This is a genomic window from Streptomyces sp. NBC_01283, from assembly GCF_041435335.1.
Taxonomy (GTDB): domain Bacteria; phylum Actinomycetota; class Actinomycetes; order Streptomycetales; family Streptomycetaceae; genus Streptomyces.
Genome location: NZ_CP108430.1, coordinates 3,628,252 through 3,740,311, shown reverse-complemented (window position 1 = coordinate 3,740,311; position 112,060 = coordinate 3,628,252). Strand labels below are relative to the sequence as shown.

103 protein-coding genes and 2 pseudogenes (2 of these 105 running past the window's edge) are annotated in these 112,060 nt (G+C 69.5%); 55 read left to right on the top strand and 50 right to left on the bottom strand.

The annotated features are described in order from the left end of the window. Together OG302_RS16875 and OG302_RS16870 are read left to right on the top strand one after the other, a co-directional pair. Nucleotides 1-3,133, top strand: the 3' portion of a protein-coding gene (locus OG302_RS16875; protein WP_371527559.1) for a S8 family serine peptidase. The gene continues 212 nt to the left of window position 1, outside the view; only the last 3,133 of its 3,345 coding nucleotides appear in the window; its start codon lies beyond the left edge, outside the window; it ends in the stop codon at nt 3,131-3,133. A gap of 230 nt (nt 3,134-3,363) precedes the next feature. Next, nucleotides 3,364-4,134 carry a group II truncated hemoglobin gene (locus OG302_RS16870; protein WP_371527558.1) on the top strand — a complete coding sequence of 257 codons (771 nt, stop codon included), beginning with the start codon at nt 3,364-3,366 and terminating at the stop codon, nt 4,132-4,134. A 47-nt stretch (nt 4,135-4,181) separates the two neighbouring features. Here the strand turns inward: OG302_RS16870 and OG302_RS16865 are convergent, their stop codons facing one another. Beyond that, on the bottom strand, nt 4,182-5,090 hold the full coding sequence (locus tag OG302_RS16865) for a helix-turn-helix domain-containing protein (protein WP_371527557.1): 909 nt from the start codon (nt 5,088-5,090) through the stop codon (nt 4,182-4,184). A gap of 118 nt (nt 5,091-5,208) precedes the next feature. Between OG302_RS16865 and OG302_RS16860 the strand changes: the two genes are divergently transcribed. After that, complete coding sequence (locus OG302_RS16860) at nt 5,209-6,267, top strand: NAD(P)-dependent alcohol dehydrogenase (protein ID WP_371527556.1); 1,059 nt, start codon at nt 5,209-5,211, stop codon at nt 6,265-6,267. A 249-nt stretch (nt 6,268-6,516) separates the two neighbouring features. After that, on the top strand, nt 6,517-6,903 hold the full coding sequence (locus OG302_RS16855; protein WP_371527555.1) for a VOC family protein: 387 nt from the start codon (nt 6,517-6,519) through the stop codon (nt 6,901-6,903). Here OG302_RS16855 and OG302_RS16850 read toward each other — a convergent pair. Further along, entirely contained in the window at nt 6,900-7,718 is an 819-nt protein-coding gene (locus tag OG302_RS16850; RefSeq protein WP_371527554.1) for an alpha/beta fold hydrolase, read from the bottom strand. The two genes, OG302_RS16855 and OG302_RS16850, sit on opposite strands and share 4 nt — an antisense overlap. Nucleotides 7,719-7,774: 56 nt before the next feature. On the opposite strand from OG302_RS16850, the gene OG302_RS16845 reads away from it, so the two are divergent. Then, a complete protein-coding gene (locus tag OG302_RS16845) occupies nt 7,775-8,725 on the top strand; it encodes an aminoglycoside phosphotransferase family protein (RefSeq protein ID WP_371527553.1) in 951 nt (316 codons plus the stop codon). A gap of 220 nt (nt 8,726-8,945) precedes the next feature. Beyond that, nucleotides 8,946-9,284: a helix-turn-helix domain-containing protein gene (locus OG302_RS16840; RefSeq protein ID WP_371750140.1), complete on the top strand. Its 339-nt coding sequence runs from the start codon at nt 8,946-8,948 to the stop codon at nt 9,282-9,284. Nucleotides 9,285-9,300: 16 nt separating this feature from the next. Here OG302_RS16840 and OG302_RS16835 read toward each other — a convergent pair whose 3' ends face one another. Together OG302_RS16835 and OG302_RS16830 are read right to left on the bottom strand one after the other, a co-directional pair. Further along, nucleotides 9,301-9,906, bottom strand: coding sequence for an ATP-dependent Clp protease proteolytic subunit (locus tag OG302_RS16835; protein ID WP_361832871.1), 606 nt, complete (start codon nt 9,904-9,906; stop codon nt 9,301-9,303). Nucleotides 9,907-9,911: 5 nt separating this feature from the next. Then, nucleotides 9,912-10,553, bottom strand: coding sequence for an ATP-dependent Clp protease proteolytic subunit (locus OG302_RS16830; RefSeq protein ID WP_371527552.1), 642 nt, complete (start codon nt 10,551-10,553; stop codon nt 9,912-9,914). 616 nt (nt 10,554-11,169) lie between these two features. On the opposite strand from OG302_RS16830, the gene OG302_RS16825 reads away from it, so the two are divergent. Further along, nucleotides 11,170-11,502 carry an ANTAR domain-containing protein gene (locus OG302_RS16825; protein ID WP_371527551.1) on the top strand — a complete coding sequence of 111 codons (333 nt, stop codon included), beginning with the start codon at nt 11,170-11,172 and terminating at the stop codon, nt 11,500-11,502. Between the two features lie 105 nt (nt 11,503-11,607). Here the strand turns inward: OG302_RS16825 and OG302_RS16820 are convergent. Then, a pseudogene (locus OG302_RS16820) lies at nt 11,608-11,754 on the bottom strand (peptide-methionine (S)-S-oxide reductase); the annotation flags it as partial. 53 nt (nt 11,755-11,807) lie between these two features. Between OG302_RS16820 and OG302_RS16815 the strand changes: the two are divergent. Beyond that, entirely contained in the window at nt 11,808-13,295 is a 1,488-nt protein-coding gene (locus OG302_RS16815) for a recombinase family protein (protein ID WP_371527550.1), read from the top strand. Nucleotides 13,296-13,517: 222 nt separating this feature from the next. Here the strand turns inward: OG302_RS16815 and OG302_RS16810 are convergent, their stop codons facing one another. The 3 genes from OG302_RS16810 to OG302_RS16800 form a co-directional block, all read right to left on the bottom strand. Continuing rightward, on the bottom strand, nt 13,518-15,011 hold the full coding sequence (locus tag OG302_RS16810) for a replication initiator (RefSeq protein WP_371527549.1): 1,494 nt from the start codon (nt 15,009-15,011) through the stop codon (nt 13,518-13,520). A gap of 1,013 nt (nt 15,012-16,024) precedes the next feature. After that, nucleotides 16,025-16,291 (bottom strand): hypothetical protein, encoded by a 267-nt coding sequence (locus OG302_RS16805; protein ID WP_371527548.1) that lies wholly within the window; start codon nt 16,289-16,291, stop codon nt 16,025-16,027. After that, nucleotides 16,288-16,635, bottom strand: a complete 348-nt coding sequence (locus OG302_RS16800; protein WP_371527547.1) for a hypothetical protein — start codon at nt 16,633-16,635, stop codon at nt 16,288-16,290. The genes OG302_RS16805 and OG302_RS16800 overlap by 4 nt, the downstream gene beginning before the upstream one ends. 377 nt (nt 16,636-17,012) lie before the next feature. Between OG302_RS16800 and OG302_RS16795 the strand changes: the two genes are divergently transcribed. Then, entirely contained in the window at nt 17,013-18,137 is a 1,125-nt protein-coding gene (locus tag OG302_RS16795; RefSeq protein WP_371527546.1) for a helix-turn-helix domain-containing protein, read from the top strand. Nucleotides 18,138-18,197: 60 nt separating this feature from the next. Here the strand turns inward: OG302_RS16795 and OG302_RS16790 are convergent, their stop codons facing one another. From OG302_RS16790 to OG302_RS16780, 3 genes are all read right to left on the bottom strand, one after another. Next, nucleotides 18,198-18,611 (bottom strand): hypothetical protein, encoded by a 414-nt coding sequence (locus tag OG302_RS16790; RefSeq protein WP_371527545.1) that lies wholly within the window; start codon nt 18,609-18,611, stop codon nt 18,198-18,200. 189 nt (nt 18,612-18,800) lie between these two features. After that, the gene (msrA, locus tag OG302_RS16785; RefSeq protein ID WP_371527544.1) at nt 18,801-19,517 is read right to left on the bottom strand and encodes a peptide-methionine (S)-S-oxide reductase MsrA; all 717 of its coding nucleotides are present in this window, start codon (nt 19,515-19,517) and stop codon (nt 18,801-18,803) included. Nucleotides 19,518-19,644: 127 nt separating this feature from the next. Further along, nucleotides 19,645-20,763, bottom strand: coding sequence for a hypothetical protein (locus OG302_RS16780; RefSeq protein WP_371527543.1), 1,119 nt, complete (start codon nt 20,761-20,763; stop codon nt 19,645-19,647). Between the two features lie 90 nt (nt 20,764-20,853). Here OG302_RS16780 and OG302_RS16775 point away from each other — a divergent pair, with 90 nt between their 5' ends. Continuing rightward, nucleotides 20,854-22,008 carry a cystathionine gamma-synthase gene (locus OG302_RS16775; protein WP_371527542.1) on the top strand — a complete coding sequence of 385 codons (1,155 nt, stop codon included), beginning with the start codon at nt 20,854-20,856 and terminating at the stop codon, nt 22,006-22,008. A 33-nt stretch (nt 22,009-22,041) separates the two neighbouring features. On the opposite strand, the gene OG302_RS16770 is transcribed toward OG302_RS16775, so the two are convergent. The 3 genes from OG302_RS16770 to OG302_RS16760 form a co-directional block, all read right to left on the bottom strand. After that, the gene (locus OG302_RS16770) at nt 22,042-22,296 is read right to left on the bottom strand and encodes a hypothetical protein (RefSeq protein WP_371527541.1); all 255 of its coding nucleotides are present in this window, start codon (nt 22,294-22,296) and stop codon (nt 22,042-22,044) included. Then, nucleotides 22,293-22,775, bottom strand: a complete 483-nt coding sequence (locus OG302_RS16765; protein WP_371527540.1) for a sigma factor-like helix-turn-helix DNA-binding protein — start codon at nt 22,773-22,775, stop codon at nt 22,293-22,295. Before OG302_RS16765 ends, OG302_RS16770 begins: the two co-directional genes overlap by 4 nt. A 97-nt stretch (nt 22,776-22,872) precedes the next feature. Then, a complete protein-coding gene (locus tag OG302_RS16760; protein WP_249588096.1) occupies nt 22,873-23,376 on the bottom strand; it encodes a MarR family winged helix-turn-helix transcriptional regulator in 504 nt (167 codons plus the stop codon). Nucleotides 23,377-23,521: 145 nt separating this feature from the next. Between OG302_RS16760 and ilvA the strand changes: the two genes are divergently transcribed. The 3 genes from ilvA to OG302_RS16745 all read left to right on the top strand — a co-directional run bounded on the left by ilvA (nt 23,522) and on the right by OG302_RS16745 (nt 26,860). Continuing rightward, on the top strand, nt 23,522-24,751 hold the full coding sequence (ilvA, locus tag OG302_RS16755; RefSeq protein ID WP_371527539.1) for a threonine ammonia-lyase: 1,230 nt from the start codon (nt 23,522-23,524) through the stop codon (nt 24,749-24,751). Between the two features lie 235 nt (nt 24,752-24,986). After that, nucleotides 24,987-26,006 (top strand): ATP-binding cassette domain-containing protein, encoded by a 1,020-nt coding sequence (locus OG302_RS16750; RefSeq protein WP_371527538.1) that lies wholly within the window; start codon nt 24,987-24,989, stop codon nt 26,004-26,006. Further along, nucleotides 26,003-26,860: an ABC transporter permease gene (locus tag OG302_RS16745; RefSeq protein ID WP_371527537.1), complete on the top strand. Its 858-nt coding sequence runs from the start codon at nt 26,003-26,005 to the stop codon at nt 26,858-26,860. The genes OG302_RS16750 and OG302_RS16745 overlap by 4 nt, the downstream gene beginning before the upstream one ends. Before the next feature lie 66 nt (nt 26,861-26,926). On the opposite strand, the gene greA is transcribed toward OG302_RS16745, so the two are convergent. Together greA and OG302_RS16735 are read right to left on the bottom strand one after the other, a co-directional pair. After that, complete coding sequence (gene greA / locus OG302_RS16740; RefSeq protein ID WP_361832894.1) at nt 26,927-27,424, bottom strand: transcription elongation factor GreA; 498 nt, start codon at nt 27,422-27,424, stop codon at nt 26,927-26,929. 211 nt (nt 27,425-27,635) lie between these two features. After that, the gene (locus OG302_RS16735) at nt 27,636-28,043 is read right to left on the bottom strand and encodes a DUF4307 domain-containing protein (RefSeq protein WP_371527536.1); all 408 of its coding nucleotides are present in this window, start codon (nt 28,041-28,043) and stop codon (nt 27,636-27,638) included. Nucleotides 28,044-28,157: 114 nt separating this feature from the next. Between OG302_RS16735 and mca the strand changes: the two genes are divergently transcribed. Continuing rightward, nucleotides 28,158-29,039, top strand: a complete 882-nt coding sequence (gene mca / locus OG302_RS16730) for a mycothiol conjugate amidase Mca (protein ID WP_371527535.1) — start codon at nt 28,158-28,160, stop codon at nt 29,037-29,039. Next, entirely contained in the window at nt 29,032-29,271 is a 240-nt protein-coding gene (locus OG302_RS16725) for a hypothetical protein (protein WP_371527534.1), read from the top strand. The genes mca and OG302_RS16725 overlap by 8 nt, the downstream gene beginning before the upstream one ends. Here OG302_RS16725 and OG302_RS16720 read toward each other — a convergent pair. Beyond that, on the bottom strand, nt 29,268-32,462 hold the full coding sequence (locus OG302_RS16720) for a tetratricopeptide repeat protein (protein WP_371527533.1): 3,195 nt from the start codon (nt 32,460-32,462) through the stop codon (nt 29,268-29,270). The genes OG302_RS16725 and OG302_RS16720 overlap by 4 nt on opposite strands. Before the next feature lie 134 nt (nt 32,463-32,596). On the opposite strand from OG302_RS16720, the gene OG302_RS16715 reads away from it, so the two are divergent. Continuing rightward, nucleotides 32,597-34,609, top strand: a complete 2,013-nt coding sequence (locus OG302_RS16715) for a thioredoxin domain-containing protein (RefSeq protein WP_371527532.1) — start codon at nt 32,597-32,599, stop codon at nt 34,607-34,609. 171 nt (nt 34,610-34,780) lie between these two features. Here OG302_RS16715 and OG302_RS16710 read toward each other — a convergent pair whose 3' ends face one another. From OG302_RS16710 to OG302_RS16695, 4 genes are all read right to left on the bottom strand, one after another. Then, complete coding sequence (locus OG302_RS16710) at nt 34,781-35,545, bottom strand: Mut7-C RNAse domain-containing protein (RefSeq protein WP_371527531.1); 765 nt, start codon at nt 35,543-35,545, stop codon at nt 34,781-34,783. Between the two features lie 68 nt (nt 35,546-35,613). Beyond that, the gene (locus OG302_RS16705) at nt 35,614-36,249 is read right to left on the bottom strand and encodes a TetR/AcrR family transcriptional regulator (protein ID WP_371527530.1); all 636 of its coding nucleotides are present in this window, start codon (nt 36,247-36,249) and stop codon (nt 35,614-35,616) included. Continuing rightward, nucleotides 36,246-37,814: an MFS transporter gene (locus OG302_RS16700; protein ID WP_371527529.1), complete on the bottom strand. Its 1,569-nt coding sequence runs from the start codon at nt 37,812-37,814 to the stop codon at nt 36,246-36,248. Before OG302_RS16700 ends, OG302_RS16705 begins: the two co-directional genes overlap by 4 nt. A 134-nt stretch (nt 37,815-37,948) precedes the next feature. Beyond that, nucleotides 37,949-38,677, bottom strand: coding sequence for a hemolysin III family protein (locus OG302_RS16695; RefSeq protein ID WP_371527528.1), 729 nt, complete (start codon nt 38,675-38,677; stop codon nt 37,949-37,951). 309 nt (nt 38,678-38,986) lie between these two features. Here OG302_RS16695 and OG302_RS16690 point away from each other — a divergent pair, with 309 nt between their 5' ends. Together OG302_RS16690 and OG302_RS16685 are read left to right on the top strand one after the other, a co-directional pair. Next, nucleotides 38,987-40,831 carry a phosphoenolpyruvate carboxykinase (GTP) gene (locus OG302_RS16690; protein WP_371527527.1) on the top strand — a complete coding sequence of 615 codons (1,845 nt, stop codon included), beginning with the start codon at nt 38,987-38,989 and terminating at the stop codon, nt 40,829-40,831. Nucleotides 40,832-41,007: 176 nt separating this feature from the next. After that, a complete protein-coding gene (locus tag OG302_RS16685; protein ID WP_371527526.1) occupies nt 41,008-42,753 on the top strand; it encodes an Ig-like domain repeat protein in 1,746 nt (581 codons plus the stop codon). Nucleotides 42,754-42,828: 75 nt separating this feature from the next. On the opposite strand, the gene OG302_RS16680 is transcribed toward OG302_RS16685, so the two are convergent. Beyond that, complete coding sequence (locus OG302_RS16680; protein ID WP_371527525.1) at nt 42,829-43,242, bottom strand: hypothetical protein; 414 nt, start codon at nt 43,240-43,242, stop codon at nt 42,829-42,831. An 86-nt stretch (nt 43,243-43,328) separates the two neighbouring features. Next, nucleotides 43,329-44,540, bottom strand: a complete 1,212-nt coding sequence (locus tag OG302_RS16675; RefSeq protein WP_371527524.1) for a pyridoxal phosphate-dependent aminotransferase — start codon at nt 44,538-44,540, stop codon at nt 43,329-43,331. A gap of 230 nt (nt 44,541-44,770) precedes the next feature. Here OG302_RS16675 and OG302_RS16670 point away from each other — a divergent pair, with 230 nt between their 5' ends. Continuing rightward, nucleotides 44,771-45,604: a serine protease gene (locus OG302_RS16670; protein WP_371527523.1), complete on the top strand. Its 834-nt coding sequence runs from the start codon at nt 44,771-44,773 to the stop codon at nt 45,602-45,604. A 139-nt stretch (nt 45,605-45,743) separates the two neighbouring features. Here OG302_RS16670 and OG302_RS16665 read toward each other — a convergent pair whose 3' ends face one another. Further along, complete coding sequence (locus OG302_RS16665) at nt 45,744-47,084, bottom strand: low temperature requirement protein A (protein ID WP_371527522.1); 1,341 nt, start codon at nt 47,082-47,084, stop codon at nt 45,744-45,746. Nucleotides 47,085-47,244: 160 nt separating this feature from the next. On the opposite strand from OG302_RS16665, the gene OG302_RS16660 reads away from it, so the two are divergent. The 4 genes from OG302_RS16660 to OG302_RS16645 all read left to right on the top strand — a co-directional run bounded on the left by OG302_RS16660 (nt 47,245) and on the right by OG302_RS16645 (nt 49,172). Then, complete coding sequence (locus tag OG302_RS16660; RefSeq protein WP_371527521.1) at nt 47,245-48,111, top strand: serine protease; 867 nt, start codon at nt 47,245-47,247, stop codon at nt 48,109-48,111. Nucleotides 48,112-48,206: 95 nt separating this feature from the next. Beyond that, nucleotides 48,207-48,506: an ATP-binding protein gene (locus tag OG302_RS16655; protein ID WP_371527520.1), complete on the top strand. Its 300-nt coding sequence runs from the start codon at nt 48,207-48,209 to the stop codon at nt 48,504-48,506. Further along, nucleotides 48,499-48,864 carry a type II toxin-antitoxin system RelE/ParE family toxin gene (locus OG302_RS16650; RefSeq protein ID WP_371527519.1) on the top strand — a complete coding sequence of 122 codons (366 nt, stop codon included), beginning with the start codon at nt 48,499-48,501 and terminating at the stop codon, nt 48,862-48,864. Before OG302_RS16655 ends, OG302_RS16650 begins: the two co-directional genes overlap by 8 nt. Continuing rightward, nucleotides 48,864-49,172, top strand: a complete 309-nt coding sequence (locus tag OG302_RS16645; RefSeq protein WP_371527518.1) for a helix-turn-helix domain-containing protein — start codon at nt 48,864-48,866, stop codon at nt 49,170-49,172. Before OG302_RS16650 ends, OG302_RS16645 begins: the two co-directional genes overlap by 1 nt. A 119-nt stretch (nt 49,173-49,291) precedes the next feature. On the opposite strand, the gene OG302_RS16640 is transcribed toward OG302_RS16645, so the two are convergent. Then, nucleotides 49,292-50,893, bottom strand: coding sequence for an amidohydrolase family protein (locus tag OG302_RS16640; protein ID WP_371527517.1), 1,602 nt, complete (start codon nt 50,891-50,893; stop codon nt 49,292-49,294). 304 nt (nt 50,894-51,197) lie between these two features. Then, nucleotides 51,198-52,505 (bottom strand): amino acid deaminase, encoded by a 1,308-nt coding sequence (locus OG302_RS16635; protein ID WP_371527516.1) that lies wholly within the window; start codon nt 52,503-52,505, stop codon nt 51,198-51,200. Nucleotides 52,506-52,654: 149 nt separating this feature from the next. Here OG302_RS16635 and OG302_RS16630 point away from each other — a divergent pair, with 149 nt between their 5' ends. From OG302_RS16630 to OG302_RS16615, 4 genes are all read left to right on the top strand, one after another. Next, a complete protein-coding gene (locus OG302_RS16630; protein ID WP_371527515.1) occupies nt 52,655-53,746 on the top strand; it encodes a sugar kinase in 1,092 nt (363 codons plus the stop codon). Beyond that, a complete protein-coding gene (locus OG302_RS16625; RefSeq protein WP_361832935.1) occupies nt 53,743-54,501 on the top strand; it encodes an IclR family transcriptional regulator in 759 nt (252 codons plus the stop codon). The genes OG302_RS16630 and OG302_RS16625 overlap by 4 nt, the downstream gene beginning before the upstream one ends. A gap of 6 nt (nt 54,502-54,507) precedes the next feature. After that, on the top strand, nt 54,508-54,918 hold the full coding sequence (locus OG302_RS16620) for a RidA family protein (protein WP_361055398.1): 411 nt from the start codon (nt 54,508-54,510) through the stop codon (nt 54,916-54,918). A 129-nt stretch (nt 54,919-55,047) separates the two neighbouring features. Beyond that, complete coding sequence (locus tag OG302_RS16615; protein WP_371527514.1) at nt 55,048-56,541, top strand: GntP family permease; 1,494 nt, start codon at nt 55,048-55,050, stop codon at nt 56,539-56,541. Nucleotides 56,542-56,617: 76 nt separating this feature from the next. Here the strand turns inward: OG302_RS16615 and OG302_RS16610 are convergent, their stop codons facing one another. Beyond that, on the bottom strand, nt 56,618-57,958 hold the full coding sequence (locus tag OG302_RS16610; RefSeq protein WP_371527513.1) for a M14 family metallopeptidase: 1,341 nt from the start codon (nt 57,956-57,958) through the stop codon (nt 56,618-56,620). Between the two features lie 175 nt (nt 57,959-58,133). Here OG302_RS16610 and OG302_RS16605 point away from each other — a divergent pair, with 175 nt between their 5' ends. Beyond that, on the top strand, nt 58,134-59,474 hold the full coding sequence (locus OG302_RS16605) for an Nramp family divalent metal transporter (RefSeq protein ID WP_371527512.1): 1,341 nt from the start codon (nt 58,134-58,136) through the stop codon (nt 59,472-59,474). 102 nt (nt 59,475-59,576) lie between these two features. Here OG302_RS16605 and OG302_RS16600 read toward each other — a convergent pair whose 3' ends face one another. Further along, entirely contained in the window at nt 59,577-60,545 is a 969-nt protein-coding gene (locus tag OG302_RS16600; RefSeq protein ID WP_371750139.1) for a chitinase, read from the bottom strand. A gap of 299 nt (nt 60,546-60,844) precedes the next feature. Here OG302_RS16600 and OG302_RS16595 point away from each other — a divergent pair, with 299 nt between their 5' ends. From OG302_RS16595 to OG302_RS16540, 12 genes are all read left to right on the top strand, one after another. Next, nucleotides 60,845-61,750, top strand: coding sequence for a hypothetical protein (locus OG302_RS16595; protein ID WP_371527511.1), 906 nt, complete (start codon nt 60,845-60,847; stop codon nt 61,748-61,750). Between the two features lie 150 nt (nt 61,751-61,900). Continuing rightward, a complete protein-coding gene (gene cpaB / locus OG302_RS16590; RefSeq protein WP_371527510.1) occupies nt 61,901-62,620 on the top strand; it encodes a Flp pilus assembly protein CpaB in 720 nt (239 codons plus the stop codon). Between the two features lie 178 nt (nt 62,621-62,798). Continuing rightward, nucleotides 62,799-64,418, top strand: coding sequence for a CpaE family protein (locus OG302_RS16585; protein WP_371527509.1), 1,620 nt, complete (start codon nt 62,799-62,801; stop codon nt 64,416-64,418). Nucleotides 64,419-64,566: 148 nt separating this feature from the next. After that, nucleotides 64,567-64,896 (top strand): TadE/TadG family type IV pilus assembly protein, encoded by a 330-nt coding sequence (locus tag OG302_RS16580; protein ID WP_361832951.1) that lies wholly within the window; start codon nt 64,567-64,569, stop codon nt 64,894-64,896. A gap of 9 nt (nt 64,897-64,905) precedes the next feature. Further along, nucleotides 64,906-66,264, top strand: a complete 1,359-nt coding sequence (locus OG302_RS16575; RefSeq protein WP_371527508.1) for a CpaF family protein — start codon at nt 64,906-64,908, stop codon at nt 66,262-66,264. Then, nucleotides 66,264-67,208 carry a type II secretion system F family protein gene (locus tag OG302_RS16570; protein ID WP_371527507.1) on the top strand — a complete coding sequence of 315 codons (945 nt, stop codon included), beginning with the start codon at nt 66,264-66,266 and terminating at the stop codon, nt 67,206-67,208. Before OG302_RS16575 ends, OG302_RS16570 begins: the two co-directional genes overlap by 1 nt. 25 nt (nt 67,209-67,233) lie before the next feature. Then, nucleotides 67,234-68,109 (top strand): DUF5936 domain-containing protein, encoded by an 876-nt coding sequence (locus tag OG302_RS16565; RefSeq protein WP_371750138.1) that lies wholly within the window; start codon nt 67,234-67,236, stop codon nt 68,107-68,109. 445 nt (nt 68,110-68,554) lie between these two features. After that, nucleotides 68,555-68,773 (top strand): hypothetical protein, encoded by a 219-nt coding sequence (locus OG302_RS16560; protein WP_371750397.1) that lies wholly within the window; start codon nt 68,555-68,557, stop codon nt 68,771-68,773. A 53-nt stretch (nt 68,774-68,826) separates the two neighbouring features. After that, on the top strand, nt 68,827-69,378 hold the full coding sequence (locus OG302_RS16555) for a pilus assembly protein TadG-related protein (protein ID WP_371527506.1): 552 nt from the start codon (nt 68,827-68,829) through the stop codon (nt 69,376-69,378). A 32-nt stretch (nt 69,379-69,410) separates the two neighbouring features. After that, nucleotides 69,411-70,019 (top strand): hypothetical protein, encoded by a 609-nt coding sequence (locus tag OG302_RS16550; RefSeq protein WP_371527505.1) that lies wholly within the window; start codon nt 69,411-69,413, stop codon nt 70,017-70,019. A 3-nt stretch (nt 70,020-70,022) separates the two neighbouring features. Beyond that, nucleotides 70,023-70,682, top strand: coding sequence for an OmpA family protein (locus OG302_RS16545; protein ID WP_371527504.1), 660 nt, complete (start codon nt 70,023-70,025; stop codon nt 70,680-70,682). A gap of 1,244 nt (nt 70,683-71,926) precedes the next feature. Further along, nucleotides 71,927-72,682 (top strand): class I SAM-dependent methyltransferase, encoded by a 756-nt coding sequence (locus tag OG302_RS16540; protein WP_371527503.1) that lies wholly within the window; start codon nt 71,927-71,929, stop codon nt 72,680-72,682. Nucleotides 72,683-72,723: 41 nt separating this feature from the next. Here the strand turns inward: OG302_RS16540 and OG302_RS16535 are convergent, their stop codons facing one another. After that, nucleotides 72,724-73,893 (bottom strand): winged helix DNA-binding domain-containing protein, encoded by a 1,170-nt coding sequence (locus tag OG302_RS16535; RefSeq protein WP_371527502.1) that lies wholly within the window; start codon nt 73,891-73,893, stop codon nt 72,724-72,726. A gap of 61 nt (nt 73,894-73,954) precedes the next feature. Here OG302_RS16535 and OG302_RS16530 point away from each other — a divergent pair, with 61 nt between their 5' ends. Next, nucleotides 73,955-74,389 carry a winged helix-turn-helix transcriptional regulator gene (locus OG302_RS16530; RefSeq protein WP_371527501.1) on the top strand — a complete coding sequence of 145 codons (435 nt, stop codon included), beginning with the start codon at nt 73,955-73,957 and terminating at the stop codon, nt 74,387-74,389. Between the two features lie 226 nt (nt 74,390-74,615). Here the strand turns inward: OG302_RS16530 and OG302_RS16525 are convergent, their stop codons facing one another. Further along, nucleotides 74,616-75,050 (bottom strand): DUF192 domain-containing protein, encoded by a 435-nt coding sequence (locus tag OG302_RS16525; RefSeq protein ID WP_371527500.1) that lies wholly within the window; start codon nt 75,048-75,050, stop codon nt 74,616-74,618. 362 nt (nt 75,051-75,412) lie between these two features. Here OG302_RS16525 and OG302_RS16520 point away from each other — a divergent pair, with 362 nt between their 5' ends. Then, nucleotides 75,413-75,979, top strand: coding sequence for a DUF3824 domain-containing protein (locus tag OG302_RS16520; protein WP_371527499.1), 567 nt, complete (start codon nt 75,413-75,415; stop codon nt 75,977-75,979). Between the two features lie 33 nt (nt 75,980-76,012). On the opposite strand, the gene mgrA is transcribed toward OG302_RS16520, so the two are convergent. Continuing rightward, entirely contained in the window at nt 76,013-77,050 is a 1,038-nt protein-coding gene (gene mgrA, locus OG302_RS16515; RefSeq protein WP_371527498.1) for an L-glyceraldehyde 3-phosphate reductase, read from the bottom strand. A gap of 128 nt (nt 77,051-77,178) precedes the next feature. On the opposite strand from mgrA, the gene OG302_RS16510 reads away from it, so the two are divergent. The 4 genes from OG302_RS16510 to OG302_RS16495 all read left to right on the top strand — a co-directional run bounded on the left by OG302_RS16510 (nt 77,179) and on the right by OG302_RS16495 (nt 82,176). Further along, nucleotides 77,179-77,940 carry an isoprenyl transferase gene (locus OG302_RS16510; RefSeq protein ID WP_361832974.1) on the top strand — a complete coding sequence of 254 codons (762 nt, stop codon included), beginning with the start codon at nt 77,179-77,181 and terminating at the stop codon, nt 77,938-77,940. 320 nt (nt 77,941-78,260) lie between these two features. Beyond that, a complete protein-coding gene (locus OG302_RS16505) occupies nt 78,261-79,583 on the top strand; it encodes a PhoH family protein (RefSeq protein WP_361832976.1) in 1,323 nt (440 codons plus the stop codon). Nucleotides 79,584-79,974: 391 nt separating this feature from the next. Beyond that, nucleotides 79,975-80,715, top strand: coding sequence for a lytic transglycosylase domain-containing protein (locus tag OG302_RS16500; RefSeq protein WP_361832978.1), 741 nt, complete (start codon nt 79,975-79,977; stop codon nt 80,713-80,715). A 126-nt stretch (nt 80,716-80,841) separates the two neighbouring features. Next, nucleotides 80,842-82,176: an AI-2E family transporter gene (locus OG302_RS16495; RefSeq protein ID WP_371527497.1), complete on the top strand. Its 1,335-nt coding sequence runs from the start codon at nt 80,842-80,844 to the stop codon at nt 82,174-82,176. A 69-nt stretch (nt 82,177-82,245) separates the two neighbouring features. Here the strand turns inward: OG302_RS16495 and OG302_RS16490 are convergent, their stop codons facing one another. Both OG302_RS16490 and OG302_RS16485 read right to left on the bottom strand, forming a co-directional pair. Beyond that, a complete protein-coding gene (locus OG302_RS16490; RefSeq protein ID WP_371527496.1) occupies nt 82,246-82,779 on the bottom strand; it encodes an alkyl hydroperoxide reductase in 534 nt (177 codons plus the stop codon). A 15-nt stretch (nt 82,780-82,794) separates the two neighbouring features. Then, entirely contained in the window at nt 82,795-83,349 is a 555-nt protein-coding gene (locus OG302_RS16485; protein WP_361832984.1) for a peroxiredoxin, read from the bottom strand. 157 nt (nt 83,350-83,506) lie between these two features. On the opposite strand from OG302_RS16485, the gene OG302_RS16480 reads away from it, so the two are divergent. Continuing rightward, the gene (locus OG302_RS16480; protein ID WP_371527495.1) at nt 83,507-84,463 is read left to right on the top strand and encodes a LysR substrate-binding domain-containing protein; all 957 of its coding nucleotides are present in this window, start codon (nt 83,507-83,509) and stop codon (nt 84,461-84,463) included. A gap of 36 nt (nt 84,464-84,499) precedes the next feature. On the opposite strand, the gene OG302_RS16475 is transcribed toward OG302_RS16480, so the two are convergent. The 3 genes from OG302_RS16475 to OG302_RS16465 are packed head-to-tail and all read right to left on the bottom strand — an operon-like array spanning nt 84,500 to nt 88,121. Beyond that, on the bottom strand, nt 84,500-86,914 hold the full coding sequence (locus tag OG302_RS16475; protein ID WP_371527494.1) for an FtsX-like permease family protein: 2,415 nt from the start codon (nt 86,912-86,914) through the stop codon (nt 84,500-84,502). After that, on the bottom strand, nt 86,911-87,597 hold the full coding sequence (locus tag OG302_RS16470) for an ABC transporter ATP-binding protein (protein ID WP_371527493.1): 687 nt from the start codon (nt 87,595-87,597) through the stop codon (nt 86,911-86,913). Before OG302_RS16470 ends, OG302_RS16475 begins: the two co-directional genes overlap by 4 nt. Beyond that, nucleotides 87,594-88,121 (bottom strand): PadR family transcriptional regulator, encoded by a 528-nt coding sequence (locus tag OG302_RS16465; RefSeq protein ID WP_361832990.1) that lies wholly within the window; start codon nt 88,119-88,121, stop codon nt 87,594-87,596. Before OG302_RS16465 ends, OG302_RS16470 begins: the two co-directional genes overlap by 4 nt. Before the next feature lie 262 nt (nt 88,122-88,383). On the opposite strand from OG302_RS16465, the gene OG302_RS16460 reads away from it, so the two are divergent. Next, entirely contained in the window at nt 88,384-90,648 is a 2,265-nt protein-coding gene (locus tag OG302_RS16460) for a transglycosylase domain-containing protein (RefSeq protein WP_371527492.1), read from the top strand. A 75-nt stretch (nt 90,649-90,723) separates the two neighbouring features. On the opposite strand, the gene OG302_RS16455 is transcribed toward OG302_RS16460, so the two are convergent. From OG302_RS16455 to OG302_RS16440, 4 genes are all read right to left on the bottom strand, one after another. Then, nucleotides 90,724-92,793, bottom strand: coding sequence for a SpoIIE family protein phosphatase (locus OG302_RS16455; RefSeq protein ID WP_371527491.1), 2,070 nt, complete (start codon nt 92,791-92,793; stop codon nt 90,724-90,726). A 55-nt stretch (nt 92,794-92,848) separates the two neighbouring features. Continuing rightward, a complete protein-coding gene (locus tag OG302_RS16450; protein WP_371527490.1) occupies nt 92,849-93,580 on the bottom strand; it encodes a class I SAM-dependent methyltransferase in 732 nt (243 codons plus the stop codon). 127 nt (nt 93,581-93,707) lie between these two features. Further along, complete coding sequence (locus tag OG302_RS16445) at nt 93,708-94,394, bottom strand: DUF402 domain-containing protein (RefSeq protein ID WP_371527489.1); 687 nt, start codon at nt 94,392-94,394, stop codon at nt 93,708-93,710. 90 nt (nt 94,395-94,484) lie between these two features. Beyond that, nucleotides 94,485-95,897, bottom strand: coding sequence for a class II fumarate hydratase (locus OG302_RS16440; protein WP_371527488.1), 1,413 nt, complete (start codon nt 95,895-95,897; stop codon nt 94,485-94,487). Between the two features lie 122 nt (nt 95,898-96,019). Between OG302_RS16440 and OG302_RS16435 the strand changes: the two genes are divergently transcribed. After that, nucleotides 96,020-97,579, top strand: coding sequence for a ricin-type beta-trefoil lectin domain protein (locus OG302_RS16435; RefSeq protein WP_371527487.1), 1,560 nt, complete (start codon nt 96,020-96,022; stop codon nt 97,577-97,579). A 45-nt stretch (nt 97,580-97,624) separates the two neighbouring features. Here OG302_RS16435 and OG302_RS16430 read toward each other — a convergent pair whose 3' ends face one another. Continuing rightward, complete coding sequence (locus OG302_RS16430; protein ID WP_371527486.1) at nt 97,625-99,292, bottom strand: fumarate hydratase; 1,668 nt, start codon at nt 99,290-99,292, stop codon at nt 97,625-97,627. A gap of 196 nt (nt 99,293-99,488) precedes the next feature. Between OG302_RS16430 and OG302_RS16425 the strand changes: the two genes are divergently transcribed. Together OG302_RS16425 and OG302_RS16420 are read left to right on the top strand one after the other, a co-directional pair. Next, nucleotides 99,489-100,169, top strand: coding sequence for a DUF1707 domain-containing protein (locus OG302_RS16425; protein WP_371527485.1), 681 nt, complete (start codon nt 99,489-99,491; stop codon nt 100,167-100,169). Nucleotides 100,170-100,295: 126 nt separating this feature from the next. Beyond that, nucleotides 100,296-100,676: a WhiB family transcriptional regulator gene (locus OG302_RS16420; RefSeq protein ID WP_371527484.1), complete on the top strand. Its 381-nt coding sequence runs from the start codon at nt 100,296-100,298 to the stop codon at nt 100,674-100,676. Between the two features lie 109 nt (nt 100,677-100,785). On the opposite strand, the gene glpX is transcribed toward OG302_RS16420, so the two are convergent. Beyond that, on the bottom strand, nt 100,786-101,817 hold the full coding sequence (gene glpX, locus OG302_RS16415) for a class II fructose-bisphosphatase (protein WP_371527483.1): 1,032 nt from the start codon (nt 101,815-101,817) through the stop codon (nt 100,786-100,788). Between the two features lie 163 nt (nt 101,818-101,980). Here glpX and OG302_RS16410 point away from each other — a divergent pair, with 163 nt between their 5' ends. Further along, a complete protein-coding gene (locus tag OG302_RS16410) occupies nt 101,981-102,499 on the top strand; it encodes a DUF4245 domain-containing protein (RefSeq protein ID WP_371527482.1) in 519 nt (172 codons plus the stop codon). A 103-nt stretch (nt 102,500-102,602) separates the two neighbouring features. Here OG302_RS16410 and OG302_RS16405 read toward each other — a convergent pair whose 3' ends face one another. The 4 genes from OG302_RS16405 to OG302_RS16390 all read right to left on the bottom strand — a co-directional run bounded on the left by OG302_RS16405 (nt 102,603) and on the right by OG302_RS16390 (nt 106,376). Next, entirely contained in the window at nt 102,603-103,193 is a 591-nt protein-coding gene (locus OG302_RS16405) for a malonic semialdehyde reductase (RefSeq protein WP_361833013.1), read from the bottom strand. A gap of 129 nt (nt 103,194-103,322) precedes the next feature. Beyond that, nucleotides 103,323-103,577, bottom strand: coding sequence for an exodeoxyribonuclease VII small subunit (locus tag OG302_RS16400; protein ID WP_371527481.1), 255 nt, complete (start codon nt 103,575-103,577; stop codon nt 103,323-103,325). Between the two features lie 10 nt (nt 103,578-103,587). Beyond that, complete coding sequence (gene xseA / locus OG302_RS16395; protein ID WP_371527480.1) at nt 103,588-104,844, bottom strand: exodeoxyribonuclease VII large subunit; 1,257 nt, start codon at nt 104,842-104,844, stop codon at nt 103,588-103,590. Between the two features lie 140 nt (nt 104,845-104,984). Then, nucleotides 104,985-106,376 (bottom strand): APC family permease, encoded by a 1,392-nt coding sequence (locus OG302_RS16390; RefSeq protein WP_371527479.1) that lies wholly within the window; start codon nt 106,374-106,376, stop codon nt 104,985-104,987. 76 nt (nt 106,377-106,452) lie between these two features. Here OG302_RS16390 and OG302_RS16385 point away from each other — a divergent pair, with 76 nt between their 5' ends. Continuing rightward, nucleotides 106,453-107,445 (top strand): 4-hydroxy-3-methylbut-2-enyl diphosphate reductase, encoded by a 993-nt coding sequence (locus tag OG302_RS16385; RefSeq protein ID WP_371527478.1) that lies wholly within the window; start codon nt 106,453-106,455, stop codon nt 107,443-107,445. A 35-nt stretch (nt 107,446-107,480) separates the two neighbouring features. After that, nucleotides 107,481-108,224 carry a polyphosphate--glucose phosphotransferase gene (ppgK, locus tag OG302_RS16380; protein ID WP_371527477.1) on the top strand — a complete coding sequence of 248 codons (744 nt, stop codon included), beginning with the start codon at nt 107,481-107,483 and terminating at the stop codon, nt 108,222-108,224. A 47-nt stretch (nt 108,225-108,271) separates the two neighbouring features. Here the strand turns inward: ppgK and OG302_RS16375 are convergent, their stop codons facing one another. Next, a complete protein-coding gene (locus tag OG302_RS16375) occupies nt 108,272-108,916 on the bottom strand; it encodes a DUF6542 domain-containing protein (protein WP_371527476.1) in 645 nt (214 codons plus the stop codon). A gap of 197 nt (nt 108,917-109,113) precedes the next feature. Here OG302_RS16375 and ychF point away from each other — a divergent pair, with 197 nt between their 5' ends. After that, nucleotides 109,114-110,202, top strand: coding sequence for a redox-regulated ATPase YchF (gene ychF, locus OG302_RS16370; protein ID WP_361833027.1), 1,089 nt, complete (start codon nt 109,114-109,116; stop codon nt 110,200-110,202). A 112-nt stretch (nt 110,203-110,314) separates the two neighbouring features. Here ychF and OG302_RS16365 read toward each other — a convergent pair. The 3 genes and pseudogenes from OG302_RS16365 to OG302_RS16355 form a co-directional block, all read right to left on the bottom strand. After that, nucleotides 110,315-110,896, bottom strand: a pseudogene (locus tag OG302_RS16365) (Uma2 family endonuclease). Nucleotides 110,897-111,002: 106 nt separating this feature from the next. Next, a complete protein-coding gene (locus OG302_RS16360; protein ID WP_371527475.1) occupies nt 111,003-112,046 on the bottom strand; it encodes an ABC transporter permease in 1,044 nt (347 codons plus the stop codon). After that, on the bottom strand, nt 112,043-112,060 hold the final stretch of the coding sequence (locus OG302_RS16355) for an ABC transporter ATP-binding protein (RefSeq protein ID WP_371750137.1). It continues 942 nt past the right edge of the window; the window shows 18 of its 960 coding nt (coding positions 943-960); its start codon lies off the right edge, out of view; its stop codon occupies nt 112,043-112,045. The genes OG302_RS16360 and OG302_RS16355 overlap by 4 nt, the downstream gene beginning before the upstream one ends.

The following is a 112,060-nucleotide window of genomic DNA, read 5'->3' as shown; positions in this document are numbered from 1 at the left end:
CGGATTCGAGCGGGCCAAGGGGCGCGAGCGGATACCCGTGCTGACGAAACGCGTCGGCGGTCACCAGCTCGCGATACCGGCCGACGCACAGCGCCTGATAGCCACCGGCAAGCTCGACCAGCGGCTGTTCGACATCACCGAACTGAGCAAGAAGGACAACCGCAGGGCCCAGAAGAAGGGCCTCAAGCTGATCGTCGGCTACAAGGGAGCGGCTGCCTCGGCCAGGTCCGACGTGCGCGCCGCGGGTGACACCACGGTCCGCAGGACCCTGAAGTCCCTCAACGCCGACGCCATCACGACCCCGAAGCAGGACGCCACCGACCTGTGGTCCGCGCTGACCGCGGACAAGGGCGGTTCCACGGCGTCCGGCGTCAGCCGCGTATGGCTGGACGGAGTCCGCAAGGCGCGCCTCGACAAGAGCGTGCCGCAGATCGGCGCCCCGAAGGCGTGGGCGGCCGGGTTCGACGGCAAGGGCGTCAAGGTCGCCGTCCTGGACACCGGCGTCGACGCCACGCACGTCGATCTGAAGGACCAGGTCGTCGGGGAGAAGAACTTCACGCCCGCGGAGGATGCCAAGGACCACTACGGCCACGGCACGCACGTCGCCTCCATCGCGGCGGGCACCGGCGCGATGTCGGGCGGCAAGCTCAAGGGCGTGGCGCCCGGCGCCAAGCTCCTGAACGGCAAGGTCCTGGACGACGGCGGCTCCGGCGAGGACTCCGGGATCATCGCGGGCATGGAGTGGGCGGCCGAACAGGGCGCCGACATCGTGAACCTCAGCCTCGGCGGCGGTGACACCCCCGGTGTCGACCCGCTCGAAGCCGAGGTCGACAAGCTCTCCGCGGACAAGGGCATCCTCTTCGCGATCGCGGCGGGCAACGACGGGGAGCCCGGCTCCGTGGGCTCCCCGGGCAGCGCGGACGCGGCCCTCACCGTCGGAGCGGTCGACGGCGACGACAAGCTCGCCGACTTCTCCAGCCAGGGCCCGCGCGTCGGCGACGGCGCCATCAAGCCCGACGTCACCGCCCCCGGCGTGGACATCACGGCCGCGGCCGCTCCCGGCAGCGTCATCGACAAGGAGGTCGGCCAGGAGCCCGACGGCTATCTGACGATCTCCGGTACGTCGATGGCCACCCCGCACGTGGCGGGCGCCGCCGCGCTGCTCAAGCAGCAGCATCCGGACTGGAAGTACGCCGAGCTCAAGGGCGCGCTGACCGCGTCCACGAAGGGCGGCAAGTACACGCCGTTCGAGCAGGGTTCGGGACGCATCGCCGTCGACAAGGCCATCAAGCAGACGGTGATCGCCGAGCCGGTGTCGCTCTCCTTCGCCATGCAGCAGTGGCCGCACACCGACGACAAGCCGGTCACCGAGAAGGTGACCTACAAGAACCTCGGCAAGGACGACGTCACCCTCGACCTCGCGGTCGCGGGCACGAACCCCAAGGGCGCCCCGGCTCCCGCGGGCTTCTTCAAGCTCGGCGCGAAGACGGTGAAGGTCCCCGCGGGCGGCACCGCGTCGGTCGACCTGACCACCGACACCAAGCTCGGCGGCACGGTCGACGGCGCCTACACCGCGTACGTCGTGGCGACCGGCGGCGGGCAGTCCGTGCGCACGGCCGCCTCCGTCGAGCGCGAGGTCGAGTCGTACGAGCTGACGCTCAAGCACATCGGGCGCGACGGTCAGGCCCCGAAGTACTACGACACGGACCTGGAGGGCATCTCGGGGCTCGCCACCGAGAAGTCCTACGACCCGTTCGACGCCTCCGGCACGGTCAAGCTCCGGGTTCCCAAGGGTGGTTACCTGCTGAACAGCAGCATGTACGCCGACCCGAGGGACTTCACCAAGGGTGCTGACTGGATCGCCCAGCCGAAGCTGAGCATCACCAAGGACACCACGGTGACGCTGGACGCCCGCACCACGAAACCGGTGGACATCACCGTGCCGTCGGCGGACGCCAAGCCGTACTTCGGGTCCCCGGACTACACGGTCGACACGCCCGGCACCACCTACTCCTTCGGCTGGTGGCTCGACGCCGGATACGTCAACTTCCGGAGCGCGCACCTGGGCCCGCAGGTCACCGACGGCTCGCTGCACCAGCAGTGGGACGGCCACTGGATCAAGGGTGACGACGCCGAGTACGACACCGTGGCCGGCGGCAAGGTCAAACAGGTCGCGACCGGCTACACCAAGCACTACAAGGCGTCCGAACTCGCCACGGTGAAGGTGAACCTGGGCGCGGCGGCCAAGGACAAGAAGGGCACGATCGGCGCCCTCGGCTACCTCCCCGGCAGTTCGGGCGGCTCCTCGATCAACATCCCGCAGAAGCTGCCCGGCACCCGGACGCTGTACCTGTCCACGGCCGACGCCGTGAAGTGGGGCATGGAGTTCGAGCAGCAGGGCGGGGTCGAACCGGACGGCTGGCCGATCGTCGACGCGGCCTACTCGCTGGGCGCGGCGCAGACGTTCGCGGCGGGCAAGAGCTACGAGAAGACGTTCAACACGGCCGTCTTCGGGCCGCGCATCGGCGGCGAGTACGGCGTCCGGCGTCAGGACAACGAGATCAGCGGCTATCTGCCGCTGTTCGCCGACGGCAAGACGCACTCGGGCTCCTCGCGCTACTCGTCGGTGAAGACGACCCTCTACAAGGGCTCCACCAAGATCGGCGAGAACGAGGACCCGCTGGCCGGCGGTGTCCCGTTCAAGGTCCCCGCGGCCGACGCCGAGTACAAGCTGTCGACGTCCGTGAAGCGCAGCGTCACGGTGGCTGCCGCCTCCACGCGCATCGACGCGAGCTGGACGTTCCGCTCCAAGAAGGCCGACAACGCGAAGCTGCCGGTCTCCACGGCGCGGTTCGCCGCGGCGGTCGACCTGAGCAGCAAGGCCAAGGCCGGCGAGACCCAGTCCGTGCCGGTGACGGTGCAGGGCGCGGCGGCGGGCGCGAACCTCAAGTCCCTTGCCGCGTACGTCTCGTACGACTACGGCCAGACCTGGAAGAAGGTCACCGTCTCCGGCGGCAAGATCAAGGTCAAGAACCCGGCCGCGGGCAAGGGCATCTCCTTCCACGCCAAGATCACGGACAAGAAGGGGAACAAGTCGACGCTGTCGATCTACAACGCGTACTACGGCAAGTAGGCAGGCGGATGAGTTAGCCGCCGAGTAAGCCGTTGCCGCCGGGCGCGGCGCCGAAAGGGCTGGGGATCACGTATCGCCGGTGTCTGTCGGAGCCGCGCCTCGCCACATCCGTGGCCCGATGCCTACGCGCACAGCGAACTGGCCTCCACGCTCCGCCAGTTGTCGGACAAGGTGCTCACAGAGCGGCTGGTTCTCCCGGCAGCACCCACCGCAGAGGAAGCCGACGTCACATGACCGCGCACACCGTCGAGTACATCCGCTACCGCATCCCCTCCGAACGCTCCGCGGAGTTCCTCTCCGCGTACACCCGCGCCGCCGTCCCGCTGGCGGCCGCCCCGCAGTGCGTCGACTACGAACTCACCCGCTGCGAGGAGGACTTCGAGCACTTCGTCCTCCGCATCACCTGGACGTCGACCAAGGACCACCTGGAGGGCTTCCGCGGCTCGGGGCTCTTCCGTGAGTTCTTCGCGGAGATCCGTCCGTACGTCGAGAACATCGAGGAGATGCGCCACTACACACCCACCGCCGTACGCGGCACGGGCGCGTCTACGCCGACCCTGTACACCTGGGCGGGCGGCGAGGAGAGCTTCGATCGCCTGACGGAGATCTTCTACGAGAAGGTCCTCAAGGACGACCTCCTCGCCCCGCTCTTCGAGGGCCTGCCCGCCGAGCACGCCCTGCACGTCGCCCAGTGGCTCGGCGAGGTCTTCGGCGGCCCGGCCACCTACTCCCAGGAGCACGGCGGGCACACCGCGATGGTCGGCAAGCACCTCGGCAAGGGCATCACCGAGCCGCAGCGCCGCCGCTGGGTCAACCTGATGCAGGACGCGGCGGACGACGCGGGGCTGCCGACGGACGCCGAGTTCCGCTCCGCCTTCCTCGCCTACGTGGAGTGGGGAACCCGCCTCGCGGTCTACTTCTCGGGCCCCGACGCGAGCCGCCCCACCGACCAGCCGGTCCCGCTGTGGAACTGGGGCGCCGCGCCCCCGTACCAGCCCTGAGGCCCTTAGGGTCTGAGGGGCTGAAGGTGTGGCGGGCGTCCGGGGGCCTACTGCGTCCCCGACCCCGCCGCACCGGTCCGTGTCGCGTCCGCTCCCCAGCTGGCCAGGAGCCGCAGTGCGTCGGCCGACGCCGAATCCGGCTCCGCGTGGTACGTCACCAGTGACTGGTCGTGATCGTCCGGCAGCCGGAGCGTCTCGAACGACAGGGTCAGATCGCCCACCAGGGAGTGGTGCAGGCGCTTGACGCCGTGCCCCTTCTCCCGCACGTCATGCGTGGCCCACAGGCTCCGGAACTCCTCGCTCTTCACGGAGAGCTCGCCGACCAGGGCCGAGAGCAGCGGGTCGTTGGGGAAGCAGCCCGCGTCCATCCGCAGGAAGCTCACGATGTCCGACGCCTTCTGCTCCCAGTCCCGGAACAGCACGCGTGAATCGGGCCGCAGGAAACAGATCCGCGCCCAGTTCCGCTCCTCCGGCGGCACCTCGCCCCAGTCACCGAAGAGCGCGGCGGCCATGCGGTTCCAGCCGAGGATGTCCGAGCGGCGGCCGACCACGTAGGCGGGCACGCCCTCCATCGCGTCCATGAGCTGGAGCAGCGCGGGCCGCACGCGCTGGGGGCGCGCCGGACGCTTCTTCTTGTGCTGCTTCGGCTTCGCCAGGTGCGTCAGGTGGGCGTGCTCGGCGTCCGTGAGGCGCAGGGCACGGGCGATCGCGTCAAGCACCTCGCCCGAGACGTTGCGGCCGTTGCCCTGCTCAAGACGGGTGTAGTACGCGACGGACACCCCGGCGAGCTGCGCCAGCTCCTCGCGGCGCAGCCCCGGCACCCGCCGGTGACGCCCGAAGTTCGGCAGCCCGACGTCCTCCGGCTGCAGCCGGGCCCTGCGGGTGCGCAGGAACTCACTGAGCTCGGCGCGGCCGTCGAGGGGCTCGGGGGCGGGGGTGGGGGTCGGCTGGTCCATGCTTTCCAGTATCCAGGCTCGTACGCGTACGAGCCTGTCCCCGCCAGTAGTAGGACCACTGGACGTAGGCAGAGCTGTGACCTGGGTAGATGTCCGCGTGGCTGGCACGGTTGATGGCATGACCGCACAGACCAGCATCACCACCGTTTCCGCTTACGCCGCCCCGTCCGCCAAGGCCCCCCTGGAGCGGACCACCATCCCGCGCCGCCCGGTGGGCGAGTCCGACGTACTGATCGACATCAAGTACGCGGGCATCTGTCACTCGGACATCCACCAGGCTCGCGACGGCTGGGGCGAGGGCATCTTCCCGATGGTCCCGGGCCATGAGATCGCCGGTGTCGTCACCGAGGTCGGCTCCGCCGTCACCAAGTTCGCGGTCGGCGACCGCGTCGGCGTCGGCTGCATGGTCGACTCCTGCCGCGAGTGCGAGAACTGCAAGGCAGGCCTCGAGCAGTACTGCGTCAAGGGCAACGTGCCGACGTACAACGGCCTCGGCAAGGACGGTGAGCCGACCTACGGCGGCTACTCCTCGCACGTCGTCGTGGACGAGGCGTTCACCGTCCGCATCCCCGACGGCCTCTCCCTGGACGTCGCCGCGCCGCTCCTGTGCGCGGGCATCACCACGTACTCCCCGCTCCACCGCTGGAACGCGGGCCCCGGCAAGAAGGTCGCCGTCGTGGGCCTGGGCGGTCTCGGCCACATGGGTGTCAAGATCGCGCACGCCATGGGCGCCGAGGTGACCGTCCTCTCGCAGTCGCTGCGCAAGAAGGACGACGGCCTGAAGATGGGCGCCGACCACTACTACGCGACCAGCGACGAGGCCACCTTCGAGCAGCTCGCCGGCTCCTTCGACGTGATCCTCTCCACGGTCTCCGCGCCGCTGCCGCTGGACAAGTACCTGGGTCTGCTGCGCTCCGAGGGTGCCTTCGTGAACGTCGGCGCCCCCGAGGAGCCGGTCTCGCTCAACCTGTTCTCCGTGATCGGCGGCGGCAAGACCCTCGCCGGCTCCATGATCGGCGGCATCCAGGAGACCCAGGAGATGCTCGACTTCTGCGCCGAGCACGGCCTGGGCTCGGAGATCGAGCTGATCGACGCCGACCAGATCAACGAGGCGTACGAGCGCGTCCTCGCCAGCGACGTGCGCTACCGCTTCGTGATCGACGCGGCCACCATCTGAGGCACTGATGCCAGAGGCGCCCCGCCTCTGACCCCTTGCCCCTCGATGACGCCCGAGGCCGGATGGCCTCGGGCGTCATCGCTGTCTCGGGCGTCATCGGCGTGTGGCCGGAACTCGTCTCGGACCGCCGCCCTAGGACGCATTGCGCACCAGGTGGGGGGCCGTGTGACCGATGCCCGGCGGGCGGGCCGTGCCTAGTGTGGTGGGCGTCTGCACGGGCACTTCAGACGCACAGGAAGAGGTCGCACGATGTCCATCGAGCTCAACCACACCATCGTCACCGCGCGGGACAAGAAGGCGTCCGCCCAGTTCCTCGCCGACGTCCTGGGCCTCAAGGTGAGCCCCCAGTACGGACCGTTCATCCCCGTCGAGATCCCCAACGGCGTCACGCTGGACTACTACGAGGGCGACGGCGGCCCGATCACCCCCCAGCACTACGCCTTCCTGGTCTCCGAGGACGAGTTCGACGCCATCTTCGGGCGCATCAAGGACGCGGGGCTCACCTACTGGGCCGACCCGCACCACACGGTCGTCGACGAGATCAACACCAACGACGGCGGCCGGGGCGTCTACTGGGACGACCCGAACGGTCACAGTCTGGAGATCCTCACCAGGCCGTACGGCAGCGGCAGTTAGGCACCTTCGACTGCCGGGACGCCCTCCGCCAGGAAGTCGAGCACGAGCGGCGTCGCCACGTCCGCGAACTCCTCGAAGTACGCGTGCCGCGCGCCCGGGATGAGCCGCATGCGCGCCCCGGAGATGCGTTCCGTGAGCAGGGGAGCGTTGGCGGCCGGGTTGAACACGTCATCGGTGCCGTGCACCACGAGTGTCGGTGCCGTGATCCGCACCAGCGCGTCCCAGGCGTCGTGCCGGGCGCTGGCCCGCAGGTGGCGCCGCCGCGCGTGCGGGGGCATGTCCGGATCGCCGAGGGTGTGGAACACGGGCTTCCTGGGGCCACGCTCCCGTTCGGCGATCCAGCCGGGGGTGTACATCAGCTCCCGCAGGGCGCGGTGCGCGGCCGCCGGGTCGCCCTGCGTGAGGGCGGCCCGCACCTCGGGCCCGCGCTCGATGCCGTGCGGCGCCCCCGGCGACGTACAGCCGAGGACGAGGCGGTCGACCCGCCCGGGGTGGTCGGCGGCGATCCACTGGGCGACCCGGCCGCCCATCGACGTGCCGTACACATGGGCGCGGCCGATGCCCGCGTGGTCGAGCACGGCGATGACGTCGCGGGCGAAGCCGGGCGTGCTGTAGCTGTCGGTGTCGGGGCGGCCGCTCTCGCCGGTGCCGCGCCAGTCGAGTACGACGGTCCGGTACGCGGCGGCGAAGTCGTCCCGCACCGGGTCCCACCAGCGGCGGCTGTTGGACTGCCCGCTGAGCAGGACCAGGGGGTGGCCGGAGCCGTGGACCTCGTAGTGCAGGGCGGTGCCGTCGGCGGCTTCAGCGAAGGGCATGGGTGAACGGTAACCATCCCGCGGTCCTCGACAGGCCCAGGCCCTAGGGTGCCGGGATGACCGGGACACCCATCGAGGTACCAGAGGGCTTCGCGCTCAGCACGGTCCAGCGGGAGGGCGAGCGGGGCCGGACCTGGCTCGCCACGCTGCCGGGGCTCGCCGACGAGCTGCTCCGGCGCTGGGACTGCGAGCCCTCGGAAGCCGTCACCCACGGGCAGGTCGGCATCGTCGTACCCGTGAGACGGCGGTACGACGGCACGCCCGCCGTCCTGAAGATCTCCTTCCCGCACCCCGGCAACGTCCACGAGCCGGACGCCTTCGCGGTGTGGGCGGGCCGGGGCGCGGTCCGCCTGTACGAGCGGGACGACGCGCGGTTCGCGATGCTCCTGGAGCGGGCGGGAGCACACTCGGAGCATCCAGAGCATCCAGAGCATCCAGAGCATTCCCTCGCGAGCATGGAGGACACCGACGAGGCGGTGGCCGTGGCCGGGCGCCTGGCGCGCCGCCTCGCCGTGCCCGCGCCCGCCGGGCTGCCCCGGATGAGCTCGCTGGTGGCCGAGTGGGAGTGCGAACTGCGGGACGAGGACCGGGAGTTGGGCTCACCGCTGCCCGCGCGCGTGGTGGCCGCGGCGATCGCCACCGTGCGCGAACTCGGCCGCGACCAGCCGGAGACCCTCGTCCACGGGGACCTGCACTTCACCAATGTACTGAGGTCGGAGCGCGAGCCCTGGCTCGCCATCGACCCCAAGGGATACGTCGGCGACCCGGCGTACGACTCGATCACGTTGCTCCGCACCCGCTTCGAGGCCCTGCTCACCGCACCCGACCCGCGGGCCGCCGCCCTGCGCCGCCTTGACGTCTTCGCCGACGCCGCCGAGGTCGACCGCGAACGGGCCCGGAGGTGGGCGCAGGCGAGGGCGGTGACGGCGGCGCACTGGGGGATGCGGCACGGGGACCCCGCGTGGCTGGTCAAGGCCACGGAGGCGCTGGCGGAGGCGCTGACGTGAGCTGGACGTCGGCTCTGGTGGAGGGATTTCGCCGGGGGCGGAACGCTGATCACTGCCCGGGCGGCCCGGCGGCTCCTACCCTGAGGGGGTGAGCAGCCAAGAGCGGTACCACGAGCCGGAGCAGGCGCAGCCCGCGGAGCGGGCCGGGACCCAGGAGTCGGCCCGCGTCATCCCGTTGCGCCCACGTGCCGCGCGGCAGGCGCCGACGCGCACCGCCCCCATGCGCACGACTCCCACGCGCACGACTCCCGTGCCAACTCCCGTGTCACCGGCGGCGAAAGAGCCCCTGTGGCGGGACGTGGTCGGTGACGTGCTGCGCCGCGAGCGCCTCGCCCAGGAACGTACGCTCAAGGAAGTCGCCGACGAGGCCCGCATCTCGATGCCGTATCTCTCCGAGGTGGAGCGCGGCCGCAAGGAGGCTTCGTCCGAAGTCCTCGCGGCCGGCGCCCGGGCGCTCGGGCTGAGCCTGGCGGACCTTCTCTCCCTGGCCCAGACCGAGTTGACCCGCCACGCGCAGTCCACGCGCCCACGCCAGGGAGACATCCGCCTGGCCGCGTAGACCGCACCAGGGCGTTCTACGCCGCGGCGAGCATCCGCCGACTCAGCACCTCATCAGCCAGCCCATACGCCACCGCGTCCTCGGCGGTGAACACCTTGTCGCGGTCCATGTCCGCGCGCAGTGTGGCGACATCGTGCCCCGAGTGCCGGGACAGCACGTCCTCCACCTGCGAGCGGATCCGCAGCATCTCCTTGGCCTGGAGGCTGAGGTCGGAGACCGTCCCCTGCTGCCCGCCGCTCGCGGGCTGCCCGAGCAGCACGCGCGAGTGTTCGAGGACGAAACGCCGTCCGGGGTTGCCGCCCGCGAGCAGCACGGCGGCGGTGGAGGCCGCCTGTCCGACGCAGAACGTCGAGATGGGGGCGCTGATGAAGCTCATGGTGTCGTAGATCGCCATGAGCGAAGTAAACGATCCACCAGGCGAGTTGATGTAGATGGCGACCTCACGCTCGGGGTTCGAGGACTCCAGGTGAAGCAGCTGCGCGATGACGACGTTGGCCACGCCGTCGTCGATCTCGGTCCCGAGGAAGATGATCCGCTCCGAGAGCAGCCTGCTGTAGATGTCGTAGGCGCGCTCGCCCTGCGGGGTGCGCTCGACGACGGTCGGAATCGTGTACTGGCTCATGTCGGTCAGACCCCCAGTCCCATACGCGGCTTGGAGGCCGCGGGCCGCACATCGGCGAGCGAGTCGAGCACCCGGTCGACCATCCCGTACTCCTTGGCCTGCTCGGCGGTGAACCACCGGTCGCGGTCGCCGTCACGCGAGATGACGTCCTCGCTCTGCCCGGTGTGCTCGGCGGTGATCCGCTCGACGGACCTCTTCGTGAACTCCAGGTTCTCGGCCTGGATCGCGATGTCGGCGGTGGTCCCGCCGATGCCGGCGGACGGCTGGTGCATCATGATCCGCGCGTTGGGCAGGGCGTACCGCTTGCCCGCGGTGCCGACGGTCAGCAGGAACTGCCCCATGCTGGCCGCGAATCCCATGGCGAGGGTCGACACGTCATTCGGGATGAGCCGCATGGTGTCGTAGATGGCGAGCCCGGCGGTGACGGAACCTCCGGGGCTGTTGATGTAGAGGCTGATGTCGGTCCGCGGGTCCTCGGCGGAGAGCAGCAGGAGCTGCGCGCAGACCCGGTTCGCGGAGACCTCGTCGACCTGGGTCCCGAGGAAGACGATCCGCTGGGTCAGCAACTGCGCGGCCAGATGGTCGTCGAACCGCGTCGAGGGCGTCTCGCCCTCGGAGGCTCGCGGGGCATTGACGATGGGTGGCATCGTTCGTCCTCCAGACGGTGGGAGCGGCACGCCTGCCGGCCGCTGTCCTGTCCCCCCACCTTCGAACGCCACCCCGAGCCACGTAAGGCTTCTCGGCCTGCGGCAGATTCGCTGACGGCAGAGCGTCGGCCGGCCGGCTCCGGGCAACCGGTCTACGGGATCAGAGGCCGTCGGGGTGTTCGGAGAGCCACCCGGCATGGGCGACCTTCAGCCGGTCGGCTCGTCGGTCGTCGGCTCGTCGGTCGTCGCCAGGATGACGTCCGAGCCACCGTCGTAGGGGCTGATGGATGCGCCGAAGCCCGGTGTCGGTGACGAAGACCTGCCCGCGCGTCGGTGACGAGGACCTGCCCGAGCGTAAGCCCCCTGTCCACTCGCCCCATGGCGGCTCCCGCCCAGAGCCTCTGCGGCCGGCGGCGCGATCACCGCGCACCATTACCCCAGTTCAGGCCCGAACCTCGACTGGGTGGGATCTGTCAGCACACGTTAGGAGACGTTCCTTCATGAAGGTTCGAGAGGACGTAGCCTTGCGAGCGCTCAGCGTGCTGGTGTCAGGTGGTATGCCACCTAGTCTCTGTCCTTGCTTTCGGCCCCCCTCGCTGAGAACGGATGCGCCTGGTTGAGCTTTTCGCGCCTTGCGGACGCCACCGCCATCTCTCTGCACCAGCAGACCACTCTCGACCAGCACCGCACTCTGGGCACCCAGCTGCAACAAGCCCTCAACACCCGCAACGCCATCGAGCAGGCAAAGGGCTATGTTGCCGCCCGCCACGGCACCGACCCGGACTGGGCGTTCCAACGCTTGCGTGCCCACGCCCGCCGCCACGGCCTCCGCATCGACCGTGTCGCACGCGCCATCGTCGAAGGCACCCTCACCCTCCCCCTGCCCACCGCTGGAACGGACGGGCACGCTGACGCCCCGGCAGACCGAAGCCGTCCGTCACACGGATAAGCGGTAGGGGCAGAAACGTGCCTCCCTGCTACGCAGAAGCCACAGCGTGGACGTCTGTGCCGCGTACTGACGCACAGTCCGTTCGGTCGAGCGGGACCTGACGGCCTACTGCTCCGAGGCCTGAGGCGCCGGAGCGATCCCCGTAGGGCAGGCTCGGCCCCAGTTTGTTTCTGAGGGGCTGTCCAGGTGGAGGCCCGTGCCGCCGATTCCGCAGTAGCCGTCGGGGTTCTTGTCCAGATACTGCTGGTGGTACCTCTATCTTTCAGGCAGTATTAGAACTGCCCGACAGGCAAGGGGAGTTCGACATGATCAAAGGTGATCAGTTAGTCCCGGTGGTGGCCTACGCGAGGATCTCGGCTGACCTGGAGAGGGACGGCCACGGGGTCGAGGACCAGCACAACGTCAACGACGAGACTGCGGCAGCGCTCGGCCTGAGGATCGTTCACTACTACACAGACAACGATCTCTCGGCAGCGAAGGCCAATGTCGTAAGGCCGGACTTCGAGGGGATGTTGAGGGCCCTCAAGGCCGGACAGCTCCCGGACGGCCAAGAGGTACGTGGGGCGATCGTCGTCGCGGATGACCGACTGGTGAGGCGGGTCGGTGACTACGAACGGTTCGTGGACGCGCTGACGTACGAGGACGGCCGGGTCTACGCGGACGCCAAAGGGCTCAAGGACCTCTACAACGAAGACGTCGAGTCCATGGGCCTGTTCGGAGTCGTCATCGCGAAGGCGGAAGTGCGCAAAATCAAGCGGCGCACGCGTCGCTCGCACCGTCGCCGTGCCGAGCAGGGCATTCCCGTTGGCGGTACGCGGCCGTTCGGTTGGAAGGACGACAAGCGGACGCTGGAGCCTGAGGAAGCCGGTCTGTTGGCCAAGGCGGCGCGCGACGTGATCGCGGGAAAGTCGCTCCACTCCATCCTTGCCGCATGGAGCGACGAGGGTGTGCGGACCGTCCACGGGAACGTGTGGCGAAGCCGATCGCTGAAGCTCGCCCTCTGGAATCCTCGTTTGTGCGGATGGAGAAGGCACAACGGAGATCTGGTCAGAGACGCTGGCGGTGTCCCAGTAGTGGGACAGTGGGAACCCATCATCACGCCGAAAGAATGGATGGCAATCGACGCCCTCTTTTCCGCTCGGATTGGTCCCAATGTCAAGGCCGACGACACAATCACCGACTACCGGACTCCTTCGCATCTTCTGACTGGGATTCTCCGATGCGGAAAGCCGAAGGCGGACGGGCAGATCTGCAACGCTCCCTTGAGGGCGAGCACCAGGGCGGATCTCTCAGGTGGATACCTCTATCAGTGCCCGAGCCGGTCCATGGGTGGTTGTGGGGGTAGCGCCCGTAACGGAACCAAGGTGGATGAGTACATCACGGAGGCCGTACTCGCGAAGCTGGAGGAGCGTGCGGCAGTCAAGAGTGAGACGGACTCTGCGTGGGGTGGAGAGGACGAGCTGATCCGTTTGATGGCCAAGCAGCGGAAGATGTTGCAGGCGTGGCAGGAGGACCAGATCTCGGACGAGCTGTTCTTCCCTGAGAACCACAAGATGGAGTCACGCATCAAGGACCTGCGCAAGGAGCGCACGCAGCACGCCTTGCGTGTTCAGCGGGCTTCGGTGGTGACTGAGGACGTTCGGGAGCAGTGGGAGTCGGGCAGGCTTGACATGGCGCAGAAGCGCGCGCTCATTCGCGAGGCGCTTCACGCTGTGATCGTCCGGCCAGTGGGCGGAGGGGGTAGACGCCCGTTCAACCCTGACCTACTCGACCCCAAGTGGACCGAGGGATAGATCAACATGCAGATGGAGGGGCGCGATTCTTGGCGCCCCTCCATCTGCATGTTGTTTAGCCGAGTCGGCGTGGCCGGTGGCCCTTATGGTGGATTCGCTTTCCGTCACATCCATTGATCAGGTCGACGCCGAGAATCGTTGATATGCGACGCCAGTGCTCTTCGCTCCAAGCTGGCGCCTTGGCCGCTTGTGCCTTCCCCCATTCCCGAGGGTTCGGGTGAGTCATTCTCTCCACCCCGACCCCGCACAAAGTTCGTCCTCTCGTGCCTCCCGAGCCAGCTGACGGGACTGCGCGAGGTCTTCGGCGATGCCTGCGGCGAAGAGGGCGGCACCGGGGGTGTAGCCGGAGCCGAAGTAGCGCCAGGTGGATTCCTTGATCAGGTTTGGATCGTCGTCCGGTCTGGCGCCGCCGCGTGCGTAGTCGGCCCGTTCCTCCCGAAGAGCTGTGTAAGTGGTCGAGTACCGACGGGACTTGGTGAGAATGTGGCCCCGGTAGCCGAGCGTGTGAGCCCACGCGCGCAGTCGCAGGGGTGCCAGTTCCACGAGGCCGCCCAGGCGCCAGCAGGTGCCCATCAGGGCCCGGATGTGAGGTGGTATGACCGCAGCGCGGATGTCCGTCAGACTCCGCACCGCGTAATCGAGTCCGGCCCCGGTATCGGCGGCACCCTTGGACACGTACTTGGCCACGTAGGCGGCCACCGCATCATCACTGAGGCTGTCTTCATCGCCGAACCCGTGGATCGGCCGCACATCCAACTGAGCCCCCAGCACGAGCACGTCAGTCCCGTACGCCTGCGATTCAGGCACCCGCACACTGGCCGACGCGGCAGCCGCCCGAACTGCGTCAGTCAGCAGTTCGCCCGTGGCCCAGTCCGGGGGCGGATCACCGGGACCGCTGGGACCGTCGAGGCGGACCACGGCATGGAAGTGCACCGCCGCTCGCTTCTGGTATTCGGCGACTTTCGCGAACGACACCACCAGGTGCTCACCGAGCCGCGCGCGGGGCACCCCGCCAGCCGATGCCAGGCAGCGGCGCACACCAGTGGTGAACCGGTCCCAGAGCCGCCCCGCGTGCGCATGCCACAGGACGTGCCCCACGTAGTCGTAGCAGTCCGCGCACAGTGGCCGACCCACCAGCGGGTCATCCTCACTGTGCAGGCGGGAGCAGCCGAGCCGCCGCCCGTGCTCGCACCGGGGACCATCGCGACGAGGACGGCACCGATCTCCCTCGCGATGGATCAGCCCGAAGGAGGGAGCGGTCAGCGTGACGAACAGGCGGGGCCGCTCCCTGACTTGATCGGGCACACTCTTGCCGCCGAGCAGGCCCGAGCGCACCAGATGGAAGGTGTCCCCAGAGTGCTGATATGAGCACGGCGCACAGACCGAGGAACGCCGGTTGCGGCACCGCACGGCCAGCCGTTCACCAGGTTCATCCGCTGTCGAGTAGGCCGAGACTGCCTCACCGGTCGTGGTGTCCCATGTGGTGGTGGAGCCGGACAGGTGCACCGGATGAGCGCAGCCGCCGATGGCTTCGATCTGCTCTAACCAGCGGGAAAATCTAGGGTCACTGACGATTCTTATGACGTCACGGTTCACCTCTGAGAGGGCTTGTATTCGTTTTTCGTGTTCCAGTACCGCAGAGCGTTCCTGCGGGGCGGACGTTGATGCGGACGGACGGGTATTGCGTGTGGTGCTGGCGTCGAATTCGGCAGACATGACGCGGCCTCCAAAGCCGGAAGTCGGGAAGTAGGTTGCGTGTATCCATGAACGGTTCTCTCCTCTGCGCTAACAGGGCGCTTTGATCACAGGCGCCCAGTCCAGGCGCGTCCAACTTGCCTTTACATTCTACGAGTTGGGACTGACAACGGCCCCTGGATATATCCCCGTACGAGCCTCAGGGAGGGCGCGCCCAGCGACGAGAGCTCCACTCCGAAGCTGGAGGGCTCTGCGCCAGGTCAGCTCGTAGCGCACCCAGGCTGTGCGCCTTCCAAGACGCCCGCGATCGGCCCAGCGGGGCGCGGCGTGGCGGAGACTGTCTTCACTTACTCAAGGGCGCGCCTGCGGCGCGCCGAGTGGCTTCGGCCGCACCGGCCGGGCGTGCGGCCTTCGGCCGGTCCCGTCCGCACGGCCACCACCCGGCGACCGCAGGCAATCCCGACGACATGAACAGCAACCGCATCCCTGCCGCTATCCCATCTCAGCGACCAGGAGCGGCAGCCAAGGCGGACGGCTTCAGAGCATGAGCCCCCTCTCCGTGCGGAACCCCGAACCGGGTGGCCCCCAGAGCCCACCCGCGCAGCAACCGGGGCTCACCAAGCCCTGGCTGGGGCGGTCGGCTCCATGGCTTTAGGCAGCCACCATGGGGCGAGCCTCGAAGAACAGGGGGCCGATCGGGCCATTGCGGGCAGGCTCCAAGAGACTGCCCGATCCGCTGGTGAGCGTAAGACCCCCTGTTCACTCGCCCCATGGCAGCTCCCGCCCAAAGCCTCTGCGGCCGGCGGCGCGATCACCGCGCACCCTTACCCCAGCTCAGGCCCACACTCCAACAGCACAGAAGAGGCCAGATGGGCACCGGGCAGGACACGGCCCCGGCTCTCCCCACTCGACAAGAAGAACCGGGGCCGCAGCGGCAGGCCGGGGGAGCTAGCACCCACCGCTCTCCCCTTCCAGGCCGGGGGAGTCGAACGAGCGGGACTGGCGGAGTGAAGCCACGCCAGCCCCGCCCTGCTCTACGTCAGTGAGCCCGCCTCACCCACCGCGGGATCAGTGATCGTGGCGCTGTAGAACTGAAACGACGACAGCTCGTAGCCGGTATGGCGCGTCGTCCTCGCGTGCTTGAGACACCACAATTGCGCCTCGTCCGGATCACACGAATCCACCGAGTGATGGCTGCAGAAGAGGCACTTGCCGACATGCCGCAAGCTCCACCCGGGCATGGCCGTCAGCGTCCAATCCATCGACGCATCGCGGCTCCGTTGCACGTCTCCCTCACTCACCCGAACGCCCCTGCCGAAGGCTGCGGCCCGTCGTCCCCTTCATCGCTGTCGTCCACATGGGGGTGATCGAATGCGGACAAGCGATCTCCCCGGCTCTCCGCGATTCGGTGAATCTCCCGGAGCGACTCTGCCAACCGGGCAGCCACGAAGCGGAGTTCCTCAGGCGAGACCTTGGCGCCATCGAGCGTGTCCGCCACGTGCCCGAGAAGATCGCTTGCCATCCCCAGTTGGACACTCTCGATGTTGTCGGCCAGCCGCGCCATGAAGCCCGTACCCGGACCCACAAGAACGCAAGGCTTACCTTCCAGCGTCACCCACGGCAACAACCGAGTCTGATTCGTCATGCCATCACGTCCACTCCATGGATCAAGCGTGGGCCGATATCCACGCCGTGCAGGGCCAGCCACAGCTCACGCCGCCGCCCCCTCTGCCGACGCACCTCCTGCCCCCTGCTCGAAGGCGACGAGGTACGGACGTACGAGGCCGATTCAGGGAACCGGTGGCGTCCCTCAGAACGAAGCAGAAGCCGTAACAACGGCTCGAAGATTCGGGCGATACAGTCCGGCATGTCGGCGCTCCAATCAGCGTTGGCCACGCCCCGGGGCCGGTCGCGCGGTCGCCGGGGTCTGTCTCGCCATCCTTGTCGCGTAACGTGCACTGGCGGGAGTTGACAGCCGTTGACAGCTACTCTGGAGAGCACGGTCAACACCAGGGGAAGCACATGAGCGCCGAATTCGGCCCACGGCTCCGCGCACTCCTCACGGACAGAGGCATGACCTTGAGGGGCACTGCCCGCGCCCTCAACTACAACGTGGCCTATATCTCCCGTGTCGCGAACGGCCGTCAGCGTCCTTCAGTGCAACTTTCCCAAGCGCTGGACGAACTCCTCCAGGCCGGTGGAGAGTTGGTGCGACTTTCCACGCCAGCGGCAGCACTGAAGTGGCTGGATGAGCCGACTGGCCCCGCTTCTGACATCGCACATATGAAAGCCTGTGCCGAACACATCCTTAAGCACGCTGACCGCTATGGCGGAGATGCCGTAGCACCCGTCGCAGTTCAGGTTTGGCAGTCCGCACAGCGCAAACTTGATGCCGGGGAAATCCCGGAATCGGCCCAGCGAGGCTATCTGGCAGCCGTGGCAGAAGCTGCTGAAGTCGCTGGATGGTTGCTCTTTGATTCCGGTGATCGTGTAGCGGCCCGCAATGCGTTCCTCGAATCACACATGCTGGCCCGGCATGCTGGAGAACGGGCCATGGAGTGGTTCGCCCTGGACATGCTTGCCATGCTCGACACCGAATGTGGCCGCCCCGGAGGGGTGCGACGCATCACCGACGAACTGTTGTCACAGTCCCGTACCCCTCCGCGTGTAGCACTCCTGGCGCGTGTAAGGCGGGGCCGGGCGCTCGCCCAGATAGGAGATCGCCAGCGTGCCTTGGCCGACTTGGACGCAGCCCGAGGTGGCGTGGAAGAGTCCCTGAGTTCACGTGATCCCGAGTGGGCATGGTGGGTGAACCAGCAGGAAATCAGAGGCCATTCAGGGCATGCCCTCTTGAGCCTTGCGGACTTGAACGCGGCGATCCTCAAATTTCAGAGCGCTCTGGCCCATGCAACACCACGGGGCGTCATGCTGTATCGCATTGAGCTCTTGCACAGCTACGCAAGAGCCAAAGCGTGGAGGGAAGCAGAAGAGGAAATCCACGAGATCGCACCTCTCCTCAGCACCATCACCTCGGGGAGGAACCGACTTCTCTTGCGGGACGCATTGCAGGTCGTTGATCAAGCCTCTGGGGTGCCGGTAGGCCTGTCAGCTCTTGTCCGAGACACGGCCACAGCGGTCACCCTCTGAGGGAGTCACCAACTGCGCTGAGTGCGCTCACGGAGGAGAGCACCTGGCACCTGAAGCATGTCAGGCGGCGACGCCAGGTATCAGCGCCACTAGCCCAGACAGGAAACTGCCTGCTGCTGCCAACGTGACGAGGGTGGCTTTGCCATCTGAGAACAGCCCCGAGCAGAACTCACGTACTCGCCGTCGGAAGATCAGCATCTTGAGCTTCTGCCATCGATGCTGGTGGATGTGGCAGCCCATGAGGATGCCGGTTGCGTTGTTTCGGCAGCCGTCCTTCCGTCCTCTGACGGGAGCTCCGCAAGTCACCGGGGCTTGGAAGAAGGACCAGAGGAGGACGACGGCGGACAGGGCGATGATCGCTGCCGGGCCTGCGGCCTCGTTGATCCACGCGGCAATGAGTAACGCGCCAGCCAAGACGCCCCACCACTGCCCTAGACCGCCAAGCAGACTGCCTCTTGCCCCCGAAGTCGCCATGTCTGTAATCGTGGCGGCGAGCTTGACGATTCACGCAGTAAGCGGGCGGTATGGCTGAATATGGCTACAGGACGGCTAGGGGAGGGCCCTGCTCAGTCTCCGCGCCTGACCGGAACGTGGAACGGCTGTGCCGCCGTACTGACTCACAGTCGGCGGCACAGTCTGTTCGGTTGAGCGGGAGCTGAAGGCTTACTGCTCCGAGGCCTGAGGCGCCGGAGCGATCCCGGTCGGGCAAGCCCGTCCCCAGTTCGTCTCCGACGGGCTGTCCAGCTCAAGGCCAGTCCCGCCGATCCCGCAGTACCCGTCCGGGTTTTTGCTGCTCGAAAGATACTGCTGGTGGTAGCCCTCGGCCGGCCAGAACGGGCGGGGGGCCGCCGGGAGGATGGTCGTCGTGATCTCGCCGTGGCCCGCCGACGTGAGGACCTGCTGGTAGGCGTCGCGGGATGCCACCGCGCCCGCCTCCTGCTCGGCGGAGTGGGTGTAGATCGCCGAGCGGTACTGGGTGCCCACGTCGTTGCCCTGGCGGAAGCCCTGCGTGGGGTTGTGGGACTCCCAGAAGAGCTTCAGGAGTGCGGCATACGAGACGCGGGCCGGGTCGAAGACCACGCGGACCACCTCGGCGTGACCGGTCAGGCCCGAGCAGACCTCCTCGTACGAGGGGTTCTCCGTGGAGCCGCCCTGGTAGCCGACGTACGTCGTCCAGACGCCCTCGGTCTGCCAGAACTTGCGCTCCGCGCCCCAGAAGCAGCCGAGCCCGAAGTCCGCGATCTCCAGGCCTTCGGGGTACGGGCCCAGGAGCGGGTTGCCGAGGACCGTGTGGCGGGACGGGACCTCGAATTCCGGGGTCGAGCGGCCCTTGAGGGCCTGCTCGGGGGTGGGGAGTTCGGGCGTGCGGCCGAAGAGCATGGGGGCTGTCCTCCTGAAGCGGGGCGTGCGGGGCGAGCGGGGCGTGCAGCGCTGGGGCTTGCGGCTCTTGCGTCAACGTGTGCGGGGTGAGCCGCATTCCTCGGACCGGTCCGGCTGACCCGGCGGCTCAGTGCGACAGCGTCGCCGGGCTGCCGCCGTTCGCCTCGTACCCCGCGACGGCGAGCGCGCGGTACACCGCGTAGTCCGCGGCCGGGTCGCCGGAGACCGTCCAGGGCAGGGCGCCGACGTGGCCGTCCACGTGGACCAGCTGGTTCATCGCCTCCGCCCAGCGCTCGCTGCGGACCAGGAAGAAGATCAGGAGGTGCCGCACGTGCGCCAGCATCGGGTCGTCGGGGCGGGCCGAGTGCACGGCGTAGAGGGCGCCCTCCACGGCCTTGGTGACGACCTCGCTCTCGTAGAACCCCCGGACGAGGTTCACCTCGGGCAGGTGCTCGTACACCGCGAAGAGCGGCAGCGCGGACAGGAGCGAGCCCTTGGGGGCGCGGGCCGCCGCGGCCTCCGTGAAGTCGTGCGCGAGGTCGCGCGAGCCGTGCCACTTCTCGCACCAGTAGTGCAGGGCCGCCAGATGCGCCCCCATGTGTGCGGGCGCGCGGTCCAGGATCTTCAGCCACAGCTGCTCGAACTCCTCGCGCGGGTACGCCAGGCCCCGCGCGATCGAGAGCTCGATGATGTACGGCACGGGGTCGCCGGGGGCGAGGAGCGCGGCCTGCGCGCAGGCCTCCCTCGCCTCCTCCAGGATGATCCGGAACTCGTCCGTCCCGGACGTCGACGACCGCCAGGCCTGTTGGACCAGGAACTCCGCGTGCACCGCGGCGCCGCCCGCGTCCTTGGGCGCCTCGGCCCGCCACACCCGCAGCCACTGCCCGCCGGGCTGGTCGCTGACCCCGCCGGGACGCGCCTGCAGCTCCAGGGACGCCGCGCCCGCGAACGCCTGCACGCGCTGCCAGCGCACCTCGCCGTGCACCTCCGTGCCCGCGAGCAGCTGCGAGGCCGCCTTCCAGCTCTGCGACTGCTGGACCACGTCCAGGACGTCGAGGAGGTCGTGGTCCGGGCCCGGCATGCGGATGTCCAGCTCCTCCTGCCGCGCGAAGCCGTAGTCCGCCGGGTCCGCGGCGTCCGGTGAACCGGGGGCGACCTGGCGGATTCCGCCGCGCCTGCGCAGCAGGACAGGGCCGAGGACCGCCCCGATCATGATCACTGCCATCAGCGCCCAGAGAATCTCCATGAGTACAAGCGAACCAGACTGCTCTGACACTTGGCGAACCAGTCTCGAACTTGTCGGCCCGGCCCCGGTCCCGGACTAGGCTCTGGCCACATGAGTGACACGTTCAGCAGCCAGAGTTTCGAGACCGTCGCGATCCACGCGGGCAACACCGCCGACCCGCTCACGGGCGCGGTCGTCCCGCCGATCTACCAGGTGTCGACATACAAGCAGGACGGCGTCGGCGGGCTGCGCGGCGGCTATGAGTACAGCCGCAGCGCCAACCCCACCCGCACCGCCCTGGAGGAGAACCTGGCCGCGCTGGAGGGCGGCAGGCGCGGGCTCGCCTTCGCGTCGGGTCTCGCCGCGGAGGACTGCCTCCTGCGTACGCTGCTCGCTCCCGGTGACCACGTGGTCATCCCGAACGACGCGTACGGCGGCACGTTCCGGCTCTTCGCGAAGGTCGTGTCCCGGTGGGGCGTCGAGTGGTCGGTCGCCGACACCTCCGACCCGGCGGCGGTACGGGCCGCGGTGACCGACCGTACGAAGGCGATCTGGGTGGAGACCCCCTCCAACCCGCTGCTCGGCATCACGGACATCGCGGCCGTCGCGCAGGTCGCCAAGGAGACGGGCGCCCGGCTCGTCGTCGACAACACCTTCGCCAGCCCCTACCTCCAGCAGCCGCTCGCGCTCGGCGCCGATGTCGTCGTGCACTCCCTGACGAAGTACATGGGCGGGCACTCGGACGTCGTGGGCGGCGCGCTGGTCGTCAGCGACCCCGAGCTCGGCGAGGAGCTGGCGTACCACCAGAACGCGATGGGCGCGGTCGCCGGGCCCTTCGACGCGTGGCTGGTGCTTCGCGGCATCAAGACGCTGGCCGTCCGGATGGACCGGCACAGCGAGAACGCGACGAAGGTCGCCGAGATGCTGTCGCGGCACGCGCGCGTGACGCGTGTTCTCTACCCCGGGCTTCCGGAGCACCCCGGTCACGAGACCGCGGCCAAGCAGATGAAGGCGTTCGGCGGGATGGTGTCCTTCCAGGTCACCGGCGGCGAGGAGGCGGCGGTCGCCGTCTGCGACCGCGCGAAGCTGTTCACCCTGGGGGAGTCCCTCGGCGGCGTGGAGTCCCTGATCGAGCACCCGGGGCGGATGACGCACGCCTCGGTGGTGGGCTCGGCCCTTGAGGTCCCCGCCGACCTGGTGCGGCTCTCCGTGGGCATCGAGAACGCGGACGACCTGCTGGCCGACCTGCAGCAGGCGCTGGGCTAGTCGCCCGCTCGGGCCCGTTCGTTCCTCCACCCCTCACCAGCTGGTGAGGGGTGGAGTCGTCTGCGAGGGCGGCTCCACCCACGGCTGCTCGACCGACGCCCAGACCACGAAGGCGATCGCCGCCATGAGCAGCAGGAGCCACAGCAGCCTGCGCACCGCCCTTCTGCGGCGCAGCATGCGGCCTCCGCGGCGGAGCGCCTCCTCGTAGAGCTCGGGCGGGGCCGAGGGGGGCGTGCCGTCGTCCAGGAGGTGGCGGACAGCGCTCGCCTTGCGGTCGTGCTGGTTCATGACGGGGCCGCCTCTCCCAGGGGAACCGTCGGTGCCGGGCCGCGCGGCGGGTGGAGCACCGTCTCCATGGCGCGGGCGCAGATGGTCTCCACCCGGTCGGCGGGCAGGCCGAGGAGCGCCGCCGTCTGCTCCTCGGCGACGCCCTCGTACAGCCGCAGGACGAGAATCAGCCGCTCCTGGGGCGTGAGGCGGGCCAGGACGCCGCCGTGGCTCCGGTGCCGGCGCCAGGCGCCGCGCGCGAAGCGGATGGCCAGCTGCTGGCGGGTGCGGTCGTACGGGTCCTCGCCGCGCATCCGGTCCCAGGTGGCGTACGAGTGCGCCAGGGACGCGGTCAGCAGGGCACGCGCGCGTGGGTTGGCGTTCGGGGGCTCGGTGGTGAGCAGCGTCGCCGCATGCAGCAGCCTCCCTGCCGCGCCCGCGACGAATGCCTCGAACTCCCGGGCCCGGCGGGCGTTCATCAACGCCTGCCGTCCGCGCACCGCGCCTCCCGCCTGGAGGGGACCGGGCCCCCAGGTCTCATATGAGGCCAGGCGGGTGGCCGGGGTCAAGAGGCTGGCGCCCTCGGAGCCGTCGGCCTCAGGAAGCGGGCGCCTCCGGAGCCGCCTGTGAGGTCTGGCGGGCGGAGAGCGCTGAATTGAAGCGCGTGAGGAGCGTGCAGAAGCTTTCGCGCTCCTCCGGGGACCAGTCACCGGTCAGCTCGGCCATGAGGTCACGCCGCGAGGACCGCACTTCGTTGAGGCGTGCCTCGCCGCGCGGCGACAGCTGGAGCACCACGGCGCGGCCGTCCTCGGGGTGCGAGGTGCGCTTGACGAGCCCCGTGTCGACCAGCGGGGCGACCTGCCGGGTGACGGTCGACGAGTCGATTCCCATGCTCGCCGCGAGCGCCTTGACGCCCATCGGCCCCTCCTTGTCGAGGCGGTTGAGCAGCAGATACGCGGCGCGGTCCATGGAGTTGCGGACCTGTCCGACGCCGCCGAGGCGCGTCTGCTCCGCACGGCGGGCGAACACGGCCACCTGGTGTTGCAGCGTGTCGAGGAGGCCGGGATCGCTGGCGGTCGTCATGTCCGGAGTTGTGGGCATGGCCGGGGGCTCACTTCATGCGAGGGCGATGGGTTGGGGGACAGGGTACGCGGCCGGGACGCGAGGCGTACCGGCGCTGCGCAAACCAGTCTCGGCACGTGGTCACCACAGGAGGACCCCGGTGTGAACTGGGAGACTTGCTGTCATGAGCTACCGCACGACTCACTCCTTGCCGACGGTCACCCTCGACGACGTGCGCGGTGCCCAGAAGATGCTCTCGGGTGTGTCCAGGGTGACGGCGATGGAAGGCAGCAGGCACCTGTCGCAGCTGGTGGGCTCGCCGGTGCACTTCAAGTGCGAGAACCTCCAGCGGACGGGCTCGTTCAAGCTGCGCGGCGCGTACGTGCGGATCGCGGGCCTCTACCCCGAGGAGCGCGCGGCCGGTGTGGTCGCCGCGAGTGCGGGCAACCACGCGCAGGGCGTGGCCCTCGCGTCCTCGCTGCTCGGCGTGCGCTCCACGGTCTTCATGCCGGTGGGCGCCCCGCTGCCCAAGGTCGCGGCGACCCGTGAGTACGGCGCGGAGGTGCGGCTGCACGGTCAGGTGGTCGACGAGACGCTGGCCGCGGCCCAGGAGTACGCGCACGAGACGGGCGCCGTCTTCATCCACCCCTTCGACCACCCCGACATCATCGCGGGGCAGGGCACGGTGGGCCTGGAGATCCTGGAGCAGTGCCCCGAGCTGCGCACGCTGGTCCTGGGCGTCGGCGGCGGCGGGCTCGCCGCGGGCATCGCGGTGGCGGTCAAGACGCTGCGCCCGGACGTCAAGGTGATCGGCGTGCAGGCCGCGGGCTCGGCGGCGTACCCGCCCTCGCTCGCCGCCGGGCACCCGGTGTCGATCGAGAACCCGGCGACGATGGCCGACGGCATCAAGGTCGGGCGCCCCGGCGACGTGCCGTTCCGGATCATCGACGAGCTTCTGGACGACATCGTCACCGTCTCCGAGGACGAGCTGTCCAGCGCGCTCCTGCTCTGCCTGGAGCGGGCCAAGATGGTCGTCGAGCCGGCGGGCGCGAGCCCGGTCGCGGCGCTCCTGAGCAGGCCGCAGGAGTTCGAGGGTCCGGTGGTCGCGCTCCTGTCGGGCGGCAACGTCGACCCGCTCCTGATGCAGCGGATCCTGCGCCACGGCATGGCGGCGGCGGGCCGCTACCTGTCGCTGCGGCTGCGCCTCACGGACCGGCCCGGGGCGCTGGCCACGCTCCTCGGGGTGTTGTCGGTGGTCGACGCCAATGTCCTCGACGTGGGCCACGTGCGGACCGATCCGCGCCTGGGACTCACGGAGGTGGAGGTGGAGTTGCACCTGGAGACCAAGGGCCCCGCGCACTGCGCCGAGGTCGGCAGGGCGCTGGGCGAGGCGGGCTACACCGTCATCGGCTGACGGGCCGCGTCGCGCCGCCGTCGCGCCGACATTCCCGTACGCGCATGGCCGGTCACCACCATTTCGCGTTGTCCACAGGCTCCGTTCCGCGTTGTCCGCAGGCTCCGCGAAACCCGTTGCGGAGACACGACATATCGCGTTATGGCGTGCCTCGCGTCACTGATCACCGGGCACGTCATACCCGGCAAATCTAAGCTTTCCGTAGGAAGTCACCCACACCACTGGGAGAACCCACATGCCAGGCGCCATCTACGCCGAAGGCCTTGTGAAGACCTTCGGCGACGTAAGGGCTCTGGACGGCGTCGATCTCGATGTTCCGGAAGGCACCGTGCTCGGCCTTCTCGGGCCGAACGGCGCGGGCAAGACCACGGCGGTGCGCTGTCTGACGACGCTTCTGACGCCGGACAGCGGCCGCGCGGTCGTCGCGGGCATCGACGTACTGAAGCATCCGAACGAAGTGCGGCGGTCGATCGGCCTCTCGGGCCAGTTCGCCGCAGTCGACGAGTACCTGACGGGCCGCGAGAACCTCCAGATGGTCGGCCAGCTCTACCAGATGAAGGCGAAGGAGGCGAAGGCCAGGGCGGGCGAGCTCCTCGACCGGTTCCATCTCGCCGACGCCGCCGACCGCCCCTCCAAGACGTATTCGGGAGGCATGCGCCGCCGCCTCGACCTCGCGGCCGCGCTCGTCGTGTCGCCCCCGGTGATGTTCATGGACGAGCCGACCACGGGCCTTGACCCGCGCAACCGGCAGCAGCTCTGGGAGGTCATCCAGGAGCTGGTGTCGGGCGGCACGACCCTGCTGCTCACCACCCAGTACCTCGAAGAGGCCGATCACCTGGCGCACGACATCTGCGTCGTCGACCACGGCCGCGTCATCGCCCGCGGCACCTCCGACCAGCTCAAGGCGCAGACCGGCGGCGAGCGCGTCGAGGTAGTGGTGCACGAGCGCGAGCAGATCACCTCGGCCACCGAGGTCCTGCGCGGCTTCGGCAAGGGCGACGTCGCCGTCGAGAACCACACCCGCAAGCTCACGGTCCCGGTAGCCGGCGGCGCCAAGCTGCTCGCCGAGGTCATCCGCGAGCTGGACGCCCGCGGGGTCGAGATCGACGACATCGGGCTGCGCCGCCCGACCCTGGACGACGTGTTCATCTCGCTGACGGGCCACGTCGCCGAGGTGGACGAAGCCAACGGCAACGGCAAGGGGAACGGCATCGAGGACGCGAAGGCCGAGCCCAAGAAGGAGGCCGACAAGTGAGCTCCGTGACCGGCATCGTGACCAAGCCCGCCGCAGGACCCAGGCCCGCGGGCGGCATCGGCCAGTCCGTCAGGGACTCCCTGGTCGTCGCCAAGCGCAACCTCATCCGGATGTCCCGGATCCCGGAAATGGTCGTCTTCGGCCTGATCCAGCCGATCATGTTCGTGGTGCTGTTCAGCTACGTCTTCGGCGGATCCATGAAGATCGGCGCCAGCACCGACCCGGCGGTCTACCGCAACTTCCTGATGGCGGGCATCTTCGCGCAGACCGTCACCTTCGCCACCGCGGGCGCGGGAGCCGGCATCGCCGATGACATGCACAAGGGCCTCATCGACCGCTTCCGGTCGCTGCCCATGGCGCGCGGAGCCGTCCTCACCGGCCGGACCATCGCCGACCTCGTGCAGACCGCGCTCACCCTGGTGGTGCTGGCGATCGTGGCGCTCCTGGTCGGCTGGCGGGTCCACGAGGGCATGGGCAAGGCGCTGGCCGCCTTCGGCCTGCTCCTCCTGCTCGGGTACGCCTTCACCTGGATCGGCGCGCTCATCGGCCTGTCGGTCCGCACCCCGGAGGCGGCCACATCGGGCGGCCTGATCTGGCTCTTCCCGGTCACGTTCATCTCGAACGCGTTCGTGGACTCCAGCCAGATGACGCCCTGGCTGCGGCACGTCGCCGACTGGAACCCCTTCAGCGCGACCGTCCAGGCGTGCCGCGAGCTCTTCGGCAACCCCGGCGTCTCGGACTCGTCGGCCTGGCCCATGCAGCACCCGGTCTGGGCCTCGGTGATCTACTCGGTCCTGATCGTCCTGCTCTTCAGGACCCTCGCGGTGCGCAAGTACCGCTCGGCCACGGCCTGACCCAGGCATGCGAAAGGCCCCCGGCGCACTCGGCGCCGGGGGCCTTCCGCATCGACCGAAGCGGCCTCAGGACTGGTAGGGCTTCGCCTGGAGGATCTTGACCGAGGCGAGCTTGCCGTTCGGCAGTTCGTACTGCGCGTCCTCGCCGATCTTCTTGCCGTCCACGCCGCGGCCGAGCGGGGACTGCGGCGAATACGTCTCGATATCGGCGCTCGCGTACTCGCGCGAGGCGAGCAGGAAGGTCACGGTGTCGTCCTCGTCACCGTCGAAAGCGATCGTCACGACCATGCCGGGCGCCACCACACCATCCGCGGCCGGCGCCTCACCGACCTTCGCGTGCTCCAGGAGCTGGGTCAGCTGGCGGACGCGGAGCTCCTGCTTGCCCTGCTCCTCCTTGGCCGCGTGGTACCCGCCGTTCTCGCGCAGGTCGCCCTCTTCACGTGCCGCCGCGATCTTCGTAGCGATCTCGGTGCGCGCAGGACCAGACAGGTACTCCAGCTCGGCCTTGAGCTGGTTGTACGCCTCCTGGGTAAGCCAGGTGACGTTCTCGCTCGTCTGGGTCACAGGTGCTCCTCGTAGGTACTGGGAATACAAAGCATCGCCCTACCCAGAAGGATGTTCCCTAACGGGTGGGCGAAACCACGAGCCTAACAATTCAGGCGCGTGAGGGGGAGGACATAAGCCATCAGAAATACGTCAACGCAGGTGAGAGCAGGTACACCGGGGGCGTCGGCCGGTCAGTGTGACGTGTGGGGCGGGCCGGTGCCCGTCCGGCTCAGTCGGAGTGGCAGCCCAGCAGCTCGGCGCTCGTCCCGCGCGCCTTCGTGCGCAGCGTGACGACCTTGTCGATCCGGCCGTCGTTCTGGTCGAAGCGGAAGTCCGCGCGGCCCACCTCTTCGCCGTCCTCGGCCTGCGAGCGCAGGGTGCAGTAGCCCTTCGCGTCCGCGTCCTTGCGCACCTCCAGGTGCACCTCGACCGCACTGTCCGAGACGACCTCGAACTTGATCACTTCGCCGCTGACCTTGGTGCCGGAGACGTAGTCGTACCCGAACCAGCCGATCATCAGGAGGAAGAGCACACCGAGGACCGATCCGGCGATCTTCAGCTTGCGGTCCGCGCGCTCGTCGGCCGAGCGCTCACGGCCGTACCGGCCATCGGGGAGCTTGTCGCTCACGGCCGCCATGATCGTCCTCCAGGAAAAGGGGATGCCGGAATTTTCCGCCCCCCGGTTCCGTCACTATAGAAGCCGCCCATCGCGCCGAATTGACCAGGGCGCCGGATGACTGAGGAACGAGTCTTGACTGAGCAGCTGCGACTGATGGCCGTCCACGCCCACCCCGACGACGAGTCGTCGAAGGGCGCGGCCACCATGGCCAAGTACGTGTCCGAGGGGGTGGACGTGCATGTCGTGACCTGCACGGGCGGGGAGCGCGGCGACATCCTCAACCCCAAGCTCCAGGGTGACAAGTACATCCAGGAGAACATCCACGAGGTGCGCCGCAAGGAGATGGACGAAGCGCGCGAGATCCTCGGCGTCAAGCAGGACTGGCTCGGTTTCGTCGACTCGGGTCTGCCCGAGGGCGACCCGCTGCCGCCGCTGCCCGAGGGCTGCTTCGCCCTGGAGGACGTCGACAAGGCGGCCGGTGAGCTGGTCCGGCAGATCCGCTCCTTCCGTCCGCAGGTCATCACGACGTACGACGAGAACGGCGGCTATCCGCACCCCGACCACATCATGACCCACAAGATCACGATGGTGGCCTTCGACGGTGCGGCGGACGCCGAGAAGTACCCCGAGAGCGAGTTCGGCCCCGTCTACCAGCCGCAGAAGCTCTACTACAACCAGGGCTTCAACCGGCCGCGCACCGAGGCGCTGCACCAGGCGATGCTCGACAAGGGCCTGGAGTCGCCGTACGGGGATTGGCTGAAGCGCTGGGACGAGTTCGAGCGGGTCGAGCGCACGCTGACCACGCACGTTCCCTGCGCCGACTTCTACGAGGTCCGCGACCGGGCGCTGATCGCGCACGCCACGCAGATCGACCCCGAGGGCGGCTGGTTCCGCGTCCCGATGGAGCTCCAGAAGGAGGTCTGGCCCACGGAGGAGTACGAGCTCGCGAAGTCGCTCGTCGATACATCCCTCCCCGAGGACGACCTCTTTGCGGGCATCCGCGACAATGCCTAGCGTGAACGCACATCTGGCAATGACGCATCTCGTCCCTCTCGCCAAAGAGGTCGACGATGACAAGGTGACCCCGGGTGTTCTCGGCTTCATCGTCTTCGCGGTGATGGCTCTCGCCGTGTGGGGGCTGATGAAGTCGATGAGCAAGCACATGCGGAAGGTCGACTTCAAGGAGCCCGCGGAGGTCTCCACCGGTGACGGGAAGACCTCCGAGGCCGAGCCCCGCAAGGGCTAGCCCGCTGTCGTCACCGTCACTCCCATCACCTCTCGGGAGTGGCGGTTCGGCACCATGCCCAGGCGCCAGGCCTGCCAGCCGGCCTCCAGTTCGGCGCCGCGCTCCAGGAGCAGGCCGTACGCCTCCATGTAGTCGTCCAGCTTGCCGTCGCGCGTCTGGTGACCGGCGCGGGCGAGCTGGCTGAGCTCCTCCTGGGCGACGGCGGTGCCGATCTCCCAGCCGCCGGGCGAGCCGAACGGCAGCAGGGTGCAGCGCAGGAAGCGGGCCCAGTCCTCGCCCCGGCGGTCTCCGTACGAGGCGAACAGCGCGGCGGCCTCGTCGCAGAGGGCGAGCGCCTGCTGGGCACGGGTGTTCCCCGCGTCCACGACCGCCAGCTCCAGGCACGTCCAGGCCTCGCCGTGCGCGACGCCGATGCGCTGGAAGTCGGCGCGGGCGTCCACCAGGAGCTGGCGGGCGAAGCCGGAGTTGCGCAGCGAGCCCGTCTGGGCGGCGCGCTGGTCGCGGGTCACCCGGGCCGAGTGGTGCCTGGCGCAGGCCAGGCCGTACACGTCGCGCATCCGCGAGAACATCGTGCGGGAGCGCTCCAGCTCGCGCACCGCCTGGTCGAGGCTGCCCGCCTCCTCCAGGGCCTGGCCCAGGTAGTAGGCGCTCCACGCCTCGCCGCGCGCGTCCTCGTTGTCGCGGTGCCGGGAGACCGCCTGGCGCAGCCCGTCGACCGCGGCCGTCGCGTCACCGTCCACCATGCGGGCCCGCGCCAGCTGCGTCAGGGCCCAGGCCTCGCCGCGGCCGTCACGCGTGCGCCCGTACAGGTCGAGGGCGCCGCGCAGTTGCTCCTCCGCGCGCGGCACGTCGCCCATGCGCAGGCAGAGCTGGCCGAGCTGGAAGTGCGCCCAGGCCTCGCCGTGCAGGGAGTCGTTCTCGCGGTGCAGGGCCAGTGAGGCCTCCAGGAGCCGCAGCGCCTCGTTGAGGTTGGCGCGGTCACGCTCCACTGCCGCCAGGGCGTGCATTGTCCAGGCGCGGTCACCGGCGAGCTCGTCGGGGGACTGCAGTTCGAGGGCCTCGTGCAGGCGCGCCGACGCCTCCGTCAGGTTGCCCTGGTGGTGCAGGGTGATTCCCAGGGAGCACAGGGCGAGGGCGGCGCCCGCGTCCTGGTGGGCCTCCATGTACAGGTCCACGACCGACGTCAGGGTCGTCCGCGCCTGGTCGAGCTCGCCGAGCTGCCGGGACGCGATGCCGGTGCGCCACCGCACGCTCCGGGTGAGAAGCCCCTGGTCGACGGCTTGCGTCAGCTCGCTGATCTCGCCCAGGCGGTAGAGGTCGCCGCGCAGCAGGCAGTAGTCGCACAGCGCGCCCAGGAGATTGAGCACCGCCTCCTGGTCGACGCCCTCCGCGTGCCGCAGGGCCGCCGTGATGAAGCTCGACTCGTCGTCGAGCCAGCGCAGGGCCGCGTCGAGCGAGGAGAAGCCGTGCCGGTCGAACTGGCCCGCCCGCGTCGACATCTTGCCGTCGACCAGGCGGATCACCGATCCGGCGAGCTCGCTGTAGCTGACGATCAGGCGCTCCTGCGCGGCGGTGCGCTCCGCCGGCTCCTCCTCGTCGATGAGGCGGGCCAGCGCGAAGGCCCGTACGAGATCGTGCAGGCGGTAGCGGCTGCCACGCACGTGGTCGACGAGGCCGGCGCGGGAGAGCGCGGTCAGCTGGCGGGCCGCCTCGTTCTCGTCGGTGCCGAGCAGGGCCGCGGCGGCGGCCGCTCCCAGGGAGGCGCGCCCGGCGAGCGCGAGCCTGCGCAGCAGGCGGCGCGCGGGCTCGGACTGGTCGGTGTACCGCAGCCACAGGACGCGCTCGACCGGCTCCACCGGGCCGTACGCGGCCAGGTCGGCGGCGAGCTGACGTGTCGTGCGCGCGCCGATCGAGGAACCGGCGACGCGCAGGGCGAGCGGCAGTCCGCCGCACAAGTCCCGTACGGCGTCGGCGGATTCGGCGTCGTACGGCCCGGAGGTGTCCTCCGCGGCCTCCCGCAGGAGCTGCTCCGAGCCCGCCGCGTCCAGCGGCTCCACCGGCAGCTGGTGCACCCAGGCGGGGAGGTCCGCCGGGAGTTCCAGGGGCTTGCGGGTGGTGACGATGACGAGGCTGTCGGAGCGCTCGGGCACGAGGGTGCGCACCTGCTCCGGGTCGCTCGCGTCGTCGAGTACGACGGTGACGGCGAGGCCGGTCAGATACTGGTGGTAGAGCTCGCTGAGCCGCTTGACCTGCTGTTCCTGCGAGGAACGCTCACGGAAGAGCAGCTGCTCGCGCGGGGCGCCCAATCGATTCAGCAGATGCAGGAGCGCGTCCCGCGTGGTCAGCGGCTGCGAACTCTCGCCCCGCAGGTCGACGACGCAGGCGCCCCGGAACTGGTCCCGCAGATCGTGCGCGGCACGGACGGCGAGCGAGGAACGCCCGGAGCCGGGCGCGCCGTGCAGCACGACGACCGTGGGCCGGGTCTCGGTGCTGGCCCGCGCCGCGTGCACCCACTGGGCGACCCGGGCGAGCTCGGCGCGGCGCCCCGAGAACGGCCCTTCCGGCTCGGGGAGTTGAGCGAAGGACTGCTCCAGTACGGTGCGCCTGCGTGCCGCCGCGCTCTTGTCCGTACCGCGCAGCTGCGGTGAGGCCTTCTTCTTGCCGGCCGGGGCCTGCAGCACCCGCTGCTGGTCGAGGAAGGGCCGGATGCCCCGCACCTCCAGGGCGGTCAGCCACTGCAGCCGCAGCTGCTCGGGGCCGCCCGGCTGGCTGATCGCACCGGCGCGGCGGCTGGCCGCGGGCACGTGGTCCGCGGTGACCTTCACGACGGTGGTGGCGGCGCCGACGACGGCGACGGCCGCGCCCGCACCCATGGCGGTCGAGACCCCGGTCCCGAGCATGAGGTCGGCGAGACACGCGCCCACGGCCGCAACGGCGGCCACGAGCAGCGGAGTTCCCGCGCCCTCCTTGGCATAGCGCTGCCCGAAGGAGAGCTGTCCGGCCTCCGACTCCTCGACGGCCTGCGTATAGGCGGCGTACTCCTCGGCGGCGGTCTGCCCCATGGCGTCCAGCGAGGCCCGGGCCCGCGAGAGCAGCACGCTCCCGTCGATACGGCCACCGGAGCGCCGCACCTCTTCCTCCACCGCCCGCACCAACAGCCGCTCGGCTTCGGCCCGATGGCTGTCCCGCATATGGGTCCCCCTCCGAGAGCAATAGTCACCTGCGGTCACAAGTGTCCTGCGTACGGGCCTCCGGCGCGAGGGAGTCCGCGGATCACGTGGGCCAGTCCCCGGATCGGCGGCCCATGTGAGCGAGGATGGGAGGCATGCCGAACCGACTGGCCCACGAGACGTCCCCCTATCTTCTTCAGCACGCCGACAACCCCGTCGACTGGTGGCCCTGGTCGGCGGAGGCCTTTGACGAGGCGCGGGAGCGGGGTGTGCCGGTGCTGCTCAGTGTCGGGTACAGCAGTTGCCACTGGTGCCACGTCATGGCGCACGAGTCCTTCGAGGACGCGGACACGGCCGCCTTCCTGAACGAGCACTTCGTCAACATCAAGGTCGACCGCGAGGAGCGGCCCGACATCGACGCCGTCTACATGGAGGCCGTGCAGGCCGCGACCGGGCAGGGCGGCTGGCCCATGACGGTCTTCCTGACGCCCGACGCCGAGCCCTTCTACTTCGGCACCTACTTCCCGCCCGAGCCGCGGCACGGCATGCCCTCCTTCCAGCAGGTGGCCGACGGGGTCCGGCGCGCCTGGACGGACCGGCGCGGCGAGGTCGCCGAGGTCGCCGGGAAGATCGTGCGGGACCTCGCCGACCGGCAGCTCTCCTTCGGCGCCGACGAGATGCCCGGCGAGGACGAGCTCGCGCAGGCGCTCCTCGGCCTGACACGCGACTACGACGCCTCGCGCGGCGGCTTCGGCGGCGCGCCCAAGTTCCCGCCGTCCATGGTCGTCGAGTTCCTGCTGCGGCACTACGCCCGCACCGGCTCCGAGGGTGCCCTCCAGATGGCGGCCGACACCTGTGAGCGGATGGCGCGCGGCGGGATCTACGACCAGCTGGGCGGCGGCTTCGCCCGCTACTCCGTGGACCGGGAGTGGGTCGTGCCCCACTTCGAGAAGATGCTGTACGACAATGCGCTCCTCTGCCGGGTGTACGCCCACCTCTGGCGGGCCACGGGCTCGGACCTCGCGCGGCGCGTCGCCCTGGAGACGGCCGACTTCATGGTCCGCGAACTCCGCACGAACGAGGGCGGCTTCGCCTCCGCCCTCGACGCGGACAGCGAGGACCCCGCCACCGGCAAGCACGTCGAGGGCGCGTACTACGTATGGACGCCGGAGCAGTTGCGCGAGGTGCTCGGTGACGCGGACGCCGAGCTGGCCGCCGCCTACTTCGGGGTGACGGAGGACGGGACCTTCGAGGAAGGCTCGTCCGTCCTGCAACTCCCCGGCGAGCAGGGCGTGGTGGCCGATGCCGCCCGGCTCGCGTCGATCCGGGAGCGGCTGCTCGCCGCGCGCTCGCAGCGGCCCGCGCCCGGCCGTGACGACAAGGTCGTCGCCGCCTGGAACGGGCTCGCCGTCGCGGCGCTCGCGGAGGTCGGCGCGTACTTCGACCGGCCGGATCTGGTGGCGGCGGCGGTCGGCGCCGGCGACCTGCTCGTACGGCTGCACATGGACGACAAGGCGCGGCTCTCCCGTACGTCCAAGGACGGGCAAGTCGGCGCCAACGCAGGCGTGTTGGAGGACTACGCCGATGTCGCCGAGGGCTTCCTCGCGCTGGCATCCGTGACGGGCGAGGGCGTCTGGCTGGAGTTCGCCGGGTTCCTGCTTGACCACGTGCTCGGTCAGTTCGTGGACCCGGAGTCCGGGTCCCTGTACGACACCGCGGCCGACGCGGAGCAGTTGATCCGCCGGCCGCAGGACCCCACGGACAACGCGGTGCCGTCCGGGTGGACGGCTGCCGCGGGCGCGCTGCTCTCGTACGCCGCGCAGACCGGCGCCGAACCGCATCGCCTCGCGGCGGAGCGGGCGCTGGGGGCGGTGAAGGGGCTCGCGCCCCGGGCGCCCCGGTTCATCGGGAACGGCCTCGCGGTGGCCGAGGCCGCGCTCGACGGTCCGCGTGAGGTCGCGGTCATCGGTGAGGTGGGGGGTGACCTGCACCGTACGGCGCTGTTGGGGGCGGCACCAGGGGCCGTGGTCGCGGTCGGCCCCGCGGGCGGCGACGAATTCCCGCTGCTCGCGGGCCGGGAGCAGCCCGCGGCCTACGTCTGCCGCCGGTTCGTCTGCGACGCGCCCACGACGGACGCGGGGGAGCTGGCGGCGAAGCTGTCCGGTTGAGGGATCGGGCGGCCCGTGCGGGGCTCTCCCCGATCCCGCCCCTTTCCCGAAACCATGGGGCTCCGCCCCCTTGGGCCCCCGACAAGATGTCCGCAAACGCCGGGCGGGCTGAAAGCATTCAGCCCGCCCGGCGTTTGAGGACGCACTCGGCGAAGCCGGTGATGACAGCGCTCAAGGCCCCGGCGTCTGCCGGTTTTCGGGTTGGGGCGGGGTGGGGGAAAACTCCTCCAACGCCCGCGCCACGATCCCCTCAAGACGGTCATGGTGCGCTCCCCGCCAGTACACCCGCCCGCACTCCCCGCACTCCGCGAACACGTCGTACGTCCCGCGCGTGCCCCCTTCGAGGCGGGACGCCACGTCCTCCTTCGTCGCGGCCCGCAGCGAGCCGTTGCAGGCGGTGCAGCGCGTCCAGGGGTGCAGGGCGGGGGCGAACCGGCCCAGGACATCCCGGAGTTGTTCGTCCGGCGCGTCGCTGTAGACGTACGCGCCCGCCCACAGCTCCCGTCGCCGCAGCAGACCCCGGTCCCGGCTGAGCAGCACCCGGCGCTCGGCGGCCGAGCGCCGGGCGAGTGCGGGGTCGCCGATGTCCGTGCTCTCGTATGCCGCGTCGACGCCCAGGAGCCGCAACCGGCGGGCCAGCGTGCCGAGATGGACGTCGAGGAGGAAGCGCAGGGGAGCCCCGGGGACGGGCTGGGGGCGCGGGACGGTGCGGACCTCCACCGACTCGTCCGCCGCCGGGACGTGCGAGACCGGGACCTCGGCGCCGTCCACGACGAGCGAGCCGACCTCCGTCAGCGGAACCCCGAGCGATTCGACGACGTGCCCGAGCGTGGAGACACCGTCCGTAACGGCCTTGGTGGGGCCGCCCCTTCGCTCGTGCGGGACGAAGAGCCCCAGCTCGGGGGCGAAGCGGATGAGGACCTCCGGACCGTTCATGCGGTCAGGATGGCACGGGGCGGGCAGGGGCGGCCCGGCATTTCCGGCGAGGTGTCAGGGGCCCGGCATCACGCCCCGGACACCCCCGTGCCGAAGCCCGTGGCCAGCGTGTCCATGGTGCGGTTCACCAGCTCGCCCAGGTCGTCCTCGTGGCCCTGCTCCGCCCAGTACGCCATCGCCTCCGTCAGCGCGCCGATCAGCCCCATCGCGAAGACCCTGACCTCCAGGTCCCCCGGGTCGCGGCCGGTGCGGTCCGCGATGACGCGGCACAGCATCCGGCCGGTGACCGACATGCTCTCCAGCATCCGGGACCGCACGGCGGGGACCTCGACCATCAGGCGCGTTCGCAGGCGCACCTCCTCGGGCGACTCCCTGAAACCGAGGCCCACCGCACTGCGCAGCACATACCGCAGGGACTCCACGATCGGTTCGCCCGCGGGGCGTGCCCGCAGCTCGTCCTCCAGGAGCGGGTCGTACTCGTCGGTGAGGACGATGTCTTCCTTGGTCGGGAAGTAGCGGAAGACGGTCGACGCCGACACCTCCGCGGCCTCGGCGATCTGCTCGACCGTCGTCGCGTCGTACCCCTGCTCCTCGATCAGCCGGTACGTGGCCTCACGGATCGCGATGCGTGTCTTGAGCTTCTTCCGCTCACGGAGACCCAGCGGTGCGGAAGGAGTGATGCGTGCGGCCGTCATGGCCCTCATTGTCGGGCATCCTCCGTCCGCGGTGCCATGTCGGCGTCGCCCGGCGGCGGGGCGGCCTTCGGCAGCAGCGCCGCGACGAGCAGTGCCGTGACCAGCGCCGCGATGCCGCTCACCAGAAGAACCGTCACCATGCCGTGGACGTACGCCTCATTGGCGGAGTCGACGAGACCGGGCACCCCGAGCCGTTCGGCGACCGCGTGGGCGGCCACCACCGACTCGCCCGCGGTGTCCGCCGCCGCGTCCGGAAGGGTGCCGATGACGCCGCCGGAGCCGAGGCGGTCGACGTACACGCCGGAGAGCAGGGAGCCGAGCAGGGCGATCCCGACGGCGCTGCCCACCTGCCGCACGGTCAGCAGGAGCCCGGCGCCCGATCCCGCCCGCTCCACGGGGAGCGCGCCGAGCGCCGAGTCCATGGAGGGCACGACGGCGAATCCGAAGCCGAGCCCGGCGACGGTGAGCCACAGCGCGGTGAAGCCGTAGCCGGACTCGGCCGTCGTACGGCTGCCGAGGATCGCCGCGAAGGCGAGCACGACGAGCCCGGCGCTGATCACCGCCCGCGGGCCGAACTTCCGTACGACGGGCTCCGCGCCCCGTGCCGCGACGAGGAGACCGCCCATCATCGGCAGCATCCGCACACCGGTGCCGAAGGCGTCATGCCCGAGCACCGCCTGCAGATACTGCGGGAGCACGAACATCAGGCCCGACAGGACGAACATGACGAGCGTCGCCGCGATCGTGTTGAGCAGGAAGCCGCGGTTGCGGAGCAGCGACATGTCGAGCATCGGGCGCGTCTGCCGCCGTTCCCGCAGGACGAGCGCGGCGACCAGTACGGCCGCGCCGCCGAGCATGCAGAGGATCAGCGGATCGCCCCAGCCCCGTACGGGGGCTTCGATGATCGCGTAGATGAGCGTGCCGAGCCCGGCCGCGGTGAGCGCGGTGGAGGTGGCGTCGACCTTGGGGGGCGACGGGTCGGTCGTCTCCGGGAGCAGGAAGACGCAGGCCGTGATCCCGATCGCGACCATGGGGACGTTGATCAGGAAGATCGAGCCCCACCAGAAGTGGTCCAGGAGCCAGCCGCCCACGATCGGCCCGAGCGGTGCGCCGAGCGCGGAGGCCGCCGAGACGATGCCGATGGCCTTGGTCCGCTCGCCGGGGGCGAAGAGGGCGGGCAGCACGGCCATGGCGAGGGGCATGACGAGCGCACCGCCCATGCCCATGACGGCCCGTGCCACGACGACCAGCTCGACGGAGTCGACGAGGGTGCCGATCAGGGAGCCGGCCAGGAAGATGCCGAGGCCGGTGATCAGCATCCTGCGGCGTCCGAACCGGTCGCCGAGCAGTCCGGCGGGAAGCATCAGGGCCGCGAACACGACGATGTACCCGTCGGCCATCCACTGCTGTTCGCCCGTGCTCGCGTCCAGCTGCCCGGCCATCGTCGGCAGGGCGACGTTGAGGATCGTCATGTCGAAACCGAGCACGAGCATGCTCGCGACCAGGGCGGCGAGCGCCCACCAGCGGCGTGGGTCCTGCCGGATCACGGCAGGCGAGCTTGTGACAGTGACCATGAATTGAGAGTAACTCTCAAAAGGTAGTAACCGTCAAGATGTGAACCCCAGGGGCTGCCCTCGGCGCACGCGAATGGCCGCGGCTCGAAAGCCGCGGCCATGAGGGGGAGAGGGGGGCGTGCCCCGTCAGGGGTCTATCCGTGCTGGTAGGCCACCAGCGAGATGCCCACGTAGTGCACCGCGAAGGCGGCCAGCGTCAGGGAGTGGAAGACCTCGTGGAAGCCGAAGAAACGTGGGGAGGGGTTGGGGCGCTTGATGCCGTAGATCACGCCGCCCGCGCTGTAGAGCAGGCCGCCCACGATCACCAGGACCAGGACGGCGATGCCGCCGGTGCGCATGAAGTCGGGCAGGAAGAAGACCGCGGCCCAGCCCATCGCGATGTAGCAGGGGGTGTAGAGCCAGCGTGGCGCGCCGACCCAGAAGACCCGGAAGAGGATGCCGGCCACGGCCGCGCCCCAGACGCCCCAGAGCAGCCACTGCCCCTTGGAGTCGGGCAGGAGCAGCATCGTCAGCGGGGTGTACGTGCCCGCGATGATCAGGAAGATGTTGGCGTGGTCGAGTCTGCGCAGCACGCCGTCCGCGCGCGCACTCCATGTGCCCCGGTGGTAGATCGCGCTCACTCCGAAGAGCAGGCAGGCCGTCAGGACGTAGATCCCGCAGGCGATCCGCGCGCGGGTGGAGTCCGTCAGTGCCATGAGCACGATGCCCGAGATGAGCACCGCCGGGAACATGCCCGCGTGCAGCCAGCCACGCATCAGCGGCTTCACTTCCGCGAGGTCGGGAAGCGGCAGGGCGTCGTTCGCGGGCGAATCGGGGCTGGTGGCCTGGTTGTTCGTGATCGCGTCAGGGACGGGAGCGGTCATAACGGCATCGTACCTACGCAACCGTAAGTTAGGCATCAGTCATGGGGGAACCGTGGCGTACAAGTGGCGATGCTCACGGTGATACCCGAGCGTACAAGTGACGGATTCGCGTGGGGAGGGCGGGCGGAGCGAGTGGCGATACTCACGCCGCTCACCTGTGAGGCCCTCTGGACATATGCGCGGAACCGTCGGATGATCAAATGAGTGCGGTCGGCACCGGATGAGCGCCAGAGGGAACAACACGTGAAGCGTCCGGGTCGCAGCCCCCACGGGGCAACAAACCTATAAACCCCTCGTATAGGAGCAATCGTGGCGCGCGACATCGCGGCTCCCCTTCTCTCTGAGTCCCTGGGCACCGTCCCCACCAACCACCAGGACCTCGTCACCTGGGTGAACGAGATCGTCGAACTGACCCAGCCGGACAGCGTGGTCTGGTGTGACGGATCCGAAGCCGAGTACGAGCGCCTGTGCGAGGAGCTCGTCGCCAAGGGCACGTTCAAGAAGCTCGACCCGATCAAGCGCCCGAACTCGTACTACGCGGCCTCCGACCCGACCGACGTCGCGCGCGTCGAGGACCGCACCTTCATCTGCTCCGAGAAGGAAGAGGACGCGGGCCCGACCAACCACTGGAAGGACCCCGCCGAGATGCGGGAGATCTTCCAGGGCGAGAAGGGCGTCTTCCGCGGCTCGATGCGCGGTCGCACGATGTACGTCGTGCCCTTCTGCATGGGCCCGGTGGGCTCACCGCTGTCCGCCATCGGTGTGGAGATCACCGACTCCGCGTACGTCGCCGTCTCCATGCGCACCATGACCCGCATGGGCCAGGCGGTCCTGGACGAGCTCGGCGAGGACGGCTTCTTCGTGAAGGCCGTCCACACGCTCGGCGCACCGCTGGCCGAGGGCGAGGCCGACGTGCCGTGGCCCTGCAACTCCACGAAGTACATCTCGCACTTTCCCGAGGACCGCGAGATCTGGTCGTACGGCTCGGGCTACGGCGGCAACGCCCTGCTCGGCAAGAAGTGCTACGCCCTGCGCATCGCCTCCGTCATGGCGCGCGACGAGGGCTGGCTGGCCGAGCACATGCTCATCCTCAAGCTCACGCCCCCGCAGGGCGAGAGCAAGTACGTCGCGGCCGCGTTCCCGAGCGCCTGCGGCAAGACCAACCTCGCCATGCTGGAGCCGACGGTCCGCGGCTGGACGGTCGAGACCATCGGTGACGACATCGCCTGGATGCGCTTCGGCGAGGACGGCCGGCTCTACGCGATCAACCCCGAGGCCGGTTTCTTCGGCGTCGCGCCCGGCACCGGCGAACACACCAATGCCAACGCCATGAAGACCCTGTGGGGCAACTCGGTCTTCACGAACGTCGCGCTCACCGACGACAACGACGTCTGGTGGGAGGGCATGACGGAGGAGACTCCCGCCCACCTCACCGACTGGAAGGGCAACGACTGGACCCCGGAGTCCGGCGTTCCCGCGGCGCACCCGAACGCCCGCTTCACCACGCCCGCCTCGCAGTGCCCGATCATCGCGCCCGAGTGGGAGGACCCCAAGGGCGTGCCGATCTCGGCGATCCTCTTCGGCGGCCGTCGCGCCAGCGCGGTGCCGCTGGTGACGGAGTCCTTCAACTGGCAGCACGGTGTCTTCCTCGGCGCGAACGTGGCGAGCGAGAAGACCGCCGCGGCCGAGGGCAAGGTCGGCGAGCTGCGCCGCGACCCGTTCGCGATGCTGCCGTTCTGCGGCTACAACATGGGCGACTACATGGCCCACTGGGTCAAGGTCGGCGCGGACAAGCCCGACCAGTCCAAGCTCCCGAAGATCTACTACGTGAACTGGTTCCGGAAGAACGCCGACGGCAAGTTCGTGTGGCCCGGCTTCGGCGAGAACAGCCGCGTCCTGAAGTGGATCGTCGACCGCCTCGACGGAAAGGCCGAGGGCGTCGAGACCCCCATCGGCATCCTGCCGACGGTCGACTCCCTGGACACCGAGGGCCTCGACCTGGCCAAGGATGACCTGGAGTTCCTGCTCACGGTCGACAAGGAGGTCTGGCGTGACGAGGCCTCGCTGGTCCCCGAGCACCTGAACACCTTCGGCGACCACACGCCCAAGGAGCTGTGGGACGAGTACCGCGCGCTGGTGCAGCGTCTCGGCTGACCTCAGCCGTTCCGTTTTCGGCCGGGCCCCCGCACAACGGCGTGCGGGGGCCCGGCCGTGTGACACGCTCGCATCTCAAACACCTTGCCTTCACACTCCTCTCACATGTTTCAATGACCCCACACGGGGGCCTGTTGATCGTCACGGGCCGTCAAATGAGCCTGTGGGGGGCACAGTTGAAGAAATCTCAGCGGTTCAGACGAGTGACGGGCGCCGCGCTCGCGGTGGCACTCGGCTCGGCGGGCCTCGTCGCGGTCACCACACCCGCCGCGTACGCCGCCACTCCGTCGGACGAGGTGGCGAAGCTGCCGATCTACTCGTTCGGGGCGATGGTGGTCGACGACGCGCACGAGCGCGTCTACGTCACCGACGGCAACAAGAGCGGCAATGGTCCGAGCGCCGTCCTGGTCTACAACTTCCAGGGGCAGCGCGTCGGTTCGCTCGCCACCGACGAGCCGGCGTCCGGCATGGCACTCAGCGCGGACGGCGCGACACTGCAGGTGTCGCAGTCCAACCGCATCCTCGCGTTCGACACGGCGACCCAGACCAGGACCGGTGCCGCGAGCACGCCCTACGACGTCACCTGCGGCCGGGAGGTGGCTGTCGCGGGCGGCAAGACGTGGTTCACGGAGACGCCGTACAGCGGCAGCCAGTACTGCGACAGGCCCGACAACCAAGCCCTGCTGTACGGGGTCAGCGGCAGCTCCTCGTTCAACGCGGGCTGGGAAAGCCGGGGGCGGCTGAAGCTGGAGTCCGGGCCCGGCGCCCCGGACCGCCTCGTGGTGGGGCAGGCGGGCGCGGGCACCGAGGCCAACGCGTTCGTGACCACCTTCGACGCGAGCGGCGCCAACCTGGTGCGCGGCCCGCAGCGGCGCTTCGCGGACGCCGAGGGCAAGGGCGCGCTCGACCTGAAGGACATCGCCCAGAGCGCCGACGGCAAGCGGATCGCCGTCGCCGACGCGGCATACGGCACCCGGCTGCTCGACGCCTCCGACCTGGCGGACGCCCCGTCCGGCTACCAGCCGCTGGCGGAGGGCGCGAAGGCCTCGGCCGTGGCGTTCAGCGGCGACGGCAAGTACGTGGCGCGCGGTGCGGTCGCCTCGGGCAGCGCGTCCGATCTGCTGATCCAGCCCGCCGACCCGGCGGACGGCACCACGCCGATGGAGTTCGCCTTCGAGGGGGAGCTCGACGGCTCGCGGGTCGTGCCGCAGGGCCTTGGCTGGGCCAAGGACGGCTCACGGCTCTTCGCGGTCACCTCGGACGGCGGCTACGGCCACTGGCTGCACGTCATCAAGCCCCCGGCCGCCCAGTACGACTCGCGCTTCACGGGCACCCTGACCACCACGCCATCGAAGCCCGTGGTCGGTGAACCCCTCGGCATCCGCGGCAAGCTGGAGCTTGACGGTCCCGCGCCCGCGGAGCCCGTGAAGGTCGAGGCGGTCCGCAAGGACGCCGACGGCACGACGGAGGTGGCGGCGGCCAAGGTCGCGGCCGACGGCAGCTTCACCGTCCTGGACGTGCCGGACCGGCTCGGCGAGACCACGTACACGCTGCGGTTCCTCGGCGATGTCACGCACCGGCCCGCAGAGGACGTCACGCTCACGGTCGACGTCGCGAAGGCGGCGACGGCGCTCGAACTGACGGCGCCGGCGGAGGCGACCCGCGCGGGCGGCGTCGACATCACCGGGAAGCTGACGGGGCAGGGACGCGCGCTGCCGTCCGGGATCGCCCTCAAGGTGACGCGGACCGACAGGCTCGGCACGACGGGTGAGCTGACCTCGGCGTCGGTGGCCGCTGACGGCACGTTCCGGATCAGGGACCTGCCGAGCAAGAAGGGCAGGACCGTGTACGCGGTGAGCTACGAGGGTGACGACCTGCACAGCGGATCGTCCGCCCAGGCCACCGTGAAGATCACCGACTAGGCGGCGGGTACCCCCAGCCGTCGTCACCGTCGGTGGCGCCCGGTCCGCGGCCTTTCCGGCCGCGGACCGAGGCCGTCAGTGGGCGCCGACGAGGTGGGCGGCGCCTGCGTGCGCGTCCATGCGACGGGCGGCGAGGATCGCCGCCGCGGTGTCGGCACGGGACGCGGCCACCACCAGGGCGCGGCCCGCGAGGGCGTGGGCGCGCTGGTGCAGGGCGGTGAGGTGCGGTTCGTGGATCGCGGTCACCACGGCCGAGCGGGCGGGCGGGAGCCCTCCCCGCAACCGGGCCACCTCGGACGACAGCTGCTCGGCGGCGTCGTCCAGGTCGGCGGCGGGCGCCAGGGCGCGCAGCTCGTCCGTGACGGCGAGGAGCGCCGCCAGGTGCGCGGCGAGCTGGATGTCCAGCTCCTCCTCGCGGGAGCGGTGGGGGTAGGTCGTCGCGTCGTCGGCCAGCGAGTGGACCGACTTGGTGCGGATCGGCTCATACATGCGGTGGCCTCCAAGCGGTGTTGGATCCATCCTAGCTTAGATCTCGTCTAAAGTTGAGCGCGGTCGAAAAGCACCGTCACGGCCCGTCACGGCTGGCTGTAGCCGTCGAGGAAGTTGCCGATGCGGGTCACCGCCTCGGTCAGGTCCGTCGTCGTGGGCAGCGTGACGACCCGGAAGTGATCCGGTTCGGGCCAGTTGAAGCCGGTGCCGTGGACGACCATGATCTTCTCGGCCCGGAGCAGGTCGAGGACCATCTGCCGGTCGTCCTTGATCTTGAAGACCTTCGGGTCGAGGCGCGGGAAGAGATAGAGCGACCCCTTGGGCTTCACGCAGCTCACGCCGGGGATCTGCGTCAGCAGGTCGTACGCCGTGTCGCGCTGCTCCATGAGCCGGCCGCCCGGCAGCACGAGGTCGTTGATGGTCTGCCGCCCGCTGAGCGCGGCGACCACGCCGTGCTGGCCCGGCATGTTCGCGCACAGGCGCATGTTGGCGAGGATCGTCAGGCCCTCGATGTACGAGGAGGCGTGCGCCTTCGGCCCCGAGATGGACACCCAGCCGACGCGGTATCCGGCCACCCGGTACGCCTTCGACATGCCGTTGAAGGTGAGGGTGAGGAGGTCGGGGGCGACGGCGGCGGTGGGGGTGTGGACCGCGTCGTCGTAGAGGATCTTGTCGTAGATCTCGTCCGAGCAGACGAGGAGATTGTGGCGGCGTGCGATGTCGGTCAGGCCGCGGAGCATGTCCTCGCTGTACACGGCGCCCGTCGGATTGTTCGGGTTGATGATCACGAGCGCCTTGGTGCGGTCGGTCACCTTGCGCTCGATGTCGGCGAGGTCCGGCATCCAGTCCGCCTGCTCGTCGCAGCGGTAGTGCACGGCCGTGCCGCCGGAGAGCGAGACCGCGGCCGTCCACAGCGGATAGTCCGGCGCCGGTACGAGGACCTCGTCACCGTCGTCGAGCAGTCCCTGCATCGCCATGACGATGAGCTCGGAGACGCCGTTGCCGATGAAGACGTGCTCGACGTCGGTCTCGATGCCCAGGGTCTGGTTGTGCATGACCACCGCGCGGCGGGCGGCGAGCAGGCCCTTCGCGTCTCCGTAGCCGTGCGCGTCGCCGACGTTGCGGAGGATGTCCTCCAGGATCTCCGGCGGGCACTCGAATCCGAAGGCCGCGGGGTTGCCCGTATTCAGCTTGAGGATGCGGTGGCCCGCCGCTTCCAGCCGCATCGCCTCCTCGAGCACCGGACCCCGGATCTCGTAACAGACGTTGGCGAGCTTCGTCGACTGGATGACCTGCATGCCCGCGAGCTTACGGCCGCGTAACGAGACCCGCCTCGTGTTTTCCGCCACGTAGGGGGGTGGCGGCCTCCGGTGCGGCGTGGCGGAGCCCGGCGTGGAACTCCGGACTGTCCTGTCAGCGGTCAGTCGTGTCCGTATGCGGTCTTGTCCTCGCGGCCGACTACCTCAACAATGCGCATGACAAAACCGAAGCAACTTCGGTCACATAGTCAACAGAGGGGACCCCCCACATGAACAAGCCTCTCGTCGTCGCATGCTTCTCCGCCCTGCTCCTCGGAGCCACGGCGATGCCCGCGACGGCCGTCAGTGACGAACGGCCCGCAAAGGCGAAGGCGGTTGACTTCGCGGGAACCGTGGCACTGAGCAACTGTTCCGGCTCCGTCGTCCGCGTGGCGGACTCGAAGCCGGACGACCCGGCGCTCGTGATGTCCAACGGCCACTGCCTGGAGGCCGGATTCCCGGCGCCCGGCGAGGTCGTCGTCGACAAGCCGTCGTCGCGCAGCTTCACTCTCCTCGACTCCGGCGGCGGCGACGCCGGCACGGTCAAGGCGAGCAAGATCGCTTACGGGACGATGACGGACACCGATGTCTCGCTCTACGAACTCACCAGCACCTACAGCGAGATCGAGAGCAAGTTCGGCATCAAGGCGCTGGAGCTGAACGCGGCGCACCCGGAGCAGGGCAAGGCGATCACCGTCGCGTCCGGCTACTGGAAGAAGATGTACAAGTGCAGCGTCGACGGCTTCGCGTACCGCCTCAAGGAGGGGAACTGGACCTGGAAGGACTCGGTCCGCTACACCCCCGACTGCCAGACGATCGGCGGCACTTCGGGCTCTCCGGTGATCGATGACGCGACCGGCAAGGTCGTCGCCGTCAACAACACCGGCAACGAGAGCGGCGAGGAGTGCACGGACAACAACCCGTGCGAGGTCGACGAGAACGGCAAGGTGACGGTCCGCAAGGGCATCAACTACGCCCAGCAGACGTACGGCATCGTGCCGTGCGTGGCACCCGGCAACAAGATCGACCTGAGCCGCGAGGGCTGCGAGCTGCCCAAGCCGTAAGGGCGGTGAACGGCGCGGCAGGCGGGACCGGGCTTCGGCCCGGTCCCGCCTGGCCGTGCGGGCGCGACTCCGGCCGATGCACCCGGTACGCCTGGTGAGCGCGGTACGTCTGCCGCCCGATACCCCTGGCCCGATACCCCTAGAGAGACTCCGTGCCGAGCCTCTCCAGCATCTGCTTCTGGTGGCGGTGGCCGACCGTCTCGTAGCCGAGCACGGTGACGAAGGGGGCGAGCATGACGACGAGCAGACAGACCGCGATCGAGACGTCGGCGGCGGCCAGCAGGACGGCCGCGAGGAGGACGACGAGCGTGAGGGAGATCAGGAGCAGGTGGAATCGGTCTGCCGTGGACAGCAGCAGGGTGTGCAGCAGATAGACCATCAGCAGGTAGAGGCCGACCGGGAGGGCCAGTGACAGGACCACGGCGACATCGCTGAGCTCGGAGTGGTGCTCAAGCCGCAGTCCGGCCACGTGCAGTCCGGCTCCGGCTCCGGCGATGGCGATGAACAGAGGGATGTGGCCGTAGCCGAAGAGGTATCCGCGGCTGCGGCGGTGGACGAGGACGTCACCGAAGGGGGTGGCGAAGTAGACCCACCACATGCCGAAGGTCAGCCCGACGCCGGCGATGACCACGGCGACCGCGTTGCCGCTCCAGTGCGTGCCGTCCGCGCCCCCGAGGAGGCCGCCGGATGAGGCGACGGTGCCGACGACGCCTTCGCCGAGCACGATGATGGCGAAGAGGCCGTAGCGCTCGGCGACGTGGTGGGGGTGCCAGGGCGTGCCGCCCGCGGAGCCCTGGGCGAGCAGCGGCAGTGCCAGTTCCAGCGCCCCGAGGACGACGAAGGCGGCGAACGCGGCGGCCAGCGGCAGATGGACGAAGGCGACCACGACCCAGCCGACCTGAACGATCGCGGTCCAGCGGATGTTGGCCAGGCCGACATCGTGGAAGGCGGGGGAGTCGTGGGCGGCGCGCCACCACTGGAACAGCATGGCGATGCGCATCACGACGTATCCGAGCACCATGACCCGCAGTTCGAGGTGTCCGCCCTCCTCGACGGAGTGGAACATCGCGGGCAGCCCGAGCGAGAACACGACGACGCCGATCATCTGCAGCATCGTCAGGGCGCGGTAGAGCCAGTCGTCGGTGCCGAAGGCGGAGGCGAACCAGCTGAAGCTGATCCAGGCGACACTGATCGCGAACATCGCAAGCACGAACGCGGTGACCGCCTGCCCGGCGTGTCCTTCGGCGACCATCTCGGCGAACTGGGACGAGGCGGTGCCGACGGCGACCACGAACGTCAGGTCGAACAGGAGCTCCAGCGGTGTGGAGACCCGGCTGTGTTCGTTGGGGTCACGGCCGGTCATCGGGATCAGCCGCCGGGACGGAGCCGCCTTGCCGGAGGGCGCGGTGTTGCTGGTGCTGCCGGAGGGGTCGGGGTTGCTGGGGTTGCCGGTGTTGCCGGTGTGCTGGGGATCAACCATGAGCGGCATCCTTTCGCACACCGTGCCCCTTTCGACGGGTCAGGCGACCTGCCGGGCCCGCCGAAACGCAAGAGTTCTCACCCCTTGTCCCCCATCCGTGGGCCCCCGAAGAATGCCCATGACAACCACACAGGGCACAGCTACAAGGGGGGCTCCACACATGAAGAAGGCTCTCGCGGGCGGCTTGCTCGCCCTCACCCTCGTAGGGTTCGGCTCCGCGCCGTCGGCCGCGGCTCCGGACAGCACACCCTCGGCTCGGGCTGCGGGGGAGTCCGCGAAGAAGAGCGTCGACTTCGCGGGGACCGTCGCGCTCAGCAACTGTTCCGGCTCCGTCGTCCGCATGCCCCAGTCGAAGGCGGACGACCCCGCGCTCGTCCTCTCCAACGGCCACTGCCTGGAGAGCGGATTCCCGGCGGCGGGCGAAGTCATCGTCGACCAGCCGTCCACCCGCACCTTCAAGCTCCTCGACGCGAAGGGAGCGGAGAAGGCGACCCTCAAGGCGAGCAAGGTCTCGTACGCGACGATGACCGACACCGACATCTCGATCTACCAACTCACCACCAGCTACGCCGACATCCAGAAGAAGTACGGCATCAAGGCACTGGAGATCGAGGACGACCACCCGGTCAAGAAGCGGGACATCACGGTCGTCTCCGGGTACTGGAAGCAGACGTACACCTGCAAGATCGACGGGTTCGTCTACCGCCTCAAGGAGGGCGAGTGGACCTGGAAGGACTCGGTCCGCTACACCCCCGAGTGCCAGACCATCGGCGGCACGTCCGGCTCCCCGGTGATCGACCACAAGACGGGCAAGGTCACCGCCGTCAACAACACGGGGAACGAGGACGGCGAGCGCTGCACCCTCGACAACCCGTGTGAGGTCGACCGGCACGGCAACGTGACGGTCCGCAAGGACATCAACTACGCCCAGGAGACGTACGGGATCGTGCCTTGCGTCGGCCACGACAGCAAGATCGACCTCGGCCGCAAGGGCTGCAAGCTGCCGCGCCCGGCCGCCCGGAGGTAGCGGGCCCGCCCCTCCCGGCGTCTGTGGCCCCCAGCCCCGTCACTGACGGGGCTGGGCATCTCCCCTGGTGAGCGGGGCACTTGGGAGGGGGCGGGGTGAGACCCACTCCGCGCAGTGTCGGCCGGGCCCGCTCGCTCCTCTCCGAGCAGGCGCGGGCCTGGAAGGTCCCGGACGACGTGGCGGACACCGCCGTACTGCTGCTCAGCGAGTTGATGACCAACGCCGTGCGGCACGGGCGGGTTCCGGCGGGGCGGGGCCTTGCCCTGGTGGAGCTGCTGGCCGACGCGTGGGGGTCGTGCCCCCGGCCGTACGGGATCGGCAAGACGGTGTGGATCGAGCTGGTGCTGCCGCGCGTGACGTATCCCGCGTCTCCGAGTTGTTCATCGCATGAGTGACCTGTACGGCTTCGAGATCGAGCCGGAGGTGCGAGCGTGGCTGGACAGTCTCAGTGACCATGACTTCAAGCGGGTGGATGAGACGGTCGGACTACTGGCGGAGCTCGGGCCCGCATTGGGTGGACCCTGGGCTGATCACCTCGAAGGGCCGGTCTGGGAGCTGCGCCTTCGATTGCGGGATGTGGCACCTCGTGTGACGTATTGGATCACTCCGACCAGGACGGTCGTGCTCCTGACGGCGTTCCGCAAGACGAGGCAGCACGAACAAGGCCAGATCGAGCGGGCCGTGCGTGCCCAGAAAGTCTGCGAAAGCGAGCATCATGGACCGGTGACCGCGACGTATGAGAGGAAGGCGTGATGGTCGGGCAGCACAGTCGCTGGACTCCGTCGGGCGTCGAGACGCAAGATCCGGAGCGGATCGCCATCCGTGAGGCGCTGGCCTTCGGCAAGGCTCTCTACGACCGCCGGACCGAGCTCGGGTGGAGCTCGGCGCAGCTCGCCGAGCGCACTGGCATGGAGCAGGACGACATCGAGTGCATCGAGGAGGGCGGAACCGCCCCGACGCTGGCGCTGCTCAGGCTGCTTGCGGCGGCCCTCGACTCGGATGTGCACCTCACCCCTGGTCACGACCTCGGTTCGCTCTGGTTCGAAGGGCACGCCGCCTAGTAGCGGTTTGCGGCGGAGCCCGTGCAGTTCCCGGCAGGCGGAGACGACCGGCACGGCAAGGTGACGGCCCCGCCAGGGCTGCAAGCTGCCAAGGCCGGACGCGTCCCGGAGGTAGCGGTTCAAGGAGTCCGGCGTACGGACCGTCCCGCGAGGACGTCCGTGCGCCGTCCGTCCTCCATCACGAACTTGCCGTCGATCAGGACGTGCGGGATGCCCGTGGGAAGGGTGCGGGGAGCGTCGAAGGTCGAACCCGCCGCGACCGTCTCCGGGTCGAAGAGCACCAGGTCGGCGCGGTAGCCCTCGCGGACGATGCCCCGGTCGGGCAGGCGCAGGCGGGCCGCCGGGCGCCCGGTGAGGTGGGCGACGCATTCTTCGAGGGTGAGGACGCCGAGGTCGCGCACATACCGGCCGAGGTACTGCGGGAACGTGCCGTACGCGCGCGGGTGCGGCTTGAAGCCCTGCAGGATGCCGTCGCTGCCGCCGGTGTGCACGGGGTGCTGCATGATCGCCTGGACGTTCTCCTCGTGCCCCACGTGCTGGAGGATCGTCGACCCCAGCCTGTCGTTGATGAGCAGGCGGCGTGCGGTGATCCAGGGCTCCTCGCCGCGCTGCTCGGCGGACTGGGCGACGGTCTTGCCCACGCAGGACGCGAGGCCGGGGTCGCTCACACCCGAGATCTCGATCTTGTCCCACTCGATCGGTACGCCGTGACAGCCGTCGGCGCCGATGACCTCCATGTGATGCCGGATCTTCTCCGCCACCTCGTCGTCCTGGAGCCGGGCGAGGATCGCGTCGGGCCCGCCCTCGCTGGCCCAGCTCGGCAGCATGGCGACCAGGGTCGTGCAGCCGGGGGTGTAGGGGTACGTGTCGAGGGTGATGTCCGCGCCGGTCGCGAGCGCGTCGTCGAGGAGTGCGAGCAGGTCGGGCGCCTTGCCCTTGTTCACGCCGAAGTTCATGGTGGCGTGGGCGAGGTGGAGGGGACAGTTCGCGGTGCGCGTGAGGTTGACCATCTCCTCGTACGCCTGGAGGGCGCCGGCGCCGTAACTGCGGTGGTGGGGGCAGTAGTAGCCGTTGTGCTGAGCCACCACCTTGCAGAGCTCGGTGAGTTCGGAGTCGTCGGCGTACATGCCGGGGGTGTAGGTGAGGCCCGACGACATGCCGACGGCGCCCTGCTCCATCCCTTCCGCGACGAGCTGCTTCATGCGGTCGACCTCGGCGGGGGTCGCCGGGCGGTCGTCCCAGCCGACCGCGTACATCCGGACGGTGCCCTGCGGGATGAGGTAGGCCGCGTTCACGGCCGTGCCCTGCCGGTCCAGGCGGTCCAGGTACTCGCCGACCGTGCGCCAGTCGAAGTCGATGTCGCTTCCGTCGCCGTTCCAGCCGGTGATGGCCTGGCGGACCTGGGCGAGGGTGCGGTCGTCCACGGGGGCGTAGCTCAGCCCGTCCTGGCCGATGACCTCCAGGGTGACGCCCTGGGCGGCCTTCGCGCTGTGGTCGGGGTCTCTCAGGAGGGCGAGGTCGCTGTGGGCGTGCATGTCGATGAAACCGGGCGCGAGGGCCAGGCCGTGGGCCTCTACCGTGCGGGTCCCCGTGGGGCGGGGGCCCGCCTCCCCCTCCCGGTGGATCTGGGCGATCCTGCCCTCGTGTACGCCGATGTCGGCTCGGTACGAGGCACCTCCGGTGCCGTCGATGACGCGTGCGTCCCGGATGACCAGGTCCATGGGGGTGCCTCTCCCTCTTCGGGTGCGGGTCGTGCGTGGTGCCCCGGCCTTCGGCCGGGGTGTCGTTCCCACCCGCACCACCCGTGCGGCTCGCGTCGTCGGGTGCGGGTGGCCCTGGTGGGGGCCGACCGCCGTTGGCGACTGCCCCTTGGGGGGAGCGATGGTTTCCCGCCCGCCCACCCTGGACTGCGGGGTACTCGGGTGGGTGGGTGGGAGACATCCGTTGCGAAGCGGCGGTTCTGCTTGTTCGCCGGCCGATACCGCGGGGTGATCGGGCCCCCAGAGGCCCAGGGGCCAGAAAGGATCAGAAATAGGTGCGGACGTAGTCCGTGACCGTGCCGTCCGCCTCGACCAGAGGAATCAGCTGCCACTTGTCGAAGGACGTGCAGGGGTGCGAGAGCCCAAGCCCGACCCAGTCGCCCACGGCAAGATCCGCGTCGGAGGTCGTCCGGACCCACCCGTGCTGATCGGAGAGGCCCGTCACCGTGACGCCCGTCGCGGGCCGGTCCACCCCACCCCGGTGGACGACCTGCGCCTCGGGCAGGTCGATGTCGTACGCCGCGTCCCGCTTCCCCGCGTTTGTGAACGCCTGCTCCGGCGTGGGCCGGGACACCACCTGCGCCCAGAGGCGGAACGCGGGGTGCAGCGCACCCTCCTCCGGGACCCGGTTGAACGGCGTCAAGTGACGGTAGTGGCCGTCGTCATGAGAGACGTACGCACCCGAGCGGAGCAACTTCAGCACCGGCACGGACAGTTCGGGGATCTGCGCGAAGACATCCGCCACCGCGTCGAACCACGCGCTGCCACCCGCGCTGACGACGATCTCGTCCAGGTCCGCGAACCGGTTCGCCTTGTCGAACTCCACGGCGAGCGAGGTGAGCCGGCCCAGCCAGGCCCGTACCCGCTCGGGGGTCGCGTCCGGCACCTCGCCCTCGTACCCGGCGACGCCCACCAGGCGCAGCGTGTCCGCCGCCGCGACCGCGTTGGCGATCTCGACGCACTCGCTCTCCGTACGCACACCGGTGCGCGCCCCGTCACCCGCGCCGAGCTCGACCACGACGTCGACGGGACGCGTCGCGCCCGCCGCGCGCAGAGCGGCGTCCATCAGGGCGACGCCGGGCACGGAGTCGACGTAGCAGATGAAGCGGAAGGAGGGATCGGCGTCCAGCTCGCCGGCGATCCAGCGCAGCGCCGCCGCGTCCACCAGCTCGTTGGCGAGGAAGATCCGCTCGATGCCGTAGGCGCGCGCCACCCGCACCTGGTGCGGCACGGCGAGGGTGATGCCCCACGCCCCGTGCTCGATCTGACGCGCGAAGAGCTGCGGCGCCATGGACGTCTTGCCGTGCGGGGCGAAGGCGAGGCCGTGCCGCTCGGCGTACGTCTCCATCAGCGCGAGGTTGTGTTCGAGGCGCTCGGCGGAGAGGGCGAGGACGGGGGTGGTGAACCCGTCCGTGAAGAGGTTCCTGCGCTGGGCCGCGAGCTCGCCGACCGTCAGCCCCTCCGCGTCCGGCGGGAGGCCCTTGAAGCGGTGGTCGACCCGCTCTTCTGCGAGCCGGTCGAGCTCCCGGGCAAGACGTCCGGCGGAGCGGTCGGCTGCGTTGTCGGCGGCCATGGCGCCTCCTCGAAAAGGTGCGTTGCATGATGTGCAACGGTCATTGCGTATGTCGCTTACTGCTGTCTAACATCCGAGCCAACGCCGGGTCAACGGATCCGGGCGGCGGACCAGGACAGCGATCAGGACAGCAAGGGGTTGGAGCGGACGTGTCGAAGGTGACCGCAGACGGAGTGCCGGGCGACGCGAACGGCGTGGACGTCGTCGCGCTCGGCGAGTCCATGGTCACGTTCCTGCCCTCCCGCGCGGGCCGCCTCGCCGACGTCCCCTCCTTCGATCGCGGAATCGGCGGCGCCGAGTCGAACGTCGCCTGCGCGCTCGCCGCGGCCGGGCACCGCACCCGCTGGGTCAGCCGCGTCGGCGCCGACGGCTTCGGGGACCACCTCGTCGAGGCGATCGCCCGCTACGGAGTCGACACACGAGCCGTGCGCCGCGATCCGCACCGCCCCACCGGCATCTACTTCCGCACCGCCGACGACCGCGACACCGACGCCCACGAGGTCCTCTACTACCGCGCGGGCTCCGCCGCCTCCGCGATGTCCCCGGACCCGGACAGCGTGGACCACGACGCCCTCGCCTCCGGCCGGATCCTGCACCTCTCCGGCATCACCGCCGCCCTCTCCGCGGACTGCCTCGCCCTCCTGCGCGAACTGACCGCACCCCGCCCCGGCCGCCCGCTGGTGTCCTTCGACGTCAACCACCGCCCCGGCCTGTGGAGCGGCACGGGTGACGGCGAGGGCCCCCGCGTCCTCCTCGACCTCGCCCGCGGCGCCGACCTCGTCTTCGTCGGCGAGGACGAGGCCGCCGACGCCTGGGGCATCACCGGCGGCCCCAACGCCATCCGCGCCGCGCTCCCCGAGCCCGCCACCCTGGTCGTCAAGCAGGGCAGCAGCGGCGCCACCGTCTTCACGGAGGGACTCGCCGCGGGCGAGCCCTCCGTCTTCCAGCCGGCGCTCAAGGTCGACGTCGTCGCCCCCGTCGGCGCCGGTGACGCCTTCGCCGCCGGGTTCCTCTCCGCCACCCTGCGCGGACTCCCCGCCGAGCGGCGGCTGCGCCACGGGCACCTGATGGCGGCCGCCGCGCTCACCGTCCCCGGCGACCTCGCCACCCCTCCCGCGAGGGCGCACACCGATCGTCTTGCCGCACTGGACGCCGAGGCCTGGGGGACACTTCGTCTCGGCCCGGGCTGGACGGACGGCGTCCCCGCGAACACTGAGGCCAAGGAGGAGGCACGTACATGAGCCAGACCGTCGACCGCGCCCTGTCCATCCTGCCGCTGCTCGCCGAAGGCCCGGCCGATCTCGGCCAGGTCGCCGAGCGCCTCGAAGTGCACAAGTCCACCGCGCTGCGGCTCCTTCGCACGCTGCACGAACACGGCCTGGTCTACCGCCAGTCCGACCAGCGCTACCGCCTGGGCGCCCGCCTCTTCGCGCTCGCCCAGGAGGCCGTCGAGAACCTCGACGTACGCGAGATCGCGCACCCCCATCTCCTCGCACTGAACGAGAAGTGCGGCCACACGGTCCACCTCGCGGTCTACGAGGAGCAGGAAGTCCTCTACATCGACAAGGTCGAGAGCCGCTACCCGGTGCGGATGTACTCGCGCATCGGGAAGCCGGTGGCGATCACGGTCGCCGCCGTGGCCAAGCTGCTGATCTCCGACTTTCCCGAGGCCGAGCGCCGTGCGATCGCGGAGAAGCTCGACTACCCCACGTACACGTCCCGTTCGACGCCCAACGCCGCCGCGTTCCTCAAGGAGCTGGCGACGGTGCGCGAGCAGGGATGGGCCACCGATCTCGGTGGCCACGAGGAGTCCATCAACTGCATCGGGGCCCCCATCCGCGGTGCGGACGGCCGGGTCGTCGCCGCCATGTCGGTCTCAGCGCCGAATGTCGTCGTCACCGCCGAGGAACTCCTCACGCTGCTCCCGCTGGTGCGCCGTACGGCGGACGCCATCAGCCGGGAGTACTCCGGCAAGTCACCCCTCAAGGAAGCCTGAACGACCATGACCGAGAAGACCGCGCTCACCCCGGCCACCCACACCACCCCGCCCGCGAAGTTCTCCCACGGCGTCAAGAAGGGCAACATCCTTCAGGTCGCCGGTCAGGTCGGCTTCCTGCCCGCCGAGGAGGGCAAGGCCCCCACCCCCGCGGGCCCCACCCTGCGCGAGCAGACCCTCCAGACGTTCGCCAACGTCAAGGCGATCCTCGAAGAGGGCGGCGCGACCTGGGACGACGTGATGATGATGCGCGTCTACCTCACGGACGTGGACCACTTCGCCGAGATGAACGAGATCTACAACGCCTACTTCGAGGAGCAGGGCCTCAAGGCCCCCGCCTCGGCCCGCACCACGGTCTACGTGGGCCTGCCCAAGGGGCTGCTCATCGAGATCGACGCGCTCGCCGTCCTGAGCTGACGCAGCCCGTCCCCTGATCCACCCTCCGCAAGCCGCAAGTCTTCACGGCGCGGCGCCCAACTCCCCCCTTCGGGCGCCGCGCCGTGATCCCCCCTGCCCCGAAAGCCCCATGCACTTACGAGGTCAAAGATGTCCCCGTCGTCCCCCTTCGCCGCGCTCGCGGCCGCCGCCCCCGCCGAGGAACCACCCCACACGGGCGGAATCCTCACCCTGATCGACGGCACCGCCGGTCTGCTGACCGTCGCCGCGCTCGGCATCGTGCTGCTCCTCTTCCTGATCATCAAGATCAGGCTGCAGCCCTTCGTGGCGCTGCTCGCGGTCTCCATAGTCGTCGGCCTCTCGGCCGGCCTCTCCGTCACCGAACTCTTCGGCACGGTCCAGAAGTCCGACGCGGTCTCGGTCATCGAGTCCGGCATGGGCGGCATCCTCGGCCATGTGGCGATCATCATCGGCCTCGGTACGATGCTCGGCGCGATCCTCGAAGTCTCGGGCGGCGCAGAGGTGTTGGCCTCCCGCCTGCTCGGCCTCTTCGGTGAGAAGCGCGCCCCCCTGGCGATGGGCCTGACGGGCCTCATCTTCGGCATCCCGGTCTTCTTCGACGTCGGCATCTTCGTCCTCGCGCCGATCGTGTACGCCGCCGCCAAGCGCTCCGGCAAGTCGATCCTGCTCTACTGCCTGCCCCTGCTCGCGGGTCTGTCGATGACCCACGCGTTCCTGCCCCCGCACCCCGGCCCGGTGGCCGCGGCCGGTCTGCTCCACGTGGACCTCGGCTGGGTCATCCTGATGGGCATCGTCTGCGGCATCCCCGCCGTCATCGCCGCCTGGGTCTACTCCGCCTGGATCGGCAAGCGCATCTTCGTGCCCGTCCCGCAGGACATGGTCGAGGCCGCCGACGAGGCGCGCCAGGCCGTCGTCGCCGAGCAGCGTGCGGCCGGAGTCGAGCCGCGCGAGAAGCCGGTGCCGCTGGGCATGGTCTTCGCGATCATCGGAACGCCGCTGTTCCTGATCCTCCTCGCGACCTTCTCGTCGATCGCCTTCGACCCCTCGACCCTCCGCTCGGTGATCGAGTTCTTCGGCAGCCCCTTCGTGGCCCTGACGATCGCGCTGCTCATGGCGTACTACCTGCTGGGCATCCGGCGCGGCTGGTCGCGCAAGTCCCTGGAGACGGTCTCGACCTCGTCCCTCAAGCCGGTCGGCAACATCCTCCTGGTGGTCGGCGCCGGCGGCATCTTCGGCGCGGTCCTCAAGGCGAGCGGTGTGGCCAAGGCCCTCTCGGACACCTTCCAGGACGTGGGCCTGCCGATCATCGTCCTCGCCTACCTGCTCTCCCTGGTCCTTCGCGTCGCCCAGGGCTCGGCGACGGTGGCGATCGTGACGACGGCGGGCATCGTGGCCCCCCTCCTCGCCGAGGGCGACCACTCGCAGGCGTTCGTCGCCCTGGTCATCATGGCGATCTCGGCGGGCTCGATCTTCGCCTCGCACGTCAATGACGGCGGTTTCTGGATGGTGGCGAAGTACTTCGGCATCTCGGAACGGGACACGCTCAAGACGTGGACGGTGCTTGAGTCGGTGCTTTCGGTGGCCGGATTCGCGGTGGCAGCCGTGGTCAGCCTGTTCGTCTAGCGGCTCTGCCGTACATGAGGGCGCCCCGGCCGCTGCGGCCGGGGCGCCCTTGTGCGTGGAGGCTGGCGCGGGCGCCTCAACTCGTGCAGTACTGGCCCTCCTTCCCGATGGACCGGTACATGCAGTCGGCGTTCTCCAGCAGTTGCAGCACCGCGTCCCTGTTGCGTGACGTCTCGCGCTCGATCACCTCGTCGGGCGGGTAGAAGCCGCCGCCGCCCGACCTCGGGTACATCTCGAAGGTGTAGCTGAAGATCTTCTGGTTGCCCCACAGCCAGTCGTCGATCGTGCCGTCCGTGATGTAGAGGTCACTGGACTGCTCGGGGGTGTAGCCGTTGCTCGCGGCCATCTTGGTGCCGACGGCCGCGTGTGCGTCGCGGTCGTCCTGGGTCAGGCCGGGGGCCGTGTCGTTGTACGTGAAGCCGTAGGGCCACAGGACCAGTTCGCTGTACGTGTGGAAGTCGATGCCGGCCTTGATCTGCTGCTTGCCGCCGACGATCCGGCTGCGCACGAAGTCCGCGACGACCTTCACCTCGGGGGCGGACTCGCCCGCCTTGCCCCGGTACGTCTCCGAGCCGGTGGAGCCCGAAGAGCCGCCGCAGCAGCCCCACTTGTAGTTCCAGTTGCGGTTCAGGTCGGTGCCGACGTTCGACGAACCGCTGTTGGGCTGGCGGTTCTTGCGCCAGCTGCGGTAGGAGCCGGTCGCGATGTCGTACTCGCCGCCGTCCGGGTTCATGTCCGGCACGATCCAGATCTCGCGCTCGTCGACCATCTTCTTGATGCGCGCGTCCGTGCCGTAGTCGTCGCCGAGTTCACGCAGCAGGTACAGCGCCATCTCGACGGTCAGGTGCTCGCGGGCGTGCTGGTGGTGGGTGAAGAGGACCTCGGGCTCGGCCTCGTCGGTACCGACGTTGTCGCTGACCTTGATGGCGATGATGTCCCGGCCCGAGTAGGACTTGCCGATGACCTTCTTGCTCATCAGGGTCGGATGGGCCGCGATGCGCTGATCGATCTCCGCGTTCATCTCGGCATAGTTGTGGTACTTCGCGTCGGCGGGCGGGAAGTCCTTGGCCTCCACCGGTTCGCCGTTCGTACGCTTCGGCGGTCCGGCCAGGGCCTTGAGGTCGTAGCCGGAGTCCCGGAGCCCGGCCGCCTCGCGGCCGTCGGCCGAGACGACCACCGAGCGGGCGTCGACCTCGTCGATGGCGACGCCGGTGCGGGCGAGCGCGGTGCGCGCGGCGCGATTGTCGCCGATCTGGATCTCGTACTGGCGCGTTTCGTTGTCGTCCGCCGCCGTGTCGCGCGCGGCGGTCCGGTCGGCGGAGTCGGGTGAGGCGTTGGCGGTGATGGGCGCCGCCACGGCGAGGGCGAGAAGAACCGCGATGGCGGTGGATCTCCTGCCGCGTATGCGAAGTCGCATGAAGTCTCCTGGGGGGTGGGGGTGGTCCAGTGCGACGCGTGCGGTGCGAGGTGCGGGGTGCGAGGTGCGCGGTGCGGGTTGCGCGGCCCCATCGTGGAGTCCTGGCATGCTCCGGTCAATGCTGTCTTCGGCCAACCCCTTGTGTCACGCGCGCCCATGCGGTTTCTTGATCGGCATGGCTGAAACGACAGGCAGTGGCACTGCCACGGGAGATGCGGCTCCCCGGCTCCGCAAGGCGAGCTGGAAGTACGTCGGCCCCGGCATCGTCGTCGCCGCGACCGGCGTCGGCGCGGGCGACCTGGTCGCGACGCTCATCGCGGGCAGCAAATTCGGCTACACGCTCATGTGGGCCGCAATCATCGGCTGTCTGGTGAAGATCTCGCTCGCCGAGGCGACGGGCCGCTGGCACCTCGCCACCGGACGCACCCTGTTCGAGGGCTGGCGCAGCCTCGGCCAGTGGACCACCTGGTACTTCGCGATCTACGTCGTCATCTGGGGCTTTGTCTACGGCGCCACGGCGATGTCGTCGAGCGCCCTGCCGCTCGTCGCGCTCTTCCCAGACGGTCCGAGCCTGAAGGCCTGGGCGATCCTCTGCGGCCTGCTCGGGCTCGCCTTCGTCTGGTTCAACCGGTACGCCGTCTTCGAGAAGGTCATGACGGTCGTCATCGGGATGAAGTTCCTGATCGTCGTGTACGTCGCCATCCGCGTCGCCCCCGACCTCGGCAACGCCTTCGCGGGCCTCGCGCCGGTGCTGCCCGACGGTTCGCTGCTCTACACGCTCGGTCTGATCGGCGGTGTCGGCGGCACCATCACCATGGCCGCGTACGGGTACTGGGTGAACTCCAAGGGCTGGACCGACATCAGCTGGCTCAAGGTCATGCGGCTCGACAACCGCGTCGCCTACATCACCACGGGCATCTTCGTCGTCGCGATGATGATCATCGGTGCCGAGCTCCTGCACTCCACGAACATCGCCCTCACCTCCGGTGACCGGGGCCTCATCGACCTCGGCAACGTTCTGGAGGACAAGTTCGGAGCGGTCACCGCGAACCTCTTCCTGATCGGCTTCTTCGCCACGTCCTTCGGGGCCCTGATGGGCGTGTGGCACGGCGTGAGTCTGATGTTCGCGGACTTCGTGGAGCGGCTGCGGCGCGAGCGCGCCGGAGCTGGTGCCTCCGATGCCGAGGTGGTCGCCGAAGGCGGTGACGACATGGTCAAGGAGGTCGCGGCGGGCCACCGGGAGAAGTCGGTGCCGTTCCGGGCGTATCTGCTGTGGCTCACCTTCCCGCCGATGGGCCTGCTCTTCCTTGACCAGCCGTTCGGCCTGGTCGTCGCCTATGGAGTGCTCGGCGCGTTCTTCATGCCGTTCCTCGCGCTCACGCTGCTCTGGTTGCTCAACTCCTCGCGCACACCCAAGGAATGGCGCAACGGCATGCTGAGCAACGGAATGCTCGCGGCGGCCGGTCTGCTCTTCCTCGTCCTGTGCGTGCAGCAGGTGCGCGACCTTCCCTGGTAGCTCTAGCTCCCGCACCTGTACCCGCACCTGTACCTGTATGCGTGGAGAACAGCAGCGCCGCCGGGGGAGCGGCGGCGCTGCTGTTCTGTGCGGGGCCGCCGGTTACGGCAGTCCGTGGACGTGCGGTCCGACCGCCTTGGACCAGGAACCTCCTTCACTGGCGTCCCAGTTGGTCGACCAGGTCATCGCACCCCGGATGTCCGGGTACGTCTTGGACGGCTTGAAGGAACCGCAACTGGAGCCCTTCGCGAGGCAGTCGAGGGCCTGGTTCACGACGGACGGCGATACGTAGCCGCCGCCCGCGGCCTTCGCCGATGCCGGTACGCCTATGCCGACCTGCGAGGGATCGAGGCCGCCCTCCAGCTGGATGCAGGCGAGCGCGGTGAGGAAGTCGACCGAGCCCTGGCTGTAGACCTTGCCGTCGCAGCCCAGCATCGAACCGCTGTTGTAGTACTGCATGTTGACGACCGTGAGGATGTCCTTCACCGCGAGCGCCGTCTTGAAGTACTCGTTCGACGTCGACTGCATGTCGATCGTCTGCGGCGCCATGGTCAGCACGAACCCCGGACCGGCCTTGCCGGAGAGGGACTTCAGCGCCTGGGACATGTACGTCGAGTCGAGCCCGTTCTCCAGGTCGATGTCGACGCCGTCGAAGCCGTACTCCTGCATGAGCGCGTACGCCGAGTCCGCGAAGGCGGTCGCGGACGCGGAGTCGCTGACCGCCACCGCGCCCTTCTCGCCCCCGACCGAGAGGATCACGGACTTGCCGGCTGCCTGCTTGGCCTTGATGTCGGCCTTGAACTGCTCGACGGTGTACCCGCCGAGCCCGGCCGAGTCCAGGTTGAACGCCAGCTCGCCCGGCGTGGCGGTCGCGTCCGCGAACGAGACCGCGATGATGTCGTATTCGTCCTGTACGTCGCCCAGCTTCTGGACCGTGGCGCCGTTGTCGAAGTTCTGCCAGTAGCCGGTCACCGCGTGCTTGGGCACGGTGCGGGTGCCGGCGGTGGCGTCGTCGGCGCCGCCGGTGAGCAGGCCGGTGAGCGCGAGGGCGAGTGCCGTGGTCAGACCGATGACAGACCCTGCCTTCCTGCGTGTCCTGCGTGCCCGGCTTGTTCTGGCGCGTGCGTGGTCCACTTCTGCCTCCGGTGGGGGGAGTTGGGGCATGCGGAGAGCTCTCGCGGGGTCGTGCTGCCTGGTCCAGTGGTCGTACAAGCTGGTCCAGACCAATTGAGTTGTCAATACCTCTGGCGCCACCCGGACCCCGCCAGTCCGGCCAACCTCAATGTGAACAGTGGGAAGTTGGGTGTTGAGGTGGCGCTGACCTGGATAAGGTGCTGAGGCAGAAGTGCTTGAAGACCGGGGGTGTGCGCATGCCGACCGCCATAGCCGTCACCGGCCCTGACCTGGTGCTGCCGTCGCCCGACCGGCACACCCCATCGGCGGCCGTCCTGCAGAGCGCGGTCCAGTCACCACGGACGTACTCCCTGGACCAGGCGCTCACCGAGATGCACACGCTCATCGAGCACCACGGCTATGTGATCGTCCTCTGCCCGGCATCGGCGCCGCCCGCCCTCGTTCAGCGCATGCACGCGATCCGCTCCGTCCTGGAGAGCGACCGCATCGCGATCCTCCGCCCGGACCTGCCGCCGCTCGGCCTCGCGGTCCTCGCGCTGCAGCTCCGCCAGCTGTCGATCTGCGACTTCAGCCCCGGCGTCCTCGCGTCGGCGGGACGGCTCCTGTCCCACTACATCTACGCGGGCGCGCTGCTCGGCTCCGTGGCGAAGCTGGACCGGGTGCCGGTCACGCTGCAGTCGCACGCCAAGTCATGGGTGCCGGGCGCCCAGTTCGCCGTCCTCGCCACGCCGCGCCCCGAGCTGGTCAAGGTCACGGGGGACGCGACGCTGCCAGGACCCGGCTTCGGCACGAAGCTGCTGTACGCCACCGGGCAGCTGGGGTCCGACTGGGTGACCGGGACGCTCGCCCCGGCCTGGCGGTCCCAGGAGGTGTCGGAGGCGCGCCTTCCGGGGGAGTCCGCGCGCTGGTGGGCGACGGGCAAGATCGTCGAGTTCGCCGCGGCGATCCCCGACATCTCCGTGCTCTACCAACTGGTGTCGTCCGTCCGGCGGGACGACTGCCACTGGTGCGGTCTCGAACTCATCGGCGACCGCTGCGGCTTCTGCGCCGCACCACTCCTGCCGCCCCCCGAACGCTCGGCGCCCGCCGCGGCCCCGGGTCCGGCCCGGGTGCTGCGGGCGCTGCCGAGAGGCGCGACGTAGGACAGGGTCCGCCCCCCCGCGTCGTACGCGACCGCTCGCACTTGCTCTTTCCCGCACCTACCTGCTCGCCCCTGAAGTCAACTGAATCGAACGCGCGCCACTCCGCTCACTGTCCGTAGCCGCCCGCACCCGATCGAGGTAGTCCGGTCCATGAACTCACGCCAGCGCCGCGGCGTCATCCTGCTGGTCCTGTCGGTCCTGGCCGCGTTCGGCGCGTTCGCGGGCGTCCTCTCGCTGATCCGGGACGTGAACTCGAAGGTGGGGCCGGAGGTGACGGCGTACAAGCTCAAGGGGGACATCGCCCCCTACAAGGAGCTCAGCGCGGACCAGTTCGAGAAGGTCGAGATGCCGGAGCGGTGGCTTTCGGACAACGCGGTCACCGACCTCCGCCAGGTGCGCGGCAAGATCGCGGTGACCGAGCTGCGCAAGGGGTCGCTGCTCCAGACGGACATGATCGTCAATCGTCCTGAACTGGAGCCGGGGCAGCAGGAGATCGCCATCATGATCGACGCGGCGACGGGCGTCGCGGGCAAGATCACGCCGGGCTCGACGGTCAACATCTACGCCACCTTCAAGGGCGAGACCGACAAGGCCAAGGACCAGTCGAAGGTCATCGTCGAGTCCGCGAAGGTGATCGACGTGGGCAAGCTGACGGCGCTCGACCCGGACCAGGACGACCGCGGCGGCAATCGCCGGCGTACGGCGACCGAGGCGGTGCCGATCACGTTCGCGCTCGACACGGCGAACGCGCAGCGCGTCGCGTACGCGGAGTCGTTCGCCACGCATGTGCGGCTCGCCCTGGTCGGCCAGGGCGGGGACAGCGCGATTCCGCGGGGCGACCGCACGTACACACTCGACGAGGACAAGTAGGGGGCCTGCGGATGTGCTGCACGTCTGAACCGCCGCTTCTCGCTCCCGCCGTGGGCGGCCGTCCAGGGCCCCCGGTGCGCGGCGGATTCCTTGCTCCCGCAGTGGGCGACAGCCCCGGGCCGCTGCTGCCCGGCGGATCTCTCCCGCCCACCCGCCCGACCGCCCGACGGGGTGACGCATGACGACCCGCATCCTCCCCGCCGTAGGGGACCTGGAGGCCGCCCGCGCGCTCTCGACGCTCGTCGGACAGCTTCCGGACGCCGAACCCGCCCTCCCCGTCGCGGACTCCACCGCACTGCTCGACACCCTGGCGAGGCTCGCCGCCGAGTCGCTGGACGAGCTGCCCGAAGTCGTCCTCATCCACGAGCGCATCAGCCCCGTACCCGCCCTGGACCTGATCCGCGACCTCGTCCTGCGCTTTCCGGCGGTCGGCGTCGTCCTGATCACCGCCGACACGAGCCCGGCCCTGCTGACCGCCGCGATGGACTCCGGCGCGCGCGGCATCGTCGGCTTCCCCCTCGCCTACGACCCACTCGCCGAGCGGGTGCACGCGGCGGCCGCCTGGTCCGCCGGGATGCGCAGGCACCTGGGCAGCGCGGGCGTGGAGCTCTACGCCGGTCCGGGGGAGGCCCCGGGCGGCGGCCACGTCGTGGCGGTGAGCGGGGCCAAGGGAGGCGTGGGCACGACCCTCGCCACCGTCCAACTCGCCCTCGCGGCAAAGGCGTCCGGCCGCACCGTCGCCCTCCTCGACCTGGACCTGCAGGCCGGCGACGTCTCCTCGTACCTGGACGTCCAGTTCCGCCGCTCCATCGCCGACCTCGCGTCGATCACCGACATCACGCCCCGCGTCCTCCAGGACGCCGTCTACACCCACGAGACCGGCATCGGCCTCCTCCTGGCCCCCAGCGAGGGCGAGCGGGGCGAGGAGATCACCGACCGGGTGGCCCGCCAGACGCTCAGCGCCCTGCGCAGCCGCTACGACGTCGTGCTGGTCGACTGCGGGACGTACGTCACCGGGGCGAGCGCCGCCGCCATCGAACTCGCCGACCAGGCGATCCTCCTCGTCACCCCGGACGTCGTCTCCGTACGCGCCGCCAAGCGCATGGTGCGCCTGTGGGACCGGCTCCAGATCCGCAAGGCGGAGGAGACGCTCACGGTGGTCAACCGCCACGGAAAGGGCGCGGACATCCAGCCCTCCCTGGTGGAACGGGTGACGGGAACGAAGGTGGCCCGTACGACCGTCCCCGCGAACTTCAAGGAGCTGCAGGGCGCGGTCGACGCGGGCCGCATGCAGGACCTGGACAGCAAATCCACGGTGAAGCAGGCCCTGTGGGCGCTGGCGGGCGAGCTGGGCCTGGTGGACCCCGAGGCGGCGTCCGGCGCCACCAAGCGGGGCGCGCTGAACCTCCGCAAGCGGGTCGGTGGCGACCGGGGCGCGGTCACCCTGGAGTTCGCCGGGATGTTCCCGCTGCTGCTCGCCGTGATGGGCCTCCTGTGGCAGTGCGCGCTGTACGGATACACGTTCTCCCTCGCGGGCAACGCGGCGGACGAGGCGGCGCGGGCGGCGACGGCCGCGTACGCCGTGGGCGAGGGCGGGGCGGCGGCCTGCGAGGCCGCCGCGAAGGAGCATCTGCCGTCGGCGTGGCAGGGCGCGGACGTGGCCTGCACGGACGAGGGGACGGTCTGGAAGGCCCACGTGGACGCGGACGTCCCGCTGTTCTTCCCCGGGATCGACGCGGGGTGGAACGTGAGCGGGGAGGCGGGGGCGGCGAAGGAGGGTGAGGACGGTGAGGGGTGACCCGGCAGCCTTGCGTACCGTCGATCACCGGCTCCGCCGAGTTCGTCCTCAAACGCCGGACGGGCTGGATCGTCCCCGTAGGCGGCGAGGTCCGAACAGGCGGCAGGGTCCAAGCAGGAAGCACACCTTCGACGACCGAGGCGTATCCATGCTGGAGTTCGCCGGCTTCCTCCCCATCCTGCTCCTCATCGGCCTGGCCACGATCCAGCTGGGCCTCGTCGGCTACGCCGTCAACCAGGCCGGTTCAGGCGCGCGTGCGGCGGCCCGCGTCGCCTCGCAGGGCGAGGGCGGCGAGGCCGCGGGCATGGCGGCCATGGACGGCAGCCTCGACGCCCAGGTCGCCATCAGCGGCGGCGGCGCCACGACGACGGCGGACGTCACCGTCCAGGTCCCCACGCTCCTGCCCTTCGTGGACGCAGGCTGGTCCGTCACGAAGTCGGCCACGATGCCCAACGACGAAGACGAAGAGGGGAGCTGAGAGAAGAAGATGAGCCTCCGCGACCGCGTGGCGACCGCGCACGACCACAGCAAGGACAACGGCCCCAGCCGCGACGACAGCCTCGTGGCCGTCTACCGCTCCAAGCTCCTGGAAGAGATCGACCTCGCCGAGATGTCGTCCCTGACGGCGGCCGACCGCCGCGTCCGTCTCGAACGCGTCATGGGCCACATCATCAGCCGCGAAGGCCCCGTCCTCTCGACCTCCGAGCGCTCCCAGCTCATCCGCCGCGTGGTGGACGAGGCCCTCGGACTCGGCGTACTCGAACCACTCCTCGCCGACGCCTCCATCACGGAAATCATGGTGAACGGCCCGGACTCGATCTTCGTGGAGCGGGCGGGCCGGGTCGAACAGCTCCCCCTCCGCTTCGCCTCGAACGACCAGCTGATGCAGACCATCGAACGCATCGTCTCCACGGTCAACCGCCGCGTCGACGAGTCGAACCCGATGGTCGACGCCCGCCTCCCCACCGGCGAGCGGGTGAACGTGATCATCCCGCCGCTGGCCCTCACCGGCGCGACGCTCACCATCCGCCGCTTCCCCCGCGCGTACACGCTGCACGAGCTCATCGGCCTCGGCTCGCTCGACGAGCACATGCTGCTCCTGCTCTCCGCCTTCGTGCGGGCCCGCTTCAACATCATCGTCAGCGGCGGCACGGGCTCCGGAAAGACGACGCTCCTCAACGCGCTCTCCGGCCTCCTCCCCAGCCACGAACGCATCATCACCATCGAGGACTCGGCGGAACTGCAACTCCAGCAGGACCACGTGATCCGCCTCGAATCCCGCCCCCCGAACGTCGAGGGAAAGGGCCAGATCACCATCCGCGACCTGGTCCGCAACAGCCTCCGTATGCGCCCCGACCGCATCATCGTCGGTGAGGTCCGAGGCGGCGAAACGCTCGACATGCTGCAAGCCATGTCGACGGGCCACGACGGCTCCCTCGCCACGGTCCACGCGAACACGGCGGAGGACGCCCTGATGCGGCTGCAGACCCTCGGCTCGATGTCGGAGGTCCAGATCCCCTTCGAGGCACTGAAGGACCAGATCAACTCGGCGGTCGACGTGGTCGTCCAGCTCGCCCGGCACGCGGACGGCTCCCGCAAGATCGCCGAGATCGTCCTGCTCGTCTCGCACGGCCGCGAACAGTTCCGCATCGCCCCGGCGACCCGCTTCGTGCCGCACCAGCCGGGCGGCGGCGGCCTGGACCGCCGCGTGCACGGCTACTTCGAACACCTGCCGCTGCCACGCTCCGTCGCCGAGCGGCTGTACGTGGCGGGCGAACCGGTGCCGCCCGGTTTCGGCGTGGCCCAGGCCATCGACGTACTGAACACGAGAGAGGCGATCGGCTGATGGAGAACCAGGCCGCCCTCCTGGCCCTCGGCGCCACGATCCTGACCGGCACGCTCGCCGTCGCGGGAATCCACGCGTACGCGTCGGGCCGTGCCCAGCGCCAGGCGCTGGTCGACCGCCTGTCGATCGGCCCCGGCACGGGCGACACCGGCGGTCGCGGCCGGCGCTTCTCGTCCGTGGACCGCCGCCTGCGCCGCACCCGCCTCGGCCGCGCCATCCACCTGCGCCTGTCGGCGACGGGACTCGACCTGACGGCGGGCGAGTTCTTCGTCTACGTCGTGGCGGTCGTCGCCGCGCTCTGGCTGATGGCGGCGGCCACCCTGGCCCCCTTCTTCGGCCCGATCGCGGGCATCGTGGCGGTCTGGAGCGCGGTGGTGTTCCTCAACTGGCAACGTCAGAAGCGCATCGAGGCCTTCATCAACCAACTCCCCGACGTGGCACGCATCCTGGCGAATGCAACGGCGGCCGGCCTGGCGCTGCGTACGTCGCTGGCGATGGCGGCGGAGGAGCTGGAGGCCCCGGCGGGCGAGGAACTGTCCATGGTGGCGGACCAGTTGACGCTGGGCAGATCGATCGACGACACGCTGGGCGAACTGGCGGCACGCCTGCCATCCCGCGAACTCATAGTCCTGGTGACGACCCTGGTCCTCTCCAACAAGGCGGGCGGTTCGGTGGTCAACTCCCTCCGAAACCTCACGCAGACGCTGGAGGACCGCAAGGAGACCCGCCGGGAGGTGCGCACCATGCTCTCGGAGGTCCACGCGACGGCGTTCACGGTGCCGCTCCTGGGCCTCGGCTCGCTGCTGCTCATCAACTCCTCCAACGAGGGCGCGCTGGCCCGGGTGACAGGTTCACCGATGGGCCAGACGCTGATCCTGATCGCGCTGGGCCTGTACGCCGTGGGCTTCTTCGTGATCAGGCGCCTCGGCAAGATCGAAGTGTAGGGAGCGGGACGTGTTCGGTCTGGCGATGGCGGCCGTGATGGGCCTCGCGGTGGCGGGGGTCTGTCAGGGCATCCGCATGTACCGGGCGGAGGCGAAACTCCCCTCGGACCTGGCGATAGCCCTGGAGGTCGGCGCCACGCGCGTCTCCACGGCGGGCTCGGCGGTGGACCGCCTTGGCATCCGCTTCGCCCCCTACGTCCTGCGCCTGATGGGCCCGAAACGGGTGGACGCCAAGCGCCGCAAGATAGACATGGCGGGCAACCCGGGCGGCCTGACGATCGACCGCTATGCGGCGCGACGGGCGGTGTACGGCATCTTCGGCCTGCTCATGGGCCTGATCTTCCTCACGAACGGCTCCTCGCTCTTCGGCCTGCTCACCTTCGCCTTCGGCGTGACGGCGGCGGACGCGCTGATCTGGCAGGCGATACGGGAACGGCGCGAGGTCATCGACCGCACACTGCCGGACTTCCTCGACGTACTGGCGGTGGTGGTGTCGGCGGGCCTCGGCTTCCGCCAGGCGCTGGACCGCGTCGCGGAGCGCTACGAGGGCCCCTGGGCGGACGAACTGCGCATCACCCTGCGCCAGATGGACATGGGCGTGAGCCGCCGCCAGGCCTTCGACGAGCTGCGCCGCAGGAACGCCTCGGAGCAGGTCTCGCAATTCGTCTCGGCACTACAACAAGGCGAGGAGCTGGGCTCCCCCATCGCGGACACGCTGATCCAACTGGCCACGGACATGCGCCGTACGGACGCCCAGAACTCCCGCCGCAGGGCGGCGAAGACGATCCCCAAGGCGACCATGGTGACGCTGGTCTTCATGCTTCCGGCCACGATGATTCTGATCGCGGCAGGGATGTTCCTGGGTTCGGGTTCCGACTTCGGCTCCATCCTGGGGAAGTGAGGGTGCGGTGAACGGTGCGGTGCGCCTGGCGGCGGGAGCCGGTATCAAGCCACTCCGCGAAACCTCTTCGCGGCTGCAACCAGATGTGGGACAGTCACCCGGAGGGTGGGAAGGGTGCGGCGACTCCGGGGGTGGCCCCTGCCGGGGTCTGCTCCCCCAGCCGACCTTTGCAAAAGGTGAGTTCACGGGATTCGCGGGAGGGGAAGTCGTGAAACGCATGGAACCACCGACCGGCCGGTCGCGGATCTCCACCACCTGCCTCCGGGGTGCGTGATGACCTCGCAGCCGGGGAAGGGAACTCGCCAACTTCCGCGTCTCAAACGGTATTGGTTGCGGAGAGTGGCTGATGGGTCACATGATCTCGCGTACGTTGCCTATGACGACAGCGACGTCGGAATTGGCTGCGCCAGCAGTGCGTGTATCGGGTGGGAGAGAAGGGGCCGTCGTGCTGAAAGATCGCGTACTCAGAGTCTGGGTCGACTGGACCGTGAACGTTTCTTCCCGGGTTCGGGGGAGGGAGCGGGATGCGGGGGCTGGGTTTGTGGAGTATGCGGGGTTGATGATTCTTATTGCGGGGATCTTCGTGCTCATCGACGGTCTGGGTCTCGACGGCCAGATCTCCGGCGCGATTCAGGACGCCGTGTCGGACGTGATCGGCGGCTGAACCGCCGTCCCCTACTCAATGACTCAGGGCAGACTCTCCCCATCTACATCTGGGTGACGGGGATTCTGCTCTTTGTTGCGTTCGCGTTCTTCGCGTTCGCGCAAGCCGCATCTGCGCGAAATGGTGCTCAGTCCGCCGCCGACGCCGCAGCGCTGGCGGCTGCGCAGGAGGCCCGAGATGAACTGGTCGACGGGCTGGGGGCCTCCATCGGCGAAGGAGACGACTGGCTCGACTGGCTTGGTGGAGACAAGCCCAACGGTGACGGTGCCCAAGCTGCGGCGGATGCGCTGGCTGCGGACAACGACTCGGCGGTGAGGCAGTTCGGGGCGGCTGAAGTGAATGGCTTTCCGGGCTTCCGGGTGAAGGTCGAGACCAACTACACCGTTGGCGATTCGATCATTCCAGGCACGGAGAGCCAGCATGCCACGGCCGAGGCCACTGCCATTATCAAGCCGCGCTGTGATGTTGCTCTTTCGTCCGATCCGGAGAAGACCGTGGAATTCGACTGCGGCGACGGCGGCTCTTTCGAGATCGATCCGGATGACTTCGAGCTGGATGATCTCCCGGACGCATCCGTTCTCTTCTCCGTTCACCTGGCCGACTGATGAGCGTTCGACGAAAGAAGGAAGCTGTACCGATGAACATTCGGCGCACCATAAAGACCCGCAAGGCAATGACCGCTGTCGCGATCACTACTGGGCTGGTCCTCGCGGTCGCCGGCTGCGGTGGCGGGGACGGTGACAGCGATGACAAACCGGAGAAGGGTTCTTCCTCACCTGCGGCCTCAAAGGGGGGTGGCGATGAGGGGGAGAAGGAGGAGGAGAGCCAAGCCCCGGCATCGGACAAGGCGTTGGCTGAGGTGAAGGGGGAGGAGAACATCACGCTGACGGTCTCTTCCGCTGTTCGTGACGAGGGGGGCTTCGTTACGGTTTCGGGCAAGGTGACGAACAGCGGAGGAAAGTTCTGGGCCGCGGCCAACTGGCGTGGTGAGGAGCGTGAGCTGAACAAGAACGGTTCCTCGGTAGCGGGAGCAAGCCTGATCGACAACGCGGGGAAGAAGAAGTACCTCGTCCTCCGCGACACCGAGGGGCGATGCCTGTGCACCAAGTTCACGGGCGGTGTGAAGCCGGGCCAAACCGCCGACTGGTACGCCCAGTTCCCGGCTCCGCCGGAGGGTTCCGACAAGGTCGCCTTCCAAGTAGGCGCCATGCCCCCCGCCTCCATCGAGATCTCCGAGAGTGAGTGACCCATGGGCCACCCACGATCGCGCACCCTGGCCACAGCCACCGTCACCCTCACGGCTCTGGTCTTCCTGACCGGCACCCCCGCCTTCGCGGACGACGACGACCCGAGCGCACCTCCAGGCAGCAGCACCACATCCCCGCCCCCGGAGGTCGACTCCAACAGCCCCGGGCTGAAGCTGGCCGATGGAGCGACCCTGGCCCCGGCGAAGGTGCTGGACATCAAGTCCGTGGTCGAGGACCTCGGCGGTGAGGAGCGCCGCGAGGACACCAACACGGACGTGAAGTTCGCGCTGCAGGCCGAGGTCCTCTTCCCCAAGGACAGCAACACGCTGAATCCCGAGGCGAACGCACGTATCAAGGCGATCGCGGAAGAGGCGAAGACCCAGAAGGCAACGACCGTCAGGGTGTTCGGCTTCACGGACAACCTCGGCTCCTACAGTCACGGCAAGACGTTGTCCCGTAAGCGCGCGGAAGCGGTGCACGACAAGCTGGCGAGCTACCTGGGCCCCGAGGTCACGTACTCCGTACGCGGCTACAGCGAGGACTATCCGATCGCGGACAACACCTCCGAGCAGGGCCGCAAGAAGAACCGCCGGGTCGAGGTCACGTTCCCGCGTGGTGCCGGGGCGGATACGGGGACGGCACCATCCGGAAGCCAGGACTGACCTGCCGCTCCGGGTGGCCGCCAACTTCCACCGTGGCTTTGGGGGGGCCTGTGTCGGGATGGTGACCGGGGCCGCCCGGTTGTCCCGAGGTTGGTGGTTGCGGGCCGGGAGTCAAGGGCGCTCCTACGTCGCGTCGGCTACGCCGATTCCGCTGCGCTCCACCCTTGACACCCACCCCTCCACCACGCGAGGGAAGACGACCGGACGACCCAAGGGGCGAGGCTCTCGACCACTCCCGTGGGACGGACCGCTCTCGCGCCCGACTGCAGACCGGATCTCCCGGGGTGCCCGTCACGCGGTGAGGGCAACGGCACACGCGACCGCCCCGGGACGGGCACCGGTCTCGTCAAGCGACAGCGGATCGGATCTTCCGGGGCAGCCGTCGCGGGGTAGAGGCGCGCGACTGCCCGGGGGCGGACACCGGTCTCATCGAGCGTCAGCAGACCGACCGGTCTTCCCGGGCAACGCCACGGGGCAAGGCCGAGCAGCCGCCCCGGGCAGGGCCCCGGTCTCATCAAGCACCTGCAGGCCGGCCCGTTTGAGCGAACGCCACGCATGACGTGTCCGGTAATGGGGCGATCACGAACAGGGGGCGTCTTGCTCTGCATCACCAGCATCGGCGCCGGGACGTCGGCGGTCGGCGGCGGTGGGAAGGGCGCTTCGGGAGCCAGTGGGCCCCACCCCTCCCGAGCGACTGGCCCAAGCGAGGAAGCAAACAAGGCCCCATCCCCCAGGGCTGGTGGCTGGCCCAGCTGAAGCGGCGGCAGCGGCATGTGACTGCGGCGGGCGGCGGCTCCTGAATGCCGGGTGGCGTCGTGGAGGTGGGGGGTCTGGCACCTATTTCGGAGAAGGCGCGTTGAGAAGCGCGTGCGCCCCTCGACTTCAAGAACGCGCCTTCGCGAAAGTAGGTGCGCCTCGCCAACTGCAAGAAAGTCCCCGAACTGGCCTGCTCTACCGCGATGGAGTGGGAATCCCCTGCAACGCCCTCACCCGCACCCAGATAACGACGACAGGTCGTACGACACCATCGACGAGGCCGACGGCAGGGACCCTTCCGCCTGGGCCACGGTCTGACCGGCGAACGAGGAGACCGGTATGGGGGCGGGCTCGTCCGAGTCGTCGTCATATCGGCATCGGCACCATCGCTCATGGCGGCCACGGGAGGCGCCAACCGCTCCCTCAGCCTCTACGCGGCACCGCAGCGTCGGCGGGAGGGGAGCCCCGGGCAATGCGAAGATCGGTTCATGAGCAGTTTCGATGCACTTGTGGCGGAAGCGGAGTCGGCGCCGACCGAGGGCTGGGACTTCTCCTGGTTCGAGGGGCGGGCCACCGAGCAGCGGCCCTCCTGGCGGTACGCCCACGCCATGGGGGAGCGGCTCGGTCACGCCACCGCCTCCCTCGACATCCAGACCGGCGGCGGCGAAGTCCTCGCCTCCGCGCCCACCCTGCCGCCGCTCGCCGTCGCCACCGAGGGGTGGCCGCCGAACGTCGCCAAGGCCGCCGCCCTGCTGCATCCGCGGGGCGCGGTCGTCGTGGCCTCGCCCGAGGACGCGCCGCTGCCGTTCGCGGCGGAAGGCTTCGACCTGGTCACCAGCAGGCATCCGGTGAAGGCCGACTTCGACGAGATCGCCCGCGTGCTGCGTCCCGGCGGCACGTACTTCGCCCAGCACGTCGGGCCCTCCAGCGTCTTCGAGGTCGTGGAGTACTTCCTCGGCCCGCAGCCGGAGGAGACCAGGCACGCGCGCCACCCCGACCAGGAGCGCGCGCAGGCCGAGGCGGCGGGGCTGGAGGTCGTCGACCTGCGGGTCGAGCGGCTGCGGATGGAGTTCTTCGACGTCGGCGCCGTCGTCCACTTCCTGCGGAAGGTCATCTGGATGGTGCCGGACTTCTCCGTGGAGAAGTACCGGCCGCGGCTGCGGGAACTGCACGAGCGGATCCAGGCCGACGGACCCTTCGTCGCCCACAGCACCCGCCACCTCTTCGAGCTGCGTAAGCCGTAGCCGAGAGGCGCGGGCCGAGGCCTCAGCCAAGGGGCGGGCCCCTACGCATGCGGCCCCACCCCCACCGTCCCCACCACCAGCTCCGGCCTGGCCTCGAGCACCTCGCCCACCCGCTCGACCTCCACCGCGAGCCCCCGCTCCTGGCGGGCGCTCAAGCGGTCCAGCGGCTCGACCGTCACCGTCACCCGGCGGCCCGAGCGACGCTGGTGCCAGACGCCCGCCACGACTCCGTCGACCAGCAGTACGGGGAAGTTGCCCGCCTGGCCCCTGTTGAGCGCGCGCTCGTAGGCGCGGCCCGGGAAGAGGCGGGCGCGGGGGTGCGAGGCGATGACGTACGCGTCGAAGTAGGGGAGGAGGCGGACCCCCCGCGCCGGTTCGGCGGGGAACTCCGTGTCGTCCGCCACCACCCACGACGCCGCTTCACCCTCCATGTCGACCGCCTCGATCTCCCCGGCGGAGGAGAGGGAAGCGAAGAGAGCTGATGCCCAACCCGGCGGGCCGGCCAGCCACTTGGCGAACTCCTGCGAAGTCGCGGGCCCGTACGCGTACAGGAAGCGCCGCACCAGTTGCCGCGTCGCCTCCTCGGCCCCCATCGGCTCCCCGAAGTCCCGCGGGCGCGTGTACGTCACCCTGCGGCCCCGGTCCGGTGCGAAGCACAGCGCGCCGCGCTGGCCCGCCAGATGCATGACCTGCCGCCAGCGCGGCCACATCCCCTGGAACGCGGGCATCACCAGGTCGCCGGCCCACGGCCCGGTGCGTGCCACCACCGCCTCGCTCAGCTCGTCGATGGTCAGCCGGACGCCGTCCAGCGCCTCGCCGATCGCCGTGACGATGTCCTCCGCCTGGGCGGGTGTCACTCGCGCCTCGGGCTTGAAAGGGCTCGAACCGGACGGCACGGCGGGCAGTGCGGCTGTCCAGAGGGGGAGTTGCGCGTACGGGAGGAGGTGGATCGTGCCGCGCGGGCCGTTCGTCTTGACCAGGCTCGGCTCCTCGCCCCACAGCGCGTCGCGTACGTCCTGCCGGGTCGCCCCGTCCATCCGCAGCCCCACGGACAGCTCGGCGGCGGACAGCACCTGCGCCTGCGCGGCGAGCATCGCGTCGACGACCTCGCCGGGTCCCGCCTGGCCCGGCTTCGCCGGGGTCAGCAGGAACTGCCGGTCCATGCGCCGGGTGTTGGCAGCACTCCACGTGACAGTGGGAGGGGCGCTCATCGGTGGTCTCCTTCGGTACTGTCGATCGGTGAAGTGGCTCTGCCGACACGAGGAGTGGACCATGCCGAAGAGCGGCGCGGAGGGCAATTCGGAGAGCGGCAAAGAGACCGGGCCGCTGTACGCGTGCGGCCTCGACGCCGCCGTGGACGTCGTCGGCGGCAAGTGGAAGCCGATGATCCTCTGGGCGCTCTACGCGGGCGCGACCCTGCGCTTCGGCGAGCTCCGCCGGCACATCACCGGGATCAGCGAGAAGGTGCTCATCCAGCAGCTGCGCGAGCTGGAGTCCGACGGCATCGTGCACCGCGAGGTGTACCGGGAGGTGCCGCCGAAGGTCGAGTACTCGCTGACCCCCCTCGGCCTGTCCCTGAACGAGGCGCTGATCCCGCTGGGCGTGTGGGGCGACGCGCACATGCGTCAGCTGGTGGCCAACCGGGAGGGCAAGAGAGACGGCAAGAAGGACGGCAAGAAGGACGGCAAGCATGGCGAGGCCGCCTGACGGGAAAGCGGGGTCAATGGTTGCCTGCCGCTTCGATCGTTAGCCAAGTGATCCCGAACAACGCCCAAGTGATCCCGGAACAGCTCGCGTTGATTCCGCATCGTTATCCGGACTGGCTCGATCCGGCCGTCGGGATCACGTAAGTTCAGACCAAGGCGAATTCGCGTGAGCAAAGCCACGTGTGCGGTGCCGCGCGGCGGAGGGGGCTGCGCGGCCCGCGCGCCCCTCACTTCCCGCCGGGCTTTCCACCGGGCTCTCCACCGGGCTCATGGGAATCGCCGGATTCCGTGTGACCGTCACGCTCCGGACGGGTGCGAGGCTCCCCTGCGTCACCGGACCGCACCGCGACCCGCGCACCCCGGCGCACGCCCCACCGCTCCAGCGCCCCGGCTTCCGCCTCCAGGACGTGCCCGGCCCGCAGCCGGGGCCGCCCGATCCGCCCCGGACGCATCGTCCGCACGGACAGAACCCGCAGCTCCCGGTCCAGGTACGCCACGTCGATCGTGAACCGCATCCCCAGGGTGTGGACGCTGCTTGCCGGGCTCAGCAGCAAGGCCCCCGTCACCCCTTCCCGCCCGAGCAGCCCGCGCCGCCGGGTGCGGGCCGAGTCCGCGATCTCCAGGGGGAGCATCCGTCCGGTCGGGAGGATCAGTGTCGCCATGGGAGCCGAAGCTAGCGGGCCGCCCCTCCGCCGCGTCAAGGCGGAGCACCGGGACCCGTCCCTCCAACGGGCTACCGTCAGGTGCGGCCGAAATCTGGCTTCCGGGGCCGAATTCCGGTGGGAGAGCAGGGGCGCGCGGTCGTCACGCAGTCGCCGGGCAACTTCGGAGAGTAGTTGTGGGCCGCCGATGCGCGCAGCATCACTTACGAAGGGTTATGGTGGAAACCCCCCCTCGGGCCGGTCCGTCTCCCCCCCACGGACCGGCCCGATTTTTTGTGCCCGCAGGACCTGTGGGCACCCGTGTGATCACGGGGAGTGCCCGCATGATCGTCGGACCGGGGCCTGCGGATATCGTCAGGGACATGTCGAACCAATTCCCCCCGCCGCCCGAGAACCCGCACGGCAACCCGTACGCGAACCCCCAGGCGGGCGCCTCCCAAGGTGCTCCCCAAGGCGCTTCCCAGGGTGCTCCTCAGGGCGCTCCCCAGGCCGGCCTCCCCACCTATGGCGGTCCTGCGCAGGACCCCGCCCACGCCTACGGATACGGCTACGGCCCCATGGCCCCGCAGACGATGCCGGGCGTCGTCCGCGCCACGCAGATCGTCCTCTGGGTCCTCGGCGGACTGACCTTGCTCGGAGTCATAGGCATCGCGGCCATGGGCGACGCGGCGACGGCCGGCGCGGCCATGGGCGTGAGCATCTGCCTTCTGGTGTCCTGCGGTTTCGCCTTCGCGTTCAAGAACGCGGGCAACGGCGTGCGCGTGACCTGCATCGTCCTGATGAGCGTGCAGATCGCCCTCGGGCTCGGCGGCCTCGCCTCCGGCAACCCGGGCTGCTTCCTGGGCCTGCTCGGCTCCATCGCCACGGTCATCCTGCTCAGTCAGGGTGCCGCGGGCGCCTGGTTCAAGCGCCCGCGCACCCTCGGCTAGCAGTCGGCCTCCCCCTGGACTAAGCGGACGGCATCAGCCGCGCCCGGCCCAGATGTTGGTGCCGGGCGTGGACACCGCGTACGTGTCGATCTCGGTGAGCTCCTCGTCCGTGAGCTTCGGACCGGCCAGCGCCGCCACGTTCTCCTCCAGCTGCTTCACGCTGGAGGCGCCGATGAGCGCGGAGGTCATCCGCTCGTCGCGCAGCACCCAGTTGAGCGCCAGCTGCGCGAGAGACTGGTCGCGGCGGGCCGCGATGTCGTTCAGACCGTTGAGGCGCCGCACGACCTCGTCGCTCAGGAGGTCGGGGTCGAGCGACTTGCCCTGCGTGGCACGCGAACCCTCCGGGATGCCCTTCAGGTACTTGTTCGTGAGCAGGCCCTGCGCGAGCGGCACGAACGAGATGCAGCCCATGCCCGCGCCCTCAAGGGTGTCGAGCAGGCCGTCGTCCTCGGTCCAGCGGTTGATCATCGAGTACGAGGGCTGGTGGATGAGGGCGGGAACGCCCATCTCCCGCAGCAGGCGCGCCGCTTCGGCGGTCTGCTCGCTGTTGTAGGAGGAGACGCCCACGTACAGCGCCTTGCCCTGCTGGACGGCGGATGCGAGCGCTCCCATCGTCTCTTCGAGCGGGGTCTCGGGGTCGAAGCGGTGGGAGTAGAAGATGTCGACGTAGTCGACGCCCATCCGCTTCAGCGACGCGTCCAGCGACGACAGCAGGTACTTGCGCGAACCCCACTCGCCGTACGGGCCGGGGTGCATGAGGTAGCCCGCCTTGGTCGAGATGACCAGTTCATCGCGGTACGGGGCGAAATCCTGTGCGAACAGCTTGCCGAAGTTGAGCTCGGCCGAACCGGCCGGCGGGCCGTAGTTGTTCGCCAGGTCGAAGTGAGTGACGCCCAGGTCGAAGGCGCGGCGCAGGATCGCGCGCTGGCTCTCGAGGGACTTGTCGTCACCGAAGTTGTGCCACAGGCCGAGGGAGACGGCGGGCAGCTTCAGGCCGCTGCGGCCCGTGCGCCGGTACTCCATGGTGCTGTAACGGTCCGTTGCCGCTCGGTACAGAGACGTGTCGTTCATGGGTACGAAGCTACTTCAGGCCCGGATCTTGTGGCAGCAGCCCCGCATCACCCGAGGGCGGAAGCCCGCCGTCACAGCGGTAGGCTTTCGCCTTCGGGGACTGCCATCTGCTGGAGGGGCTGACAGAAGTGAACCTGCGCGACCTGGTGTACGGACTTTACGCACGCCGGGTGGAAGGCCGCCTCGACCACGATCAGGTGCCCAAGCACATCGGGGTCATCCTCGACGGCAACAGGCGCTGGGCGAAGGCATCCGGCGGGACCACCGAACAGGGCCATCAGGCGGGTGCGTACAAGATCGAGGAGTTCCTCGGCTGGTGTGCCGAGACGGACGTCGAGGTCGTCACCCTCTGGATGCTGTCGACGGACAACTTCGACCGCCCCGAGCAGGAGCTCATCCCGCTCCTCGGCATCATCGAGGACACCGTCCGCTCCCTCGCCGCCGACGGCCGCTGGCGCGTGCACCACGTGGGCACGATGGACCTGCTGCCCTCCCGCACCCAGGCCGTACTGAAGGAGGCCGAGCAGGCCACCCACGGCAACAAGGGAATACTGGTCAACGTGGCCGTCGGGTACGGCGGCCGGCAGGAGATCGCCGACGCGGTCCGCTCGCTGATCCTGGACCACGCGGACAAGGGCACGAGTCTGGAGGACGTCGCCGAGACCGTCGACGTCGACCTGATCTCCAAGCACCTCTACACACGCGGCCAGCCGGACCCCGACCTGGTGATCCGAACGAGTGGTGAGCAGCGCCTGTCCGGCTTCATGCTCTGGCAGTCGGCCCACTCCGAGTACTACTTCTGTGAAGTCTTCTGGCCCGCCTTCCGCAAGGTCGATTTCCTGCGTGCGCTGCGTGATTACGCGGCCAGGCACCGGCGCTACGGCGGCTGACACCCCACCGGGTGCCCGCGTTGGTGAGGCGCGAGTAACCCAGAGTTCACGGACGCGCCGTCATATGCCCTGGCATGGCTGCGCTTGTTCGAGGGAATAAGCCTTCCAGGTCGACATCCGATTCACGGATGTCGTATCTCAGCGGGCGGCATGGGGCCGTCCGCCCGGGAGGCCCTTTGCACCAGGACGACCGTGCGGTGAGTACGGGCGAAGTGGAGGGCCGGAGCTCGGCCCGCGCACTGCGGTCCGAGACCGGTCCGGATTTCTCCCGGCATCCTTCCCGTCGCTCCCCGACCTCATCCGAGGGGGTACGTCCTTCCGTGGTGACCAGCACAAAGCGCCGCATGCCCGACAGGCGCACCTATGTTCTCGACACCAGCGTTCTGCTCGCAGACCCGAACTCCATGTACCGCTTCGACGAGCACGAAGTAGTGCTGCCCGTCGTCGTGGTCACGGAGCTCGAGGCGAAGCGGCACCATCCCGAGCTCGGCTACTTCGCCCGGCAGGCCCTGCGCCTGCTGGACGACTGCCGGGTCCGGCACGGTCGCCTGGACGCGCCGATCCCGATCGGCGATCTGGGCGGCACGCTGCGCGTCGAGCTCAACCACTCCGATCCCGGCGTGCTTCCGGCCGGCTACCGGTTGGGGGACAACGACTCACGGATTCTCGCCGTAGCGCGCAACCTCCAGGCAGAGGGGTACGACGTCACCGTCGTATCGAAGGATCTGCCTCTGCGGATCAAGGCGTCCTCCGTCGGACTTCTCGCGGAGGAGTACCGCGCCGAGCTCGCCATCACGGACTCCGGCTGGACCGGAATGTCCGAACTGACCCTCTCCGGTGAACAGGTGGACCTCCTCTTCGAGGAAGAGACCCTGTACGTGCCGGAAGCGGCCGACCTGCCCGTCCACACGGGCCTCACCATCCAGTCGGAGAGGGGCAAGGCGCTCGGCCGTGTCACGGCCGAGGGCAATGTCCGTCTCGTGCGGGGTGACCGTGAGGCCTTCGGCATCAAGGGGAGGAGTGCGGAGCAGCGCATCGCGCTGGATCTGCTGCTCGATCCGGACATCGGCATCCTGTCGATGGGCGGCAGGGCGGGCACCGGCAAGTCGGCTCTCGCGCTCTGTGCGGGGCTTGAAGCGGTCCTGGAGCGCCGGCAGCACCAGAAGGTGATGGTCTTCCGGCCGCTGTACGCGGTGGGCGGGCAGGAGCTCGGCTATCTGCCCGGCACCGAGGCCGAGAAGATGGGTCCCTGGGCCCAGGCGGTCTTCGACACGCTCGGCTCGGTGGCGGGCAAGGCGGTCATCGAGGAGGTGACGGCGCGCGGCATGCTCGAAGTGCTCCCTCTCACCCATATCCGCGGGCGCTCGCTGCACGACGCCTTCGTGATCGTCGACGAGGCCCAATCCCTGGAACGGAACGTCCTTTTGACCGTTCTGTCCAGGATCGGGGCAAACTCCCGGGTCGTCCTCACGCACGACGTCGCCCAGCGCGACAACCTCCGAGTGGGGCGGTACGACGGGGTAGTTGCCGTCGTCGAGAAGCTGAAGGGCCATCCGCTCTTCGCCCACGTCACGCTCACCCGCTCCGAGCGTTCGCAGATCGCGGCACTCGTGACCGAAATGCTGGAGGACGGTCAGATCTGAACCAATTCACCCTGGTTACGCAGTAGTTGGCGCCGCCCGGCGGAGCGAAGGAGCTTAGCCGGGCGGCGTCATGGCGTCCGCCCTTTTCCGAAAAACTACTGGGGCAAACGAGGTGTGAGCTTTCACACGGCACGGATAATTGCCTTGCGGCATCCGGCTGGGGCAGAGTCTGGGTCCTGTCAGGCCCCGCATGCGACACACCTGTACCCCCAGCGGTACTGCAACCCGGAAACACCAGAACTTCATAGTGGCCGTCGCATGCCGCCCGAAGCACCACGCGACTCTCCCGTCACGGGAGTTGTCCACCGGGCCCGTGCCTCCCGTGACCGAGATACCAGCGGAGGCCAGCGCCAGGGGCACGATTGCGTCCGCGAGGTCACCTATGCGGGCGATGCTGGAAGGAAACCGTGTGAGCCGGATTTCGGTCCGGGGATTCGCCGTGGCATCCGCCACCGCGGTCACCACCGTCGGCGCTGTTGTTGGTGTCGCCTCGGGCAGCACCCCGGGCGCCTCGAATGACAACGACTTCGAGGCGACGGCAAGCGAAGCGACCCTCCTCGCAGACATCCCCGCGGGTCAGCAGGCCCAGGTGCAGACCGCGTCCCTGACGCAGCAGGCCGACGCACAGGCCATGGCTGCGGACACGGCCGCGAAGAAGTCGGCGGCGGAAGCAGCGCGCAAGCAGGCCGCCGAGTCGGCGATCGCGAAGCAGAAGGCCGCGGAGAAGGCGGAGGCCGCCGAGAAGGCGGCAGCCAAGAAGGAGCGTGAGGAGAAGGCGGAGGTCAAGGCCAGCCGTTCCTCCGCGCGCGACGCCTCGTCCTTCTCCCCGCAGTCCTCGTACTCCGTCTCGCAGGTTCAGGCGATGGCACGGCAGATGGTCCCCGGTGACCAGTTCCAGTGCTTCAGCAACATCGTCAACCACGAGTCGACCTGGAACTACAAGGCCAGCAACGCCTCTTCGGGCGCCTACGGCCTCGTCCAGGCGCTCCCCGGCTCCAAGATGTCCTCGGCCGGAGCCGACTGGCAGACGAACCCCGCCACGCAGATCAAGTGGGGCCTGGGCTACATGAACGACCGCTACGGAAGCCCGTGCGGAGCCTGGGACTTCTGGCAGGCGAACAACTGGTACTGAGCCGCGTATCGCTCAACCTTTCTGAGGCCCCTCACCGTCCTTCGGTGGGGGGTCTCAGCCGTGTACGGTCGGACCCGCAACTTCCAGGAGGGAGTGATGGGGAGAGACGGGGGAAGAGGACGGATCATGGCGCGAGTACCGGAGTGGATCGGCCGACTGGGAGCCGGACTGTCTGAGATGGGCGAGCGGAGGAGCAGGCGATCGGAGTCGGACGACGACTTCGGGGACGGCGCCAGGCCCGCACGGCAGTCGTCGGCGGACGACGCCGACGGGTCGGAGACCGTGGTGCCCGCGCCGCCCGCGTACGCGCCGGACGTCGCGGCGAGGCCCGACCCCGTCGACGCGGTGCCGTGGGGCATGCGCGTCGCGGCCGAGGCCGGCTGGCGTCTTCTCGTACTCGCGGGCACGCTCTGGGTGTTGATGAAGGTCATCAGCGCCGTGCAGCTGGTCATCTTCGCCTTTGTCGCGGCGCTGCTCATCACCGCGATGCTCCAGCCGACGGTGGCCCGGCTCAGGCGGCTCGGTCTGCCCAGGGGGCTTGCGACCGTCCTCACGGCCGTACTCGGCTTCGTCGTCATCGGGCTCGTCGGCTGGTTCGTCGTCTGGCAGGTCATGGAGAACGCCGACACGCTCTCCAGCCAGCTCCAGAACGGCATCGACGACTTGCGCAACTGGCTGCTGAACAGCCCGTTCCACGTGACCGAGGACCAGATCAACGACATCGCCAAGAGCCTGCGGGATGCGGTCGGGGCGAACACGGAGGAACTGACGTCCGCGGGGCTCGAAGGGGTCACCGTGATCGTGGAGACCATGACGGGCATGCTGCTCGCGATGTTCTCGACGCTCTTCCTCCTGTACGACGGCAAGCGCATCTGGCAGTGGGTCCTGAAGCTGGTCCCGGCGCCCGCGCGGCCCGGCATCGCGGGCGCGGGTCCGCGTGCCTGGCGCACGCTGACGGCCTACGTGCGCGGCACGGTGATAGTGGCCCTGATCGACGCGATCTTCATCGGGCTCGGGATCTACTTCCTCGGGGTGCCGATGGCGGTGCCGCTGGCCGTCTTCATCTTCCTGTTCGCGTTCATCCCGCTGGTGGGCGCGGTCATCTCGGGTGCGCTCGCCGTGGTGGTGGGTCTGGTGACCCAGGGCGTCTTCACCGGTGTGATGACCCTCGTCGTGGTCCTGGCCGTGCAGCAGATCGAGGGCCACATCCTGCAGCCGTTCATCCTCGGCCGTGCCGTACGGGTGCATCCGCTGGCCGTGGTGCTCTCGGTGGCCGCGGGCGGTCTGGTCGCCGGGATCGGCGGGGCCGTCGTCGCGGTGCCGCTGGTCGCCGTCACCAACACGGTGGTGGGCTACCTCAGGGCGTACTCACACGAGGCCGCCCTGAAGCAGGCTCCGCAGCCGCGGGGCGCGACGGCGATGGACGTGGCGCCGGTGGAGCGCGAACACGCCGCCGAGTAGCGCGCTTCTCGTACGCGAAAGGGCCCCGCCGACCAGGAGTCGGCGGGGCCCTTCGTGTTGCTCAGGTGGTTACTCGGAGAGCACTGCCTCGGAGTCCAGCGTGACGCCGACCGCCTGGATCACCGCGGCGATCTTGACGGCCTCCTGGATCGTCTCGCGGTCCACACCGGCCTTGCGGAGCACCTGCTCGTGCGAGTCGAGGCACTGGCCGCAGCCGTTGATGGCGGAGACGGCGAGCGACCACAGCTCGAAGTCGACCTTCTCCACACCGGGGTTGCCGATGACGTTCATCCGCAGGCCGGCCCGCAGGGTCCCGTACTCCGGGTCCGAGAGGAGGTGGCGCGTGCGGTAGAAGACGTTGTTCATCGCCATGACGGCCGCGGCCGACTTGGCGGCGGTGTACGCCTCGGGGGAGAGGTTCGCCTTCGCCTCGGGCTCCAGCTCGCGCAGCACCTTGGGGGAGCGGGACGCGATGGCGCAGGCCAGCACGGTGCCCCACAGCTGCTGCTGCGGAAGGTCCGAGTTGCCGATGACCGAGCCGAGGTTCAGCTTCAGATCCTTGGCGTAGTCCGGTACGGCGGACTTCAGTTCGTCGAGTGCCATGTCAGTAGGCTCCGTTCACTCGCCCGAGAGGAGCGCGACCGGGTCGAGGGTCTCGTCGCCCTGGGTCCAGTTGCAGGGGCACAGCTCGTCCGTCTGCAGCGCGTCGAGGACCCGGAGGACCTCCTTGGGGTTACGGCCCACGGAGCCGGCGGTCACCATCGTGAACTGGATCTCGTTGTTCTGGTCGACGATGAAGACGGCGCGCTGGGCGAAGCCGTCCTCGCCCTCGATGCCGAGGTCACGCATGAGCTCGTGCTTCGAGTCGGCCAGCATCGGGAAGGGCAGGTCCGTCAGGTCCGGGTGGTCCTTGCGCCAGGCGTGGTGCACGAACTCGGAGTCACCGGAGAAGCCGAGGATCTGGGCGTCACGGTCAGCGAACTCGTCGTTCAGCTTGCCGAAGGCGGCGATCTCGGTGGGGCACACGAAGGTGAAGTCCTTGGGCCACGCGAAGACGATCTTCCACTTGCCCTCGTAGGTCTTGTGGTCGATCTGCTTGAACTCAGCGCCCTTCTCCAGCGAGACGCAGGCGGTCAGATCGAACTGGGGGAACTTGTCACCGACAGTGAGCACGCGCTCTCCTTGCTGCAAAGAAAATCCCTTTTGGGGAGTTTCCTGGGGGGTTGGACTGATGTTGATGGTGGCACAGGGTGCATTGATTATGGAAATAGCTAGAGTGGGTCTCGTTGATCGATTCTGGCTATCAGTGCCAGTAGTTAAGGAGGGGCCCGTGGCCACCAGTGCCAAGCCCGCGGCCAAGCGCGGCGCACGTCAGCCCAGCCTCGCCCAGTTGCGCGCCTTCGCCGCCGTCGCCGAGCATCTGCACTTCCGGGACGCCGCCGCCGCGATCGGCATGAGTCAGCCCGCGCTCTCCGGCGCCGTGTCCGCCCTGGAGGAGACACTCGGTGTCACCCTGCTTGAGCGTACGACCCGCAAGGTGCTGCTCTCGTCGGCCGGTGAGCGGCTCGCGGTGCGGGCCAGGGCCGTGCTCGACGAGGTCGGGGCGCTGATGGAGGAGGCCGACGCGGTGCGCGCGCCGTTCACCGGCGCGCTGCGGCTCGGCGTGATCCCGACCGTGGCGCCCTATCTGCTGCCCACGCTCATCGGGCTCGTCCACGAGAAGTACCCGGACCTCGATCTCCAGGTGCACGAGGAGCAGACGTCCTCGCTGATCGAGGGGCTCGGTGCCGGGCGTCTCGACCTGCTGCTGCTCGCCGTGCCGCTCGGCATGCCCGGCGTCACCGAACTTCCCCTGTTCGACGAGGACTTCGTGCTCGTCACGCCGCTGGACCACTGGCTCGGCGGGCGCGAGGGCATTCCGCGCGACGCCCTGCGCGAGCTGAACCTGCTGCTGCTCGACGAGGGGCACTGCCTGCGCGACCAGGCCCTGGACATCTGCCGGGAGGCGGGCCGCGCGGACGCCCCGGTGACCACGACCGCCGCCGGGCTCTCCACCCTCGTCCAGCTGGTGGCCGGCGGGCTCGGGGTGACGCTGCTGCCGCGCACCGCGGTCCGCGTCGAGACCAGCCGCAGCAACCAGCTGCTCACCGGGTTCTTCGCGGACCCGGCGCCGACCCGGCGCATCGCCCTCGCGATGCGTACGGGGGCCGCGCGGGCGGCGGAGTACGAGGCGCTCGCCGCCGCGATGCGGGGGGCCGTGAAGCCGTTGCCGGTGCGGGTGTTGTGACCCCGCACCGGCAACGCACCGCTCCTGGCGGGGGAGTTACTCCGTGCGCAGGCCGTCCGGACGCATCATGCGCCACAGCGGCGGCAGGCTGAGCAGCGTCACGACCGCGACGAGGACGGCGCCCGCGGCCGTCAGGGGCGCGAACAGCCACCAGTCGGTGACCGAGTGCTGGATCATGCGGACCATGACCCAGCCGAGGCCGATGCCCCCCGCCACGGCGAGCGCCAGGCCGATCGCGACCGGGATCGCGGTCTGCCACAGGATCGACCACGCCATCGACGCGCGGCGCGTGCCGAACGCGGTGAGCGCGGCAAGGAGGCGCTTGCGCTCCCGCAGTTGCTCGATCATCGAGACCAGCATGGACGCCGCGATCAGCGCCATCGTCGCCATCGCGCCGATCTGCAGGCCCTTCTGGATGGTGGCGTACTGCTTGTCGCGCTCGATCGCCCGCAGCGTCCGCACGTCGAGGAACGGGTCGACGTGCGCCCCGGCGTTGCGGATGTACTCCTCGGCGTCCGGGACGTCCGGGTCGACCTTGATCATCGCGGTCGTGGCGGCTTCGGCCATCTTGGACAGGTCGATCGCGCCGGGCGTGGCGAAGATGCCGTTGTGCAGCTCGCCGCCCGGGTCGGGGCGGGCCTTGACCGTGCGGGAGTCGGCGGGCAGCGTCCATGGGGCGTGCCGGTGGCCGGGCTCGTCCCAGCTGATCGCGTTCAGGTCGACCGGCTTGCCGGGGCGCGCCGCTTTGTCGACCCACTTGTCCATCGCGGTGCCGGTGTGCACGACGAAGGTGTCGCCGTCCTCGCAGCTGCCGATGCGGGCGAGTTCGCGCAGGTTCGCGCAGGTGGCGACCGTCAGCTCCGTGGTGGGCCGCATGTCGTCCGCCTTGAGCCTGCCCGGCTTGACGACGTACGTGGACACCGTGCCGATGACCTTCTCGACACCCTTGGTCGTGCGGAACGTGTCGATCATCCGCCCGGCGAGCTCGCCGTCGCCGACGTCGGCCGTCACGACCAGCTTGGCGCGGCCGGGACTGTTGTCGGTCGCCTGGTTGAAGTCGTCGTGCATCGCGACGAACAGCATCTGCAGGGCGACCGCGCCCGCCACCGCGACGGTGATGCCGCTGACCGCCCGTGCCGCCGTACCGCTGCTCAACTGAAGCCTTCGGGTGGCCAGTTGCCAGGGGATGGGGCCGCCGCCGCGCAGCTTCGCCACGCTCGCCTCGACGAGCCAGGGCAGCAGCGCCGCCAGGCCCACCAGGGTGAGCGTCGCGCCCGCGCCGATGGCGAAGACCGGCGGGGCCATGTCGCCGCCGACCTGGCCCGAGGCCAGCAGGATCCCGAGGCCGAGGAGCGGCATCACGATGCGCCACCACAGACGGCGCTTGCGGGGCTTGCTGCTGCGCACGACGCCCAGCGGCTCGATGGAGACGGCCCGCAGTGAGATCAGCGTGACCAGGACGGCCGTGACCGGCACGGCGAGCAGGATCAGCGCGGCGAGGGCGGGCACCGGCACCACGTCGGAGGGGAAGGCGCTGATCTTCCACCCGTCGAGCGTGCCGATCACCTCGCGCACGCCCAGGAAGAACAGACCGCCCAAGGCCATGCCGAGCAGCGCGCCGCACAGGGCCTCGCCCGCCGCGATCCGCCGCACGCTGTGGGCGTCGGCGCCGACTAGACGCAGCGCGGCGAGACGCCGGTCGCGCCGGTCGCCGCCGAAGCGGACCGCCGTGCCGATGAAGATGATCACCGGGGTCAGCAGGACCACGCAGATCAGGACCACCAGGACGACCAGCATCTGGTCCAGGGGTTCCGCGGGCTCCTTGTAGCCGAAGCTTTCGACGCGGTGGCCGCCCTTGGCCGGGGTGAGGGCGTCGGAACCGGCGTAGTAGTAGAGCTCCTGGGGGTTGGTCAGGCCGGCGTCGCCGATGGTGCCGGTGACGCGGTACTGGCTGTACCGCTCCTTGAGGAGGGCGCCCTCGGAGCTGCCGAGGAGCTCGCGCAGGGCGGGCGACACGACCATCTCGCCGTCCGCCGGGATCTTCTTCAGGCCGGGCGGCAGGGCCGGGTGCGAGCCCTCGGCGCGCAGCACGCGGCCGCTCACCGTCTTGTCGCGGAAGTCGGTGGGAACGTCGCGCTGCAGGACCGTGGAGTCCGACCGCTCGACCTTCTTTCCCGAGAACTCGCCCTCGGCCGAGCGGGCCACCGAGCGGTCCTCGCGGTTCTGGAGCAGGTTGGGCACGGATGCCGCGCCGAGCAGCAGGGCCACACCGAGGCCGACGCCGACCGCGGTCAGGAGGGTGCGGGTCCAGCCCTCGCGGCCGCCGCCGACGGCGAAGCGGATGCCCATGGCGAGGTCGCGGAGGAAGGCGCGGGCGCCCTTGGAGGCGGTGTCGTCGGCGAGTGGCGGCCTGGGGCCGGTGGCGGCCTTGGCGCGCGTGTCGAGGCTCATATCGCCCGCTCCATGTCCCGTGACCTGCCGTCGCGTACGACGATCTCGCGGTCGGAGTAGGCGGCGACCCGCGTCTCGTGGGTGACCAGGACCACGGCGGCGTTCGTCGAGCGCGCGGCGTCGGTGAGCAGCTCCATGACGCGCTCGCCGTTGAGGGAGTCCAGGGCGCCGGTGGGCTCGTCGGCGAAGAGCACGCGCGGGCTTGTGGCGAGCGCGCGGGCCACGGCGACGCGCTGGCCCTGGCCACCGGAGACCTCGCCGGGCCGCTTGGCGGCGACGTCCTCGACCTCCAGACGCTCCATCCAGGTGCGGGCGGTCGCTTCGGCGTCCTTGCGCTTGGCGCCGTTCAGGCGCAGCGGAAGCGCGACGTTCTCCACGCACGTCAGCTCGGGGACGAGCTGCCCGAACTGGAAGACGAAGCCGAACTCGCTGCGGCGCAGGGCGCTCAGCGTGGTGTCCGGCAGGCCCGTGAGCTCGCGGCCGTCGTACGTGATGGAGCCGGCGTCGGGCTTCACGATTCCCGCGAGGCAGTGCAGAAGCGTGGACTTGCCGGAGCCGGATGGGCCCATCACGGCGACGACCTCGCCGGGGTGGATGGAGAACTCCGCGTCGTCGAGCGCGGTCGTCGGACCGTACGTCTTGCGCAGCCCGGAGGCGGTGAGGAGGGAACCGGCGGGGGTCATGCGGAGCGAACCTCCTGGGCGAGCCTGCCGAGGCGCGCGGCGGCAAGCTCCAGCCAGCGCAGATCGGCTTCGAGATGGAACAGCGCGTGGTCGCAGATCAGCTGGTCGGCGAGGTCACCCTTGCGCTTGCGGTCGGTGAGGATGCGCATCAGGCGCAGGTGCTCGGCACGCTGGGCGTCGAGCATCTCCGAGGCGTCGCGTTCGGTGAGGAGCGCGAGGACGACCTTCGTGTAGAGGGTCGACTGGAGGTAGGGCTCGGGCTTCTCCGGGGTGGCGAGCCACTGCTCGACATCGGTGATGCCGGCTTCGGTGATCGCGTACCGCTTGCGTTCGGGGCCGCCGCCCGCCTCTATGCCGTCGACCTCGACGAGGCCGTTCTTCAGGAGGCGGGACATGGTCGAGTAGACCTGCCCGTAGTGCAGTGGCTTGTCGTGACCGAACTTCTCGTCGAAGGTGCGCTTGAGGTCGTAGCCGTGGCGCGGGCCCGACTCAAGGAGGCCGAGGAGGGTGTGACCGATGGACATGCGGAGCACTCTACACGGTGTGTATACCCGCCATGTATACCGGTCACGGGGAGCTCACAGGTTCGAAATGCGGGCAACCTTCTGGGCCCCAGGACCGTCGGTTAACTGGGGGAGTCACCGGTTCCTATGGGGCAGGTGCTGATTGTCACGTCCGGAAAAGACCGGATCGGCAGTCCTTTGTCCCTAGGTGCGGTGTTAGCTTCTTGAGCTGACTTGCCAGCCATCGGACACACGAACGAGACGAAGCGGAGCACTTACTCTCATGGGCCGAGCGGAAGAGCGACAAGCGCGGCAGCGCGGCGCGCGCCGGGCAGCGCGCGTGCGCCCCGCCGGCGGTGGCAAACCCAAGCGCACGGGCATACGCCGCTTCTTCACCCTGAAGAAGATCCTGGGCACGTTCTTCGGACTCTGCCTGCTCGGCATGCTCGGCTTCGTGATCCTCTACATGATGGTCGACGTACCCGAGGGCAACGCCGCGGCCAAGCTCCAGAGCAACGTCTACAAGTACAAGAACGGCGACGTCATCGCCAGGACCGGCGAGCTGAACCGTGAGGTCGTCGACCTGAACAAGGTGCCGAAGAAGGTGCAGCGCACCTTCGTGGCCGCCGAGAACAAGTCCTTCTACAAGGACAAAGGCGTCGACTTCAAGGGCACGGCCCGCGGCCTGATCAACACCGTCACCGGCAAGGGCAAGCAGGGCGGCTCGACGATCACCCAGCAGTACGTCAAGAACTACTACTTGACGCAGGACCAGACGGTGACCCGTAAGTTCAGGGAACTGGTCATCTCACTGAAGGTGGACCAGAACAAGAGCAAGGACTACATCCTCGCCGGGTACATCAACACCAGCTACTACGGACGGGGTGCCTACGGCATCCAGGCCGCGGCCCAGGCGTACTACGGCATCGACGCCGAGAAGCTGAGCGTCTCGCAGGGCGCCTACCTCGCCGCTCTCCTCCAGGCCCCCAATCAGTACGACTGGACGTCGGCCACGGACACCAGCAAGAAGCTGGTCGAGGCGCGCTGGAACTACGTGCTCGACAACATGGTCGAAGAGGGCTGGCTGCCCGCGGCCGAGCGCGAGGGACTGAAGTTCGACAAGCCGGATCCGCCCAAGGCCGCGCCCGGCCTGGAGGGTCAGACCGGCTACCTCGTGAAGGCGGCCAAGGACGAGGTCATGAAGGCCGGCCACCTCAGCGAGAAGCAGTTCGACGCGGGCGGCTACACGATCACGCTCAACATCGACAAGAAGAAGCAGAAGCTTCTGGAGAAGGCCGTCGACAAGAAGCTGAACGACCAGCTCGACCCGGACAAGCGCAAGGCCGACGCCCGGGTACAGGCGGGCGCCGCGTCCGTCGACCCCAGGACCGGCAAGGTCCTGGCGATGTACGGCGGCGAGGACTACGTCAAGCACTTCACGAACAACGCCACCCGGCGCGACTACCAGCCGGCCTCCACCTTCAAGCCGCTGATCCTGGCCGCGGCCCTGGAGAACGGCTCCACGACCCAGTCCGGCCAGCCGATCACCGCGAACACGATCTACGACGGCACCAGCGAGCGCCCGGTCAAGGGCAGCGACGTCGGCTTCGCGCCGCCGAACGAGGACGACAAGAGCTACGGCCCCGTCACCGTCCAGAAGGCGATGAACAAGTCCATCAACTCCGTCTTCGCGCAGATGGGCGTGGACGTCGGCATGGACGAGGTGCTTGAGACCGCGGGCAAGCTCGGCATGGACGTCGAGGATCTGCCCGCCGTGCCCGCGCAGACCCTGGGCACCATGGGTGCGAGCCCGCTGGAGATGGCGGGCGTCTACGCCACGCTCGACAACCACGGCAAGAAGGTCACCCCCACGATCGTGGCCTCCGTCGAGCACAAGGACCGCTCGATCGAGATGCCGGACCCGATCGGCGAGAACGTCGTCGACCGCGGCACCGCGGACTCGCTCACCTCGGTCCTGACCGGCGTGGTCGACGACGGAACGGGCCGCGCGGTGCGCAGCCCGGTGCAGGACGTGGCGGGCAAGACCGGTACGTCCGACGACAACAAGTCGGCCTGGTTCACCGGCTACACGCCGAAGCTGGTCACCTCCGTCGGACTGTTCGGCGAGGGCGCGGCCGGTACCGCCGAGCAGAGCAAGCAGGTCTCCATGAAGGGCGCGGGCGGTCTGCCGCGTGTCGACGGCGGCAGCTTCCCGGCGCAGATCTGGGCGGCGTACACCTTCGACGCGATGGGATCGCCCAGCAAGTTCGACCTGGACACCTCCATGGGCGCTGCCATCGCGCCGCCGCCGGACCCGACGACGCAGGCCCCGAAGGAGCCGACGGAGGAGCCTTCGGAGACCAAGGACCCGACGACGAAGCCGCCGACGGACGACCCGACGACGGACAAGCCGACGGAGACTCCGACGACGCAGGAGCCGACGGACGACCCGACGACGCAGGAGCCGACGGACGACCCGGAGGACCCGGACCCGACGACCACCATCGACATCCCGGAGAAGCCGAACGGGCGGCCGAACAGGGACTGACGGACGGCCACACGCCACACGAAGGGGCCCGGAAGCAACCGCTTCCGGGCCCCTTCGCCGTGCACCGCTCCGGGCTCAGCCGTGGTTCAGCTCGAACCACACGACCTTGCCGGTGCTCAGTCGCGTCGCGCCCCACCGCCGGGCCAGTTTGTTGACCAGGTAGAGGCCGCGTCCGCCCTCGTCCGTGGCCCGCGCCTGCCGCAGCCGGGGCAGTTGGGGCACATCGTCGCCGACCTCGCAGCGCAGGACGTCCGTGCGCAGGAGGCGCAGCGTCACCGGGCGCGTGGCGTACCGCACGGCGTTCGTCACGACCTCGCTCACCAGGAGCTCCACGGAGTCGTTCAGCTCCTCAAGGCCCCAGCGCTCCAGGGCGCTGCGGGCCAGGCGACGCGCGCGCGACGGAGTGGCGTCCTCCGGTTCCAGGTACCAGTACGCCACGTCGCTCGGCGCGATGCCGTCGAAGCGGGCGGCGAGCAGCGCGATGTCGTCGTCCCGGTCGCCGGGGCCGAGCATGTCCAGGACGTCGTCGCAGAGGGCCTCAAGGGGCGGCGGGTGGTCCGGCCCGGTCAACTGGGCGGTGGCGGCGAGCCGTTCGCGCAGCTGCTCTATGCCGGTCCACACGTCACGCAGCCGGGACTCGACGAGGCCGTCCGTGTAGAGCAGCAGCGTGGCGCCCGCGGGTGCGTCGAGCTCCACGGCCTCGAAGTCGACGCCGCCCACGCCGATGGGGGCGCCCGGCGGCACCCGCAGAACCTCCGCACGGCCGCCCAGGTGCAGCAGGACGGGCGGCGGGTGCCCGGCGTTGGCGATGGTGATGCGGTGCGCGACCGGGTCGTAGACCGCGTAGAGGCAGGTCGCCATCCGGTCCGAGCCGAGCCGCTGGGCCTGCTCGTCCAGGTGGTGCAGGACCTCCTGGGGCGGCAGGTCGAGCCCGGCCAGGGTCTGCGCAGTCGTCCGCAGCTGGCCCATGATCGCCGCCGATGTCATGGAGTGCCCCATGACATCGCCCACGACGAGCGCCACCCGGCTGCCGGGCAGCGGGATCGCGTCGTACCAGTCGCCACCGACCCGGGCCGTCTCGGCGGCCGGGAGATAGCGGGACGCCAGGCGGACGCCGGTCGGGCGCGGCAGGGTCTCGGGCAGCATCGTGCGCTGCAGTTCGTCGGCGATGTACGCCTCGCGGCCGTAGAGCACGGCCTTGTCGATGCCGAGCGCGCTGTGCGTGGCCAGCTGGGCGGCGACCAGGAGGTCGTCGGCCTCGAACGCGTGCCGGTCGGGGCGGCGCAGGAACACCGCGGCGCCGATCACCCGGCGCCTGCCCCGCAGCGGCGCGAGGATCGTCCGCTGCCCGGAGGGCACGGCGCGTCCCTCGCCGAGCAGTTCGGGCAGTGCGGCGCGGGCCGCGGGGGCGTCGGCGAAGACCGGGCGCACACCGCGCAGGACCTCGGCGAGGGCGCCGCCGGGCAGCACCTCGCACAGCTCGGCGGTCGTCACGAGGTCGGTCTGCACCTGGAGGGCGGGCAGGGTGCCGCTCTCGGTGTCGGGATCCTCCGTCCCTTCCTCGATCGAGCGCAGCCGGTCGGTGCGGCGCAGGCGCAGGATGAGCGCACCGCTCGGCCGCTCCTCGCCGACCGGCAGCGGGTCGCGGAGATAGACCAGTATCGCGTCGGAGAACGTCGGCACCGTGGCCCGGCACAGGCCCATCACGATCTCGTCCAGGTCGATGCCGCGGGCGATGCGCCGGGTCGCGGCGCCCACGAAACGCAGCCGGTCGCCGTCACGTCGCATCGCCGCGGGGCCGGAGCCCGGCGGCCGTGGCTGTCCCGTACGCCTCTCCTCACCGCCGGGGGCGCCCGGGGGGACGCCGTCAGGGATGTCCTGCCCGCCCTGCCCGGCCCCTTGGTCGGGGCGCGGCCGGTGCGGGTCGGGCTGCTGTCCGAAGGCCCCGGACGACTGGGAGTGCTCGTCGCTGGGGCTCGCCGTGGAGTCGCCCGCCCTGGCCTGGGCCTGAGCGGGTAAAGCGACCGCGCCCGGGGTGTCCCGCGCCTTCGGGGCACGCGCCTGCGCCCCGCGGGGATCCGCGGGGGCGGCGGGCCGGGCAGCTCGGGGCTGCCGGCCCTCGTCGGGGATGGAGTGCTCCGTCACGCGTTTCGAATCCGTCCGTCCGGGGCTGCGCCTTGGTGTCCGGTGGCTACGTTGGTCAGCCGCGTCGGCAGTGCAGGAAGAGCTGGTGCTCGGGGTTGGGGCCTCCCCTGGTCGAACGAAGTTGAGAGCTTGGGGAAACGTCGGTGCTCGCCGGGGCGTACGAGTACGTGTCCTCCTCGACGATGTCGAAGCCCGCGTCACGTACGACCTGGCGCAGTTCACCCCGCCGGTATCCGGATACCCGGATTGTGTGCCCCAGGAACGGAATTCCCGCGTCATCCAGGTCGGCCTCGACCATGGAGAGCGCGAGCGGGCCACCGGGGCGCAGCAGTCCGTGCAGCAGCCGCAGAGCGTACGGGATCTCGGCGCGCGGCAGCATCAAGAGCGCGAAGAATGCCGCGATCCCGCCGAACTTCCCCACACCTTCCGGGCCTTCGGCCCGCAGCGCCGCCACGTCGAGCTGCCGGAATTCGGCGTTCTGCCCGGGTACGTTCTTCCTGGCGAGGTCGAGCATGCCGGAGGAGAGGTCGATGCCGAGCACGGTGTGTCCGGCATCGGCGAGCTGACGGGCGGTCGGCACGCCGGTGCCGCAGCCCACGTCGAGCACCCGCGACCCGGGCGGCAGCGCGTCGGACAGCCAGCGCCCGGCGGCCAGTTGGCCGTCCTTGTGCGGGAAGGCGTCGTCGTAGTACTGACCGATGGCGTCGAAGGCCTCGGCCTGTCCCGTCCGGTCGGGCAGCACGCCCAAAGGCCCGCCGTACCGGTCGAACCCGCTCGCATCGCTCACGTTCTGCCGCCCTTCGATGACATCCTGTCAGGCAACGCGCAAGCTCAGGGAGTTGCTGCTGAGTTGCTGCTGTGCGCCCTTGCGGAGGACGATCCTACGTTTGAACCATGGGGGCGCATCAAGGGTCTCATGACGTCACATGCGCAGGCGTGCGGTCCCAGTCATCCGGAAGGGGCGGAATCGCCCAGTCCGGGTCGGGGCGCCAGTGCGGCCAGTTGTCCGAGAACGGCAGTCCCCACGCGTGGATCACCTCGATGGCGGCGTCCCCGGCGGCCCGCACCTGCCGCGCCTTTTCCGCTCCCATCAGTCCGGAGCGCTGGGCCTGGACGAACTCGTCCTCGTCGTGCCACTGCCATGTCCGGTCGGGCCGCACGGAGATGTCCAGAAAGTGATCCTCGGAATCGATGCCTCCGGCCCAACGGGCGCGCGGCTCCTCAAGATTCACGTACCAGTTCTTGAACTGCCATCCCGGATCCCAGAACAGCCACACCGACCACGGCTCCGCGGGGCGGGCCAACTTCAGTACTCCGGTGCCGAACCAGCGGTCCCTGCGCAGCGCGCGCGGCTTGGTGTAGCGGGTGGCGAGCGGCTCGTGGTGCACGGGAGTCCCGTCGGCGATGACGGGTTTCACGCATTCGGTGCCGGGGGCCATCCATACGGCGAGCAGCTCTTCGGTGTCCTGCACGACCGTGACGGGCCGGCAGATGTGGATCCTGTTCCCGGCGTTCTCCTTGTACCGCCACAGCACCTGGGAGCCGGGGGCCCAGTGTGCTGCTTCGCTGCTCGTCGTTGGCGGCGTGGTGAGGTCTGTCATGCAGAGATATTAGTCGGCGCCCGGACAAGCTCTTCAGAACGTGTCCGGGCGTAAAGGAGACAGTTGCTGGAACAGCTGCCGCGACAGTCGCTACGGATGCGTCATCCGCAGTACGTCCAATGCCTCGTCCAGCTGCGTCAGGGTGAGGTCACCCCGCTCGACGTAGCCGCCTTCGAGCACGACCTCCCGGATCGTCTTCCGCTCGGAGAGGGACTTCTTGGCGACCTTCGCCGCCTCCTCGTAACCGATGTACTTGTTCAGCGGAGTGACGACCGAGGGCGAGGACTCGGCGTACTCCCTGGCCCGCTCGGCGTTCGCGGTGATGCCGTCCACCGTCCGGTCGGCGAGGAGCCGCGAGACGTTGGCGAGGAGCCGCACGGACTCCAGGACGTTCTTGGCGATGACCGGCAGCATCACGTTCAGCTCGAAGTTGCCGGCGGCGCCCGCCGCGGCGACCGTCGCGTCATTGCCGGTGACCTGCGCGGCGACCATCAGGACCGCCTCCGGGATGACCGGATTCACCTTGCCCGGCATGATCGAGGAACCGGGCTGCAGATCGGGCAGGTTGATCTCGGCGAGGCCGGTCCGCGGCCCTGAGGCCATCCAGCGCAGATCGTTGGCGATCTTCGTGAGGCCGACGCCGATCGTCCGCAGCTGCCCACTGGTCTCGACGATCCCGTCCCGCGCGCCCTGGGCCTCGAAGTGGTCCCTGGCCTCGGTCAGCGGCAGACCCGTGGCCCGCGCCACCTCGTTGATCACGGCCGCCGAGAAGCCGGGCGGGGTGTTGATCCCGGTGCCCACCGCCGTGCCGCCCAGCGGCAGTTCGGCGAGGCGCGGCAGCGAGGCGTTGAGCCGCTCGATGCCGTAACGCACCTGGGCCGCGTAGCCGCCGAACTCCTGGCCGAGCGTCACGGGCGTGGCGTCCATCAGGTGCGTGCGCCCGGACTTCACCACGTCGGCGAACTCCGCCGACTTGCGTTCGAGGGCGGTCGCCAGGTGGTCGAGCGCCGGGATCAGGTCCTGTGTGACGGCGCCCGTGGCCGCGATGTGGATCGAGGAGGGGAAGACGTCGTTCGACGACTGGGAGGCGTTCACGTGGTCGTTCGGGTGGACGTCACGGCCGAGGCGCTCCGAGGCCAGCGTCGCGAGGACCTCGTTCGTGTTCATGTTGGACGACGTGCCGGATCCGGTCTGGAAGACGTCCACGGGGAACTGCTCGTCCCAGCGGCCGTCGACCACCTCGGCGGCCGCGTCCGCGATCGCCTGCGCGACGTCCTTGTCGAGCACCCCGAGGTCCGCGTTCACCGTCGCCGCGGCGGCCTTGATCCGGGCCAGCGCGGCGATGTGCGCACGCTCCAGGCGCTGCCCGGAGACGGGGAAGTTCTCCACCGCGCGCTGGGTCTGGGCCCGCCACTTGGCGTGCGCGGGGACCCGTACCTCGCCCATGGAGTCGTGCTCGATCCGGTACTCACCGCTTGCGCTTGCGCTGGCGTCGCTGGTCATGCCACGAACCTACCTCTCCGTCAAACCCCGATGAAAAGTTGAGCACTTGTCTTGTTCTAGGTATTCCCAAGGCTCTTACTGACCAGTAAAAACCGTGGGTAACACCAAACCGGGGAGGCGCAATGAAGCGCATCAGACGCGGCCACCAGGGCAGGCTTCGAGGTACGTTCGCGGCGGCCGTGGCGATGGCGGCGGTGCTCGGCACCGTCGCGGGCACGCCCGCGCAGGCGGCGGACGGCACGGCCCGGGGGAGCGCCGCACCCGCGGCCCCCTCGTCCACGCCCCTGTCGCCCGAGCTGGAGAAGATCCGGGCGGCCGAGGCCACCAAGCTCTACGGCGACCCGGCCGAGCGCCCGCTCGCCGACCGCAGGACCGGGCTGATCTCGCTCGGCGACAGCGAGATCTCGGGCGAGGGTGTCGGCACGTACGAACCCGGCACCGACGGCCCCGACAACTGGTGCCACCGCTCCCCGGACGCCGCCATCCACCGCACCGGCATCCCCGCGGACGTGACGTACAACGTCGCCTGTTCGGGGGCGCAGACCGTCAACATCAAGATCGGCGGGCAGAAGCAGTACCCCGACGAGCTGGTGCAGAGCGACAACCTCGCCATCAAGGCGCGCAACACGAAGATCAAGGCCGTCATGCTGGTCATCGGTGCCAATGACGACCTCGAGTTCGCGCCGGTGATGACCGACTGCGTGACGCGCTTCCTGCTCAGCCAGGGCTCCTGCGCGGGCAAGTACACGCCAGGGTGGCAGGCACGGGTCGACGCGCTCGTGCCCAAGGTCGAGCAGTCCATCCGCGACCTGAAGACCGTCATGAAGGACGCGGGCTACGCGGGCGACGACTACAAGCTGGTCGTCATGGGCTACCCGAGCCCGATCGGCCCGGACTTCAGGGACAACCCCGGGTTCCCGGGCAAGCTGGTCTGCGGCGGTCTCGGCTACGACTCCGACACCGAGTGGGGCCGCAACTACGCCGTCCCCGCCTTCGAGACCGGCATGCGCAAGGCGGTCAAGGCCGCGGGGGCGACCTACCTCGACAACTCCCGCCTCTTCCACGGCCACGAGGTCTGCATGGAGGACACCTGGGCGCGCGGTCTCTACGTGGATCTCTCCAACCCGTTCCCGCCGGACTCCAACTCGGTCCGCCAGTCCTTCCACCCCAACGCCCGCGGCCACGCGGCCTTCGCGTCCTGCCTCACCCAGCTCTACGACTCGGGCTGGAGCGAGGGCGGTTGCGCGGACCCGGCGAGCACGGGCAGCCCGAAGCTCTACCAGGGCGGATGGGACGACGCGTACAAGCCGCTGAAGAACGCGGGCACGGGGACATGCGTGGACGTCGACGCCTCGAAGAGCCGCAACGGCACCAAGGTCCAGGGCTGGGACTGCACCGGCAACCGCAACCAGACCTGGTGGTACGACGGTGGCGCCGGTGGCCGGCAGTCGCTGCACACCGGACTGACCCAGGACCGCTGCCTCGACGTCCCGGGCACCGCGAAGGAAGGCACCGCCGTGACGCTGTGGAACTGCCACGGCGGCGCCAACCAGAAGTTCGTGCGTGACTCCGGGACACTGCGGCCCGCCGACGCGAGTGGGCTCTGCCTGACCCTGGCGGGGGCCAAGGAGCCGCTGCGGCTCCAGAAGTGCACGGGGGCGGCGAACCAGCGGTTCGCCTGACCTCCCTGACGGGGCCCTCTCCAGCGAGAGGGCCCCGTTTCCGTGCTACGCCAGGCCCGGGCCGCGGACCGGGATGGTCGTGAACGTCGGCTCCGGGGCCGGGTTCTGGAAGAAGTCGTTGCCCTTGTCGTCGACCACGACGAACGCCGGGAAGTCCTCGACCTCGATCTTCCACACGGCTTCCATGCCGAGCTCCTCGTACTCGACGACCTCGACCTTCTTGATGCAGTCCTGGGCGAGACGCGCGGCGGGACCGCCGATCGAGCCCAGGTAGAAGCCGCCGTGCGAGCCGCAGGCGTCGGTGACCTGCTTGGAGCGGTTGCCCTTGGCGAGCATCACCTTGGAGCCGCCCGCCGCCTGGAACTGCTCCACGTAGGAGTCCATCCGGCCGGCCGTCGTCGGGCCGAAGGAGCCGGAGGCGTAGCCCTCGGGGGTCTTGGCGGGACCGGCGTAGTAGACCGGGTGGTCCTTCAGGTACTGCGGCATCTCCTCGCCCGCGTCGAGCCGCTCCTTGATCTTGGCGTGCGCGATGTCGCGGGCCACGACGAGGGGGCCGGTGAGCGAGAGCCGGGTCTTCACCGGGTGCTTGGTGAGCTCGGCGAGGATGGCGTCCATCGGCTGGTTGAGGTCGATCTGGACGACGTCCGACGCCTCGTCGAGATGCTCGTCGGTGGTGTCCGGCAGGAACCGTGCCGGGTCCGTCTCCAGCTGCTCAAGGAAGACGCCCTCGGCGGTGATCTTCGCGGTCGCCTGGCGGTCGGCCGAGCAGGAGACGGCGATGGCGACGGGCAGCGAGGCGCCGTGCCGGGGCAGGCGCACCACGCGCACGTCGTGGCAGAAGTACTTGCCGCCGAACTGCGCGCCGATGCCGATCTTCTGCGTGAGCTCGAAGACCTTCTCCTCAAGGTCCTTGTCCCGGAAGCCGTGCCCGGTCGGCGACCCTTCTGCGGGCAGCTCGTCCAGGTAGTGCGCGGAGGCGTACTTCGCGGTCTTCAGGGCGAACTCGGCGCTGGTGCCGCCGACGACGATCGCCAGGTGGTACGGCGGGCACGCGGCCGTACCGAGGGAGCGGATCTTCTCCTCCAGGAACTTCATCATGGAGGCCTCGTTCAGGACGGCCTTCGTCTCCTGGTAGAGGAACGACTTGTTGGCCGAGCCGCCGCCCTTGGCCATGAAGAGGAACTTGTAGGCGCCACCGTCGGTCGCGTACAGCTCGATCTGGGCCGGGAGGTTCGAGCCGGTGTTCTTCTCCTCCCACATGTTCAGGGGAGCCATCTGCGAGTAGCGCAGGTTCAGCTTCGTGTACGCGTCGTAGATGCCGTGCGAGAGCGCCTTCTCGTCCTCACCTTCGGTGAGGACGTTCTGTCCGCGCTTGCCCATGACGATGGCCGTGCCGGTGTCCTGGCACATGGGGAGCACGCCGGCGGCGGCGATGTTCGCGTTCTTCAGGAGGTCGAGCGCCACGAACTTGTCGTTGCCCGAGGCCTCCGGGTCGTCGACGATGCGCCGCAGCTGGGCCAGGTGCGCGGGCCGCAGGTAGTGCTGGATGTCGTGGATCGCCTCGGCGGCGAGGGTGCGCAGGGCCTGGGGCTCGATCTTGAGGAACGTCCGCCCGTCGGCCTCGAAAGTGGAGACACCCTCGGAGGTCACCAGCCGGTACGGCGTGGTGTCCTCTCCCAGCGGGAGCAGATCGGAGTACTCAAACTCTGGCATTACGGCCATTCCTCACTCGGCAGACAGCGGCGCGGCCTCCATTGGCGACGCGCAACCAGCGTAGAACGCCCGAAGCGGGCCGGGTCTGTGAGGTAAGGCTCAGTAGGGTTCGGCCGTTCACAGGGCCGGTCGTCCGCAGGGTTCGGTCGTCCGCAGGGGTAGTCGCGATCTATCGCGTTTGGGTACGGTGAGTGGTGTGGACCTAGAGAAGCGCCCCCAGCAGACCCACCCGGAACCGCGGCCGGCAGGCCTGCGCGCGTCGGACGCCGACCGGGACCGCACTGCGGACATCCTCCGCGAGGCCCTCGCCGAAGGGCGGCTGACCGCCGAGGAGCACAGCGAGCGCATCGACGGGGTCTACCGCGCCAAGACCATGGGCGAACTGGAGCCGCTGGTCAGTGACTTGCCCGCGCCGAGCGGCGCCGCGTATCCGACCGTGACGCCCGAGCCCGTCCCCTCCCGGCCCTCGGACGGTGTGGTGCCCCCGGTCGCCGACGAGAACCTGGTCGCGGTCTTCAGCAGCTCCGTCCGCAAGGGCCGCTGGCGCGTGAGCCGCCGTACGCACGTGTACGCGATCTTCGGCAGCGTGGAGATCGACCTCAGCGAGGCGATCTTCGAGCAGCGCCAGGTCGTCATCAGGGCGGTCTCCGTCTTCGGGAACGTCGAGATCCGTGTCCCGGAGAACATCTCGCTGCGGGGCAACGGCACGGGCGTGCTCGGCAACTTCGAGGTGGACACGCTCGATTCGGCCGAGCGGGACGCGCCGGTCGTCTTCGTCGACGGCTTCGCGGTCCTGGGCAACATCGAGGCGAAGCCCAAGCGGGGCAAGCTCGTCCGGGACCTGCACAAGCAGCTGCGCAAGCATCTCGGCCACTAAGGGGCACATCCGGTCACTGACGGCGTGAACTTCCGTACATCGGAACTCAGTGCATAGGCGCATGCACAGCGGGTAGAGCTTGCTGCATCGTCTCTCGCTCGCGAAGCCGTCGTCAGGAGTAGACCCGTGCTGCAGCCGTCGCATCAGTCCCTGCAGGTCGCCGCCGTTCCGGCCCAGCGGGAACCAGTGCGAGATCGGAACCAGGACTCGCCATGGCACACCGAGGCGGTGTGCCGCCGAGACGAGGCCGGGCTGTTCTTCGCCCCGTCCAAGGAGCCGACCGCCTCACGCCTGTCCCGGGAGGAGGCCGCGAAGCGCGTCTGCGGCGGCTGTCCCGTGATGGTCGAGTGCCGGGAGCACGCCCTGCTCCAGCCCGAGCCGTACGGCGTCTGGGGCGGCCTCACGGCCGCGGAGCGCCGCGTGGTGCTCGCCAGGCGGCGCAGGCGCGAGGTGGAGCTCAAGAAGGCCGCGCACACGTCCGCGGGACCGATCGCCGCCGCGGGATAGCCCTTCGTAAGCGTTCGTAAGCGACAGAGGGGGCGTCCCCCGCACGGGGCGCCCCCTCCGTCGTGCGCAACTCGCGCGCTGTGCAGCCTACTTGGCGCGACGGTGCAGCCTACTTGGCGCGGTCGAAGTCGATGGCGCTGTAGGCGCGCAGCTTCGCGAGCCGGTGGTCGGAGTCGATCTTGCGGATCGTGCCCGACTTGGAGCGCATGACCAGGGACGAGGTCGAGGCCGTCTCCGCGGCGTAGCGCACGCCCTGGAGCAGCTCGCCGTCCGTGATGCCGGTCGCGACGAAGAAGACGTTGTCCCCGCGGACCAGGTCGGTCGTCGACAGCGTGCGGTCCAGGTCGTGGCCCGCGTCGAGCGCGCGCTGGCGCTCCGCGTCGTCCTTCGGCCACAGCTTGCCCTGGATCACACCGCCCAGGCACTTGATCGCGCAGGCCGAGATGATGCCTTCCGGGGTGCCGCCGATGCCCATGAGCATGTCGACGCCGGTGCCCTCGCGCACGGCCATGATCGAACCGGCGACGTCGCCGTCCGAGATGAACTTGATGCGCGCGCCGGTCTCCCGGATCTCCTTGACGATGCCCTCGTGACGGGGGCGGTCGAGGATCATGACCGTGACGTCCTCGGGTGAACGGCCCTTGGCCTTGGCGACGCGGCGGATGTTCACGGAGGCGGGAGCGTTGATGTCCACGTAGTCCGCGGCCTCGGGGCCCGTGACCAGCTTGTCCATGTAGAAGACCGCGGACGGGTCGAACATGGCACCGCGGTCGGCGGCGGCGAGCACGGCGATGGCGTTCGGCATCCCCTTCGCGCAGAGGGTCGTGCCGTCGATCGGGTCGACGGCGATGTCGACCTCGGCGCCGGTGGTGTCACCGATGCGCTCTCCGTTGAAGAGCATCGGGGCCTCGTCCTTCTCGCCCTCACCGATGACGACGACGCCGTTCATCGAGACGGTGGAGACGAGGGTCCGCATGGCCCTGACGGCGGCGCCGTCGGCGCCGATCTTGTCGCCGCGGCCGACCCAGCGGCCCGCGGCCATGGCGGCGGCCTCGGTGACCCGGACGAGCTCCAGGGCGAGGTTGCGGTCGGGAGCCTCGGGAGAGACTTCGAGCTCGGAAGGGAGATGATGCTCGGTCATCGGAGCGCACCTTTCTGCTGATACGACGACGGCCGGATGAGGGTGTGGCACGACTCTATCCGCAGGCCGACAAAATGAGCAGAGGGCCCCACGCATGAGCGGATCGGACGCTTGGGGACCACCGGGGGGAAGGCCGCATCCGAGGCCTGAGACCATGGGGGGCGTGGCAGGCAGACAAGGCAAGCAGACCGTACGGAACATGCTGTGGTCGATGGCGGTGATCGCCCTCGTCGCCGGCGCGATGTACCTGTTCATCCCGCATGACGACTCCAAGAGTCCCGTCAAGCGCGTCGACTACAGGGTCGAGCTGCTGAGCGCGCGACGGGCGGCGGCCTATCCGGTGGCCGCCCCCGAGGGCCTGGCCAAGACGTGGAAGCCGACGTCGGTGCGGTTCGACGGCACCGAGGGCGACGCCTGGCACCTGGGCTTCCTCGACCCGTCCGGTGAGTACGTCGTGGTCAAGCAGTCCACGGCCAAGCCGTCCAAGTTCATCGAAGAGGCCACGCAGCGGGCCGAGCGGACGAAGGCCACCGAGGAGATCGACGGCAAGACCTGGCGCCGCTACGAGGGGCAGACGTACGACGCCCTGGTGCGCGAGGACAAGGGCGCGACGACGGTGGTCGCGGGCACGGCGTCGTTCAAGGACCTGACGGAGATGGCGCGGGCGCTGAAGACGTCCTGACGTGACGCGTTGATGGTGTGAGGTCCGGACATGAGTGAGGGCCCCGGCGCGGTCGCCGGGGCCCTCACTCATGGGTGTATCAGGGGGTGCTTCAGGGGGTGCCTCAGACGGTCTCGATGACCTGGTCGAGCTCCAGGCGCGGGGAGCGCGGGAACCAGGCGTTCTCGGCCGGCTTGCCGATGTTGATGACCATCAGCGGGGTGTGGTCGCCGTCCAGGAACTCCTTCTGGACACCAGCGGCGTCGAAGCCGGTCATCGGGCCGGCGGCCAGGCCCGCGGCGCGCACGCCGATGATGAAGTAGGCGGCCTGCAGCGCGGCGTTGAGGTGCGCGGCACCTTCACGGGCCGGGCGCTCCGAGAAGAAGACGTCCTTGGCCTGCGGGAAGTGCGGGAACAGGGCCGGCAGCTCCTCGTGGAACTCGTTGTCCGCGGAGAGGATCGCGACGAGCGGGGCGCTCGCGGTCTTCGGCTGGTTGCCCTCGGCCATGTGCTGGACCAGGCGCTCGCGGGCCTCGGGGGAGCGGACCAGCGTGATGCGCAGCGACGACAGGTTGAACGCGGTCGGCCCGAACTTGACCAGGTCGTAGATCGCCTGCACCTGCTCGTCGGTCACCGGCTCATCGGTGAAGGAGTTCGCGGTGCGGGCCTCGCGGAAGAGCAGGTCCTGCGCGGCGGGGTCAAGGACGAGAGACATGGATCAACCTTCTCGGTGCGTGCGTGGATCAGCTTGCTTCACCGACCGTACGACGTTGCGGTTTAAGTTTCAACAAAATCCGGGGGTTGGTGATCCGCTTCACAACGCACCAGGTCATGGTGGGGTGGCTCAGGCGTCGTCGCCGTCTTGGTCGCTGTCGCCGTCGTCCCCGGCCAGGGCCGCGTCCAGGCGGGCGCGGGCGCCGTCCAGCCAGCGGCGGCAGACCTTCGCCAGCTCCTCGCCGCGCTCCCACAGGGCGAGCGACTCCTCCAGCGTGGTGCCGCCCGTCTCCAGGCGGCGTACGACCTCGATGAGCTCGTCCCGCGCCTGCTCGTAGCCGAGTGCGTCCGCCGGGCCCGTGGCCTCGTCCGTCTTGCTGGTCATGTGCCCCACCCTAAATGTCGGTTCGTACGGCGGATTCAGCGGTTTCTGCGGACTCTGCGGACTCGACGGCTCGTACGGTGAACTCGCCCTCGGCGACCCGGGCCCGCAGCTCCTCGCCGGCGGTCACGTCGTCCGCCGCCCGCACCACCGCGCCGTCCGTCTTCTGCAGCACCGCGTAGCCCCGCTGGAGCGTCGCGGCGGGGGAGAGGCCCACCACGCGCGCGTGGGTGTGCGTCAGCTCCGACTCGGCGCGGTCGAGGAGATGCCCGAGCGTGCGGCGGCTGCGGTCGACGAGCGCCGACACCTGCTCCTCACGCTCCTCGATCATGCGGTGCGGATTCTCCATGGAAGGGCGGGCGAGGGCGTGCGCGAGGCCGCGGTCCTCGCGATCCAGGAAGGCGTCCATGCAGCGCCGGGCCCGGTCCCGCAGCCACCGCACGCGCTCGTACTCCTCGCCGACGTCCGGCACGACCTTCTTGGCGGCGTCGGTCGGGGTGGAGGCACGCAGGTCCGCCACGTAGTCGAGCAGGGGGTTGTCCGGCTCGTGCCCGATGGCGGAGACGACGGGCGTACGGCAGGAGGCGACGGCCCGCACGAGCTGCTCGTCCGAGAACGGCAGCAGGTCCTCCACGCTGCCGCCGCCGCGCGCCACGATGATCACGTCGACGGCGTCGAGAGCGTCAAGATCCTTCACGGCCTGGACGACCTGCGGCACGGCGTGCACGCCCTGCACCGGGACGTTGCGCACCTCGAAGCGGACGGCGGGCCAGCGGTGCCGCGCGTTCTCCAGGACGTCCCGCTCGGCGGCGGAGGCGCGGCCGGTGACGAGCCCGATGAGCTGCGGCAGGAAGGGCAGCGGCTTCTTCCGGTCCGCGGCGAACAGCCCCTCCCCGGCGAGGCTCTTCTTCAACTGCTCGATCCGCGCGAGCAGCTCTCCCACGCCGACGGGCTTTATCTCCACGGCCCGCAGGGACAGCTGCCCCCGGGGCGCGTACCACTCGGGCTTGGCGTGGACGACGACCCGGGCGCCCTCGGAGACGACGTCCGCGACGGCGTCGAACACCTGGCGGTAGCAGGTGACGCTGACGGAGATGTCGTGCGAGGGGTCGCGCAGCGTCATGAAGACCACTCCGGCGCCGGGCCTGCGGGACAGCTGGGTGATCTGCCCCTCGACCCACACGGCGCCGAGCCTGTCGATCCACCCGCCGATGAGCCGCGACACCTCGCCGACGGGCAGCGGAGCATCCGCGGACGTGTTCAAAGCCATGCGCCGAGCGTATCGGCACCCTCTGACACGGCCGGGTTTCCGCCCCGGCGAGGGGGACGAGCGTTTCCCGCTCCTACGTTGCGGACTGGACCCCGAGTCTCGGATGGGCGGGCGGGAGACATCCGCCGCGAAGCGGCGGCCTAGGCATCCCCACGACGAGCCCGCTGCCCAAAGAGCACAACGAGCCCCACGACGAGCCAGATCGCCCCCACCACCTGCGCGGACCCCGCGGCTTCCACGATCACCGCGATGGTGATGGCGGCCCCGAGCACGGGGACCAGCACATGCCGCCACCAACTGACCGCCCCGCCCCGCTTCTGCACGGCGAACCACCCCACGACACTCGCGTGCAGAAGCACGAACGCGGTCAAGGCCCCCACATTCACCACCGAGACCAGGTGATCCATCCCGTCGTCACGCCGAGCCGCCCACACCGCGGCGACCATAGTGATCACGGCCGCACACAGAAGCGCTACCCGAGGTGTCCCGGAGTCGGTCTTCGACAGGGCCCCCGGCAGCCGCCGGTCGCGCGCCATGGCGAACAGCAGCCGCCCCGCCGCGGCCTGCCCCGCCAGCGCCGCGAACGCCGCCCCGATCGCCTTGCTGACGGCCACCAGGTCGTGCAGCCAGTCCCCGACCGCCGAGTCGACCGCATCGTAGAAGGCCGACCCCTGCTTGGCCGGCTCGGCGGCCAGCTGTGCCGACGACATCGGCTCCAGGAGCGCCACCAGATACGTCTGGGCGATGAAGAGGACGCCCGCGAGCGCCAGACAGAACAGCACCGCCCGCGCCACCTTCGCCGAGCCCCCCGTCACCTCCTCCGCGAACGAGGCGATCGCGTCGAAGCCCAGATACGAGAGCACCGCCACCGACACCGCCCCCACCACGGCACCCAGCGCGAACGCCCCCTGCGAGCCGTCCCCGCTCAGCGGCGACAGCCAGTCCCGCCGCGCCCCGTCCTGCGCCAGTACGACGATCGCCGACACCACGAAGACGAGGAGGACCACGATCTCCATGGCGAGCACCAGGAACCCGACCCGCGCCGCCGCCCGTACGCCCCACAGGTTCAGCGCGGTCGTCACCAGGACCGCGATCGCCGTCCACACCCACCGGGAGACGGAGGGCACGAGCGCCTCCATCGCGATCCCGGAGAAGAGATAGGCGACCGCCGGGATGAGGAGATAGTCGAGCATCGCCATCCACCCGGCGATGAACCCGGGGCCGTTCCCGAGCCCCACGCGCGCGTAGGCGAAGACCGAACCCGCCTGGGGGACGACCTTCACCATCTGGGCGTAGCTGAAAGCGGTGAACGCCATCGCGATGGTGGCGATGATGTAGACCAGCGCCACGGCGCCGTGCGACTTGGCGTCGAGCGTCCCGAAGACTCCGACCGGTGCCATCGGGGCGATGAACAGCAGACCGTAGACGACGAGATCACGGAAGCCGAGACTGCGCCGCAGCCCGTCGCCCTCCGCGGCGGTGCCGGGGTGGGCACCGGTCGTCGCCTCTGAGTTGCCGGAGTAACCGGACATCGTGCCTCCGTAAGTGAACGCAGGCCTCCAGTCTCCCCAAGAAGCCGATCTTTGACGCGCTGGGCTCGGCCTTACGATGGGGGGCATGACTGCTTCGACTCCTGCCCGCCGAGTCCTGCTCGCCGCCCCCCGCGGCTATTGCGCGGGTGTGGACCGTGCCGTGATCGCCGTCGAGAAGGCCCTTGAGCAGTACGGGGCCCCGATCTACGTACGCCACGAGATCGTCCACAACAAGTACGTGGTGCAGACCCTGGAGAAGAAGGGGGCCATCTTCGTCGACCAGACGGCGGAGGTTCCCGAGGGCTCCATCGTCATGTTCTCCGCGCACGGAGTGGCGCCGACGGTCCACGCGGAGGCCGCCGAGCGGAAACTGGCGACGATCGACGCGACGTGCCCCCTGGTCACGAAGGTCCACAAGGAAGCCGTCCGGTTCGCCAAGGACGACTTCGACATCCTCCTGATCGGCCACGAGGGCCACGAGGAGGTCATCGGCACGTCCGGTGAGGCGCCCGACCACATCACGCTGGTCGACGGCCCCGACGACGTCGCGAACGTCGAGGTCCGCGACCCGGACAAGGTCGTCTGGCTCTCCCAGACCACGCTTTCCGTCGACGAGACCATGGAGACGGTCGACGCCCTCAAGGTCAAGTTCCCGGGCCTGATCTCCCCGCCCAGCGACGACATCTGCTACGCCACGCAGAACCGCCAGATCGCGGTGAAGAAGCTGGCGGAGGACGCCGAGCTGGTCATCGTCGTCGGCTCCAAGAACTCCTCGAACTCGATCCGCATGGTCGAGGTCGCCCTGGACGCGGGCGCCCCCGCCTCGCACCTGGTCGACGGCGCCGACGAGATCGACGAGGCCTGGCTGGAGGGCGTGACCACGGTCGGCCTCACCTCGGGCGCCTCCGTGCCGGACGTCCTGGTGGACGGCGTCATCGAGTGGCTGGCCGAGCGGGGCTACGGCGACGTGGAGACGGTGAAGACGGCCGACGAGTCGATCACCTTCTCGCTGCCGAAGGAGCTCCGCCGTGACCTGCGCGCCGAGGCCGCGGAGCTGTCCCAGAAGTAACGCGGAGCTCAGGCGCTGGCCGTACGGTGGGTCTCATGCAGATCTTCGGTGTGGACATCGGCGGATCAGGGATCAAGGGCGCTCCCGTTGACCTGAACCGTGGAGACCTGGCAAAAGAGCGGCACAAGGTACTGACCCCGCAACCGGCCACGCCCGACGGCGTGGCCGACAAGGTGCAGGAGGTCGTCGAGCACTTCGGGTGGACGGGCCCCGTCGGCGCCACGTTCCCCGGCGTGATGACCGGCGGCACGGCGCGCACGGCGGCCAACGTGGACAAGAGCTGGATCGGCACGGACATCCAGGGCCTGGTCTCGGACCGCCTCGGCGGCGTCCCCGTCACCGTCCTGAACGACGCGGACGCGGCGGGCGTGGCCGAGATGCACTTCGGCGCGGGCCGCGGCCGTACGGGCACGGTCATCCTGCTGACCCTCGGCACGGGCATCGGCAGTGCCCTCTTCACCGGCGGCCGGCTCGTCCCGAACACCGAGCTCGGCCACCTGGAGCTGCACGGACACGACGCGGAGAAGAAGGCGTCGTCCAAGGCCAAGGAGGACGAGGACCTCGACTGGGAGCACTGGGCGCACCGCGTGCAGAAGTATCTGGCGCACGTGGAGATGCTGTTCTCGCCCGAGCTGTTCATCATCGGCGGCGGCGTGAGCCGCAAGTCCCACAAGTTCCTGCCGCTGATCAAGGGCATCCGGGCGGATCTGGTCCCCGCTGAGCTGCAGAACAACGCGGGGATCGTGGGCGCGGCGATGGCGGCGGCGGACAAGGTGTAGCGGTGGACGAGGTGTAGGGCCACGCCGTTGTTCGTGGCGCATGCCTCCTACGCGGTGGGCATGCGCCTCTTGGCTCCCTGGGGCCGGGGCCGGGGCCGGGGCCCGGTCGGGGCGGAGGACGCGGCCCGCGCCCGGCGCCGCTGTCCCATGAGCTTGATGCGGCGCACGGTGACGATCAGACCGGCGGCGAGCGTCCCGGCGTACAGCCAGCCCGCGTGCAGCGCGAGCGACGTGATCAGCCCCATGAAGTGGCCGCCGAAGCCGCCGCCGTTGCCCCCGGAGATCGGCACGAGGCCGACGGCGAAGGCGATCGGCACGGCCACCGGAGCGGTCACCAGGTCGGCGGGCCGCACCCAGAACGCGGTCAGCACGCTCACGGGCAGGAAGAGCACGCCGTACGCGACGCCCGAACTCCCGAAGAGCAGCCACAGCAGACAGGCGAGCAGGAACATCGCCGCGGAACAGAAGAGACCGCTGCCGAGCCCCGTGAGACGCGGGTTCGGCATGCCGCGCAGCGTGCGGTAGAGGGGCAGCGCGCGCAGTTTGCGTACGAAGGGCGGGAGGGGGCGGCGGGGGCGGGACGTGGCGCGGTAGACCGCCGCGCCGTCGCCGGGCCTGCCCTGCGGGGGCAGGGGCGCGGTGCGTCGCGGCCGGGCCGGAGGCTGGGGGGGACGCGTCCTGTGTTGCTCCACCGGACCAACCTAGGTCGAGCCGTACCGATAATCCTGCCTGGGACACGCCCTTTGGCCGACCTTGGCCATGCGTTCGACAGGGGAGCGATACGCCGACGAGGGCGGGGCCCGCACGCCGTAGACTGGGGGATCGCCCTACGGTCGCTCCGGCCCTCCGGGCCGTCCACCCACAGCACTCACGTACGGGAAGTCGCAACGTGTCGCTCACGATCGGAATCGTCGGTCTGCCGAATGTCGGCAAGTCGACCCTGTTCAACGCCCTGACCAAGAACGACGTGCTGGCGGCCAACTACCCGTTCGCCACGATCGAGCCGAATGTCGGCGTGGTCGGCGTCCCCGACCCCCGCCTCACCAAGTTGGCCGAGATCTTTTCCTCGCAGAAGGTCCTCCCGGCGACGGTCGACTTCGTCGACATCGCGGGCATCGTGCGCGGCGCGAGCGAGGGTGAGGGCCTGGGCAACAAGTTCCTCGCGAACATCCGCGAGTCGGACGCGATCTGCCAGGTCATCCGTGCCTTCAAGGACGAGAACGTCGTGCACGTGGACGGCAAGGTCTCGCCCAAGGACGACATCGAGACGATCAACACGGAGCTGATCCTCGCGGACCTCCAGACGATCGAGAAGGTCCTCCCGCGCCTCCAGAAGGAATCGCGCATCAAGAAGGACGTCGCCCCGAAGGTGAAGGCGGTCGAGGAGGCCCAGGCGATCCTGGAGAAGGGCGACACCCTCTTCTCGGCAGGCATCGTCCAGGGCTCGGGCAAGGAAGAACTCCTCCACGACCTGCACCTCCTCACCACCAAGCCGTTCCTCTACGTCTTCAACGTGGACGAGGACGAGCTGACGGACGACGAGTTCAAGGCCGCGCAGAGCGCCCTGGTCGCCCCCGCGGAGGCGATCTTCCTCAACGCGAAGCTGGAGTCGGAGCTCGTGGAGCTGGAGGAGGACGAGGCCCTCGAACTCCTCCAGTCGGTGGGCCAGGAGGAGCCGGGCCTCGCCACCCTCGCCCACGTGGGCTTCCGCACCCTCGGCCTCCAGACGTACCTCACCGCCGGCCCCAAGGAATCCCGCGCCTGGACGATCCCCCAGGGCGCCACGGCCCCCGAGGCCGCGGGCGTGATCCACACGGACTTCCAGAAGGGCTTCATCAAGGCCGAGGTCATCTCCTTCGAGGACCTGGTCGAAACGGGCTCGGTCGCCGAGGCCCGCGCGAAGGGCAAGGCGCGCATGGAGGGCAAGGAGTATGTGATGCAGGACGGGGACGTGGTGGAGTTCCGGTTCAACGTGTAGTCGAGGTGTCGCCGCACGTTGGATGATGTCGTCGAATGTGCCATGCGGAAGGGGTCGGACTCCGAGGAGTCCGACCCCTTCTGTGATCCCGTGTCGGATCGGGGCTGACTTTTCAGCTGCTTCGGGGCGGTGTGAGCTTGTCGAGGTCCAGGCTGATCTCGAAAGGCACCGGGCGCTGGAGGGTGCCCCGGAAGATGCCGGCGGGTGCGTAGGCGCCGGTGGGTTCGTCGAGCTCGTAGACGTGTACGGCGGGTGCCCCGTCCTCGTCCTCGATGCACCAGTAGTGCGGGATGCCGGCGTCCGCGTACTTGCGGAGCTTTACTGTGCGATCGCGATGGGCGGACTCGGGGGAGACGACCTCGATGACGAGCTGGACGTCTTGCGGCGCGAACCAGGTGCGGTCGCCGTCGAAGTCGGCCGTCGTCACCAGTAGGTCCGGCTCGGGGCGGTTGCGCGGGTCGAGCTTGATGGTCATCTCGCGGCTGACTCTGGTGTCGGCGGGCACCTGCTCCATGAGTGCGACCGTGAGCATGGTGACGAGGTGGCCACGCCATCACCTCTGGGGCGACATCATGAAGACGAGGGCGCCATCGATCAGCTCGGTGTGGCGGGGTGCCTCGGGGAGGCGGTCCAGGTCCTCCGCGAACCAGCCTTCCGCGCCAGGCGGGCGCATCCAGTCGGGCAGTGCGGTCATGGGACAACCCTAGCGATTGTGGCCGTCACGGGGGGAGCGTCGATTCCCGGAGCTCAAGGGGCCGGCTCCTTTGGGAGTCGGCCCCTTTCTGTTGCTCTGGGGTGTCTTACAGGAGGCGCTTGCGGCACCAGAGGACGGTGAATGCGGTGACGGCTGCGGTGAGGGTGAGCATGATGGCTGTGCCGAGCCACTGCATCGTGTGCATCTGGTCGATGGGGAGGTAGTCCATCGACCAGCCGACGACGTGCTTGGACTCCAGGCAGGCGGTGTGTGCCTTTGCGTCGTCCATCTTGTCGAGGCACGTCATCCAGTCCAGGCGGTCTCCGGAGCTGGTGATGAAGTCGGTGCCCTGGCCCTGCTGCACGGCCTGGGCGGGCAGTTCCGGCTGCTTGGCGCCGGGGCCGACGCCCTTGTCGGTGCTGACCGTCATGACGTGTCCCAGGTTCACCCGGAACCGGTCCCAGACGAGCCCGATCGCCACGACGATGCCGAGCGTGACCACCATCGACACCAGCGTGCGGCGCAGGACCATGCCGACCGCCACGCCCACGGTGAAGGTCAGCAGGGCGTAGGCCACCGGCATGGCTCCGGTGACGTCGAAGATCACGCCGCTGGTCCATTCCATCTGCTGGGCACTCATCCTGACCGGGCTCCACCACCAGTTGTAGACGGCGGAGAGCACGCCGGTGGACAGCGCGATCAGTGCGGCGGGCACGGCGAGCTTCGTGGTGATCCACCGGAGCCTGCTGACGGACTGCGACGTCACCAGCTTGGCCGTGCCGGTCTCCAGGTCGCCCGCGACGAGCGGGGCGCCGAGGAGGACACCCGCCAGGACGGGGAGGTAGCCCAGATAGCTTCCGGCGTCGAAGAGACGCTCGCCGAACGGCTCGAAACCGGGCGGCAGACCGCCGGGCTTCTTCTCGGACGGGTCCAGGGTGCGCAGGTAGTCCATCATCTGCCCGCGCAGGAAGACCATGGCGGCCACGGACAGGAGGGTGACGGCGATGATGGTCCAGAACGCGGCGCGGTGCTGGCGCCAGACGAGCCACGTCGTACCGCCGAGCCTGGGGATCAGGCGTCGGGGGCTCCGACCCTGCTGCGGGTGGCCTTCGGGTGCCGTGGGGGCCGGGGCCTGAGTGAGCGTGCTCATGCGGTCACCGTCTT

What these genes read in the sequence shown, in the direction of transcription:
- OG302_RS16870 (WP_371527558.1), top strand. Translation starts at nt 3,364, where the DNA reads ATGACCGCGCACACCGTCGAGTACATCCGCTACCGCATCCCCTCCGAA.
- OG302_RS16865 (WP_371527557.1), bottom strand. Translation starts at nt 5,090, where the DNA reads ATGGACCAGCCGACCCCCACCCCCGCCCCCGAGCCCCTCGACGGCCGC.
- OG302_RS16860 (WP_371527556.1), top strand. Translation starts at nt 5,209, where the DNA reads ATGACCGCACAGACCAGCATCACCACCGTTTCCGCTTACGCCGCCCCG.
- OG302_RS16855 (WP_371527555.1), top strand. Translation starts at nt 6,517, where the DNA reads ATGTCCATCGAGCTCAACCACACCATCGTCACCGCGCGGGACAAGAAG.
- OG302_RS16850 (WP_371527554.1), bottom strand. Translation starts at nt 7,718, where the DNA reads ATGCCCTTCGCTGAAGCCGCCGACGGCACCGCCCTGCACTACGAGGTC.
- OG302_RS16845 (WP_371527553.1), top strand. Translation starts at nt 7,775, where the DNA reads ATGACCGGGACACCCATCGAGGTACCAGAGGGCTTCGCGCTCAGCACG.
- OG302_RS16840 (WP_371750140.1), top strand. Translation starts at nt 8,946, where the DNA reads ATGCGCACGACTCCCACGCGCACGACTCCCGTGCCAACTCCCGTGTCA.
- OG302_RS16835 (WP_361832871.1), bottom strand. Translation starts at nt 9,906, where the DNA reads ATGAGCCAGTACACGATTCCGACCGTCGTCGAGCGCACCCCGCAGGGC.
- OG302_RS16830 (WP_371527552.1), bottom strand. Translation starts at nt 10,553, where the DNA reads ATGCCACCCATCGTCAATGCCCCGCGAGCCTCCGAGGGCGAGACGCCC.
- OG302_RS16815 (WP_371527550.1), top strand. Translation starts at nt 11,808, where the DNA reads ATGATCAAAGGTGATCAGTTAGTCCCGGTGGTGGCCTACGCGAGGATC.
- OG302_RS16810 (WP_371527549.1), bottom strand. Translation starts at nt 15,011, where the DNA reads ATGTCTGCCGAATTCGACGCCAGCACCACACGCAATACCCGTCCGTCC.
- OG302_RS16800 (WP_371527547.1), bottom strand. Translation starts at nt 16,635, where the DNA reads ATGACGAATCAGACTCGGTTGTTGCCGTGGGTGACGCTGGAAGGTAAG.
- OG302_RS16795 (WP_371527546.1), top strand. Translation starts at nt 17,013, where the DNA reads ATGAGCGCCGAATTCGGCCCACGGCTCCGCGCACTCCTCACGGACAGA.
- OG302_RS16790 (WP_371527545.1), bottom strand. Translation starts at nt 18,611, where the DNA reads ATGGCGACTTCGGGGGCAAGAGGCAGTCTGCTTGGCGGTCTAGGGCAG.
- msrA (WP_371527544.1), bottom strand. Translation starts at nt 19,517, where the DNA reads ATGCTCTTCGGCCGCACGCCCGAACTCCCCACCCCCGAGCAGGCCCTC.
- OG302_RS16780 (WP_371527543.1), bottom strand. Translation starts at nt 20,763, where the DNA reads ATGGAGATTCTCTGGGCGCTGATGGCAGTGATCATGATCGGGGCGGTC.
- OG302_RS16775 (WP_371527542.1), top strand. Translation starts at nt 20,854, where the DNA reads ATGAGTGACACGTTCAGCAGCCAGAGTTTCGAGACCGTCGCGATCCAC.
- OG302_RS16770 (WP_371527541.1), bottom strand. Translation starts at nt 22,296, where the DNA reads ATGAACCAGCACGACCGCAAGGCGAGCGCTGTCCGCCACCTCCTGGAC.
- OG302_RS16760 (WP_249588096.1), bottom strand. Translation starts at nt 23,376, where the DNA reads ATGCCCACAACTCCGGACATGACGACCGCCAGCGATCCCGGCCTCCTC.
- ilvA (WP_371527539.1), top strand. Translation starts at nt 23,522, where the DNA reads ATGAGCTACCGCACGACTCACTCCTTGCCGACGGTCACCCTCGACGAC.
- OG302_RS16750 (WP_371527538.1), top strand. Translation starts at nt 24,987, where the DNA reads ATGCCAGGCGCCATCTACGCCGAAGGCCTTGTGAAGACCTTCGGCGAC.
- OG302_RS16735 (WP_371527536.1), bottom strand. Translation starts at nt 28,043, where the DNA reads ATGGCGGCCGTGAGCGACAAGCTCCCCGATGGCCGGTACGGCCGTGAG.
- OG302_RS16725 (WP_371527534.1), top strand. Translation starts at nt 29,032, where the DNA reads ATGCCTAGCGTGAACGCACATCTGGCAATGACGCATCTCGTCCCTCTC.
- OG302_RS16720 (WP_371527533.1), bottom strand. Translation starts at nt 32,462, where the DNA reads ATGCGGGACAGCCATCGGGCCGAAGCCGAGCGGCTGTTGGTGCGGGCG.
- OG302_RS16715 (WP_371527532.1), top strand. Translation starts at nt 32,597, where the DNA reads ATGCCGAACCGACTGGCCCACGAGACGTCCCCCTATCTTCTTCAGCAC.
- OG302_RS16710 (WP_371527531.1), bottom strand. Translation starts at nt 35,545, where the DNA reads ATGAACGGTCCGGAGGTCCTCATCCGCTTCGCCCCCGAGCTGGGGCTC.
- OG302_RS16705 (WP_371527530.1), bottom strand. Translation starts at nt 36,249, where the DNA reads ATGAGGGCCATGACGGCCGCACGCATCACTCCTTCCGCACCGCTGGGT.
- OG302_RS16700 (WP_371527529.1), bottom strand. Translation starts at nt 37,814, where the DNA reads ATGGTCACTGTCACAAGCTCGCCTGCCGTGATCCGGCAGGACCCACGC.
- OG302_RS16695 (WP_371527528.1), bottom strand. Translation starts at nt 38,677, where the DNA reads ATGACCGCTCCCGTCCCTGACGCGATCACGAACAACCAGGCCACCAGC.
- OG302_RS16680 (WP_371527525.1), bottom strand. Translation starts at nt 43,242, where the DNA reads ATGTATGAGCCGATCCGCACCAAGTCGGTCCACTCGCTGGCCGACGAC.
- OG302_RS16675 (WP_371527524.1), bottom strand. Translation starts at nt 44,540, where the DNA reads ATGCAGGTCATCCAGTCGACGAAGCTCGCCAACGTCTGTTACGAGATC.
- OG302_RS16670 (WP_371527523.1), top strand. Translation starts at nt 44,771, where the DNA reads ATGAACAAGCCTCTCGTCGTCGCATGCTTCTCCGCCCTGCTCCTCGGA.
- OG302_RS16665 (WP_371527522.1), bottom strand. Translation starts at nt 47,084, where the DNA reads ATGGTTGATCCCCAGCACACCGGCAACACCGGCAACCCCAGCAACCCC.
- OG302_RS16660 (WP_371527521.1), top strand. Translation starts at nt 47,245, where the DNA reads ATGAAGAAGGCTCTCGCGGGCGGCTTGCTCGCCCTCACCCTCGTAGGG.
- OG302_RS16650 (WP_371527519.1), top strand. Translation starts at nt 48,499, where the DNA reads ATGAGTGACCTGTACGGCTTCGAGATCGAGCCGGAGGTGCGAGCGTGG.
- OG302_RS16645 (WP_371527518.1), top strand. Translation starts at nt 48,864, where the DNA reads ATGGTCGGGCAGCACAGTCGCTGGACTCCGTCGGGCGTCGAGACGCAA.
- OG302_RS16640 (WP_371527517.1), bottom strand. Translation starts at nt 50,893, where the DNA reads ATGGACCTGGTCATCCGGGACGCACGCGTCATCGACGGCACCGGAGGT.
- OG302_RS16635 (WP_371527516.1), bottom strand. Translation starts at nt 52,505, where the DNA reads ATGGCCGCCGACAACGCAGCCGACCGCTCCGCCGGACGTCTTGCCCGG.
- OG302_RS16625 (WP_361832935.1), top strand. Translation starts at nt 53,743, where the DNA reads ATGAGCCAGACCGTCGACCGCGCCCTGTCCATCCTGCCGCTGCTCGCC.
- OG302_RS16620 (WP_361055398.1), top strand. Translation starts at nt 54,508, where the DNA reads ATGACCGAGAAGACCGCGCTCACCCCGGCCACCCACACCACCCCGCCC.
- OG302_RS16615 (WP_371527514.1), top strand. Translation starts at nt 55,048, where the DNA reads ATGTCCCCGTCGTCCCCCTTCGCCGCGCTCGCGGCCGCCGCCCCCGCC.
- OG302_RS16610 (WP_371527513.1), bottom strand. Translation starts at nt 57,958, where the DNA reads ATGCGACTTCGCATACGCGGCAGGAGATCCACCGCCATCGCGGTTCTT.
- OG302_RS16605 (WP_371527512.1), top strand. Translation starts at nt 58,134, where the DNA reads ATGGCTGAAACGACAGGCAGTGGCACTGCCACGGGAGATGCGGCTCCC.
- OG302_RS16595 (WP_371527511.1), top strand. Translation starts at nt 60,845, where the DNA reads ATGCCGACCGCCATAGCCGTCACCGGCCCTGACCTGGTGCTGCCGTCG.
- cpaB (WP_371527510.1), top strand. Translation starts at nt 61,901, where the DNA reads ATGAACTCACGCCAGCGCCGCGGCGTCATCCTGCTGGTCCTGTCGGTC.
- OG302_RS16585 (WP_371527509.1), top strand. Translation starts at nt 62,799, where the DNA reads ATGACGACCCGCATCCTCCCCGCCGTAGGGGACCTGGAGGCCGCCCGC.
- OG302_RS16580 (WP_361832951.1), top strand. Translation starts at nt 64,567, where the DNA reads ATGCTGGAGTTCGCCGGCTTCCTCCCCATCCTGCTCCTCATCGGCCTG.
- OG302_RS16575 (WP_371527508.1), top strand. Translation starts at nt 64,906, where the DNA reads ATGAGCCTCCGCGACCGCGTGGCGACCGCGCACGACCACAGCAAGGAC.
- OG302_RS16570 (WP_371527507.1), top strand. Translation starts at nt 66,264, where the DNA reads ATGGAGAACCAGGCCGCCCTCCTGGCCCTCGGCGCCACGATCCTGACC.
- OG302_RS16565 (WP_371750138.1), top strand. Translation starts at nt 67,234, where the DNA reads ATGGCGGCCGTGATGGGCCTCGCGGTGGCGGGGGTCTGTCAGGGCATC.
- OG302_RS16550 (WP_371527505.1), top strand. Translation starts at nt 69,411, where the DNA reads ATGAACATTCGGCGCACCATAAAGACCCGCAAGGCAATGACCGCTGTC.
- OG302_RS16545 (WP_371527504.1), top strand. Translation starts at nt 70,023, where the DNA reads ATGGGCCACCCACGATCGCGCACCCTGGCCACAGCCACCGTCACCCTC.
- OG302_RS16540 (WP_371527503.1), top strand. Translation starts at nt 71,927, where the DNA reads ATGAGCAGTTTCGATGCACTTGTGGCGGAAGCGGAGTCGGCGCCGACC.
- OG302_RS16535 (WP_371527502.1), bottom strand. Translation starts at nt 73,893, where the DNA reads ATGAGCGCCCCTCCCACTGTCACGTGGAGTGCTGCCAACACCCGGCGC.
- OG302_RS16530 (WP_371527501.1), top strand. Translation starts at nt 73,955, where the DNA reads ATGCCGAAGAGCGGCGCGGAGGGCAATTCGGAGAGCGGCAAAGAGACC.
- OG302_RS16525 (WP_371527500.1), bottom strand. Translation starts at nt 75,050, where the DNA reads ATGGCGACACTGATCCTCCCGACCGGACGGATGCTCCCCCTGGAGATC.
- OG302_RS16520 (WP_371527499.1), top strand. Translation starts at nt 75,413, where the DNA reads ATGTCGAACCAATTCCCCCCGCCGCCCGAGAACCCGCACGGCAACCCG.
- mgrA (WP_371527498.1), bottom strand. Translation starts at nt 77,050, where the DNA reads ATGAACGACACGTCTCTGTACCGAGCGGCAACGGACCGTTACAGCACC.
- OG302_RS16500 (WP_361832978.1), top strand. Translation starts at nt 79,975, where the DNA reads ATGCTGGAAGGAAACCGTGTGAGCCGGATTTCGGTCCGGGGATTCGCC.
- OG302_RS16495 (WP_371527497.1), top strand. Translation starts at nt 80,842, where the DNA reads ATGGCGCGAGTACCGGAGTGGATCGGCCGACTGGGAGCCGGACTGTCT.
- OG302_RS16490 (WP_371527496.1), bottom strand. Translation starts at nt 82,779, where the DNA reads ATGGCACTCGACGAACTGAAGTCCGCCGTACCGGACTACGCCAAGGAT.
- OG302_RS16475 (WP_371527494.1), bottom strand. Translation starts at nt 86,914, where the DNA reads ATGAGCCTCGACACGCGCGCCAAGGCCGCCACCGGCCCCAGGCCGCCA.
- OG302_RS16470 (WP_371527493.1), bottom strand. Translation starts at nt 87,597, where the DNA reads ATGACCCCCGCCGGTTCCCTCCTCACCGCCTCCGGGCTGCGCAAGACG.
- OG302_RS16465 (WP_361832990.1), bottom strand. Translation starts at nt 88,121, where the DNA reads ATGTCCATCGGTCACACCCTCCTCGGCCTCCTTGAGTCGGGCCCGCGC.
- OG302_RS16460 (WP_371527492.1), top strand. Translation starts at nt 88,384, where the DNA reads ATGGGCCGAGCGGAAGAGCGACAAGCGCGGCAGCGCGGCGCGCGCCGG.
- OG302_RS16445 (WP_371527489.1), bottom strand. Translation starts at nt 94,394, where the DNA reads ATGACAGACCTCACCACGCCGCCAACGACGAGCAGCGAAGCAGCACAC.
- OG302_RS16440 (WP_371527488.1), bottom strand. Translation starts at nt 95,897, where the DNA reads ATGACCAGCGACGCCAGCGCAAGCGCAAGCGGTGAGTACCGGATCGAG.
- OG302_RS16435 (WP_371527487.1), top strand. Translation starts at nt 96,020, where the DNA reads ATGAAGCGCATCAGACGCGGCCACCAGGGCAGGCTTCGAGGTACGTTC.
- OG302_RS16430 (WP_371527486.1), bottom strand. Translation starts at nt 99,292, where the DNA reads ATGCCAGAGTTTGAGTACTCCGATCTGCTCCCGCTGGGAGAGGACACC.
- glpX (WP_371527483.1), bottom strand. Translation starts at nt 101,817, where the DNA reads ATGACCGAGCATCATCTCCCTTCCGAGCTCGAAGTCTCTCCCGAGGCT.
- OG302_RS16405 (WP_361833013.1), bottom strand. Translation starts at nt 103,193, where the DNA reads ATGTCTCTCGTCCTTGACCCCGCCGCGCAGGACCTGCTCTTCCGCGAG.
- OG302_RS16400 (WP_371527481.1), bottom strand. Translation starts at nt 103,577, where the DNA reads ATGACCAGCAAGACGGACGAGGCCACGGGCCCGGCGGACGCACTCGGC.
- xseA (WP_371527480.1), bottom strand. Translation starts at nt 104,844, where the DNA reads ATGGCTTTGAACACGTCCGCGGATGCTCCGCTGCCCGTCGGCGAGGTG.
- OG302_RS16390 (WP_371527479.1), bottom strand. Translation starts at nt 106,376, where the DNA reads ATGTCCGGTTACTCCGGCAACTCAGAGGCGACGACCGGTGCCCACCCC.
- OG302_RS16385 (WP_371527478.1), top strand. Translation starts at nt 106,453, where the DNA reads ATGGGGGGCATGACTGCTTCGACTCCTGCCCGCCGAGTCCTGCTCGCC.
- ppgK (WP_371527477.1), top strand. Translation starts at nt 107,481, where the DNA reads ATGCAGATCTTCGGTGTGGACATCGGCGGATCAGGGATCAAGGGCGCT.
- OG302_RS16360 (WP_371527475.1), bottom strand. Translation starts at nt 112,046, where the DNA reads ATGAGCACGCTCACTCAGGCCCCGGCCCCCACGGCACCCGAAGGCCAC.